Below are 115,343 nucleotides of genomic sequence, written 5' to 3'. Positions count from 1 at the left end.
GCCGATCAGCGCGGCCCACAGACCAGACAGGTCACGCCCGTACAGCACGGCCACGAATCCGGTCACCACCATGAACCAGCCCAGCGCCCGGCCCGCCGCCGAGGCACCTCGAGTGGCCCGCGCACGGTCGCCGGTGCGGTGCCACAAGTACGCGCGCAGCAGCCGCCCCCCGTCCAACGGCGCGGCGGGCAGCGCGTTGAAGACAGCCAGCAGAACGTTGATCGCGGCCAGCCAGGCGAACGCCTCGACCACCAGCCCGGACGCGTGGAGCGCGTCCAGCCCTGCGGCGACGCCCGCGAGCACGCCACCGGCCAGCAGGCTCGTGAGCGGACCCACACCGGCTATGCGCAGTTCCGCGGCCGGAGTCGGCGCCTCGTCGTGGAGGCGGGCGGCACCACCCAGCATCCACAGGGTGATGCCGTCCACCTGGACGCCGTTGCGGCGGGCGACCACGGCGTGCGCCAGTTCGTGCGTCAGCAGGGAGCCGAGGAAGACGACCGCGGTCAGCAGGGCGAGTGCCCAGTACGCGATGGCGGAGTGGCCCGGGTGGGCATCGGGAAACCGGCCGCGCGCCAGCGCGACCGTCACCAGGACGACGATGACCAGGACACTCCAGTGCAGGCCGACCCGCACGCCGGCGATCCGGCCGAGGGACAGCGTCTCGTTCATGAATTCTCGCCTCACCCTCCGACTGGCGCCTCGGCCGTCATTCGGGCGGACGGCGCCGATCTCCCTGCCAGGAGCAGGTCCGCAGCACCTTCATCGTCCGGCAGCGGTCGCCTCGCGGGGAGGGGCCGATCGGCTCGCACCAGGGACGATCGGCCCGGGCGCTGCCGCGGCTCCTCTCCAGGGAGCGGACCACCTTGAGGCCGCTCATGCAGCTGCGACGATGCCGGGAGCACCGCGAGCAACCATGGTCAGCCGGTGTGTGCAGGGCTCGGCGTCGTGCCAGGGTCAGCCCGCCAGACGGGAGTTGATCGCCCATCGCGCAGAGGGAGTCGGCCCTGGCTCTCCTGGATCAGCTCGCCCTCGGGCTCACCGTCGTCTCACCAGATCCCATTCCCGGTCCCACCGGGCAATACGACGCCGGTCGAGTGGCCCTCCTGAGAGGGGTTCTGTCACAGCGCGCAGTAGCACCATCGGTGCCGACGCGGCTCCGGCGGGAGGCTGTGGGCAGCGGTGTCTTTACTGGGCCAGCGAGAAGTAGTTTTCCTCCTCTTGCGTGAAGTGAAGAAGCAGGACGGAGTGCAGTCCGTACAGACAGGAACGCAGGTCGTCGAGCTGGCCGGGGGACAAGCCGCCTTCGGCGTGAGCCAGCCGCAGGTGGGTGGCGATACGGCGGGAGAGGCGTTCGATCTCGGTGTGGGCGCGGCTCATGGTGGCCGTCGCCTCCGGCCCGCCCAGGGCGGGCGCGAGCGCGGGGTAGAGCTGGTGCTCCTCGGCGTGCTCGTGAGGCAGCAGCCGTTCGGTGAGCAGCCGGTGCGCCTCCTCGACGGCCGCCAGAGCCTGCGGGGCGGGGCCGTCGGAGAGGTGGTCGGCTGCACTGTGCACCGCTTCGAGCACGTCCTGGAGGTCGTCGTGTTCCGCCGCGAAGCGGTGGATGAGCGCCTCGGTGGCGGGTGTGAGTGCCGGCCGCAGGGCCTGGCCGACGCGCAGTGCGCGCAGGGCGTTGAGGATGACAGCGACGTCGATGGCCTCCTGGAGCAGGGCGCCGGCGGCGGGAGGCAGCAGGCCGAAGGCGGCCGCGGCCATCGCGGCCAGGGACATCGCCATACCGCCGAGGGCACTCTGCACGGCGATCCGCCGGGCCCGTACGGCGATGAAGACGGCGTCTGCGAGCCGGTCCACGCGATCGGTGGTCAGCACGATGTCGGCGGCCTCCGACGAGGCGGTGGACCCGCGGGCACCCATCGCCACACCGATGTCCGCGGCGGCCAGCGCGGGGGCGTCGTTCACGCCGTCGCCCACCATGACGGTGACCGCGCGCTCGCGTTCGGCCCGTACGACGGCGACCTTGCCGGCCGGGTCGAGCCCTGCGAGGACGTCGTCGAGACCGAGGACGGCGCCCACTTCGCGGGCCGGCTCCGCGCGGTCGCCCGTCAGCATCAGCAGCCGCTCGATGCCCGCGGCCCGAAGGTGGCGCAGGGTGCGCGGGGCGTCGTGGCGCAGGGGATCCCGGAGGAGCACCGCACCCGCCGGGCAACCGTCGACGGTCAGCCAGGCGACGGCCGCGCCGTCGAGAAGCGCCCGGTTGTCCACCGCCCTCGCCCAGGACGGGCGGGCGTCGGACGCGTCGAAGCGGCCGACGGACACCCGGTGCCCGTCCACGGTGCCCGCAGCACCCCGGCCGGGCTCCTCGGTGACATCGGACGGGACCGACAGGACCAGTTTCCGTTCGCGCGCGGTGTCGACGATCGCCTCGGCCAGGACATGGGGCGAGTACTGGTCCAGCGACGCGGCCCGCCTCAGCACCTCTGCCGGCTGCCACCCCGGTGCGGCGACCACGTCGAGGACGCGAGGGCGGCCGCGGGTGAGGGTGCCGGTCTTGTCGAGCAGCAGGGTGCGGGCCCGGCCCAGGTTCTCCAGGGCGCCACCGTCCCGCATGACGACTCCCAGACGTGAGGCGCGGGAGATCCCGGAGACGATGGCCACCGGCGCGGCCAACAGCAGCGGACAGGGGGTGGCGACCACCAGCACCGCGACCGCTCGTACCGCCGAGCCACTGAGCAGCCAGGCCAGTCCCGCCACCGCCAGGGTGAGCGGAAGGAACCAGGCCGCGTAGCGGTCGGCCAGCCGCACCACGGGTGCGGACTCGGCCCCCGCCTGCCTGGCCATTCGCACGATTCCGGCGTACGTGCTGTCCTGCTCGGTCGCCATGGCCCGCAGCTCGAAGGCGCCGCCGGCATTGACCACCCCGCTGCGGACGGTGTCGCCCGCCGCCCGTTCGACGTTCAAGGGCTCGCCGGTGAGTACGGACTCGTCGAGGTTGGCCACAGCGCCTTCCACCCGCCCGTCGACCGGGACGACCTCGCCCGGACCCACGACGAGCAGGTCACCTACGGCGACTTCGGCCAGCGGAACCGTGGCGACTCCAGTCGCTGTCCGGCGGTGCGCCGAGCGGGGCGCATGCTCCAGAAGCGCCCGGAGGTCGTGCGAGGCCCGCCGCTGGGCTGCCGCCTCCAGTGTGCGACCGGTGGCCAGCATCAGCGCGATGAGCACACCGGCCAGGTATTCATGGACGGCAAGGGTGCCGCCGAGAGCGAGAACCGCGATCAGGTCGACGCCCGTACGGCCGTGGCGGAGTGCGGCGAGTACCCAGCCCACCGCCGGTGGGATCGCGGACAGGGTGCCCAGGCCCCACAGCAGGTCGGCGAGACCCTCGTCACCGGCGAGCCAGGCGGCACCCCCTGCGGTCAGGGCCGCCGCCGTGACGGCCAGGAGGGTGAGCTCCAGCCGTGGCGAGGCGACCGCCTCGGTCAGAGAGCGCAGCCGTGTTGTGAAGGCGGAGCGGTTCATGGTCACCTCTGTCCGTCCGGCATCGTTGCCCGCGGTCCGGTCCCCGTCCATCACATCCCGGCCGGCTGGGCCCGTGGCAGGGGACGAACGGCCCTGCCGCCAGGGCCGTACGGACGCTGTTCGCGCCCCCGTTCTTGGCGATGAGGGCCTATCGGCCCCTCGTGTTGGCCTCACCGGCTCATGACGTGCTCCGCCGCTGGGGCGAGCCTGAAGAGCAGGCACTTCGAAAGCCACAGGTACCGGGCCTGTGCTCCCGGCGACGTAGAGGAGGTGAGTCACCGTGATGATCTGGTACGACCACGGTGTCGGCGGATGGGGCTGGTTCGCCATGTCCGTCGGCATGATCTTCTTCTGGGCCCTGATCATCACCCTCGGTGTCCTCCTGTACCGCGCCTTGGCGATGCCGGGAGGGAGCAGCGACCGTGCCGACGCCCGGCCGCCGGGGCCCGCTCCCGAGCAGCTGCTCGCCGAACGCTTCGCCCGAGGCGAGATGGACGAGGACGAGTATCACCGCCGTCTGACCGTCCTGGGGGGAACCAGCGGTGACGTTCCTCGGCACGGTCGGCGCTGATCAGGAGGAGGCAGCCGTGGACGAGAGGCTTTCCGTGGGCGCCATGATGAACGGGGCGCCGTACTCGATCAGCGAGGACGAGACGCTGCTGATGGCCTGGGAGGTAGTCGAGCGGTCCGGGCAGCGTCATCTGCCGGTGGTCCGCCAGGACGGATGCTGCGCCGGTGTGCTGGACCGCGCTGAGCTTGCGGTCGCCTGCGCGGACCCCGCGGTGACACTGTCCCGCCGGAGGGTGCGCGACCTCGTGCACGGGCGCCGCACGGTCACGGTCCACCCCGAGGAATCGACGCTCCGCGCGGCAGCCGTGATGGCGGAGGAACAGCTGGACGCGCTGCCGGTCACCGACCCGCACGGACGACTGACCGGCCTGCTCACGGCGCAGGACTACGTGGCCGCCGCTGCTGGTCTGCACCGGCACACCGAGTCGGCGCAGGAGGCGCCGCACCGATGTGCCCCACTGCCCGGGCTGCCACCTCGTCGAAGGGAGCGGGAACGCGGCTTTCCCATTCCGTAGGGACTGGCAGGCTGCTCGGGGAGCGGATGGACGCAGCTCATGTCTTGCCATGAACCCGGCGTGGCGCTGCGGGTTCACGTCCTCGCGGGTACCGCGCCGACCCGTAGCCGGCTGCACCGGCGCGACGTCCGCCCGAGCATCCTCGCGCTCCTCGAGCGGCTGCCGCAGACGGCCGCTTTGGTCATGTCCGCCGCGTTCGAGGTGCTCGCGTGGAACGACCTCGCGGCCGCGCTCATGGAGGACTTTGCCGGGCTCGCCCCTAAGGACCGCAATCTCGCGCGCCGGGCATTCCTCGGGCCGGCGCGACCTGACACGACGCTGTACGGGATCTCCGACGCCGCCGAGGGAAGACGGTGTCACGTCGCGAGGTTGAAGCCCGGCAACTGGCTACAGCTCGGGGCGCACCTGTCGGCGCCGAAGCGACATGCCGCGTGGCGGTGGTGTCCGCGCAAAGGGCTGCCTGTCGTGCCTGTCGGGTGTCTGGCGGACGAGGAGGCCGCGTGGCACCGGCCGGGGCGGCACCACGCGGCTGGGGCGTGCAGATGGATCAGCCTTGTGCGGACAGGGGCTGCGCGGCAGGCTCCAGGTTCCTCTTCGGTCCGCGGGCGATTCCGGCGGCGAAGGCGGCGAAGGGGATGATGCCCAGCACGATGCTGATGCCCGTGCTGCCGCCGGTGACGAGGGTGAAGTTGGCCAGGACCAGCCAGAGGCTGGCCAGCAGACCCAGCACAGCCAGTACCGGCGCGATCCGGGTCTGCCAGACCTTGCCGCCGGCGAGGTGCGGGTTGCGGGCGAAGAAGACCACCACGGCGACGGAGGTGGTGGTCATGAGCAGGACCATGCCGACCGTGGATACTCCGGCCATCGAGCCGAACACGCCGACCAGCGGGTCCAGGCCGATCAGGGCGCAGGCACCGACCAGGACCAGCGCGGTTGCGGTCTGCACGAGGGAGGAGAAGGACGGCGAGCGGTGGCGCGGGTGGACGGTCCCCAGCCGTGCGGGCATGAGGCCCTTGCGGGCGAGGGTGAAGGTGTACCGCGCGATGACGTTGTGGAAGGACAGCACGCAGGCGAAGAGGCTGCTGAGCAGGAGCACCTGCATGACGTCCCGGAGCGTGGTGCCGACGTACGCCTGGGCGGTGTCCATGAGCATGTTGCCCTGGCCGGTGAGGGTCTTGTTGGCCACCGCGGAGGCGTCGTCGGTGCCTGCGGCCAGGACCAGAGCCCAGCAGGAGACCGTGTAGAAGACACCGATGATGAGAACGGCCAGGTAGGTGGCCCGGGGAATGGTCTTCTCGGGATTGCGGGCCTCGTCCCGGAAGACGGCCGTCGCCTCGAAGCCGATGAAGCCGGTGAGGGCGAACAGCACCGCGATGCCCAGCGGGCCGGAGAATGCCGCGTGCGGGGTGAAGGACTCGACGTTGACGCCGTGTGCCCCGCCCCGGGCGAAGATCACCGCGTCCAGGACCACCACCACGGCGATCTCCAGGACGAGCGCCACGCCGAGCACCTTGGAGCTGAGGTCGATGTGGCGGTAGCCCAGGAAGGCCACGATCCCGGCGGCGGTCAGCGCCCATGCCCACCAGGGCAGGGACGGGCCGCCGAAGTTCCGCAGCACGTCGTTCACGGCCCATCCCATGTAGCCGTATACGGCGACCTGGATCGCCGTATACGCGACGAGTGCGACGGCGGCCGTCCCCACGCCGACCCGGTTCCCGAGACCACGGGCGGCGTACGCGTAGAAAGCGCCGGCCTCCGGGACGTGCGGGGTCATGGTGACGAAGCCGACCGCGAAGATCAGCAGGACCAGCGAGGCGATCGCGAATCCGACCGGTGCCCCGGCGCCCGGTCCGCTGCCGATGGCCAGCGGGACATTGCCGCCGATCACCGTGAGGGGCGCGGCGGCGGCGATCACCATGAACACGATGGCGCCGGTGCCGAGCCGCCCCGACAGGTTCACGGGGGCCTGGGGTCTGGCGGATTTTTCCGTGGAGAGATCGTTCAGCATGTGCGGTCCTTTGCGAGCGGTGCAGCGGTGCGATGGAGGCCGGAAGCCGGGGGGGAGGCGTAGAGATCCGGCCGTCGGTCAGCGAGGTAGGGGTTGACCTCGCGGGCTTCACGGACCGTGCGTGCGTCCACGGTTGCGAAGATCAGGTGGTTGCCGTGCCCGACGCTGTCCAGCACGTCTGCTGCCGGGCTGACGATGGAACTGCGGCCGACATAGCGCAGCGAGCCCTCGTCCCCGTCGTGGTTGATGTAGGCGATGTAGAGCTGGTTCTCCCAAGCGCGCACTCGCAGCAGGTGCTCCGCGATGAACTCGTACGGCTGCATCTGCGCGGTCGGAACCGCGACGAGGTCCGCTCCGGCCAGCGCGGCAGCTCGTACGCTCTCGGGGAACTCGACGTCGTAGCAGATCAGCATCGCGATCCGCAGATCCCGGTAGTCGACGAGGGTAGTCAGTTGGTCGCCGGGGGTGAAGTACGTCCGGTCGAGGTCACCAAACAGGTGGGTCTTGCGGTGGCGGCCGAGCACGGCTCCGGCCGGGTCAATGAAGAAGGCACTGTTGTAGTAACTGCCGGAGTCGTACTCCGGGGCGCCGGCCACGAGCGCGATTCCGCTGGCGCGGGCGATCTCCCGGGCGGGGGACAGCAGGTCGGTGCGGGCCAGGTCGTGGACGGCGCTGCCGATGTCGTAGCCCGTGAGGAACAGCTCAGTGGTGATCAGGAGCTCGGCGCCCTGGGCGTGGGCCTCGCGGCAGGCCGCGTCCAGTTCACGGAGGTTGGCGTCGACGTCGCCCGGAGTTCCAGCGGTCTGCAGTCCAGCGATTTTCATTCAGGCGCCTTCAGGTCGGGCATCAGGGGCAACGCGGGCAATCCAAACATGCTCACTTTGATCAGGTAAAGAGCAGTTCGGATTCGATCGGGTAAAGAGGCGGATCGGATTCCGGTCTCAGGGCCCGCACGGCCGCGGCCGTCCAGGCCCTGTATGACCGACACCGGCCCGGTGCTTACCCTGGCTTGATGGCCTCCCAGAACGATGAGCGCGCACCCAGCCCCCTGACCACCGGCGCCCTCGCGGCGATCCGCCGCACCAGCGCGGTCGACACGGTCCGCGCGCGTATCTCCCTCGCCGTCGACCTGGGTCTGCTGACCCCCGGCGAGCGGCTCCCGAACGTCGAGGCCACGGCAGCCGCCCTGGGAGTCGGCCAGATCACCGTCCGCCGAGCCCTCACCGCCCTGGAACGCGAGGGCGTCGTCCAGCGCAGGTCCGGCCGTTCCGGAGGCACGTTCGTCGCCGACCGGCCCCGCCGCCGCACCGTGTCCCAGGTCGCCGCGTACCGGCAGGACAGCGAACGGGTGCACCGGCTGATCGATGAACGCATCGTGCTGGAAGTCGGCTTCGCCCACCTGGCCGCCGAGAGACTCGTCCAGGCGGGGCTCGACCAGCTGGACATCTGTATCAAGGAGATGGACGCGGCAGCGAGCTGGGCCGAGTTCCACACAGCGGACGAGCGCTTCCACACCGAAATCGCCCGTGGCGCAGGGGTGCCCTCGGCCCTTGAGATGTACCAGCGGGTGACGAAGGAGCTCTACCTGTACTTCCTGCCCTACCCGATGAGCTACCTGTGCCGGAGCAACGAGGAGCACAAGCGGATCAGGGCGGCCCTCAGCGCGCACGACGCCACACTGACCGCCCGTCTCCTCCAGGAGCATGTCGCAGAACTGCACCGCTCGATGTACGTCGGGCTCCCCCAGACCGCCGACCAGGACAACGGCGGCTGACACGACAGCCGGGACCCGTCCGGCGGAAACCGCCCACCCGCGCCGGCCCGCTCCAGGCTGCGTCCGGTCGGCCACAGCCAAACCGTAAGGACATGCGCCCCGGCGGACAGTTCGGCCGCCCGGTCGTCGTCGGGGCTCCGCTTGATGATGTGCCTCTGCTCGAGCGGAGCGTCCAGGTCCGTCCGCAGCATCTGGTCGATCAACGGCTGGTCAGCTTCCAGCCGTGTCCCGCGCGGTCACGGCCTCTTCCGAGGATCCGGCCAGACCGACTCCAACGCCGCTTTCACCGAGCGGAATCCGACACCGTGCTCGCGCAACAAGGCCCGGCGCGACATCCCCGCCCGGGTATCACGGCGGATCGCCGCGTACGGATCGACCTTGCACTTCGGTGGTACAAGCGCCCCCTCGCCACGCAGGCGAGCACTCCGATGCCCCCACCGCAAGGGCCCGGGAGCTACCAGGACTCACAGACATCGTCCTCCGGTGAAACTGGGTGTTCCCCGCTCTGAGCGGCAAGCTGTCAGCTCCCACATATCTTGTCCGTCGGCCCGCTGATGACGGCGGGGCGCTTCGTCCGAGGGGATGCCCAGGTAGTACATGTGCGTGCGGTCAGCGTGGTTACAGCGCAACCGGGGCGAGCCGCCCATAGCGGGCGGCTCGGAGGGTGCCCTCGACCAGGACGTGGTAGCTGTGGCCGAAGGAGTAACGCGCGACAGAGCGGGCCGTCGCCACGGTCGGCCCCAAATCGCGCTGTTATCCCTTAGGGCCTGGCGCTGGGCACTTCCCCGGCTCGACGATCCCGCGTGGTTCACGCGGACACTGGCGGCCTTTCTCGGCTGACCGCGTCGAGCAGCAGCTTCGCGGCCACCGTCGCCCCGTCGGTACGGATCGTGTCGGCCACGGCCCTCGCTCGTGCGCGGGTCTCGGGGGTCAGGGCCGCCTTGAGCGCGGCCGACAGGGACTCGAAGGTCGGAGTCGGTCCGTCGTGTGCCGCGCCGATGCCCAACTCGGCCACCCGGCCGGCCCAGTACGGCTGGTCCACGATCTGGGGTACGACCACCTGGGGCGCGCCGGCCCGGGCGGCCGTCGTCGTGGTGCCCGCGCCGCCGTGGTGCACGACGGCGGCCACCCGGCCGAACAGTGCCTGCTGGTTGACCTCGCCGACGGTGAAGCAGTCGTCCTGGTCGTCGATCAGGCCCAGGTCGGCCCAGCCTCGGGCGACGAGTACGCGGCGGCCCTGCGCGCGGACCGCCTCGATGGCCACCTGGGCGACGTCCGTCGACGCGTCCCCTCATCGCGCAGACACGGGTAGCCGACCGGCCCATCCCAGCCGACGGATTCCCCTCGGTGGGAGCGGTGCCTTCTGTGCCGGGCTACTACGAGGCTGTTTCCCACAGCGGCATCACGCTCGGGCCGGTGATCGGCCGGCTGCTTGCTTCGGAGATCCTCAGCGGGAAGAGGGACGAGATGCTTGCGGACTTCCGCCCGGAGCGGTTCCCCCAGTGACAGCATTGGGAGGCGCCAGTACCGAACAGGCAGGTGCGTCTCCGTGCGCCCGAATCAGGCTCGTGACCCGCGCCTCCGCGTCACGCGAGCGGGAAGACCGGACGGCTCCTCCACCTCTGCCGCTCAACTTCGGGGCGACCGGGCTTAGCCCCGGACTGCTTGCTCCTGCCGGTACAGCCATCCAGCACCCCCAGCGCGCTCAGACGCATGCCTTGGTTCGCTGAGACAGAAGCCCGAACGGCTCGGTTCGTTGAGAAAACGACTCGACTGAGTGATGTACGATCTCGCCGCTCGTTGCATAGGCAGCGTTCGCTGAACTGCGGTTCTTCCGCTGTCTCAGGACGGTGACACAGCCGCTCGGTCTCACGAACGTGGCATTTCCCTTTGGTCCTGGTCGGCCGGAGTCGGCGTACTGCATTTCCTGCGGTATGCCGCCGCGGCCGGGGCCTCGTGCGCTCCGCCGGCGCCCCGGAGGAAGCCTCCGAGGCACTGATGCGGTTGCCGGTCCGGGGTACCAGGACAGTTGGTCCAGGAGTCAGGTGGTGACGGATGTGTCATTTCCACGTGAGTCCTCGAGTCGGCAACCAGTAGTCGATGACGGCTGCCAGCTCGTCGCGATCGGTGAAGACGTGTCCGTTCATACCCATGGCCTGAGCGGCGCGTACGTTCTCCTCGCGGTCGTCGACGAAGAGGAAGTCGGTCGGGGCAGCCCGCATGGCGACGACGCAGTGATGGAAGGCTGCCGGGGCCGGCTTCGCCGCTTTGATCTTCCCGGAGAAGGCAACGTGGTCCAGATGGTGCAGCCAGGGTTGCGCGGCGAGGAAGGCGTCCGCGTGGTCCGAGGGGATGTTGGACAGCAAGGCGACCTCGGCGACGTCGCGGAGGGACTGGGCGTAGGCGACCATCCGGTCGTCGATGCGTGACCAGCTGTCGATGTCGGTGAGGCGCAGTTCCTCGATGGTGTCGGCGTCGACGGACAGGGACAGCCGTCGCAGTACGGCGGTCCAGTATTCGGGCGCGGACTGCTGACCGGCGTCGTAGGGCGGGCGGCAGGCCCAGTAGGCCGTGGTGAAGGCGTCGGTGGGTGTGTGACAGCGGGCGGCCATCTTTCCCAGGGCGCCTGGGCGTTGGTGGCGGGCGATGACCCCAAAGAGGTCGAACAGCACGATGCTGCGGTCGGTGGACATCGTCGTGGGTTCCTCCGGATCCCGAGGGGTGTTCAGCTGCTGCTTGCTGCCATCTCGCTCGTGCGGTCGGGTCCGGTGCGCAGGATTCCGGCGGCCACGGCGGTGGTCGCACACAGCAGGATCAGCAGTACGAAGGCGTGGTTCAGGGTGACGAGGTGGGTCAGCCAGCCGATGGCGGCGGGGCCGGCGAGCATGCCGACGTAGCCGAGCCCGGCGACGCGGGAGACATTGGCCCCTGCAGCGGAGGGGTCGGCGTGCCCGGCCGCGCTGAACAACTGCGGGACACAGCCGGACAGCCCCAGACCGAACAGCGCCCACCCTGCGAACGCGGCCCATATCCACGGGGAGACGGTCACGATCGTGATGCCGACGGCAGCCGTCGCCGCGCCGTGACGCAGGATCGCCATGGACCCGAACCGGTCGGCGAGGCGGTCGGCGAGCAGTCGGCCGATGGTCATGGTCGCCGCGAAGGTGCCGTACGCGAAGGCGGCAGTGCTCGCGGGTGCGCCGAGGACGTCCTTCAGGTGCAGCGCGCTCCAGTCGTTGGCGGCTCCCTCGCACAGCATGACCATCAGAGCCAGGGCGGCGAGGATCCAGATGCGCCTGCTGGTGCCGCGGTGCTCGGCGGCCGGCGCTTGCTCGGTCTCCCCCGCAGAGCCGGTGTCGGCAGCGGTGGGTGCGGTCGGCAGCAGGGCGTGTGCCGACACCAGGGCGATCGCGATGCCCAGGGCTCCCATGGCGGCCATGCCTGCGGCCGGGCTCAGGCCCGCGCTCGCCGTAGCCGCTCCGACGAGCGCGGCGAGGACGCCGCCGACCGAGAACGTGGCGTGGAAGGCCGACATGACGGGCCGGCCGTACGCCTTCTCCACGTGCACGGCGTGGGCGTTCATGCTCACGTCCAGGCAGCCGTTGCAGAATCCGAAGGCCAGCAGGGCACCTGCCAGCGTCCACGGCTCCCGGGGAAGGCCGGGCAGCACCAGGGCCGCGCTGCACAGCACGCCGGTGGCGGGAACGACGATGCGCGCCCCGAGAGAGTCAGTCAGACGCCCGGCCACCTGCATACCGATGAAGGCCCCCAGCCCCAGCAGCACCAGCAGTCCCCCGAGCGTCGCGTGAGTGATGCCCACGCGCTCCTCGATGGCGGGGATGTTCACCACCCAGGTGCCCATCAGAGTGCCGCACAGGCTGAAGTAGACAAAGGTCGCCACTCGGGCGGCTCGAAGCGAATCATTCATGACAGCCACCGTAACGAACATATTGTGCGGTTGAATACTGTCACTTCGCACACATTGAATGTTCGTTTCGTGTGGTGTTCAATCGCGGTATGAGCAACGCAGACCGGCACGGGATGATCGCGCAGGCCGTCAGAGAGACGGGAAGGATCACGGTCCAGGAACTCGCCGAACTGACCGGGGCCTCCGAGATGACCATCCGGCGCGACCTCGACGCGCTGGCCGCGCAAGGCGTCATTGAACGCGTCCGCGGAGGGGCGCGCACCCTGCTGCTCAGGGGCGAGGAGCCGCCCTTCGCGCTGCGTGCTCACGAGGCCGTCGATGCCAAGCGCCGCATCGCCGCCGAGGTGTCCTCGCTCATCGCCGACGGCGAGACCGTCCTCCTCGACAGCGGCACCACCTGCCTGGAGATCGCCCACCTGCTGCGCCGGCGGCCGATCACTGTGATGCCCCTGTCATTGCAGGCCATCCACGTACTTGGCGAGGGCCCGGGCCCGGCCACACTGATGGTGCCCGGCGGGCAGCCTCGGGCAGCCGAGGGAGCCCTCACCGGCCCCCTCACCCTCGCGTCCCTGGCGGCACTGCGCTTCGACACTGCCGTCATGGGCTGCTGCGGTCTCAGCGCAGCCCAGGGCCTGACCGCCTACGACCTCGACGACGCGGCCGTGAAGAAGGCCGGCATTGCCTCCACGCGCCGCATCATCGTCGCCGCCGACGGCAGCAAGCTCGGCCACACCGCCTACGCCTACGTCGGTCCCTCCACACTCCTGCACACCCTCGTCACCGACACCGCAGCACCTGTCGACGAGGTCACCGCGCTCGAAGGCACTGGCACCGTCGTCAAGGCCGTCTGACAAGACCGTCGGCCATCGGTCGTGAGATTTGGCCACGGGATGTGAGATCCCACAGCTGGTTGTGGGATCTCGCGGTTCATGTCCCTGGGCGCTGCTTTGACTTGCAGGTTCTCGGACTGTCTCACGTCGTGGCCAGGCACTCCTGTCTCAGGATGATGGGCATTTCCTGCTGGCCCACCTCATAGGACGAGGACTTCCGTCAGTGGTGGGCCGCGCACCATGTCGCCACGCTCAGCGTGGGCACGAAGGTTCTCGACCACCCGGTCGCCGGTGAGCTCTCCCTGGACTGGGACACCCTGACGGCCAGCACCGACCCCGACCAGCAGCTCGTCGTATGGACCGCCGAAGTCGGCTCTCCCACCCACGACGGCCTGCGGATCCTTGCCTCCTGGGCGGCCGACCAGCACCGCACCACCGCGGAACCCGCCGAATGAGCCTCCCGTGTAGTCAGTCCCGGCGGGTCTGCTGACCAGCGGCTTCCGGGGCAGGCGCAGGGCGTTCCGCTGGCTGCGGTGCGGTCATGTCGAGCAGGAGCAGGGCGTCGTGGTCGGGGGTGCCGGGTTCGGCGGTGTAGACACCGATCCGCTGGCCGGGAGTGCCTTCCACGTGCAGAGACTGCGAGGTGAGGGTGAGCGTACCGACCTGCGGGTGCTGGAAGCTCTTGTGAGCGGGCTTGCGCCCGGTCACCTCGTAGCGCTCCCAGAGACCGGCGAAGTCCGGGCTCTTGAGGAGGAGTTCGCCGACGAGGTTGGCGAGGTCGGGTGCGTCGGGGGCGGTGCCGGCGATGGCGCGCAGACGGGCGACGCAGGCGGTGATCTGACGGTCCCAGTCGGCGAACAGCTCGCGGGCCGCGGGGTGCAGGAACAGATAGCGTGCCAGGTTGCGCTGCTTTACGGGCCAGTCGTCCAAGCCCGCGTACAGGGCGAGACCACTCGGATTCCAGGCGAGCATGTCCATGCTGCGGCTGATCACGTAGGCCGGGTTCGGGCGCAGGGACTCGAGCAGCAGCTTGAGGTGGGGCCGCACGTTGCGGCTGGGCGCGGGCGGCGGCTCGGGGACGTAGCGGGCGGCGCGGGCGGCGAGCTCGCGCAGGTGCTGGTGCTCTTGGTCGTCCATGCGCAGGGCGCGGGCGAGAGAGTCGAGGACGGTGGGGCTGGGGCGGGTCTCCTTGCCGCGCTCCAGACGCACGTAGTAGTCGATGCTGATACCGGCCAGCGTGGCCAGCTCCTCGCGGCGCAGCCCCGGGGTGCGGCGGATTCCGGCGCCGACGGTGAGTCCGACGTGTTCGGGGCTGGTCTGGGTGCGGCGGGCGCGCAGGTAGCGGCCCAGCTCGGCGCCTTCGCTGTGCGCGCTCTCGGTTGCCATGACTCCAGTCTCACTCGCACATGACCTGGTGCGCAGGTGCGAGGGGGGCCCTGTCATTACCCCCGAAGAGCCCGCCCTGCCACACCGGCGCAATGCGGGCGAAGCTGAGTGAGCAAGACGCCGACACCCCGGATTCCCGTCGGTGGCCACCGCAGGCACGACCTGGCGGGCCGGGCGAGAGTGAAGGTGCCGGGCGACGCCACGATGCGAAGAGGACGGCATGCGTTACATCAAGCTGCGTGACCTGGAGGTTTCCCGGATCGGCCTGGGCGCGATGGGGATGTCCCACGGCTATACCGGCTCCGGCACGGACGACGCGGAGTCGATCAGGACCGTGCACCGCGCGCTGGAGCTCGGCGTCACGCTCATCGACACCGCCGAGATCTACGGCCCCTACACCAACGAGGAGCTGCTCGGGAAGGCGCTCAAGGGGCGGCGGGACCAGGTGGTGCTGGCCACCAAGTTCGGTCTCGTGTCCCACGGCGGTGAGGGTGCCTGGAACCTGGATTCCAGCCCGGTGAACATCCGTACCGCCGTGGAGGGTTCCCTGAAGCGGCTGGGCACCGACCACATCGACCTGTACTACCAGCACCGGGTGGACCCGAACACCCCCATCGAGGAGACCGCCGGCGCCGTCGGTGAGCTGATCGCCGAGGGCAAGGTGCGCGCCTTCGGCCTCTCGGAGGCGGGGCCGGACACCATCCGGCGCGCGCACGCCGTCCAGCCGGTCACCGCGGTGCAGTCCGAGTACTCCCTGTGGACCCGGGGCATCGAGGAGCGAGTGCTGCCCGTGCTGCGGGAGCTGAACATCGGCCTGGTGCCGTTCTCCCCGCTGGGCCGCGGTTTCCTGACGGGCACGGTCCGCTCCACCGATCAGTTCGAGGAGGGCGACTTCAGGCGCGACAACCCGCGCTTCACGGGCGAGAACTTCCGGCGCAACCTCGTCCTCGCCGACGAGGTCAAGGCCCTGGCCGCCGAGGTCGGCGCCACGCCCGCGCAGGTGGCCCTGGCCTGGCTGCTCGCCCGGGGCGACGACATCGCGCCGATCCCCGGCACCAAGCGCGTCAGCCGGGTCGAGGAGAACACCGCCGCCGACGCCGTCGCCCTGACCGCCGAGCAGCTCGACCAGCTCAGCAACATGCCGCCCGCCTCCGGCGACACCCACACCGAGGCCCAAGCCCGGATGCTCGAACGCTGATCATCCCCACCGCCCAGCACGATCCCTGTTTGGAGTAGTCCCTCTTATGCGTGCAGCAGTGATGTACGGAGCCGCGGACGTCCGCGTCGAGGACCGGCCCGACCCGAAGATCAACCAGCCCACCGACGCCGTGGTCCGCGTCGTCGCCGCGTGCGTGTGCGGCAGCGACCTGTGGCCCTACCGGTCGATGCCCGCCACCGGGACGGGCCGCCCCATGGGGCACGAGTTCCTCGGCGTCATCGAGGAGACCGGCGCGGACGTGACCAGCCTCAAGGCAGGTGACCTGGTCGTCGCCCCGTTCACGTACAGCGACAGCACCTGTGACTACTGCGCCAGGGGCCTGCACATCTCGTGCCGCAACGGCGGCCGGTACGGCTTCGACGGCGTGGACGGCGGGCAGGGTGAAGCCGTCCGCGTCCCGCACGCGGACGGCACCCTGGTGAGGCTGCCGGTGGCCGCCGACTCCGCGCTGCTGCCGTCGCTGCTGGCTCTGTCGGACGTGATGACCACCGGCCACCACGGCGCGGTCACCGCGGGCGTCGGCCGCGGGGACGCGGTGCTGGTCGTCGGTGACGGCGCGGTCGGCCTGTGCGCGGTGATCGCCGCCCAGCGGCTGGGTGCCGAGCGGATCGTGCTCGCCGGCCGCCATGAGGCACGTACCGACCTGGGCCGCCACTTCGGGGCCACCGACGTGGTCGCCGCACGTGGTGAAGAGGGTGTCGCCCGCATCCGCGAGCTGACCGGCGGCGTGGACAAGGTCATCGAAGCTGTCGGCACCCGCCAGTCCCTGGACACCGCTCTCGGCGCGGTCCTGGACGGCGGCACCATCAGCCGCCTGGGCGTCCCGCAGTACGAGCAGGGTCCGATCGGCCCGGCCGAGTTCATGCGCAACATCACCCTGACCGGCGGCGCCGGCCCCGCACGCGCTTACATCGAGCAGCTCCTGCCCGATGTCCTGGACGGCACGATCGCTCCCGGCCGCGTATTCGACCAGGAATTCCCCCTCGATCAAGCACCGGATGCCTACCGGGCCATGGCCGACCGCCAGGTCCTCAAGGCCCTCATCCGCCCCTGACCCCCCGCCCGCACAGCTAAGGAACATCCCCATGCAGTACGTGACCTTGAACAACGGCGTCGAGATGCCGCTCCTCGGCTTCGGCGTCTACCAGATCCCCGCCGAGGACACCGAACGCGCCGCGTCCGACGCGCTCGCCGCCGGCTACCGGCTGCTGGACACCGCCGCCGCCTACGGCAACGAAGAGGCCGTGGGCCGCGCCATCAAGTCCAGTGGCATCGGGCGCGAGGACCTGTTCGTCACCACCAAGCTGTGGGTCCAGGACGCCCCCGCCCAGGACAACACCAAGCGCGCTTTCGAGACGTCGCTGGAGAAGCTGGGTCTGGACTACCTCGACCTCTATCTGATGCACCAGCCCTTCGGTGACGTCTACGGGCAGTGGCGCGCCATGGAGGCCCTCAACCGCGAGGGCCTCGCCAGGGCGATCGGTGTCGCCAACTTCTACCCCGACCGGCTGCTGGACCTGATCGTCAACAACGAGATCACCCCGGCGGTCAACCAGATCGAGACCCACCCGTTCTTCCAGCGCGCCGACTACCAGGACCTCATGCGCGAGCACGGCGTGCAGATCCAGTCCTGGGGCGGCTTCGCCGAGGGCAAGAACGACCTGTTCACCAACCCGCTGCTGGCCGAGATCGGCAAGGAGTACGGCAAGTCGGTCGCGCAGGTCGTGCTGCGCTGGCTCACCCAGCGGGGCGTCATCGCCATCCCCAAGTCGGTGCGCGCCGAGCGCATGGCGGAGAACATCGACGTCTTCGACTTCCAGCTCACCGACGAGCAGATGGCCCGGATCGCCACCCTCGACAGCGGTACCTCGCTGTTCTTCGACCACCACGACCCCGAGATCGTCGTCTGGCTGGCCAAGCGCCGCCTGGACGCCTGACCGCGTCCGTCCCTGGGGCGAGCGACAAGGCCGAGCAGCCGGCCGTCGCTCGCCCCTTTCCGTTTCCGGATCTCTCGCGAGGGGCCCATCTGTGAACCAGCCGAACCGCAGTTCAGTCGGGCGCCGTACGATCCTGCGCGCTGCTCTGCTGACCGGAGTTACCACCATGACCGCACCCCACCTCACCGGCTGCTCAACCACGAACGACCAGCCGGACCCCGACCGGCCCAAGACGTTGCCGAGCCCGGCGCCAAGCAGCTCATCACGGGGCAAGGTGCTGATCGCATACTTCTCCCGGCCCGGCGAGAACTACCACTATGGCGATCGCACCCACCTGAAGGTCGGCAACACCGAGGTCATGGCCCGCAAGATCCGCGACCTCATCGGCGGCGACATGTACCGGATCGAGGCCGCTGACCCGTACCCGAGGGCGACTCCCCTCCGAGTCGGATGGCTGGTCCTGCCGGTGGCCTTCGGTGGTGGTCAGTCCCCGCGGTCGGGCAGCCGGTCGCAGATCAGCCGGGCGACGAGTTCGGCTTCGTGCTGCACGAAATAATGACCCCCGCCCGGGATGACCTGCAGCGACACCTCCCGGGCGTAGTGTTCCCAGGCTCGGTAGCCGCTCGCGACGCCGTCCGTGGCCGGGTCCGCGTCGCCGATGACCACGTGAAGGGGGCTTCGCAGCCGATCCCACCGCTCCGCCGTGTCGATCAAGAACTGAATGCCCTCGCCCATGTCGTGCCGCAGGACACGCAGCACGTGCTGCAGATCTCGTTCGTCGAATGCGCGGTCGAACCCGCCCAGCGAGACCAGGAACTGGTGCAGCTCCTCGTCGCTGGTGTCGAGCGCGGTTTCGAGCGACTTGGGCGTTACGGACTGCGCAAACGCCGCCAGGTCCCAGGGCGCTCCCAGGTGGATCCCCGACGGGGTCAGGCCGCGGTCCTCCAGCCCCCGGGCAACCAGGACCGTCAGCAACGTGCCGGCGCAGTGCCCGTACAGGCTGAACGGTCCCTCGACGGAGGCGGCGATCTCCTCGACCAGCCGCTCCTTGGACTCGGTCCGGTCCGCCATGGGCTGGTCGGGCAGCACCGGGTCATGGCCCGGCAGGGCCACGGTCCACAGGTCGACATCCGGCGGCAGTTGTCCGGCCAGCGGCTGATACACGGTGGCGCTGCCGCCGCCGTAGGGAATGCAGACCAGGCTGTGTCGGGGGCGCTGGCCCACCGCCCGGTCCGGGGTCAGCCGGTGCAGCCAGCGGTGCGCGGCGCCGTCGTCGGCGGCCGTGGCCAGGTGCTCGGCGAGGGCCCGCGGTGTCGGGTTCTTGAACACCGCGATCACGGAGAGCCCCTGGCCGATGGCACGGGCGAGCGTCACGGCCTTGAAGGAGTCGCCGCCGATGTCGAAGAAGTTGTCGTCGATGCCGACTTCGGGGATGCCCAGGACCTGGCTCCAGGCCTCGACGATCTGCCGCTCACGTGCGTTGGTCGGCGGGGTCACCGCACCGGTCCTGCCCGTGGTGAGGGCGGGGGTGGGGGCGGGGAGCGCCTTGCGGTTCAGTTTTCCGTTGGTGGTCAGGGGGATGGCGTCGATCAGGACGTAGGCCGTCGGCACCATGTAGGAGGGCAGCAGGTTCTTCAACGCGGCGCGGAGCACGGCTGGTTCGGGGGCGACTTCGGTACCTCCGGACGCGGGGACCACGTACGCCGTCAGCACGCTGTCTCCGACGGCGTCGGCACGCACGAGGACCCGCGCCTCCGCCACGCCCTCCTGCGCGATCAGCGCCGCCTCGATCTCGCCCGGCTCGATGCGGAAGCCACGCAGCTTGATCTGGTCATCCGCCCGTCCCAGGTACTCCAGTTGACCGTCCCGCCGCCGGCGCGCCAGGTCGCCGGAGCGGTACAGGCGGCTTCCGGGCGGGCCGAACGGGTTGTCGACGAAGCGTTCGGCCGTCAGTTCCGGACGGTTGAGGTAGCCGCGGGCCAACTGGCCGCCTGCCACGTACATCTCGCCCGCGACACCGGCGGGAACCGGCCTGCGCTCGCCGTCCAGGACATGGACCTCCAGGCCGGGCAGGCCGATCCCGATGTTGCTGCCGGACTGCTCCGCCACCAGCCGCCTGGTCAACGCGAGATGACTGACGTGCACGGTGGTCTCGGTGATCCCGTACATGTTGACCAGCTCCGGCGCGTCCTCAGCGTGGCGCTCGTACCAGTCGCCGAGCCGGGCCAGGTCCAGCGCCTCGCCGCCGAACACCACGTACCGCAGGGAGAGTTGACTACCCAGGCCAGGTGCTTCCCGGTCGGCGTGCATCAGTTGATAGAACGCGGACGGCGTCTGGTTGAGGACGGTGACCCGTTCGCGTACCAGCAGTTCGAGGAAGTCCTGCGGGGAGCGGCTCACCTCGTACGGGACCATCACGAGGCGGCCGCCGTGGAGCAGCGCCCCCCACAGCTCCCACACCGAGAAGTCGAAGGCGTACGAGTGGAACATGGTCCACACGTCGTCCCCGTGGAAGCCGAACAGGCCCTGGCAGGCGGTGAACAGGCTGAGGACGTTCCGGTGTGTGACGACCACGCCCTTCGGGCGGCCGGTGGAGCCCGACGTGTAGATCACATACGCGGCGTCTGTGACGCGGGTCCGTGCCGTGCGCTCGGACGCGTCGAGGTCATGGCCCGGCAGCTCCGCGAGCGTCGCCTCCGTCTCGGGTTCGGTGAGCGAGACGAGGGGCACACTGCTGTCCGGGAGCCGGTCGGCGACGGCCTCGGTGGTGACGAGCAGCTCGGGGCCCGCGTCCTTGAGGATGTACGCGATCCTGTCGGCCGGGCTGTCCGGATCGATCGGGACGTACGCGGCCCCCGACTTCACGACCGCGAGCAGCGTCACGACCAGGTCGGCCGAGCGAGGCAGGGCGACGGCCACGAACCGGCCGGGCCCGGCACCGCGCCCCGTGAGGAGCCGCGCGAGCCGGTTCGCCCGCGCATTGAGCTCCGCGTAGTCGAGCGTGACGTCGTCGCAGGTCAACGCGGGGCTGTCGAGGCCCTTGGCCGCCTGCGTCTCGAAGGTCTCGGCCAGCGTGACCTCCGGCACCGCATCGATCGCCCCGCCGGCCCGTGCCCACGCCGCCAACTGCTCCCTCTCGGCCGCGTCCACCACGTCGACCTGGTCGATCGGCAGCGTGGGGTCGGCTACGACCTGCCGCAGCACCCGCACGAACCGGTCGGCGATCCGCTCGACCGAAACCCGGTCGAAGAGGTCGGTGGCGTACTCGATCAGGCCCTCCACCCTCCGCCCGTCCGCACAGGTGGACTCCGTGAGGTTGAAGAGCAGGTCGTACTTCGACACGCCAGTGCGCACATCCACGAACTCTGCTTCGAGACCAGGGAGTTCAAAACGGGCCCGGGTGACGTTCTGCCAGGACAGCATCACCTGAAACAGCGGGGGATAAGCGGTCGAGCGCTCCGGGTTGAGCACCTCCACGAGCCGCTCGAACGGCACGTCTTGGTTCTCGTACGCCGACAGCGCCTTGCCCCGCACCTGCCCCAAGAGCTCGGCGAAGGTCGGGTTGCCTCCCAGTTCGGCCCGCAGCACCCAGGTATTGACGAAGATCCCGATCAGGTCGTTGAGGGCTTCGTCGGTGCGGCCGGCGATCGGGGAGCCGATCGCGATGTCGTCGCCCGCGCCGAGCTTGCGCAGCAGCACGGCGAGCGCCGACTGCATGACCATCGAGACGGTCACCTCCCGCGACCGCGCCAACTCCTCCACAGAGGCAAGGAGTTCGCCGTCGACTGTAAAGTCGAGCAGGTCGCCGCGGTGGCTGGACTGTTCGGGCCTGGGGCGATCGGTGGGCAGCTGGATCGGCTGGGGGACGTCCCTCAACTCCTGCTGCCAGTAGTCGGACTGGCGCGACAGGATGCTGGACGGGTCGGACGCGTCACCGAGCAGGTCGTGCTGCCACAGGGTGTAGTCGGCGTACTGGACCGGCAGCGCGGCAAACTGGGGCGCGCGGCCCTCGCGGCGTGCGGTGTAGGCCGCCGAGACTTCTTGGATCAGTACCGCTATCGATTCACCGTCGCCGGCGATGTGGTGGATGACGAGGGTGAGGGTGTGTTCGTCGGGGCGGGTGCGCAGGATGTGGGCGCGTACGGGGATCTCCGAGGACAGATCGAAGGGGTGCCTGGCCAGTTCAGTGAGGGCGTCGGACGCCTGGTCCTCTGCGACTGTTTCCACGGGAATGTCGAGGATCGCTTTGTGGGTGGGCAGCACCTGTTGTGCGGGGATGCCGTTGGCGTCTTCGATGTATATGGTGCGCAGGCTCTCGTGGCGGGTGACCACGTCTTGGAGGGCGGCGGTGAGGGCGCTGGTGTCGAGGTTGCCGGTGAGCTTCAGGGTCAGTGGGATGTTGTAGGTGGCGGATGGGCCCTCGAATTTGTCCATGAACCACAGTCGGCGTTGTGCGAAGGACAGCGGGAGGGTGGCGGGGCGTTCGGTGGTGTGCTGGAGGGGGCGGCGGAGTGGGGTGCTGCGCGTGGTCAGGTGTGCGGCGAGTTCCGCGATGGTGGGTGATCCGAACACGGTCTTGATGGGGATTTCGGAGGCGAGTTCGGTACGGATGCGGCTGATGAGCCGGGTCACCAGGAGCGAGTGGCCGCCGAGGGTGAAGAAGTTGTCATCGATTCCGATGGGCTGCCGGTCGAGGCCCAGGACCTCGGCGAACAGTTCGGCCAGGGTCTTTTCCTGAGTCGTGCGGGGTGCCCGGTATGCGCCTCGGGTGAGTTCCGGCTTTGGTAGTGCGGCACGGTCGAGCTTCCCGTTGGGCATGAGCGGGAGGCGGTCGAGCAGTACGAAGGCCGAGGGCACCATGAACTCCGGCAGGCGACCGGCGACGAACCCGCGCAGGTCCTCGACCGTGATCCCGTCGTTCGTGGCCGGGACGATGTATCCGATGAGTTGGTTGCCGGTGTTGGTGCCGGTGCTGTCGTGGGTGATGACGACGGCCTGCGCGATGGCGGGGTGGGTGGTGAGGGCGGCTTCGATTTCGCCGGGTTCGATGCGGAAGCCTCGGATTTTGACTTGGTTGTCGCTGCGGCCGAGGTATTCGAGTCGGCTGTCGGTGTTCCAGCGGGCCTGGTCGCCGGTGCGGTACATGCGGGTGCCGGGTTCGCCATACGGGTCGGGTATGAATCGGTCGGCGGTCAGTTCGGGGCGGTGGTGGTAGCCGCGGGCGATGTTGCCGCCCACATACAGTTCGCCTGCTACGCCCATGGGGACAGGCTGAAGAGCAGAGTTGAGGACGTAGGTGCGCATGTTTCCCAACGGGACGCCAATCGGCGTGACGCCCTGAGTGTTCCAGTCCACCTCGCCGTCGAGGGTGAAGGTGGTGGCGTAGAACGACTCGGTCTGTCCGTAGGCGTTGACGACGCGGACCGCTGGGAAGAGTTTCCTGACTCGGCTGACCAGGCGAGCGGGCAGGGCCTCGCCGGCGAAGACCAGGGTGTCGATGGTGGTGTTCCCGCTCAGTTGGTCGGCCAGTTCGGCGAAGGCGGAGGGGACGGTGGAGATGATGTGGCCGCTCCAGGTGGGGCGCTCGCCCAGGGCCAGCACGTCGTGGATGATCTCGATGCTGCCGCCGTGGCAGAGGCTGGTGAACAGCTCGAACACCGACACGTCGAAGTTGATGGAGGTGCTGGCCAGGGCACGACGGCCCGGGCCGGCCGCGATGCACTGTGCCAGGCGGGAGATGCCGTTCACCACACCGGCGTGCGTGACCGCGACGCCCTTGGGTGTCCCGCTCGATCCCGAGGTGTACATCACATATGCCAGGTCCCGAGGCTCCACCGCGCACTCGGGCCCGAGATCGCTGCCGTCACCTTCGAGCAGATCGACCTCATCCAGGAACAACACATCCGCACCGGTCTGCGGCAGTACCGCCATGGTGTCTGTGTTCGTGAGGATCAGGCGGGGGTTGGCCTCACCCAGGATGAAGTCCAGCCGTTGGCTCGGATACCTCGGATCGACCGGCAGATATGCGGCTCCCGCCTTCCACACCGCCAGCAATCCGACGACCAACTCGACGGATCGTGGCAGCGAGACCGCCACCACTGAACCACGGCTCACGCCTTTGCGGGCCAGTACACGCGCCAGCCGGTTCGCGCGCGCGTTCAACTGCGCGTATGACACCTCCTGGCCGTGACACACCACAGCCACCGCGTCCGCCGACCCGACCGCCCGCCGCTCGAACAACTCCGCAACCGACGCACCCGCAACCGGCGCCGATGTGTCGTTGACCACGGCCAACCGCTCACGTTCCACGGACTCCAGGACATCCACCCGCCCCACCGGGACCTGCGGATCCACCACCAACTGCCGCAGCACCCGCACGAACAGACCGGCGATACGCTCGACCGTCTCGCGGTCGAAAAGGTCGGTGGCGTACTCGATCAGGCCCTGTACGTCTCGTCCGTGCGACCCGGACCGCTCCGTGAGGTTGAAGAAGAGGTCGAACTTCGCGGTGCCTGTGATGACGTGCACGAAATCCACCCGCAGGCCCGGCAGGGTGAAGTCGGTCTGGGTGAAGTTCTGCCAGGCGAACATCACCTGGAACAGCGGGTGGTAAGCGGTGGAGCGGTCGGGGTTGAGAAGCTCCACCAGCCGTTCGAAGGGCGCGTCTTGGTTTCCGTAGGCGCCGAGCGCCTTCTCCTTCACCTGGTCCAACAACGCGTCGAAGGTCAGGGCCCCCGTGAGCTGCGCCCGCAGCACCCACGTATTGACGAAGAAGCCGATCAGATCGTTGAGGGCTTCGTCGGTGCGGCCGGCGATCGGGGAGCCGATCGCGATGTCGTCGCCCGCGCCCAGCTGGTGCAGCAGTACGGCGAGCGCCGACTGTAGGACCATTGAGACGGTCACGTTGCGCTCGTGCGCCAACTCCTCGATTTTGCCGAGCAGTTCGGCATCCAGAGCGAATTCGATCATGTCACCACGGTGGCTGGCCCTCGGCGGGCGCGGTCGGTCCGTGGGGAGCTGAAGCGGCTGCGGCATACCGGCGAGTTCCTCGTGCCAGTATCCGGTCTGAGCGGCCAGCAGACTCTCCGGATCGCTCTCCTGGCCGAGCAGGTCGTGCTGCCACAGGGTGTAGTCGGCGTACTGGACCGGCAGCGCGGCAAACTGGGGCGCGCGGCCCTCGCGGCGTGCGGTGTAGGCCGCCGAGATCTCTTGGATCAGTACCGCTATCGATTCACCGTCGCCGGCGATGTGGTGGATGACGAGGGTGAGGGTGTGTTCGTCGGGGCGGGTGCGCAGGATGTGGGCGCGTACGGGGATCTCCGAGGACAGATCGAAGGGGTGCCTGGCCAGTTCAGTGAGGGCGTCGGACGCTTGGTCCTCTGTGACCGTTTCCACGGGAATGTCGAGGATCGCTTTGTGGGTGGGCAGCACTTGTTGTGCGGGGATGCCGTTGGCGTCTTCGATGTATATGGTGCGCAGGCTCTCGTGGCGGGTGACTACGTCTTGGAGGGCGGCGGTGAGGGCGCTGGTGTCGAGGTTGCCGGTGAGCTTCAGGGTCAGTGGGATGTTGTAGGTGGCGGATGGGCCCTCGAATTTGTCCATGAACCACAGTCGGCGTTGTGCGAAGGACAGCGGGAGGGTGGCGGGGCGTTCGGTGGTGTGCTGGAGGGGGCGGCGGAGTGGGGTGCTGCGTGTGGTCAGGTGTGCGGCGAGTTCCGCGATGGTGGGTGATCCGAACACGGTCTTGATGGGGATTTCGGAGGCGAGTTCGGTACGGATGCGGCTGATGAGCCGGGTCACCAGGAGCGAGTGGCCGCCGAGGGTGAAGAAGTTGTCATCGATTCCGATGGGCTGCCGGTCGAGGCCCAGGACCTCGGCGAACAGTTCGGCCAGGGTCTTTTCCTGAGTCGTGCGGGGTGCCCGGTATGCGCCTCCGGTGAATTCCGGCTTCGGTAGTGCGGCACGGTCGAGCTTCCCGTTGGGCATCAGCGGGAGGCGGTCGAGCAGTACAAAGGCCGAGGGCACCATGAACTCCGGCAGCCTGCTCAAGGCAAAGTCCCGCAGTTCCCGGGCGGAAATCCCCGCGGTCAGGTCCAACTCCATGTCCCCCGGGCCTTCGTCACCCCGGCGATTGTCGCCCGCGCTCACGGGAACGACATAACCCACCAGCTGCTTTGCGGAGTTGTTTCCGGAGGCGCCTCTGGTGCTGTCGTGGGTGATGACGACGGCCTGCGCGATGGCGGGGTGCGCGGTGAGGGCGGCTTCGATTTCGCCGGGTTCGATGCGGAAGCCTCGGATTTTGACTTGGTTGTCGCTGCGGCCGAGGTATTCGAGTCGGCTGTCGGTGTTCCAGCGGGCCTGGTCGCCGGTGCGGTACATGCGGGCGCCGGGTTCGCCATACGGGTCGGGTATGAATCGGTCGGCGGTCAGTTCGGGGCGGTGGTGGTAGCCGCGGGCGATGTTCCCGCCCACATACAGTTCGCCCGCCACACCCATGGGGACAGGCTGAAGAGCAGAGTTGAGGACGTAGGCACGCATGTTTCCCAACGGGACGCCAATCGGCGTGACGCCCTGAGTGTTCCAGTCCACCTCGCCGTCGAGGGTGAAGGTGGTGGCGTAGAACGACTCGGTCTGTCCGTAGGCGTTGACGACGTGGACCGCTGGGAAGAGTTTCCTGACTCGGCTGACCAGGCGAGCGGGCAGGGCCTCGCCGGCGAAGACCAGGGTGTCGATGGTGGTGTTCCCGCTCAGTTGGTCGGCCAGTTCGGCGAAGGCGGAGGGGACGGTGGAGATGATGTGGCCGCTCCAGGTGGGGCGCTCGCCCAGGGCCAGCACGTCGTGGACGATCTCGATGCTGCCGCCGTGGCAGAGGCTGGTGAACAGCTCGAACACCGACACGTCGAAGTTGATGGAGGTGCTGGCCAGGGCACGACGGCCCGGGCCGGCCGCGATGCACTGTGCCAGGCGGGAGATGCCGTTCACCACACCGGCGTGCGTGACCGCGACGCCCTTGGGTGTCCCGCTCGATCCCGAGGTGTACATCACATATGCCAGGTCCCGAGGCTCCACCGCGCACTCGGGCCCGAGATCGCTGCCGTCACCTTCGAGCAGATCGACCTCATCCAGGAACAACACATCCGCATCGGTCTGCGGCAGTACTGCCATGGTGTCTGTGTTCGTGAGGATCAGGCGGGGGTTGGCCTCACCCAGGATGAAGTCCAGCCGTTGGCTCGGATACCTCGGATCGACCGGCAGATATGCGGCTCCCGCCTTCCACACCGCCAGCAATCCGACGACCAACTCGATGGACCGTGGCAGCGAGACCGCCACCACTGAACCACGGCTCACGCCTTTGCGGGCCAGTACACGCGCCAGCCGGTTCGCGCGCGCGTTCAACTGCGCGTATGACACCTCCTGGCCGTGACACACCACAGCCACCGCGTCCGCCGACCCGACCGCCCGCCGCTCGAACAACTCCGCAACCGACGCACCCGCAACCGGCGCCGATGTGTCGTTGACCACGGCCAACCGCTCACGTTCCACGGACTCCAGGACATCCACCCGCCCCACCGGGACCTGCGGATCCACCACCAACTGCCGCAGCACCCGCGCCAGACGGGAGGCGATCTGTTCGGCCGAGTCCTGCTGCAACAGGTGCTGCTGGTAGTGGAGCCCCAGCCGCAGTTGGGGCTCGACTTCGGCCATCACGGTCAGTGGGTAGTGGGTGCTGGAGATCGGACGGATGCCGGTGACCGCGATCCCGGCCGCCGCGTTCGCCTCGTTGATGCCGAGCCGGTCCACCGGATACGACTCGAACACCACGAGCGTGTCGAAGAGCGTCGGAATGCCGGTGGCCTGCTGGATGTCGGACAGCCCGTGGTGGTGATGGTCCAGGAGGGTCGCCTGCCGCTCCTGGAGTCCGATCAGGAGCTGGGCGAACGACTCGTCTGGCGCGCACTTCACCCGTACTGGAAGCGTGTTGATGAACATGCCGACCATCGCGTCGACCCCGTGCACTGCGGCCGGCCGACCCGAGACCGTCGCGCCGAACATTACGTCCGCGCGCCCCGTCAACTGCCCCAGCAGCACGGCCCAGGCACCTTGAACGAGCGTGTTGACCGTTACACCCAGCTCGGCAGCACGCCGGGACAGCCCCTTGGCGTCCTCAGGCGACAACGGCACGGCCGCCAGTCCGACACCCGAACTCTCCACGTCGGTGACGGCCTCGGGCAGCAGCAGCGTCGGCTCGTCCACGCCGTCGAGTTCCTTGGCCCAGGCCCGAGCCGACGCCTCGTGGTCCTGGCGGCCGAGCCAGGCCAGGAAGTCACGGTAACCACGGATCTGCGGCAGTACGGTCGCGTCGCCGCTCGACCCGTACAGCGTCATCAGGTCCCGCATCAGGATCGGGAACGACCAGCCGTCGAAGAGGACGTGGTTGGCGGTCAGGACCAGTTCGCAGTGGTCGGGGCCCATCCTGACCAGGGTGAGCCGCAGCATGGGGGGCGTGGCCGGGTCGAAGTGCGCGGCGTGGTCCTCGGCGAGGAAACTCTCGAACGCCTCACTGCGGGCCTTATCGGGGAGTTCGCTCAAGTCGACTTCGTACCAAGGAAGGTCGACGCCGTGGACCACGATCTGAACCTCGTGTCCTGCGGAGTCGGTGACGAACGCGGTGCGCAGATTGGGATACCGGTCGAGCAGGGCCTGACCGGCCGCGCGCATGCGGTCCGCGTCGACCGAGCCGGACAGATGAAAGGCCAACTGCATCTGGTAGGCGTCGTAGGCGGAGTCGGCCAGCATCGTGTGGAAGAGCAGGCCGGACTGGAGGGCGGTGAGGGGCCAGACGTCGGAGAGGGTTGGGTAGCGCCGCTCCCACACCTCGATGTCCTGCTGGCTCGCTCGTACCAAGGAGAGGTCCGACGGGGTGAACCCGCCCGCGTCGGGACCCGCGACGTGCCGGGCGAGGCCCTCCAACGCCGCGCACCACAGATCCGCGAGTTCCTGCACCTCGGCACGGTTCAGCACCCCCGTTGGGAACCCGATCACCGCGTCGAGCTGAACACCCTCTTCGGTGTCCACGACGAGGGCGTTGATATCCACCGTCGACATGGCGGGCCGATCAGCCCCGGGAGGCGCCTCCAGCTCGGCTACCTGGGTCCAGCCGAGGCCGCGCAGGTGCGCGGGCATGTCGGCGGTGGAGAAGCGGCCCAGGTAGTTGAAGCCGATCTGGCCGGACGCGTACTGTGCCAGCTCGGCGCTCGTCCGGTCGTTGAGGTAGCGCAGCAGACCGTACCCAAGTCCCTTGTCGGGCGCCGCCAGAAGCTGCTCCTTGACCGCCTTGAGCACACCACCGGCTGCCGCACCCCCGGCCAGCGCCTCGTCGAGATCGAACCCGGCGGTGTCCAGACGCACTGGGAACATGCTCGTGAACCAGCCCACGGTGCTCGACAGATCTGCGCCCGGCACCACTTCCTGCTCACGACCATGGCCCTCCAACTTCACCAGCGTGGACGGTTCCTCCACCCCGCGCCCTCGCCGCCACTTCGCCACTGCGAGGGCAAGCGCGGTCAGCAGTCCGTCATTCACGCCACCACGGAAGGCCGCGGGCACTGATGTCAGCAGGGCCTGCGTCACCTCCGGTGAGACCCGCACCCGGACGCGGTCGACGGTGGACATCACATCCACCACCGGATCCAGTACACGCGAACCCAGTAGCGGATCGGGACCGTCCAATATCGAGCACCACATCGGCAGTTCCGCTACCCGCTCAGGGCTGTGGGCCTCGTCGATCAGGGCGTGGGTCCAACGCCGCACCGAGGTTCCGACGCCGGGAAGGCTCGGCCGCTGACCGTTGCTGACCTGCCGCCATGCCTCGGCCAGGTCCGGCAGCAGGATCCGCCAGGACACCCCATCCACGACCAGATGGTGGAGCACAACCCACAGCCGTCCCGCATCACCGGAGGCCGGAGTGAACCAGACGAACTGAGCCATCACCCCGCCGGTCGGCTTCAGACGCCCGGCCGCCGCGTCCAGCTCGGCCGCCACCTGCCGGTCCCACTCCTCGCCTCCCCACCGGCCGTCACACTCGACGCGCCGGATCAGGCCTGCCACACCCACGGAGTCCGCCGGACCGACGCGCAGGGACCAGTCGGTGCCGTCGAGGATGAGGCGGGAGCGCAGGATGTCGTGCCGGTCGATGACCGCCTGCAGCGTTGCGTGGAGATCGTCCGCGTCGATGTCCTCTGGCAGATCGAGCAGCATGGCCATCGCGAACCGGTCGTAGCCGCCGCCCAGTTCGAGCATGTATTCGGCGATGGGCGGCAGTGGCACGACGCCCGTGCCGCCACCCTCGAACTCGTCCAGCACGGCCGTGGTCCGCGTACTTCCCGCGGCCTCGGCCAGTTCCGCGACGGTCCGCCGCTCGAAGATCTGCCGCGGGGAGACCTCGATGCCCTGAGCACGCGCCCGGGTGACCACCTGGATCGACCGGATGCTGTCGCCGCCGATGACGAAGAAGTCATCGTCGATGCTCACCCGGTCAAGCCCGAGAACGCCGGCATAGACTTCCGCGAGGATCTCCTCCACCCGCGTACGCGGTGCCCGGTATTCGCCTCGGGTGAGTTCCGGCTTTGGTAGTGCGGCACGGTCGAGCTTGCCGTTGGGCATGAGCGGGAGGCGGTCGAGCAGTACGAAGGCCGAGGGCACCATGAACTCCGGCAGCCTGCTCAGGGCAAAGTCCCGCAGTTCCCGGGCGGAAATCCCCGCGGTCAGGTCCAACTCCATGTCCCCCGGGCCTTCGTCACCCCGGCGATTGTCGCCCGCGCTCACGGGAACGACATAACCCACCAGCTGCTTTACGGAGTTGTTTCCGGAGGCGCCTCTGGTGCTGTCGTGGGTGATGACGACGGCCTGCGCGATGGCGGGGTGCGCGGTGAGGGCGGCTTCGATTTCGCCGGGTTCGATGCGGAAGCCTCGGATTTTGACTTGGTTGTCGCTGCGGCCGAGGTATTCGAGTCGGCTGTCGGTGTTCCAGCGGGCCTGGTCGCCGGTGCGGTACATGCGGGCGCCGGGTTCGCCATACGGGTCGGGTATGAATCGGTCGGCGGTCAGTTCGGGGCGGTGGTGGTAGCCGCGGGCGATGTTGCCGCCCACATACAGTTCGCCTGCTACGCCCATGGGGACAGGCTGAAGAGCAGAGTTGAGGACGTAGGTGCGCATGTTTCCCAACGGGACGCCAATCGGCGTGACGCCCTGAGTGTTCCAGTCCACCTCGCCGTCGAGGGTGAAGGTGGTGGCGTAGAACGACTCGGTCTGTCCGTAGGCGTTGACGACGCGGACCGCTGGGAAGAGTTTCCTGACTCGGCTGACCAGGCGAGCGGGCAGGGCCTCGCCGGCGAAGACCAGGGTGTCGATGGTGGTGTTCCCGCTCAGTTGGTCGGCCAGTTCGGCGAAGGCGGAGGGGACGGTGGAGATGATGTGGCCGCTCCAGGTGGGGCGCTCGCCCAGGGCCAGCACGTCGTGGATGATCTCGATGCTGCCGCCGTGGCAGAGGCTGGTGAACAGCTCGAACACCGACACGTCGAAGTTGATGGAGGTGCTGGCCAGGGCACGACGGCCCGGTCCCGCCGCGATGCACTGTGCCAGGCGGGAGATGCCGTTCACCACACCGGCGTGCGTGACCGCGACGCCCTTGGGTGTCCCGCTCGATCCCGAGGTGTACATCACATATGCCAGGTCCCGAGGCTCCACCGCGCACTCGGGCCCGAGATCGCTGCCGTCACCTTCGAGCAGATCGACCTCATCCAGGAACAACACATCCGCACCGGTCTGCGGCAGTACTGCCATGGTGTCTGTGTCCGTGAGGATCAGGCGGGGGTTGGCCTCACCCAGGATGAAGTCCAGCCGTTGGCTCGGATACCTCGGATCGACCGGCAGATATGCGGCTCCCGCCTTCCACACCGCCAGCAATCCGACGACCAACTCGATGGACCGTGGCAGCGAGACCGCCACCACTGAACCACGGCTCACGCCTTTGCGGGCCAGTACACGCGCCAGCCGGTTCGCGCGCGCGTTCAACTGCGCGTATGACACCTCCTGGCCGTGACACACCACAGCCACCGCGTCCGCCGACCCGGCCGCCCGCCGCTCGAACAACTCCGCAACCGACACCTCTGCCGTCGGCGCCGATGTGTCGTTGACCACGGCCAACCGCTCACGTTCCACGGACTCCAGGACATCCACCCGCCCCACCGGGACCTGCGGATCCACCACCACCGCCCGGATGAATTCCAGCAATTGCGCGGAGAAGAGTTCCAGATCGGCATCTCCATAATGCTGGCCATTACCCTCGAAAGATATCTGGAGGTCGCCGACGACACGGCTGTCGTAGTACATGATAATCATTAGCTCATCGGTCACGCCCGGGCTGCAGCCGTCCCAAGCGGTCGTGCAGTCGTCGAATTCCATACCCGTGACAAAAGGCAGGACATTGACGCACGTACCGAAGGGCGAGCTGGCGATCGAGCCATCGATTCCCGAGCCGCGCCGTATGGCGGCAACCTCATATGCGGAGTGCCGAATTCCGGCCTTCATTTCGGAGGCCACCGCATGGGCGACCTCCGCGAAACTGGATGACAGCGGCACCCGAACGCGCAGTGGAACAATATTGGCCCGCATTCCGTACGTGTCCCTCATGGCGCCGGCGCGGCTCGCGACAGGGGTCGAGAGGGTGAATTCCTGTGGATTTCCCAGGTGACGGAAGAACGCGGCCGTCGCGGCCGTCAAGAGTATCGGCGCCGACACACCGATGGAGTCGGCGACGTCCGCCCACCGAGCCATCTCACCCCGGTCGACATTCACAACGCGCCGCAGGGCAACCGGAGTGTCGGAGCTGCGCTCACCCTGTAGTCGCGCTGCGGGGGGCAGATCCTCAAGGTAGTTCCGCCAGTACGTCACGTCCTCCTGGAACTGGGCGGATCCGTAGTAGCGGGCGTCCTCCTCGTTGATCTCCTCCGGCCCTGCGGACGTGAACTCCGGCAACGGTGTGCCGTGCTTCAGCGCCGCGTAGACGTCGTTGATCCGGCGCGTCAGCAGCCGGAGCATGCCATACCCGTCGGTCACCACGTGATGGATGACGATCGCCAGCATGAACCGGGATTCACTCAGCTTCAGCACGCCCGCGCGGAACAGCAGATCACACTGGAAGTCGAATGGCTCCCTGTCGAGCCCAGAAACCAGCACTCGCGCCGCAGCTTCCGGGTCCGTTTCGTCACGCAAGTCGATGACGGACGGCGCCCAGTCGCCGATGTCGCGCACCACTTGCCGCAGTCCGTCGCTTGTCTCCATGAAATTGACGAGTGCGTTGCTGTGCTCGTTGAACACTTTCTGCAGCGTGCGGACGAGGGTTTCCACATCCAGCTCGCCATCGATCATCCAGCGCGCGCCAATATTGTTCGGCACATCGGGAGCGAACTTCTGCGACAGCCAAATGCCTTCCTGCCTGGGAGACACCTTGAAGGACTCGAAAGACTGCATGGCCATCAAACTCCTTGCGGCACTGGGCACGGGTTCGGGCAAGCGCGTCGCGAGTCTCTCTTTGTGTGACGCCTCCGGTCAATCGAGGCAGTTGAAAAACCTACCCATGGCCTCCTCTGGCCGGAGTATTCCGGTCATGTTCCGGATGCCCCGCACAATGAAGCCCTTTCATCTTGAAAGGTGCTGGTCAGCAGGTCTGGTGTGATGATTCGGCGAGGAATTCGGGCTGGTTGCGACCAGGACGGCTTCCGCCAAGACCTGCACGAGGCCGGCCTGCCGTATGTCCTGGCGCTCAAGGCCCACCGCGGCACCTGGGCCCACTACACCGACGCCCACACTCCCATCGACGCCGCGAACACTCGCCTGGCACGGCCCCGAGCGTCCCGGCGACAGGACGCCGGTCGAGGCGGGAGCCCTGGAACCCGAACTGCCGCCCAGCGCGGCGGCGTACGCGGCCTTCCTGCGCTCGGTCGCGGACGCCCTGGAGATCCTCCGGGACAAGCGCGGCGCGGCCTGAGGGCCGGGCCTATGGCCGCGCCCCTGCCCACGCACCGACCGGCCCTATTCGTTCCTGTCCGCAGTCTGTCTTCCCATTTACTGCGAGGCGTGCAGGAGCCTACCGTCTCGTACGGCGTTCTCGATCGATCATGTTCTGCTCGTACGAAAGGAACTGCCCGATGACCACCCTCTTCGACCAGTGGGGCATCCATCCCCACCACTTCTGGCTTCGCGGTCAACACCCCGAGAATCCCGTCGCGTTCGACGAGCAGACCTCGACGTGGAACGTCTACGGCTACGACGAGGTGCAGGAGATTCTCGCGCACCCGAAGACGTTCTCGTCCGGGACCGCGGACCTCGTGGCCGTCGAGGTCGACCCGGAGGTGATGGAGGGGAACCTCCTGCAGATGGACCCGCCGGGCCATGGGAAGCTGCGCAAGCTGGTCAGCAGCGCCTTCACCCCGAAAATGGTCGCCGACCTCGAACCGAAGATCGTCAAGCTCACCCATGAGCTGCTCGACCAGGTGCAGGGACAGGACCGGATCGAGCTGGTCGGCGACCTCGCCTACCCGCTGCCCGTCATCGTCATCGCCGAGCTGCTCGGCGTGCCCGCCTCCGACCGGGACCTCTTCCGGGGATGGGCGGAGCGGATGATGGAGACCTCCATCGAACTCCTGAAGGCCGAGCGGGGCGAGGAGCAGGAGCGCGCCTTCAAGGAGCAGATGGACAGCATAGCGAAGCTCCGCGACTATCTGCGCGTGCACGTCGTCGAACGCCGCAAGCACCCGCGCGAGGACCTGCTGACGAGACTCGTCGAGGCCCGGGTCGACGGAGAGCGGCTCAGCGACAACGAGGTGGTGAACTTCGCCTACATCCTGCTGATCGCCGGGCACATCACCACCACGCTGCTGATCGGCAACACCGCGCTCTGCCTCGACGCCCACCCCGAGGAGGACGCGCTGCTGCGCGCCGACCGCTCGCGGATTCCGGGCGTCCTCGAGGAAACGCTGCGGTTCCTCACTCCGTTCTCGCTCGCCCTGCGCGCCACCACCACCGAGGTGGAGCTCTCGGGGCAGCGGATCCCGTCGGGCCAGATGGTCATGCTCTGGCTCTCGTCGGCCAACCGCGACCCGCGACAGTTCGAGCGCCCCGACGTGTTCGACCCGTCGCGTGCGTCCAACGCGCACCTCGGCTTCGGCCGCGGTATCCACTTCTGCCTCGGCGCGCCGCTGGCCCGGTTGGAGGGCCGGATCGTCCTGGACATCCTCCTCGACCGGTTCCCGGTGCTGCGCACGGACACCGCGATGCCCCCCACCTTCATGCAGGCCGACCACATGACGGGCGCCAGGAGCCTGCCGCTGCTTACCCGCGCGTGAGCGATGGGCGCGGCCGCACTATCTCCCGACGTACCGGGGACACCGTGGTCTGAAGGCCTGGCCGGACAGCGGGCAGCGGGCCCGGCAGGTACGCCCGTAGAGCCGGCCGCCGCGCTGCCCCCTGCCGGAGCCTCGTCGACGCGATCGGCGGCGGCCGACTGCTGGGGGCGGAGATGACGATTCGGAGCCGAGGCGGGTCGGGTCGGGTCGTCAGCTGCGGTCCAGGACGGTCGCGAGTGCCTCCCGCAACGCCGTTTCCGGGTTCGCCGACGGCCCCTGGGACCGCCAGGCGACGAAACCGTCGGGGCGGATCAGTACCGCACCGTCCTGGGTGACTCCGTGGACCTCCGCCCAGTCCATGTCGTTCTCGGGGGACAGCTCCGCGTCGGGCCCGTTGCCGATCCGGTACGCGTCGAGCGGGACGGACAGCCGTTGTGCGACGTTCTTCGCCGCCGTGTGCCACTTGTCGGCGGAGGACAGGAGCACCATGGAACGCTCGTACAGGTCGAGGGTGGAGATCCGGCTGCCGGAGCGGTTCAGCCACATGTGTGGCGCCCGGCTGCCCGGTTCGCCCGTCAGCCGCATGCCGTCGGGGACGATCGGCATCGACTGGTCGGCGCCCAGGACCGCGCCGCGCGGATAGCGGTAGGCCAGCGCCACGTTGAGGATTCCGCCGGTCTTGCCGCCGGGGCCGCCGGACCCCCTGGGACCGCCGACTCCCGGGGCGGGGGTGTACCCGGGGTGGCTGTGCTCGACCGAACGCGACGAGGCGCGAGCGCTGGTCGCCTCCGCGACCGGGCGGCGCTCGGCGTCGTAGGACTCCAGCAGTCCGGGCCCGGCCCAGCCGCCCAGTACGGCGGCCAGCTTCCAGGCGAGGTTGTGTGCGTCCTGGATACCGGTGTTGGAGCCGAACGCCCCGGTGGGGGACATCTCGTGGGCCGAGTCGCCGGCCAGGAACACCCTGCCGTCCGCGTACCGCTCGGCCACCCGCTCGGCGGCGTGCCAGGCGGCCCTGCCGGTGATCCGCACATCGAGATCGGGTACGCCCACGGCCCGCCGGATGTGGTTCGCGCACCGCTCGTCGGTGAACTCCTCCAGGGTTTCGCCGTGTTCGGGGTGCCAGGGCGCGTGGAAGACCCAGTGCTCCTCGTTGTCGACCGGCAGCAGCGCCCCGTCGGCCTCCGGGTCGGTCAGATAGCAGACGATGAAACGCCGGTCACCGACGACGTCCGCGAGGCCGCGGGAGGCGAAGGTGACGCTCACGTTGTGGAACAGGTCGCCCGGTCCGTTCTGCCCGATGCCGAGCCGCTCGCGGACGGGGCTGCGCGGACCGTCCGCCGCGACCAGGTAGTCCGCGCGGATGGTGCTGTGCTCGCCCGTGTCCCGGCTCTTGAGCTGCGCGGTGATCCCCTGGGCGTCCTGCTCGAAGGACATCAGCTCGGTGGAGAACCGCAGATCTCCGGTCAGCTCCCGGGCGCTCTTCAGCAGCACCGGCTCGAGGTCGTTCTGGCTGCACAGACACCACGCGCCGGGGCTGAAGCGGGCGAGGCCGCCGCCCGGGTCGATCTCCTTGAACAGCCATTCGCCTGCGTCGCCCACCAGGGTGGGCGTCTGCATGATGCCGTGGTTGTCCGCCAGGACCGATGCGGCCTCCTCGATGTGCCGCTGCACCCCGGCCACCCGGAACAGCTCCATCGTGCGCACGTTGTTCCCGCGTCCGCGTGGATGGATCGAGGTGCCCGAGTGGCGCTCGACGAGCACATGCGGCACGCCGAGCCGCCCCAGGAACAGCGAGGTGGACAGGCCCACCAGAGAGCCGCCCACGATCAGGACCGGCGTGTGCTGACCGACCTCGCCGGCCTCTTCCAATCGGTTCATTGATTGCCTCCGGCGTCACCTGCGACGTGAGGCGACGTGAGTCGGGGATGGGATGCCGGCCGCGTTGGACGGCCACCAGTTTCCATGCCCGGTGAGGAGCGGATCGCGCGCTCCGGGCACCCGGATGGCACGCAGTTCACTCGTCCGCACCGGCGGGCTCGCGCGTATCCGGGGTCCCGTCAACGATCGGCACATGGCGACCCCGGCCTTTGGGACACGGCGGTCGTTCCTGACCTTCCGTGAGAAGAGAAAGAGGTGTGCCGGATGGCCATTTCGGGACGTATATCGCAATCGGCGTTCGACGGCTCCAAGCTTCGGGTGATTCTGCTGCTCGACCTGTACGAGGGGGCCCAGCAGCAATTCCTCGACGCGTACGAACACATGCGCAATCAGGTCGCGTCCGTCCCCGGGCACCTCAGCGACCAGCTCTGCCAGTCGATCGAGAACCCCTCGCAGTGGCTCATCACCAGCGAATGGGAGAGCGCCCCGCCCTTCCTCGCCTGGGTGAACAGTGAGGAGCACGTCGAAACGGTGCGGCCGATGCACAGCTGCGTCCGGGACACCCGGTCGATGCGCTACAGCATTCTTCGGGAGACCAGCCCCGCCCAGCCGCTCGGCCGGGAGTCGGCCAAGGCGGGCAAGCAGGTCGCGGCCCGAGCGGGCGAAGGTGTGGCACGCCATGCCCTCACCTTCACCGTCAAGCCGGGCTCCGAGTCGAAGGTCGCGGAGATCCTGGCCGGGTACGAGTCGCCGCAGGCCCAGGTCGACGACACCACCAAGCTGCGGCGCACCTCGCTCTTCATGCACGGCAACCGCGTCGTGCGAGCGGTGGAGGTGGAGGGCGACCTCATGGCGGCGCTGCGTCACGTCGCCCGTCAGCCCGAGGTGCGGGCGGTCGAGGAGGCCATCAACCCGTACCTGGAGCAGGACCGGGACCTGACCGACGCCGACTCGGCGCGGGTCTTCTTCACCCGGGCCGCGCTCCCGGCCGTGCACCACGTGGTGTCCGGCCGCAAGGTACCCGCCGGCGTGCGCCGTCACGCCCTCTACTACCCGGCCAAGCCAGGCTGCGGGATGGAGCTGGCCCGGCTGCTCGCCCACCAGGACGAGGCCGCGGCGGACGACCCGAAGAGCCCGGTGTACGGCAGCACGGTCTTCCAGCGCGACGACATCGTGGTGCGTCTCATCGACATCACGGGCGAGCTGGACAGGGACCCCATCGCCTCCCTCGGCCTCAAGGGCCCGAAGAGGGCCGCGGAGCTGGAGCGCCTCCTCGACGGTGCCGCGATCGGCGTCGAGGGCTCCCTGGAGACGGAACGCAACATCAACCGCCTCCTGTCGCACGCGGACATGATGCCCATCACCGACCGCTCGGCGGATTCCTGACGTAGGGCCGCGGCACCCGTCCGCGGCCCTCCCTCCCCGGACGTCACTGCCACACCCGGAGGTATCAAGCATGATCAAGAAGCATCCACGCATCGTGGACCTGAGCGAGACGGAGCCCAACCGCAGGCGCGGAGGCGACATCCGGGCCATGCTCACGCCCGCCACGGCGGGGTCCACCAGCGGCTTCATGGGCCTGGCCATCATCCAGCCCGGCGAGCGCATCGGCGAGCACTACCACCCTTACTCCGAGGAGTTCGTGTTCGTCGTCACGGGTGCGCTCGAGGTGGACCTGGACGGCGACACGCACGCGCTCCAGCCCGATCAGGGCCTGCTGATCCCGATCAACATGCGGCACCGCTTCCGCAACGTCGGCGACAAGGAAGCCCGCATGGTCTTCCACCTGGGCCCGCTCGCCCCGCGTCCGAGCCTCGGCCACGTCGACACGGAGGTGACCGACGACACCGCGCCCGGCCTCGAGTTCGCCACCGCCGGGGCGGACCTGTCCGCGCCGGATCACGGACGGCCGTCCGAGCGAAGCGGGGCCATAAAGTGACCCGGCGGGTGGCCGTCACCGGTATCGGTGTGGTCGCTCCGGGCGGCACCGGGGCGACGGCGTTCTGGGACCTCCTCGCAGCCGGCCGCACCGCGACCCGCGGCATCACGCTGTTCGATCCGGCGGGCCTGCGCTCGCGCATAGCCGCCGAATGCGACTTCGACCCGCTCGCGCACGGCCTCGACCCGGAGCTGAGCGAACACGCCGACCGGTACATCCAGTTCGCCGTGGTCGCCGCGGGAGAAGCCGTAAGCGACTCCGGACTCGACGCCGGCCGGGAGAACCCCTGGCGGATCGGAGTCTCGCTGGGCAGCGCCGTCGGCGGCACCACCCGCCTGGAACACGATTACGTCCTGGTCAGCGAGGGAGGCCGGCGGTGGGACGTGGACCACCGCGCGGCCGACCCACAGCTGCACCTGGCGTTCTCGCCCAGCACACTCGCCTCGGTCGTAGCCGAGCAGTTCGGCGCCCAGGGACCGGTGCAGACCGTCTCCACCGGCTGCACCTCCGGACTCGACGCGGTCGGCTACGCCTTCCACACCATAGGGGAGGGCCGGGCGGACGTGTGCATCGCCGGGGCGTCGGACTCGCCGATATCCCCGATCACCATGGCCTGCTTCGACGCCATCAAGGCGACCTCACCCAACAATGACGACCCCGAACACGCCTCCCGGCCCTTCGACGCCCACCGCAACGGCTTCGTGATGGGCGAGGGAGCGGCGGTACTGGTCCTGGAGGAGTACGAGCACGCCCGAGCCCGTGGCGCGCACGTCTACTGCGAGATCAGCGGCTACGCCACCTACGGCAACGCCTACCACATGACCGGCCTGACCAGCGAGGGGCTGGAGATGGCCCGGGCGATCGACACCACGTTCGACCAGGCCCGCCTCGACCCCACGCTGATCGACTACGTCAACGCGCACGGCTCGGGCACCCGGCAGAACGACCGGCACGAGACCGCCGCGGTCAAGAAGTCCCTGGGCGCGCACGCCTACGACATACCCATGAGCTCCATCAAGTCCATGGTGGGGCACTCGCTGGGTGCGATCGGCGCGATAGAGGTCGTCGCCTGTGTCCTCGCCCTGAAGCACCAAGTGGTGCCGCCCACGGCGAACTACGAAACTCCCGACCCCGAGTGCGACCTGGACTACGTGCCGCGCACCGCACGCCCGCGGAAGCTGAGGAACGTGCTCTCCGTGGGCAGCGGATTCGGCGGTTTCCAGTCCGCGGTGCTCCTGACCGGGCCGGGTGGGAGGACAAGATGAGCACTGAGCGCCCTCGGCGCGCGGCCATCACCGGGATCGGTGTGATCGCGCCCAACGGACTGCGCGCCGACGCTTACTGGAAGTCCGTCCGGGAAGGTCTCGTCGTCCTGGACCGGATCACCCGCGAGGGGTGCGAGCATTTGCCGCTCCGTGTCGCGGGCGAGGTCCGGTCCTTCGACGCCGCGGCCCTCATCGAGGAGCGGTTCCTGGTGCAGACGGACCGCTTCAGCCACTTCGCGATGGCCGCGACCGTCCTCGCCCTGGACGACGCCGGCCTCGGCGGCGGGGACCCCGACGACCCGTACGACATCGGCGTGGTCACCGCGGCAGGGTCCGGCGGCGGCGAGTTCGGACAGCGGGAACTCCAGAAGCTGTGGGGTCAGGGCTCCCGGTACGTCGGCCCGTACCAGTCCATCGCCTGGTTCTACGCCGCCAGCACCGGCCAGATCTCCATCCGGGGCGGCTTCAAGGGGCCCTGTGGAGTGGTCGCGAGCGACGAAGCGGGTGGACTGGACTCCATCGCGCTCGCCGCCCGGGGCGTACGGCGCGGAACCGGCGCGGTGGTCGTCGGATCCGCGGAAGCGCCCCTGGCCCCGTACTCGATGGTGTGCCAGCTCGGCTACCCCGAGATCAGCACCGTCGAGGAACCCGACCGCGCCTACCGGCCCTTCACCGCGGGAGCCTGCGGCTTCGCTCCCGCGGAGGGGGGAGCGATGCTGATCGTGGAGGACGAGACCCGCGCCCGCGACCGTGGGGCGGCCGTCCGGGCCATCGTGGCCGGCCATGGGGCCACGTTCACCGGAGCCTCCCGCTGGGAGCGGTCCAGAGAGGGGCTCGCCCACGCGATCCGGGGCGCCCTCGACGAGGCCGGCTGTGCCCCGGAGGAGATCGACGTCGTGTTCGCCGACGCCCTGGGTGTACCGGAGGCGGACCGCGCCGAAGCCCTGGCCATCGCCGACGCCCTCGGGGCGCACGGCACCCGCGTACCCGTCACGGCACCCAAGACCGGAATCGGGCGGGCCTACTGCGCGGCACCCGTGCTGGACACCGCGGCCGCGGTGCTCGCCATGGAGAACGGCCAGGTACCCCCCACCCCCCACGTGCTCGACATCTGCCACGACCTCGACCTGGTGATGTCGAGCGCCCGCCCCGCCGAGCTCCACACGGCCCTAGTCCTCAGCAGGGGACTCATGGGCTCCAACGCGGCGCTGGTAGTGCGCCGCGGCGGCGACTCCGCCCGGTAGGACCGGGCGGGAAGGAGAACACTCGCATGATCATCGAAGTGACCGTCGACGAACTGGCCACGCTCATGAAGAAGGCGGCCGGAGTCACCGTCGACCCCCAGGATCTCAAGCACGCCTCGGACTCACCCTTCGGCACCCTCGGCCTCGACTCGCTCGGCCTGCTCGGCATCGTCGGCGAACTGGAGAACCGGTACAGCAAGCCGCTTCCCCCCGACGCCGAGCGCTGCAAGACCCCCCGTGAATTCCTCGACCTCGTCAACAGCACCCTCAAGGCTGGAGCCTGAAAGTGGCCGGACACACCGAGAACAGCATCACCATCGACGCCCCGCTCGATTTCGTCTGGGACATGACCAACGACATCGAGAACTGGCCGCGGCTCTTCAGCGAGTACGCGTCCCTCGAGGTGCTCTCCCGCGAGGGCGACACGACGACCTTCCGCCTGACCATGCACCCGGACGACAACGGCAAGGTCTGGAGCTGGGTCTCGGAGCGGACCATGGACCGCGCCAAGCGGACCGTCCGGGCCCGCCGCGTCGAGACGGGCCCCTTCGACCACATGAACATCCGGTGGGAGTACAAGGAGACCCCGCAGGGCACCCACATGCACTGGGTACAGGACTTCGCGATGAAGCCCGAGGCCCCGGTCGACGACGCCTGGATGACGGACAACATCAACCGCAACTCCCGCGTCCAGATGGAGCTCATCCGGGACCGGATCGAGAAGGCCGCCCGCGACCGTCAGAACGCGCCGATGCCCGGCTGACCGCCGGCTCAGGAAGGACACCCGAATGCACCACGCCCTGATCGTCGCGCGCATGGCGCCCGACTCGGCCCCGGCGATCGCCGATGTGTTCGCCGCCTCCGACCGCGGTGAACTCCCGCACCTGATCGGCGTCAAGCGGCGCAGCCTCTTCCAGTTCGGTGATGTGTACATGCACCTCGTCGAAGCCGACCAGGACCCGGCGCCCGCCATCGCGAAGGTGGTCGGGCACCCCGAGTTCCGGAGCATCAGCGAGCAGTTGTCGACGTACGTCAGCGCGTACGACCCGAAGACATGGCGCAGCCCCAAGGACGCCATGGCGCACTGCTTCTACCGCTGGGAGCGGGACGCCGCTTCCTGAAGCGAGCGCCCGGACACGGCCCGAGGCCGCCGACCCCGCGCAGGACGCGGAGCCGGCGGCCTCGGGCCGTCCCGGGTCAGCGGGGCTGTTCCCGACTGCCGGGCCGCTTTGCGACTAGCCGGGGATGGTGCACTCGAAGGCGTGCAGATACGGGTTGACCGGCCGGAACTCGTCGATGACCAGGCCCGCGTCCGTCAGCCGGTCGACCATGCTCTGCCGGGTGTGCTTGGCACCGCCGACGTTGAGGAGGAGCAGCAGGTCCATGGCCGTGGTGAACCGCATCGACGGGGTGTCGTCCACGAGGTTCTCGATGACGACGACGCGGGCACCGGGCCGCGCCGCCTTGCGGATGTTCGACAGCGCCCTGCGGGTGCTGTCGTCGTCCCACTCCAGGATGTTCTTGATGATGTACACATCGGCCTGGACCGGGATGTCCTCGCGGCAGTCCCCGGGCACGATGCGCACCCGCTCGGCGAGCGAACCGCCGCCGCGCAGGCGCGGATCGGCGTTCTCCACCACGCCGGGCAGGTCGAGCAGCGTGCCGTGCATCCCGGGATGCTTCTCCAGCAGACTGACCAGGACCTGCCCCTGGCCGCCGCCGATGTCCGCGACCGAGGACACGCCCCGCAGATCGAGCAGGTTCGCCACGTCCCGCGCCGACTGCTCGCTGGACGTCGTCATGGCCCGGTTGAAGACGTAGGCCGACTCCGGGGCCTCTTCGTTGAGGTAGTCGAAGAACTCCCGTTCGTACACGTCCTCGAAGACGTTCCGGCCGGAGCGCACCGCCTCGTCGAGCTTCGGCCAGACGTTCCAGGTCCACGGCTCGGTGCACCACAGGACGATGTACCGGAGGCTGTGCGGGTCGTCCTCGCGCAGCAGCCGGGACATCTCCGTGTGCGCGAAGGTGCCGTCCGGGAGCTCCGTGAAGACCCCCTGGCAGGACAGTGCGCGCAGCAGCCGGCGCAGGGTCTTCGGCTGGGTCTTCACCGCCGCCGCCAGGTCGTCCACGCTCATGGGCGTGTCGTCCAGGGCGTCGGCCACACCCAGGCGGGCGGCCGCGCGTACGGCTGCGGCGCACGCCGCTCCGAAGGCGAGCTCCCGCAGCCGCATGGGCGGCGGGGGAGCCGGATCAACAGTCGTCATTCTCTTGCCTCGCTTCTGAGGTCGTGCTGGAGGGGGAGGGGCAGTGGGAAGGGGCAGCGGGAGCAGCGGGAGGGTGCGCTGGGAGGGGTCAGCACATTCCGGCGGGCTCGGAGCGCGCGCACATGTTGCCGTGGAAGGTGTTGCCCTTGCCGGGGTCACGGTTGGCCAGATCGGCCTTGCCGTTGCGCACCACCACGTTGTCGCGGATCTCGTTGCGCTGGCTGAGGGCGCCCACGAAGCTCTTGAACAGCACGATGCCGCCCGACAGCGGGGAGGTGCCCACGTTGTCCTCGACCGTGTTCTCCGCCACCAGCGAGTCGTCGGCGCCGGTGAGGACGATCCCAGAGCCCTGCAGGAAGGGCAGGCGGGGGGTCTTGGGGCAGAACTTGTTGTTGGCGTGGATGTAGTTCCGGCGCACGCCCACCGCTCCGACGTGCGGTTTGTTCTCGTCCCCCACCACGAACACCGCGGCGCAGTTGCCGGTCGCCTCGTTGTGATCGATGGTCAGGTTCCGCAGCCGCCGTACCGTGATGCCGATCCGGTTGCCGGCCAGACGGTTGTGGGTGACCACCGTCCCCTTGGAGTCCCGGGCGCCCTCCTCGGTGCCCACGGTGTTGGACAGGAACAGTCCGGCGTCGCCGTTGTTCTGGGCGATGTTGTGGCGGAACACCCCGCGGACGGACCGCTCCTGGGCGATGCCCCACTGGCCGTTCTTCTCGGAGGTCACTGCCTGGACCGTCAGCCGATCGGTCCCCGACGCCCACAGGCCGTGCTTGGCGAAGCCTCTGAGCGTCAGTGAGCTCACGGTGACGCCCTTGACGGGACTGCGGTCCGTCCCGATCACGCAGATGCCGCTGCCGGCCTTGGCGCAGGTGCGGTCACCCGAGGACGCGCCGGGCACGATGACGGTGGCACGGGCACCGGAACCGCGCAGCGTCAGGTTCGGCACCGTGACGCGGACGCTCCCGTGGTAGGTGCCGGGGGCGAGGAAGACGGTGTCCCCCGGGTGTGCGGAATTCACGGCCTTTTGGATCGACTCGCCGGGTTTGACCCAGTGCACGGTCCCGTGGTCGGCCGACGGGGCGGCTCCCAGCCCCGACGCCACGACGGCCGCGGTGCAGACGAGGTAGGCCATCTGTCGTTTGGTCATAGGCCGAAGCTATGAGCGGCCGTTCCGGCCCGCCACCGCTGATCACCCAGGTGGACCGCCGGTGTCACCTCCATGGGGACGGTACGCGACCGCCCCGGCCGAAAGATCCGGCCGGGGCGGTGCGATGGTGGCCCGTGGGTCGCCGACGGTGTGTCAGGCGAGGGTCGCGAGCGTCTCGTTCCAGGTCGTCGACGGGCGCATGACGGCCGCGGCCTTGGCCGGGTCGGGCTGGTAGTAGCCGCCGATGTCGGCCGGCTTGCCCTGAACGGCGAGCAACTCGTCGACGATCGTCTGCTCCTGCGCGGTCAGCGCCTCGGCGAGCGGGGCGAACGCCTTCGCCAGGTCCGCGTCCTCGGTCTGCCCCGCCAGCTCCTGCGCCCAGTACAGGCCCAGGTAGAAGTGGCTGCCGCGGTTGTCGATGCCGCCGACGCGACGGGTCGGCGACTTGTCCTCGTTGAGGAAGGTCGCCGTCGCGCGGTCGAGCGTGTCGGCGAGTACCTGGGCGCGCGCGTTGCCCGTGGTCTGCGCGAGGTGCTCGAAGCTGGCGGCGAGGGCGAAGAACTCGCCCAGGCTGTCCCAGCGCAGGTAGTTCTCCTTGACCAACTGCTGGACGTGCTTCGGGGCGGAGCCGCCGGCGCCCGTCTCGAAGAGGCCGCCGCCCGCCATCAGCGGAACGACGGAGAGCATCTTGGCGCTGGTACCGAGCTCCAGGATCGGGAACAGGTCGGTCAGGTAGTCACGCAGCACGTTGCCGGTGACGGAGATCGTGTCCTCACCGCGGCGGATGCGCTCCACGGAGAGCTTGGTGGCCTCCTCCGGGGACAGGATGCGGATGTCCAGGCCCTCGGTGTCGTGCTCGGGCAGGTACTGCTTGACCTTCTCGATGAGGACGGCGTCGTGCGCGCGGTCCTCGTCCAGCCAGAACACCGCCGGGTCGCCGGTCGCGCGGGCGCGGGTGACGGCCAGCTTCACCCAGTCCTTGATCGGGGCGTCCTTGGTCTGGCAGGCGCGGAAGATGTCACCGGCGGAGACGACCTGCTCCAGGACGACATGGCCGGCCTCGTCGACGAGACGGACCGTACCGGTGGTCTGGATCTCGAAGGTCTTGTCGTGGCTGCCGTACTCCTCGGCCTTCTGCGCCATCAGACCGACGTTCGGGACCGAGCCCATCGTCGACGGGTCGAAGGCGCCGTTGGCGCGGCAGTCGTCGAGGACGACCTGGTAGACGCCGGAGTAGCTGCTGTCCGGCAGGACCGCGAGGGTGTCGGCCTCCTGGCCGTCCGGGCCCCACATGTGGCCGGAGGTACGGATCATCGCCGGCATCGAGGCGTCGACGATCACGTCGGACGGAACGTGCAGGTTGGTGATGCCCTTGTCCGAGTCGACCATCGCGAGGGCCGGGCCCTCGGCGAGCTCGGCGTCGAAGGACGCCTTGATCTCGGCGCCCTCGGGCAGGGCCTCCAGGCCCTTGAAGATGCCGCCCAGACCGTCGTTCGGGGTCAGGCCGGCCGCGGCGAACGCCTCGCCGTACTTCGCGAAGGTCTTCGGGAAGAAGGCGCGCACCACGTGACCGAAGATGATCGGGTCGGAGACCTTCATCATCGTGGCCTTCAGGTGCACCGAGAACAGCACGTCCTCGGCCTTGGCGCGGGCGATCTGCGCGGTGAGGAACTCGCGCAGCGGCGCGACGTGCATGACGGACGCGTCCATGACCTCACCGGCGAGGACGGGTACGGACTCGCGCAGCACGGTGGTGGAGCCGTCGTCGCCCGCCAGCTCGATACGGAGCGAGCCCGGCTCGGAGATCACCGCGGACTTCTCGGTGGAGCGGAAGTCGTCGGCACTCATGGTGGCGACGTTCGTCTTCGACTCGGACGACCACTTGCCCATGCGGTGCGGGTGGGTCTTGGCGTAGTTCTTGACCGAGGCGGGGGCGCGGCGGTCGGAGTTGCCCTCGCGCAGCACCGGGTTCACGGCGGAGCCCTTGACCTTGTCGTAACGGGCGCGGATGTCGCGCTCCTCGTCCGACTTCGGGTCGTCCGGGTAGGCCGGAAGTGCGTAGCCCTGCTCCTGCAGCTCGGCGATCGCGGCCCTCAGCTGCGGGATCGAGGCCGAGACGTTCGGCAGCTTGATGATGTTCGCCTCGGGCGTCTTCGCCAGCTCACCGAGCTCGGCGAGGGCGTCGGGAACGCGCTGACCCTCCTCGAGGAACTCGGGGAAGAGCGCGAGGATGCGCCCGGCCAGCGAGATGTCACGGGTCTCCACAGTGACACCCGCCTGCGAGGCGTACGCCTGGACCACCGGCAGGAACGAATACGTCGCCAGGGCCGGGGCCTCGTCAGTGTGCGTGTAAATGATGGTCGAGTCAGTCACCGGGTGCTCCGCTCCACGTCTGCAACATTGCTCGACATCAAGATATCTCGTGAGCGCCCCCGGCTCGACAGGGGTCCGCTCCCCGGCCGCAACCGATCGGGACGGCAGAGGCACGAGGAAGCGTCCGCGCCGTGCGGGTAGGCGGCCGAGGGTCGCATTCGAACAGGTGGACGAAAAGCTGCGGGTCACGCCCGTCCGGACCCTGCCGGAGCACGCCCTGAACCTGGTCTGTACGGGACGATGACGCCCCGTATGCCGAACCACCCCGACTGGACGGTCACTCCCGTGACGCCGAGCCTGGTCGCGCCCCGCAACCGCGAGCCCGGCCACTACCCTGACTCGACGGCCACCCTCCGACACCCGGTGTGCGCGGGGAACCGGGCGGACGTGTGCCGCCCGGCTCTACCTCCCCGCCGTGGCCTCGCGCTGGTGCGGGATGCCCACTTCGAGGAGCTCCGCCCCACCCGGCTGCAGCGCGACCGTGCGCGTGGGCGCCGGAATCCGGATGCCCTCGTCCCGGTAGCGCTTGTGCAGGCGCTTGATGAACTCGTGCTTGATCCGGTACTGGTCGCTGAACTCGCCCACGCCGAGGATGACGCTGAAGCTGATGCGGGAGTCGCCGAAGGTGTGGAAGCGGACGGCGGGCTCGTGGTCCGGGACGGCGCCGGCGATCTCGGTCATCGTCTCGGCGGCCACCTCGATGGTCACCCGCTCGACGTGCTCCAGGTCGCTGTCATAGCCGACGCCCACCTGCACGATGAGGGTCATCTGCTGCTCGGGGCGGTTGAAGTTGGTCATGTTGGTGCCCGCGAGCTGACCGTTGGGGATGATGACCAGGTTGTTGGAGAGCTGACGGACCGTCGTGTTGCGCCAGTTGATGTCGACGACATAGCCCTCCTCTCCGCTGCTGAGGCGGATGTAGTCGCCGGGCTGGACCGTCTTCGAGGCGAGGATGTGGACGCCCGCGAACAGGTTGGCCAGCGTGTCCTGCAGTGCGAGCGCGACCGCAAGACCGCCCACACCCAGGGCCGTGAGCAGCGGCGCTATGGAGATGCCCAGCGTCTGCAGCGCGACGAGGAAGCCCATCGCCAGCACCACGACCCGGGTGATGTTGACGAAGATGGTGGCCGAACCGGCGACACCCGACCGGGACTGCGCCAGCGACCGCACCAGCCCGGTGATGACCCGGGCCGCGGTGAGCGTCGCGACGAAGATGAGGGCGACGGTCACGACCTTGTTGACATTGCGGCCGACCGGAGCCGTCAGCGGAAGCACCGCGCCCGCCGCCGAGACACCCGCGGCGATCGCCCCCCAGGGAACGAGCGTGCGCAGGGCGTCGACGATGAAGTCGTCACCGCTCCAGCGGGTGCGCGAGGCGTGCTTGCCCAGCCAGCGCAGCAGCATGCGCGACAGGAAGGCCGCCAGCAGACCCGCCGCCACGGGGATGCCGGCCATCATCAGATCGTCCAGGGTGAGGGAGTGTTTCACCGGCCGCCTCCCGCGCGACCGAGGGGAAGGCCCATGGGCCGGATGTGCTGAGTCGTCACTTGCCACCTGCTCGAATCCGGGAACGCACGATCATGCCCGGACGCGTGTTCGTCATCCGGGGCGACCGCTCATCCTGCCGTACTCGCGCGTACATCCGGCACCTGGCCCGCACGATTCCGGCACACCTGCACACCCGTCACCGGGCCCGTCGGGACCCGCCCTTGACCGAGTTCGCACAGCCGGTGCCGCGACTTGCGGCAGTGCGCCGCGCGCACCCGCGCACCACGGTGCTCAGGGTCGAACTCATGAGCCTATGAAGAAATGACCGACGCAACGGCAGCAGCGACCGTCCCGGTCGCGGAGGCACGCGACCGGGCCACCTGGACGGAGCTCTTCTTCGATCTGGTGCTCGCGTTCGGCGTCAGCCAGATCGCGCACCTGCTCGCCGGCCATCCGAGCTGGCCGGCGCTCGGCCGGTGTCTGCTCGTCCTGATCCCGCTCTGGTGGGCCTGGGTCGATGTGGTGATGGCGATGAACGCCGTGCACGAGACGAACACCCAACGGATCTTCCTGCTCCTGTCGGGCCTGGCGACGTACGGCATGGCCGTAGCCGCGCCGCACGCGCCGGCCGTGCGCGAGGAGGCCCTGCTGTACGCCGGAAGCTATCTCGCCCTCCGCCTCCTGATCGGAGAGGCCATCCGCAGAGAATGCGCCCTCTACACCATCCACCCCTATCGCGCGGGCCTCGGCTTCGCGCTGGTCCTGTTCTGCACAGCGGCCCTTCCCGAGCCGTGGCGCACGGTCGGCTGGGTTGCCGCGGTCCTGGCGGAGATCGCCGCGCCGCTCGTACTCAGTGGCCATCTGCGGCAGTTGGCGTTCGGCGTGAACCATCTGCCCGAACGGTTCGGCCTGTTCGTGATCATCGCACTCGGTGAGAACGTCTTCTCCGTCGGCGCGGGCGTCGCAACCGGTCCCATGCGGGCCACCCATCTGACGGCGCTCGTCCTCGCGTTCCTGACCGGCTGCGGACTGTGGTGGCTCTACTTCCACCTCGCGGCCTCGGCCATCGCGCACGCCCTGCGCACCCACCCGACCCCGTCGATCGTGGTGCGCGACGTACTGAGCTACGGCCATCTCGTCCTGGTCGTCGGCCTGTTGCTGGTCTCCGTCGGCGCCCAGCGGGCGGTACAGCACCCCCTGGGCGAGGCACACGGGATCGCCGCCGGACTGCTGCCCGGCGGCGCGGCCCTGTTCACCCTCACCTTCTGCTACACGCGCCGCCGGATGTTCGGCGCCGCGTCCAAGACCCGCTTCTTCGGTGCGCTGGCCCTCTTCGCCGCGGCCGGAGCGGCCGGGCATCTGCCCCCGGTGGCCACCGTGGGTCTGACCGCCCTGCTGCTCGTCCTGATCAACGTGTGGGAGCACTGGCTCCTCAGCTCGGGCCGGGGCGTCCCGCTGATCCTGCGGCAGCGCTCCTTCAGGCGGTAACCGGCAGGGCGACACCCGTCAGGGACTCGCTGAGGACCCGCAGCCGTGCGCGGGCCTCGGCGTTGTACGCCTGGGCGCCGGCCCGTGCCCGCCGGTCGCGCGCGAAGTACGCGCCGGTGACTCCGTCGAGCGCAGGGTCGGTCACCAGGCGCAGGGTATGGCGCATGCCCTCTTCCAGGGTGCTCTGCGGAGGAAAGAGGTCGGCCACCATCTTGGTGGGCATGGACGAGGCCGGGTGCAGGGCGTTGACCGTGACGCCGGCCGGGGCCAGCCGCTCCGCGAGGTCGAACGTCAGGCTGATCTGGGCCAGCTTGGCCTGGCAGTACGCCCGCACCCCGTCCCAGCGCCGCTCCAGCATCACGTCGTCGAAGTCGACCGGGGTCTGCCCGGCCGCGCTGACGCTCACGATACGGGCCGGCGCGGAGCGCACCAGCAGGGGTGCGAGCAGGCAGCTGAGGACGTATGTCGCCAAGTAGTCCACCTGAAAGGTGAGTTCCAGTCCGTCCCGGCTCTCCCGGCGGGCCAGGGCCACACCGATGCCCGCGTTGTTCACCAGGACGTCGAGCCGGTCGTACGTCGACAGGACCCGGTCGGCGAGCGCGCGGACGTCCGCCAGCGAGGCGAAGTCGGCGAGTTCGTACGTCAGGTTCTCGTTGCCGGTGTCGGCGCGTAATGCGGCGAGCAGTTCCCGGCCCTTGGCGGGACAGCGGCCATGCAGGATCAAGGTGGCTCCCTGGGCGGCGAGTTCACGGGCCAGGGCGCGGCCCAGGCCGTCCGTCGCGCCGGTGATGAGGACGGTCCGGTGGGTGAAACCGGTCATCTGTGAGACTCCTTCGGGGTCGATGACGAGGGCACGGAGGGGTGCGGGAGGGGCAGTCCGTCCGCACCGACCGCGGCGTCGTCGGCGGCGTTCCGGTACTGGGGCAGGAGGCGGACCGGCGGGCCGGTACCAGGGTCAGGAAGCGGACTGGCGGGCCGGGGCGGGGGAGTTCGCCGGCCGCGCGGAGGCGGCGGCCGCCAGGGGCCGCCGCGCGGACAGGGCCAGGAAGACCATGGCCGCCAGGACACAGGCCACCCCGCCGAGCGGAAGCGCGGTCGTGCCGTGGGCGAGGAGCAGTCCGCCGAGGGCGCCGCCGGCCGCCTGGCCCGCGTAGAGCGCGGACGCGTTGAGCGACAGCACGACCTGGCCCTGCGCTCCCGCGGCGGTCAGCAGGCGCTGCTGCTGGGCCGGGTTGAACATCCAGCCCACCAGCGACCAGCCCGCGACGATCAGGCACACCGCCACCGCGGTGGCGGTGTTGTGACGGCCGAACAGGCCGGTCAGGGCCAGGCCGCCGAAGGCGACGGTCAGGCCGGCCATGGCGACCGCGGCCACCCGCAGTGGGGGGACCCGGTCGATGAGGGTTCCGGCGAGCAGGTTGGAGATCACGGCCGCGACGCCGAAGGTCAGATACACGACGGTGACGGCGCCGCCGTCGATGCCCGCGGTCCGGTCGGCGAACCAGGCGAGGTACGTGTAGATCGCGAAGACACCGCAGACGGCCAGGGCCGTCGCGGTGAGGGTGGTCGGGACCGTACGGATACGGAAGGCCGAGACGCGCTCACGCAGGGACGCCGTACCGCCGGCGGGGAGGGGACCGAGCGAGCGGCTCAGCCCGAACAGGGCGAGGGCGCCGAGGAGCGCGACGAACACGAAGGTGGTCCGCCACGCGAAGCCGTGCGCGATGAGGGTGCCGAGGGGCACGCCGAGCGCGTTGGCCAGCGTCAGGCCGCCCAGGACGGCGGTCAGGGCCCGGCCGCGCTCCTCGGGAGCGGCGATGGCCGCGGCGCTCGCTGTCGCGGCCGGCGTGTAGAGGGCGGCGGCGAGGGCGGCCAGCACCCGGGCCACGATCATGATTCCGTAACCGGGGGCGAGCGCGGCGAGGAGGTTGGCGAGGACGAACACCGCCAGGGCGATCAGCAGAATCCTGCGGCGGCACAGCGTGCCGGTCGCCACGGCGAGGACCGGCGCGCTCACGGCGTACGCGGCGGAGAACACGGTGACCAGCAGCCCCGCGGAGCCCATCCCGACCGAGAGGTCGTGGCCCACCTGCGGCAGCACACCGCTGACCACGAAGGCGTCGGTGCCCAGGGCGAAGGTGCCCAGGGACAGCAGGAGGACGGGACGGCGGGCCCGTCCGCCCGGCAGAGCGGCGTCCAGAAAGCGAGCGCGCATCGGATGACTCCTTCGGCCTGGCCCGACCGGATCTCCGGGCGGGCGCTGGGTGGTGGAGCGTCGTGCGCCCGGGGTTGGCCGGCACCCGGGCGCACGGCGTCGGATCGGCGGGCACGGCGTGGGGACCGCGGCGGCGTCGTGTCGGGATCGGCGCGGCACCGCCTCAGGCGGAGCTCGCCGCGCCGTTCCAGCCCGGCATCCGATGGCCCAGCCGGCCGAGCAGGGTGGCGAGATCGTCGACGGCCCAGCGTTCGGCGAGCAGGCCGCCCGCCACCCGCCACCGCTCGTGCGTGTACCACTCCAGCTCGTTGCCGGTGGGGCCGATGTCGAGGAAGGTCCTGACGTGCCGTTCTCAGCCCTTCCGGTGGGGGAAGAGAGGGGGCGACGGTCCGGCCGCGGCCGGACCGTCATGAGTTGGCTACCCGAAGCCGGCCCACGCCGGCGGGTGATGGTCCACGGCGCCCGCACTGCGCCAAGTCCGCCCCCGCACTGTCGCGAGGCGGTGGCGGCCGGACCGCCCCCCGCCGGTCCGCCGGGGGCCGGCGGGACAGTTGACGTAGTGCCACCGGGGAGGGGCCGCAATACGGTCGGCCGGCCCGCGCGGCCGACTGCGGCTGTGCAACAGCAACCACAGTGGTGGGTCTCGGAGTTGCCCCTCGACATGCGGGAGGGGCGGCACCGTGGATGAGACCCCCCTCCCCAAGGAGTATCTGTGACCAGCCAGACCGCACCAGCCAGGCAACGATCTGTTGCCTCCTCCTCCGGTGGGCGGCCGTGGGCGGCGCTCGTCATCCTCGCCGCCGCTCTGGCCCTCGACTCCGGCAGCGTCGCGGTCATCAACTCGGCGCTGCCCGACATCGGGCGCGACATGAACATGAGCGAGGCCACCCTGCAGTGGACGATGACGGCCTACGCCGTCGCGTTCGCCGGTTTCCTCCTGCTCGGCGGCAGGGCCGCCGACGTCCTCGGCCGCAGGCTCTGCTTCGGTGTCGGCGTGGGCCTCTTCGCCGTCTCCGCGGTGTGCGCCGCCGTCGCCCCCGACACCGCCGTGCTGATCGCCGCGCGCGCCGGACAGGGACTCGGCGCCGCGCTGTCGGGCCCGGCCTCCCTGGCCCTGGTGACGCAGCTGTTCCCCGAAGGGCCGCAGCGCAACAAGGCGCTCGCCATCTACACCTCGGTCGGTGCGTCGAGCTTCAGCATCGGTCTGATCCTCGGCGGTGTCCTGACCGACGCCTTCGGCTGGCGTTCGGTCTTCATCGTCAGTACGGCCATCGGCACGGCCGTCCTCTTCTCCGTGCGGGCCACCCTGCCCGCCAGTGTCCGCCGGCCCCAGTCGCTCGACGTCTTCGGAGCGGTCGTGGTCACCGCGGGCCTGGCCCTCGCCGTGTTCGGAGTCAGCCGGGCGTCCACCGAGGGATGGGGCGCCACGGATGTCGTCGTCGCCCTGGTGGCCGCGGTCGTCCTGCTGCTGGTGTTCGTGCTGTGGGAGCGGCGCACGGCGAGCCCCCTGCTGCCCCTGAGCATCTTCCGCTCCGGCCCGGTGCGCGCGGCGACGCTCACCGCCGTCACCTTCTTCACCGCGCTGCTCGGCATGCTCTTCCTGGCGCCGCTGTACATGCAGGGAATCCTCGGGTACTCGCCGCTGGAGTCCGGTGCGGCGATCGTCCCCATGGGCATCCTCGTCATCGTCTCGGCCAACACCGCGGGGCGTTTGATGGCCCGGGTCGGCCAGCGTCCGCTGATGGCGCTGGGTCTGCTCCTCATCGCCGTCGGCGTGGGTGTCCTGTGGGCCCGTGTTCCGCTGGACGGCAACTACTGGGTGGACATCCTGCCCGGGGTCGCCGTGATGAGCGTGGGCCAGGGCATCGCGTTCGCGGCCATGACCGCGGCGTCCATGACCGGGGTCCCGCAGGAACAGCACGGAGTCGCCAGCGGCTTCAACGTCACCGCCCAGCAGGTCGGCGGCAGCATGGGCGTCGCCGTCCTCGTCACCGTGGCCAACGCGTTCACCGACGGGACCGGCGCCGCGGACATCCTGCGCGGATACCACGCGGCCTTCATCACCGGTGGCGCCGTCGCCGCGGCCGGCGCCCTGGTCGTCGGGCTCTCGGCGCTGGGCCGCAAGGGGCGCGCGGACGCGCTTCAGCCCACCGAAGCCGGCTGAGCGACCCGGGCAGCTACCTTGGGCACCCTCCGGCCCACCCGAGACCCCGCCGTCCCCCCGGCGCGCGGGGTCTCGCGGGCTGTTCCGGTCCCACCGAATCCATGCCTCACAACGGACAACACACAGCTTCACGGGAGTTCTTGATGGCAGATCAACTCACCGGCGCCACAGGCTCGTTCCTCGTCATCGGCGGCGCCGGACGCACCGGCCGCCGGGTGGCCGACCGCCTCGTCGGCAGGGGACACGGGGTCACCGTCGCCAGCCGTCGCCCGCGCCGCGTCCCCGACCGCGTCACCGCCCTCACCGTCGACCTGGCCAAGGGGTTCGACCCGGCGCTGCTCACCGGCCTGGCCGGCGTGGTCGTCTCGGTCGAACCGCCGTCGGACAGCGCGGGCGCCGACGCCCTGCTGCACCAAGGAGTGGAGACCCTGGCCATCGAGGCCGCCAAGAGCGATCTGCCGGTCGTCCTGGTCTCCTCGATCTATTCGACCCGCGCCCACGAGCACCCGGAGTTCGCCGGGATCATCCGGGCCCGGGCGGCCGGCGAGGAGGCGCTGCGCCACAGCGGTACGCCCTACACCATCGTCCGCCCCGGCTGGCTCACCGAGTCCGCAGCGGTCGGCGTCCGGCTGGAGCAGGGCGACACCGGAGACGGTTCCGCCAGCCGTGACGCGGTGGCGGACGCCGTGGTCGAGGCGCTCTTCAGTACGGCGGCCCGGGGCAAGACCTTCGAGCTCTACGACGATCCCGGCGCCCCGGCACTCGGGTGGCCCACGGCGTTCGCCGGGCTCGACACCGATGCCCGCTGACCGTCCCGTCGCGGTGGTGACCGGCGCCAACCGCGGCATCGGGCGGGAAGTGGTCCGGCAGCTCGCGGGCCACGGCCACCGTGTGGTCCTCGGCTCCCGCGACCTGGTCAAGGGGCGCGAGGCCGCCCGGCGCATCGACCCGGGCGGCGAGCGGGTGACAGCGGTCCAGCTCGACGTCTCCGATGACGCGAGCGTCACCGCCATGGCCGACTGGGTCACCCGGCAACTGGGCCGTACCGATGTGATCGTCAACAACGCAGCGATCCTCTACGACACCTGGGCCCAGGCCCGTTCCGCCGATCTCGACTCGGTCAGACGGGCGCTGGAGACCAACCTGTTCGGAGCGTGGCGGGTCACGACGGCGCTGCTGCCGCTGTTGCTGCGCAGCCCGCACCCGCGGGTGGTCAATGTGAGCAGCGAGGGCGGGTCCCTGCAGGCGATGAGCGGCGGAACCCCCGCCTACAGCGTCTCCAAGGCCGGGCTCAACGCGCTCACCCGGCTCCTCGCGGGTGAGCTGGGCCGGCAGCGGGTGCTCGTCAACGCGGTCTGTCCGGGCTGGACCGCCACCGACATGGGCGGCGGCGGCAGACCCGTCGCGGAGGGCGCCGCGGGGGTCGTCTGGGCCGCACTGCTGCCCGACGGCGGACCGAGCGGAGGCTTCTTCCGGGACGGCAAACCGCTGCCCTGGTGACGCGAGAGTACGGCGGCCGACTTGGCGCAGTGCGTGCGTGGGTCCTTTCGTTTCTTGCCGGGCGCGTGGCGAATTCGTGTACTGAATTCACGGCGGTATTCGAGCGGTTGGTCACTCCGCCGGAATCGACTGTGCGTCGGCACAAGAAGTCCGTACAAGAAGTCCGTACAAGAAGTCGAGACAAGAAGGAGAAGTCGGATGGCTTTGACGATTACGTCGAACACCGATGTCGTACAGCGCATGTACGCGGCTTTCCACGCAAGGGACCTGGAGCAGCTGCGCAATGAGGTGTACGCGCCGGACATCACCTGGTTCATGCCGGGCCAGCACCCGCTGTCGGGCCTGCACGAGGGCATCGACGCGGTGATGGCCTTCAACGCCGCCCTCGCGAAGGCGGGGATCGTGGTGGACAACCTGCACCTGGGTGAACTGGACGACGGCACGGTCGTCGAGAAGCACCTGGGGCACGGCTTCTCGGGAGGCGTCGAGTACCTCTTCCCGACCTGCACGTCCTACCGGGTGGCGGACGGGAAGATCGCCGAGGTGCGGGTGCACGCCGGCGACCCGCACGCGGTCAACGAGTACATGTGGGCGCAGTACAAGCTCAAGGAACTCCCCGACCGTCTGGCGGACGGACAGGTCTGACAAGGAGGGGGTAACTCGACCATGCCTGAGACCACGACGCCGCGACGCCTCGCCATCATCGGCACGGGGCGGATCGGCATGGCGGCCGGCCGTCTGTGGATCGCCGCCGGCCACACGGTCGTCTTCGGTTCCCGCCATCCGCAGGAGCGCGCCGAGGAGATAGCGGGCCTCGGGGAACGCGCCAGTGTGGTGCTCCCCGCGGAGGCGGCCGCGGCCGGGGACATCGTGCTCCTCGCCGTGCCGGGCGAGACCGTCGACGCCCTGGTCGACGAGATCGCCGGCCTGCTCGCGGGGAAGATCGTCATCAACGCGACCAACCAGCTCGCCTACATCGGCGGGCGCTGGCTCTCCGCGCTGGAGCCCGGCCTCACCGAGGGCCGCAGGATGGCGCGGCTGCTGCCCGGCAGCACGGTCGTACGGGCGTTCAGTCATGTGCCCGACGAACTGCTCTGGCCCCGGGGCAGCGAGCAGGCCACCTACTGGGCCATGGCCGTCGCGGCCGACGACGAGGAGGCCGGGGAGATCGTCTGCTCCCTCGTCCGCGACGCCGGCTGGGTTCCCGTGCACCTCGGGGGCCTCGACGACTCGGCCGCCCTGGACCCCGGCGGATCGGTCTTCCATCTGTTCTACAGCGAGGCCGAGATGCGCGACGTGGTGGGTCTCTCGTCGGCCGCTCGGTAACAGCGTCGATCGGTGGCGTCAGTCGACGGCGTCAGTCGGTTCCGTAAAGCGCTCCCCATCAGCCGGTGCTGATGGGGAGCGCTTTTTCGCGCGCTGACAGTACGAAGGCGGACTTGGCGCAGTGCGGACAGTCGGCCGGAATTTTCTTGTCCGGGATCCCGCGTGTTTGTGTAATCAATTCACGGCGGTGTTCCGGACGTTGGCCATTCCGCCGGAATCAGTTGTACGCCGAGCTGAGAAGGAGTGGACGGATCTCATGACGGATCTCATGGCGAAGAAGAGCGATGCCCTGACGGTGGAGCGCGTCGAGGCGGCCTACGGCGCGCTCGGCACCGGGGACCGGGTGGCCATCGAGGAGTTCTGGGACCCCGAGCTCACCTGGCAGGCCGCCGGCTGCTCGCGGGTCTCCCGCACGTACCGGGGACTGGACGAGTTCATCGGCTTCCTCACGACGATGGGCGAACTGTCCGGCGGCTCCCTCGCGATGGACTTCGTGTCCATCCTCGTCGGCGACGCAACGGCCGTCGCCCTCACCCACAACACGGCGACGCGTGCGGACGACCCCGCACGGCGGATGGACATCGAAGAGGTCCACTTCCTGAGCTGGCGGGACGGCCGGATCGTCTCGGGCCGGGGCGCCATGCTCGGCGGCGGCACCGCCGAGTTCGAGGAGTTCGTCGCCTGAACCACCGTGCGGCGGTGCGCGGACCAACCGACACCCACCGCCAACCCATCGACACCGGGAGGCCGGAGTGGACACCAGGGATGTCATCACGAGGTACTACGAGCTGGCCAGCCAGGGGGACTGGGCGTCGTTCGTCGACCTGTTCGCCGTCGACATGGTCCTGGACGAGCAACTGGCCGGACATGTCGAGGGCCGGCAGACGCTCAGCGAGATGCTGGCCGGATTCCCCGACCTGTACGCGTCGTTCACCAACGCGCCCCGGCACGTGGTCGTCGACGGCGAGCAGGCCGCGGTCGTCTCCCACATCTCCGCGACGACCCACACGGGCGACGCGATAGAGGCCGATGTGGCGAACTACTTCCGCGTGGTCGGCGGACGCATCACCTACCTGGCCAACTTCCACGACACGGTGCCCTTCCGCGCCGTGGTCCCGGGCTGACACCGGAGCGGAGCATGGACGCATTCGACTACGTCATCGTGGGCGCGGGCACCGCCGGATCCGTGCTCGCCAACCGGCTCACCGAGGACCCGGACGTACGGGTGCTCCTTCTGGAGGCCGGCGGCCCGTGGATACCGGCGGCCGTGGACGCCGCCCCGCTCTGGGTCACGCTGCTGGGGACCGAGGTCGACTGGGGCTACCGGACCGTGCCGCAGCCCGGACTCGGCGGCCGGGTGGTGTACGAGCCGCGCGGCCGGATGCCCGGTGGCAGCAGCAACATGTACATCATGATGCACGTCCGGGGGCACCCCTCGGACTTCGACAACTGGGAGCGGCAGGGCGCGGCCGGCTGGTCGTACGCCGATCTGCTGCCGTACTTCAGGAAGCTGGAGTCGCAGGAGGACCCGGTCGACGGCGTCAGCGGGACCGACGGTCCGCAGGCGGTCACCAACGCGGGCCTGCACGCGCCCAATCCGTACTCGCGGATCTTTCTCGACGCCTGCGCCGAGGTGGGACATCCACAGACCGCGGACTTCAACGGCGGCCGGATGCTCGGCGCGGGCTGGCACCACCTCGACGTGGTGGACGGCCGGCGGCGCGGAGCGCTCCAGTCCTACCTGGAGCCGGCCCTCGACCGGCCCAATCTGACCCTGCGCACCCATGCGCAGGCCACCCGGCTGGTCTTCGAGGCCGGCCGCTGTGTGGGCGTGACCTACCAGGTGGCCGACCCGGTCGCGGCGCGGGGCGAGGGCCGATTCCTCGCCGTCGAGCCGGGGACCGCGCCGGGCGAGTACACCGTGCGCGCCGGCCGCGAGGTGCTGGTCTGCTCCGGGGCGATCGAGTCGCCCAAGCTGTTGCTGCTCTCCGGCATCGGACACCCCGCGCGGCTGCGCGAGCACGGTCTGCCGGTGGTCGCCGAGGTGCCGGGCGTCGGGGAGAACTTCCACAACCACGTGCTGACCGGGGTGATCGCCGAAACGATCGAGCCCGTGGACCCGCCGACGCAGAACATGTCGGAGTCCGCGCTGTTCACCACGTCGAGGCCCGGCCTTCAAGCGCCCGATCTGCAACTCGGCTTCGTCCACGTGCCGTTCGACATCATCGTGGGGCAGCAGCACCCCAACGCCGTCAGCATCGTCCCGGGCGTCGTCCAGCCGCTCTCGCGCGGCTGGATCCGACTGGCCGGCGCCGATCCGCTCGCCAAGCCGCTGGTGCACCCGAACTACCTGGGAGACCTGGCCGACATCCGGCGCCTGGTGGCGGCGGTCGAGCTGTCCCGCGAGATCTTCGCCGCCTCGCCGTTCGCCGCCGTGCTCAAGGGAGAACTCTGGCCGGGGCCGGACGTACGCAGCGAGGCGGAGCTCGTCGCGTTCGTACGCGCGCACGCGGACAGCTACCACCACCAGGCCGGCTCCTGCCGCATGGGCGTCGACGACGACTCCGTGGTCGACCCCCGGCTGCGGGTGCACGGAGTGAGCGGCCTGCGGGTGGTGGACGCCGCCGTCATGCCGACCGTCCCCTCGGGCAATCCGCACACGGCGATCGTCGCCGTGGCCGAGCGGGCCGCCGACCTCATCAAGGAGGACCGAGGTGCCTGAACCGATCGAACTGCGGTGGTCGCACGCCGGGCTCAACTGCCGGGACCTGGAGGCGACCGAGGACTTCTACCGGACCTGGTTCGGCTTCGAGCGCGCCCGGTCGGTACAGCTGGGCGACGACCGCGTGGTCTTCCTGCGCAACGGCGACGCCTATCTCGAACTCTTCACCGCCTCCGCCGAGCCCGCCCCTTCCCCCACGGGGGACGGGCCGGGGGAGCCGGGCAGCATCCGGCACCTGGCGTTCCAGACCGACGACGTACAGGCCTTCCTGGACCGGGCCCGGGGAGCCGTGCCCGTCTCCCTCGGCCCGCTGGAATTCGACGACTTCATCCCGGGCTGGCGCACCGTCTGGGTGACCGACCCCGACGGTGTGGTGGTCGAGGTCAGCCAGGGCTACCGCGACGAGGAACAGCCCGCTCAGCACGGTCACTGATCACGGGCTACCCGACTACCCGACCACCCGAGCACCCGAGCACCCGAGTACGTCAGGAAAGGAAGCGAACCATGGCAGCAAGCACCATCACCGAGGAGTCGGCCAGGGAGATCGCCCTGGGCTGGTTCGACGCGCTCGACCGCCATGCCCCCGTCGACGAGCTGCTCACCTACCTCACGCCGGAGGGGCTGGTCATGAAGTTCCCCGAGGGGACCTTCAACGGGATTCCGGGCTTCCGGGACTGGTACGACGCGGTCTCCGTGAAGTTCTTCGACGAGGCCCACACGCTGACCTCCGTGCGGATCCTCTCGGGCTCGCAGCAGAGCGCGGAGATCGAGGTCGTCGTGAACTGGCAGACGAAGACCTGGACCCCGCCTCAGGCCCGCAGCGTCTGGCTCGGCTTCGACGCGTCCCAGACCTGGACGCTGGCCGTCCAGGACGGCGCCGTACGCATCACCGAATACGTCGTGGACGACATCACCCCCATGCCCGGCTCACCCGCCCTGTAGGACACGGCTGCGGACGTCGCCCACGCCCGCCGGTCGCAGCCGTACCGTGAAGGAGGCTCCATGTTCCAGGCGTCGCGCACGCTCGTTCTGCTCGCCCATCCGCACCTGGACCGCTCCCGTGTCAACGCGGCCCTCGCCGCCGTCGCGCGCGAGAGTCCCGGCGTCCTGGTCCACGACCTGTACGCCGCCTACCCCGACGGCGGCATCGACGTCGGACGGGAGCAGCGCCTGCTGGGCGAACACGACCTGATCGTCCTGCAGTTCCCCTTCTACTGGTACTCCGTTCCGCCGTTCCTGAAGCAGTGGCTGGACGAGGTGCTCCTGGAGGGCTACGCCTACGGCGAGGGAGGCGACGCCCTGCACGGCAAGACGCTCCAGGTCGTCACCACCACCGGAGGCCCCGCCGTCAGCTACGGCCCGACGGGCTACAACCGCTTCTCGGCCCGTGAGCTGTTGCTCCCGCTGGATGCCACGGCGCATCTGATCGGCATGGAGTACGCCGATCCGCTGCTCTTCCACGGTGTGCGGACCTGGACCGAACAGGATCTGGCCGACCAGGCCCGCCGGTACGGGGAGTTCCTCGTCGGCTCGGCCGCGCGGGCCGTGGCCTGACCCGGCCGGCCCCCCGACTCGGCCCACCGTCCCTCCCCCCGACGGTGGGCCGACGTACCGAAGTACCCCGGCCCACTTGCGGCAGCAGCGCCACCGCGGGAGCCGCTCGCCGAGACCCGGCCCCGCGGAACGTACACAGGAGTTCGTGGGATCGCCGACGAATGAGCCGGACGATCCGAGTGCAACGAGAGGACCTTCCATGAGCAAGCGCATCCTCGTCGTCCTGTCCGAATACGGCTACTGGGGCGAAGAGCTCATCGGCCCCCTGGAGACCTTCGACAAGGCCGGCTACCACCTCACTTTCGCCACCCCCACCGGCAAGCGTCCCCAGGCGCTGCCGCCGAGCATGGACCCCGACTACGTCGACCCGCCGCTCGGGCGGTCCGTCACCACGCCCCAGATGGCGGCGAAGGTACGGGCCGTCGAGGCGTCGGACCGGCTCGACAACCCGCTCGACCTTTCGTCCTGGCTGCCCGACCGGCCCTACCGCTCCAAGCCGTACTTCCTGCGGGACTGGGAGGCCTACAACACCCGGCTGGAGCAGGTGCGGAGCCAGATCGCGGACCGCTACGACGCGCTGCTGATCGTCGGCGGCAGCGGACCGATCGTCGACCTCGCCAACAACTGGCGGGTGCACGACCTGATCCTCGCCTTCCACGAGCTGCAGCGGCCCATCGCGGCCGAGTGCTACGGCGTCGCCTGCCTCGCCTTCGCCCGCGACCAGGAGGACCGCACCAGCATCATCAGCGGCAAGCACGTCACCGGTCACTGCATCGAGTACGACTACAAGGACGGCACCGGCTTCCTGGGCACCGACTTCGTGATCGGACCGCCGCCGTACCCGCTGGAGTACATCCTGCGCGACGCCACCGCCCCCGGCGGCGCCTACCACGGCAACTTCGGCAAGGAGACCTCGGTGATCGTCGACTACCCGTTCATCACCGGGCGGTCGACCCCGGACTCGTACCTGACCGGACAGAAGACCGTCGAGGTCCTCGAACAGGGCCTGCGGCAGTGGGGGTTCAAGACCTCCTGACACCCCCGGGTTCCCACGAGAGGTGAACACACCATGGACAGCAGGCCCGCGCGGACCGCGCTCCTGGAGCAGCTGCAGGCCGAAGGGGTCCGGTACATGTTCGGCAACCCCGGCACGGTCGAGCAGGGGTTCCTCGACGAACTGCGCTCCTTCCCCTCGATCCAGTACGTACTGGCCCTGCAGGAGACCACCGCCGTCGGCATGGCGGACGGCTACGCCAGGGCGACCCGCACTCCGGCGGTCCTGCAGCTCCACTCCGGGGTGGGGCTCGGCAACGGCATCGGCATGCTCTACCAGGCGATGCGGGGCCACGCGCCCATCGTCACCCTGGTCGGCGAGGCCGGACTGCGCTACGACGGGCTGGACGCACAGATGGCCGCCGACCTGGTCGGCATGGCGAAACCCGTGACCAAGTGGGCGACCCGCGTGGTCGACCCGGACTCCACGCTGCGCGTGCTGCGACGCGCCTTCAAGGTGGCCGGGACCCCGCCGTACGGGCCGGTCCTGGTGGTCCTGCCCGCCGACGTGATGGACCGGACCACCGCCGAAGCCGTCGTGCCCGTCTCCTACCCGGACACCCGCGCCGTGCCCGACGCGGAGACCGTGGCCAGGGCCGCGGCCCTGCTCGCCGGGGCGGAGCGTCCGCTGGTGATCGCGGGCGACGGCGTCCATTTCGCCGGCGCCCAGCCGGAGCTGGCCCACCTGGCCGAGGTATGGGGCGCCGATGTCTACGGCGCCGACTGGGCGGAAGTCAACCTCTCCGCCGAACACCCCACGTATGCGGGCCAGTTGGGCCATATGTTCGGCGAGCAGAGTCGGCGGATCACTGGCGTCGCCGACGGCGTCCTGCTGGTCGGCACCTACGCCCTGCCCGAGGTCTATCCGGCCCTGGACGGAGTCTTCGCCGAAGGGGCCCCGGTCGTGCACATCGACCTGGACACCGACGCGATCGCCAAGAACTTTCCCGTGGACCTGGGGCTCGTGGCCGACCCGAAGGGCACGCTCGAACTGCTCGCCGGGGCCCTGGAGCGGCAGTTGGGCGCCGGGCGGCGGGCGCGCGCCGAGGAGCGGCTGCGCCGGCGCGCCACCGAGCGGGCCGACGCGCTGGCCGGCGCCAAGGACCGCGACCGGTGCGCGTGCGAGGTACAGGGCCTGCCCACCGTCGCCTTCGCCCAGGAGCTCGCCCGTCAACTCCCTCGCGACGCACTGCTGTTCGACGAGGCGCTGACCGCGTCACCCGAGATCTTCCGGTACCTCCCGCCGACCGTGCCGGGCCAGTGGATGCAGACCCGCGGCGGCTCCCTCGGCGTAGGTATCCCCGGCGCGCTGGGCGCCCAGCTCGCGCACCCGGACCGTACGGTCGTCGGCCTCACCGGCGACGGCGGCAGCATGTACACCTTCCAGGCGCTGTGGACCGCGGCCCGCTACGGCATCCCCGCCAAGTTCGTCATCTGCAACAACGGCAGCTACAAGCTCCTGGAGAACAACATCGAGGAGTACTGGCGGGACCAGTCGATCGAGGCCCACGAGCAGCCCGAGATCTTCGACCTGAGCCGGCCACCGATCGACTTCGTCAACCTCGCCCGCTCGCTGGGCGTGGCCGCCGTGCGGGTCGAGAAACCGGGCCAGGCCGCGAAGGCCGTCGCCCAGGCGCTCGCCCACCGGGGCCCGTTCCTCGTCGATCTGGTGACCGCCAAGGGGAGGGACTAGCCGCCGTGCGACTGACCGGACACAAGATCGCCGTCCTCATGGAGAGCGACTTCTACGAACCCGAGATCCTCTACTACGGGCACCGCTTCCCCGAGGAGGGCGCCGAGATCCATTTCCTGTCCCGGCTGTGGGGCAGCGACAAGGTCACCTTCCACGGCCACGAGCACCGGATGCCCTTCGATGTCAGCGAGTCCTTCGAAGACATCGACGAGTTCGCGCTGAAGGAGTTCTCCGCCGTGATCGTCCCCTCCGGGATGGTCTCCGACCGGCTGCGCTACACCGAGGACCCCGACCGGCTGCCGCCCGCCGCCCAGTTCCTGCGCCGCGCGTTCGCCGACCCGGCGATCGTCAAGGGCATCATCTGCCACGGCATGTGGCTCGCGGCCCCCGTCCAGGGACTGGTGCGCGGCCGGCGCGCGGTGGTGCACAACAACCTGCTGGGCGATCTGCGGAACATGGGCGGCGAGTACGTCGACCAGGACGTCGTCGTCCACGACGACCTGGTCACCGCCCGTACCGGCGACCACTGCCACCTCTTCGCCCGCACCATCATCGACCTGCTCGCGACCCGCACGCGGCCGACCCCGACCGGGCGCCGCTGACGGGGAACGAACGGGGGAGGAGCGATCCATGACACCGGTGACCGGGCGCATCCCCGTCCTCGACGTCCGCCCGCGGGTGCGGGACGGGGAACTGCCCGCCAAGGCCGTGACCGGCGAACACCTCGACATCACGGCCACCGTCTTCCGCGAGGGCCACGGCGTTGTCGCGGCGGACGTCGTGCTGTGCGACCCCGCCGACCGTCCCGCCTACCGGGTACCGATGACCCTGGTCGACCCGGACGCCGACCGGTGGCACGCCACCGTGGTGCCCGACGCCGAGGGCCTGTGGACCTTCCACATCGAGGCCTGGGCCGACCCGCTGGCCACCTGGCGCCACGACGCCCGGCTGAGGATCGAGGCCGGCGTCGACACCGAACTCACCCTGACCGAGGGCGTGCTGCTGCACCGCAGAGCGGCGCTCGGCATGCCCGATCCGGACCGCCGGGAGGCGGTGACCGCGGCCGTCGCCGCGCTCCACGACACCCTGGGCCCGCCTTCGGCCCGGCTGTCCGCCGTCACCGACCCCCGGGTGACGGCCGCGCTGGGGCGCTACGCGCTGCGCGATCTCGTCACCGCCTCCCGGCCTCTCGCCCTGCGCGTCGAACGGCGGCGCGCCCTTGTCGGCTCCTGGTACGAGCTGTTCCCGCGCTCCGAGGGAGCGGTCGCCGAAGCGGGCCGACGGCCGGTGAGCGGCACCCTGCGCAGCGCCGCCCGGCGGCTGCCCGCGGTCGCGGCCATGGGCTTCGACGTGGTCTATCTGCCTCCCGTCCACCCCATCGGAACCACCCACCGCAAGGGCCCGGACAACGCGCTCACGGCGGGGCCCGGCGACGTGGGCTCGCCCTGGGCCATCGGCTCCCGGCACGGCGGGCACGACGCCGTCCACCCCGACCTCGGGACCCTGACGGATTTCCGCCGCTTCGTGGCCACCGCGCGCGACCTCGGCCTCGAAGTCGCCCTGGACTTCGCCCTGCAGTGCTCGCCCGACCACCCCTGGCTGACCGAGCACCCGGAGTGGTTCCACCATCGCGCCGACGGCTCCGTCGCGTACGCCGAGAACCCGCCGAAGACCTACGAGGACATCCACCCCCTCGACTTCGACTCCGACCCCGAGGGCCTGTACGCCGAGGCGCTGCGCGTGCTGCGCCACTGGATGGACCAAGGGGTGCGCATCTTCCGGGTGGACAACCCGCACACCAAGCCGGTGCCCTTCTGGGAGCGGCTGATCGCGGAGGTCAACGCCACCGACCCCGACGTGGTGTTCCTCGCCGAGGCGTTCACCCGGCGCGCCATGGTGCACGCCCTCGCACAGGCCGGCTTCCAGCAGTCGTACACCTACTTCACCTGGAAGAACACCAAGGAGGAACTGACCGAGTACCTGCCCGAACTCAGCCGCGCGAGCGCCGACTTCCTGCGGCCCAACCTGTTCGTCAACACCCCCGACATCCTGCACGCATACCTCCAGCACGGCGGCAGGCCCGCGTTCGAGGCGCGCGCCGTGCTCGCCGCGACCGCCGCTCCCAGCTGGGGTGTCTACGCCGGCTACGAACTGTGCGAGAACACCGCGCCGGCGGAGGGCACCGAGGACTACCTGGCCTCCGAGAAGTACCAGCTACGGCCGCGGGACTGGGAGCGCGCCGAGGCCGAGGGCCGGACCATCGCCCCGCTGATCACCCGGCTCAACCGCCTCCGCCGCGCGCATCCGGCCCTCCAGGAACTGCGCAACCTGTGCCTGCACCCGACCGACTGCGACCGGATCCTGGCCTACTCCAAGCGGGTGGCGCTGCCCGAGGGCGGCACGGACACGGTGCTGGTCATCGTCAACCTCGACCCGCACCACGCCCACGAGGCGACCGTGAGCTGCGACCTCGCCGCGCTCGGACTGCCCGGGGACGGCTCGCTCAAGCTGCGCGACGAACTCACCGGGGAGATCTACACCTGGGGCGAGTCCGCCTACGTACGCCTCGATCCGGCGCACCGGGTCGCGCATGTGCTGACGCCCGTGGAGTCGACATGAGCGGCGAGGGGACGAAAGGCCTGACGACCGGCGACCGGATGAACGGCGGGATCGACGGCGACCGGACGAACGACGCGGCCGCGGAGCGGATCCTGGGACCGCTGCTTCCGGCACTCGGGCCGTGGCTGGCCCGCCGCCGGTGGTTCGACGGCCGGGACGGCGCGGTCTCGCTGACGGCCCGCGCGGCGACGGTCGTCCAGGACCGGCCGCCGGTGCTGCTGCACGCCGTCGTGGCCGCGCACCGATCTGACGGATCGTTTCTGCCGTATCAGTTGCTGCTGGGGCTGCGCCCGAAGCTGCCCGCCGCCCTCGCCCACACGGCCATCGCCACGGTGCCGGAGGGCCCCTGGGCGGGCTGGTGGCTCTACGACGCCGTCGAGGACGGCGCCCTGCTCGGCGTACTGCTGCGGACCCTGGCGGGCGGCGGAGAACCCGGCGGGCTGCGCCTGGAGCGCACCACCCGCTTCCCGCTGCCGGTCGGCCTGGTGCCCAGGACGCTGGACGTCGAACAGAGCAACACCACCGTGTCGTACGGCGACCGCGTCCTGCTCAAGGTCTTCAGGCGCCCGGAACCCGGCCCGCACATCGAGGTCGACGCACTGCGCGCCCTCACCCGGCAGCGCTGCGCCCGCACCCCGCGTCTGTACGGGGCGGTGCGCAGCGACGCGCCGCATGCCGAGGATCTGGTGCTCGGGCTGGTCGAGGAGTTCCTGCCCGACGCGCGGGACGGCTGGCAGGAGGCGGTACGGCACGCGTCGGAGTGCGTCGGCGGCTCGGAGCGCGGGCCGTTGGCCGGGGGCGGGTTCACCGGGCACGCGCACAGCCTGGGCCAGGCCGTCGCCGAGGTCCACACCGCGCTGGGCCGGGCGTTCGGCCGCGCCCGGCTGACACGGGAGGACGTGGCCGAGGAGGCGGCCCGGATGAACATCCGCCTCAAGGAGGCCGTCGAGGAGGTTCCGGCGCTCGCCCGTTACGCGGGCCGGCTCGGCTCGCTCTTCGACGACTACGCCCGGCTGGCCGGCTCCGGCTGCCCCGTCTTCGTCCAGCGCACCCACGGCGATCTGCACCTCGGGCAGGCACTGCGCACGCCGGACGGCTGGCGGATCGTGGACTTCGAGGGCGAACCGGCCCGGCCCGCCGCCGAACGCGCCCGCCCGCACCCGGTCCTGCGCGACGTCGCCGGCATGCTGCGCTCCTTCGACTACGCGGCCCGCACAAGCCTCGCCGCCCTGCAGTCCGCCGACGCGGACGCCACGGCCACCCCCGTGCCCGCCTCTGCCTCCGCGCCCGCGCAGCGGCTGCGGCTGTCGCGTCGCGCCCATGCGTGGGCGGTCCGCAACCGGCGGGCGTTCTGCGCGGGGTACGCCGCCGCCGGACGGGACGACCCGCACTGTCACCCCGTCCTGCTCCGTGCCTTCGAGGCCGACAAGGCGGTCTACGAGGCCGTGTACGAGTCCCGCCACCGCCCCGGCCGGCTGCCGATCCCGCTGGCCGCCGTGCACCGGTTGGCGGGCACGGCCCGCTGACCCCGCCGCCCCCTCACTGGACAGGATGGTTCCCCGTGTCCGACGACATCCGGCTTTCCGATGCCGAGCTCGACCGACTGCTGGCCGGTGCGCACCACGACCCGCACGCGATGCTCGGCGCGCACCCGGACGAGGGCGGCGCCGTGGTACGGACGCTGCGTCCGCACGCCCGCCGGGTCACCGTGGAGACCGCACAGGGCGAACGTGGCGAACGGATCGAACAGACCGAACTCACCCACCAGCGTGACGGCTTGTTCGCCGGTCGGCTGCCGGGACCGGACGCCCCGCGCTACCGGTTCCTGGTGGCGTACGGCGACGAGGAACCGGTGGTGTCCGAGGACGGCTACCGCTTCCTGCCCACCGTGGGCGAGCTGGACCTTCATCTGATCGCGGAGGGACGGCACGAGCGGCTCTGGGAGGTGCTCGGCGCGCACGTGCGCACCCTCGATGGCGTGCCGGGCACCTCTTTCGCCGTGTGGGCGCCCCACGCCCAGGGCGTCCGGGTCGTCGCGGACTTCAACCACTGGAACGGGACAGGACACCCGATGCGCTCGCTCGGGTCCAGCGGGGTGTGGGAGCTGTTCGTGCCGGGTGTCGGCGCCGGTACCCGCTACAAGTACGAGATCCACACCCGCGACGGCCGGCTGCTGCAGAAGGCCGACCCGCTGGCCCGGGCCACCGAGCGGCCGCCCGCCACCGCGTCCGTCGTGCACGCCTCCGCGTACACCTGGGGCGACGCGGAGTGGATGGCCGGGCGCGGTGGCACGGGCTGCCACGGGGTGCCGCTGTCCGTGTACGAACTGCATCTGCCGTCCTGGCGGCCGGGCCTCGGCTACCGGGAACTCGCCGAGGAACTGCCCAAGTACATCGCCGAACTGGGTTTCACCCATGTGGAATTCATGCCGGTGATGGAGCACCCCTTCGGCGGCTCCTGGGGATATCAGGTGACGGGCTTCTTCGCACCGACCGCGCGGCTCGGCGATCCCGACGATTTCCGCTATCTCGTGGATGCGCTGCACGGGGCCGGAATAGGCGTGATACTCGACTGGGTTCCCGCCCATTTCCCGCGCGACGCATTCGCGCTCGCCCGCTTCGACGGGGAGCCGCTTTACGAACCCGCCGACCCCCGGCGTGCCGAGCATCCGGACTGGGGCACCCTCGAATTCGACTACGGCCGCCGCGAGGTCCGTAACTTCCTGACCGCCTGCGCGGCGTATTGGTGTACGGAGTTCCACGCCGACGGGCTGCGTTTCGACGCCGTCGCCTCCCTGCTCTACCTGGACTACTCGCGCCCGGACGGAGCCTGGCTCCCGAACGTGGACGGCGGCCGGGAGAACCTGGATGCGGTGGCGTTCCTGCAGGCCACGACGGATCTGGTGCGCCGTGCCGCACCGGGGGCGATCACCGTGGCCGAGGAGTCCACCGCCTGGGACGGGGTGACACGGCCCACCTACGAAGTGGGCGACACCGGCTTCGGCGGGCTCGGATTCGACCTGAAGTGGAACCTGGGCTGGATGCACGACTCACTGGGCTACCTCGCCCGCGACCCCGTGCACCGCGCCCACCATCACAACGAGTTGACATTCTCCATGGTCTATGCACACACGGAAGCCTTCCTGCTGCCTCTCTCGCACGACGAAGTCGTCCACGGGAAGGGCGCGTTGGTGGCGAAGATGCCGGGCGACTGGTGGCAGAAACGCGCCACGCTCAGGGCCTATCTGGGCTTCATGTGGGCCCATCCGGGCAAACAACTCCTGTTTATGGGGCAGGAATTCGGCCAGGGCAGGGAATTCGAACACGAATGCGGACCGCAGTGGTGGGTGCTCGACGAACAGTGGCCGGCGCACGAGGACCACCGGGGCATCCGGGCGCTGGTGCGCGACCTCAACCGCGTCTACACGAGCACGCCCGCCCTGTGGGAACTGGACTGCCGGCCGGAGGGCTTCGCCTGGATCGACGGCTCCGACGCGGCCGACAACGTCGTGTCCTTCGTACGGAGCGACGCGCTCGGCCGGCCGCTCGTGGCCGTGTGCCACTTCTCCCCGGTGGTGCGCGCGGGCTACCGAGTGGGCCTGCCGGCGGGCGGGACCTGGACGGAGGCGGTGAACAGCGACGCCGTGGCGTACGGCGGCAGCGGCGTCGGCAACGCCGGCGCGCTCCCCGCCGAGCCGGTGCCCTGGAACGGGTACACGCACAGCGCCGTGCTCACGCTGCCGCCGCTGGCGACGGTCTGGCTGCGGCCCGGCGGGGAGCCGTCTCGAGCCGGGAAGGTCAGGGACGGTGCTGATCGATGAGCGTCGCGCTCGGGTCGCGGGCCGGAACCATGCCGGCGGCGGAGAGCGCCCGGTCGTAGGCCTTGAGGGCCTCGGAGGCGTTGCCCTGGCGCTGCCAGAGGTCGCCGAGGTAGCGCCAGTTGAGGGCGACCTGGTGGGACGGCGGGAACTGGCGCAGCTGCCGGGTGGCGGCCTGCAGGCACTGCACCGCCTGCTCGACGTCCCCGCGCAGCAGATGTATCTCGGCCAGCGTCCCGCGCGCGGCCACGGCCTGGATACGGGACTCGCTGCCGGTCAGGCCCAGGGCCCGCTCGGCGTGCGCCGCCGCCTCGTCCCAGTGGCCGAGCATCGCGTCGGCGTCGGCGAGGCCGATCTCGCACAGTGCCAGCTCCGGCGCGTTGCCCACCTCGGCCAGGAGCTGCTGCGCCTCCTCCAGGAGCTGCTTGCCGCGGGCCGGTTCGGGCTCGTCGACCTGCAGCAGCAGCGAGCCGTAGTTCATCTTGAGCATGGCGAGGTGGCGCAGGTTGTCGTCCTCGGACATGAGCGCCAGCGCGCGCTCGACCAGCGCCAGTGCCTCGCTCAGCTGGCCGCGGGAGCGGGCCACGAGCCCGGCGTTCCAGTAGACGGCGCCCCGCGCGGCCCGTGCGCCCTGCTTCTCGGCGGCGTCGATGAGCTTGCGGCCCATCAGATGGGCCCGCGCGAGGTCGCCGCGCAGATGGTACGAGCTCATCAGGGTGGCGCCGAGCTGGATGTGGTCGACGGTGACGTCCAGGCCGAGGGCGTCCAGCTTGGACATGGCCCGCTCACCGACCTCGATGCTGAGGGTGATGTCCCCCACGTTGCGATAGCAGCGGCACAGGGCGACGGCGGTCTGACACCACTCGGCGGACCCGGCGGCCAGATCGGGTTCCCGGTGGAGATCGTCGAGGACCGCGATCGCGGCCTCGATGCGGTCCAGCTTCTCCAGGGCGGTGGCCTGCCCGAGCCGCGCGCGCCGTGTCATCGCCGGGTCCAGCAGCGAGGGGTTCGACAGGAGTTCGCTGAGTGCTTGCAGGGCCTCGCCGTTGCTGCCGTTGCGCAGGGCCATTTCACCGAACGCCAGGCGCAGCCGCGCCTCTTCCAGTTCGTGGTCGTCCCGCCCGGTGCGCAGGAACTCGACGGAGCACTCCAGTCGCTCCGCGAGTGCGCTGAGCACGGCGTCCGAGGGGACGCGCTTGCCCGACTCGATCAAGGAGATGTAGCTCGCCGATATCTCCGTCGATGCCAGGTCCTGCTGTTTGAGTCCACGTTTGCCGCGCATCAGCCGGATGCGCTCGCCCAATCCTACGGCCGTGGAGGTCTCCAGAGGGTCCATGTGAGCTCCTTGGGGGTGGCTTGACCACCAGGATGACAGATCAAAGTTACCAGTAAGTCGATGTCGGGCCAATGGAGTTGGCCGGGCTCGTACGCGCACGCGGGGGCGCACGGACTGATGTGTCATGAGCTCCCATGTCCGCCGGCGTTCCCTCGAATTCGATGCGGATATAGATATTCCGTTTATCGAGATCGTCCTTTGCTAAAACCATGCTTGACTGAAGCTGTCACTTCTAGTTGACTCATTGAGTCAAAGCACCACTTCAGTTATTCCCTGAAGGGGGAGATTTCATGGGCATCAAAATAATGGCGCTCATAGCAATCGTCGTCTTCGCAGGCGGACTTGTGGTGAGCGGAATGTGGATGAACAGTTCTGGAGCCTCTACGCATCACGTCAACCGCCAGATGGCGAATTCCAGTGGCACAATTGGCGGCTGCTGCTGAGCGGATTCGGCATACGGATTCCGCGCGGCCGATCCAGGGAGGACGGGTGACTGTGGCGGTACGGGAGTCGCGCACAGCTGCACGTGGTATGTCTGTGGGGGCCGAGCGCGCCTTGTCCGAGGTGAGGGACGGCGGCGCCCGCTGAGCAGACGACCGGGGGGTGTGGTGGCGGAGGAGACGGTGGCCGCCACCACACCCCCCGGTCCGTTTCCGGTCGCGAGCGTCGCGTGCGCGGCCGACCAGGTCGGCGGCGGCGCTCTTCTTCATTCCCGGGACACACCGCGATGTTAGGCTCCCTCGGCGCAATGCCCAGGAAAACTCCGGTAGTTGACGATTCGGACGCTTCAGGAGGCAGAGGGGTGCATCGGCTACGGCAGTGGCTCGCGGGGGCAGCGGCCTGGGGGATGGCGGCGATCGTCGCGGCCGGGTGTACCGTCTCCTCCGGCTCACCGGGGCCGGGCCCCAGCCGCGGAGTCCTTCCGGCGTACGGGACGTACGACATCAACGCCCAGCCGGTACGGAAACTGCGCGAGGGCGGCAGCCTCGTCCTTCCCGTCGCCCAGATGGTCACCCAGTTCAACTTCCATCATGCCGATGCGGCGGTCGACGACGTCTGGACCATCGACACCATGACGGAGCCGCGGCTCTTCCTCCGCGACGCCGCGGGCGAGCCGCACCGTGTGCCGGAGTACCTGACCTCGGCCACCGTCACCTCCACCTCGCCCCAGGTGGTCACCTACCGGCTGAACCCACGCGCCCGCTGGTCCGACGGAAAGGCGCTGAGCTGGCGGGACTTCGCGGCCCAGTGGCGCGCCCTGGGCCGTGGCGACCAGCGCTACCTCGTCGCCGATCCCACGGGGTACGACCGGATCGAGGAGGTGGGCCCGGGAGCCGGGACGCACGAGGTGCGCGTCACTTTCAGAGAGCCGTTCACCGACTGGCGGGAGCTGTTCACCCCGCTCTTCCCGGCCGCCGCGTACAGCACCCCTGAGCAGTTCGACTCCGCCTGGCGGGAGGCACTCCCCGTCACCGCGGGCCCGTTCAAGCTCGACTCGGTGGACCGGACCGCGCAGACCGTCACCCTCGTACCCGATGCGAAGTGGTGGGGAAGCAGGCCCCGGCTCGACCGGATCGTCTTCCGCTCCCTGGACCCGGACGCCGCCCTGCAGGCCTATCTCAACGGCGAGGTGGACGCGGTCAACGCGGCGACCACCGAGGCGTACCAGCGGCTGCGTACGGCCCGGGACAGCGACATCAGGATCGGGTCGGCCTGGGACGAGGTGCACATCACGCTGAACGGCGCCGGCGGACCGCTGGCCGACCGCGCCGTGCGCAACGCGCTGCAGCAGGCGGTGAACCGCCCGGCACTGGCGGACGTCGCCGCCGAGGGGCTGCCGGTGAAGGTGCCGCTCCTGGACAACCACTTCTTCATGACCAACCAGCCTGGGTACGCCGACAACTCCGGCCGCTACGGAACGTACGACCCCGAGGCCGCCGCCCGCACCCTCCAGCGCGCGGGCTGGAAGACCGCGGGCGAGGGGAAGCCGCGCGTCAAGGACGGGCGGGAGCTGCGGCTGCGGTTCGTGCTGAGCGAGGGCACCAACCGCCTCGGCCTGGACCTGGCCGAGCTGATCCAGCAGATGCTCGGCCAGGTCGGCGTCCACGTCGACATCCAGAAGGTGCCCCCCGAGGACTACGGGCCCCACTATCTGAACGAGGGCAACTTCGACCTGGCGATCTTCCGCTTCACCGGACAGACGTACCCGAGTTCCGCCTACCCCGTCTACCGGCAACCGGTGGGACAGCAGGTGTTCGAGAACTACGGGCGGGTGTCCGACCCCGAGGTGGACCGGCTGCTGGGGCAGGCCGTCGGCACCCTCGACACGCAGGCCGCACGGAGCCTGTACAACCGTGCGGACGCCGAGGTCTGGCGGCTCGGCCACGACATCGAGCTGTATCAGCGCCCCCAGCTCCTCGCGGTCCGAAAGGGCTTGGCGAACTACGGCGTGCCGGGCCTCGGCGACGTCGACTTCACCAAGGTCGGCTGGATGAAGTGAGCGCCCGCGGGCGGCGAACGCCGCGGCGGCCCCGTACGGACCTGCCGTACGGGGCCGCCGCGGCGCTCACACGCCGGTTTCGCTGAGCATCCTCTCGTCGGCCTGCTGGCGCACCATGTCGAAGCCGAGCGCCGCCGAGGACAGCGTCACATGGTGGTGCCAGCCCCGGAAGGAGCGGCCCTCGAAGTCGCCGAGGCCGAACTCCTCGTGCATCCGGCCCAGGGCCTCCTCGGCGAACCGCCGCAGCTGCGCCAGCGGGACCGTCTCCGCGAGCCTGCGGGCCGGCAGATTGGTGAGCCAGTAGGCGCGCGGCTGCGGCCGCCCGTACGGCCAGTCGGCCAGCAGCAGCCGGGGCCGGGGCGCCGGGCCGCTGCCCAGCCGCCGGTCCTGGTCCGAGCGCAGCAGCACCGGCACGGTGAGAAACTCCGACTGCCGCATCCGCTCGGTCACCGGATCGTGCCAGGCGACCGAGGTGCGCTCACCGTGGCGTGCCGCGTGCGCGGCGAGTTCGGACATCGTGCCGCGCGCGCCCGGCATCGTCGCGCACTGGCGCGGCAGCATCACCGGCGTGTGCGGCGACACCTGGACGAGATAGCCGAGGCCCCTCGCCTCGAGGCCGCGCAGCAGCGGGTCGACGTCGTTCTCGCAGCGCCAGTCGGCCAGCACCGGCAGCGGCTCCAGCGACCAGTCGTCGAGCATCTCGTCGATGGCTTCCAGGACGTAGCGCCAGCGGGGGCGGCACCGCTCCTCGTCCGGGACGTGCGCCGCGCCGCGCAGCCGCTCGTCCCGGTCCCAGCGGGCCGGCAGCACCAGCCGCCAGTTCACCGGGACACCTCCGGCGTGCCCCACGAGCGAGGCGGCCAGGGCCAGTTGGCAGTTGACGGTGCGTTCCTGCGAGGCGGCGTACTGGCGGGCCACGCCCACCGAGCGGTCGCCGTTCTTGATGAAGACGACCTCGTCGACGGACCAGGCCTCCGCCCGGAAGGCCTGCGCCATCTGCCGCGCGAGCTGCCCGCGTACGGGACCGGAGGCCCAGGGGCTCTGGTTCACGAACTGCTGGATCTGCTGAACGGCCCGGTGCCCCAGTACCTGTTCGGAGATACGGGCCGGGGTCTTGCGTCCGGGCACGTCGAGCAGCCCGCGCACATACACCTCGCCCCAGCGCCGCTGGTCGGCACGGGTGAACGCGCCGAACAGGTCTCCGCAGTACGCCGGGAGGTCGACCGTGGGTGCGGACGGGGCGCGCAGGGTGCGCACGGGCGGCCGGGGAACGGTAAACGTCGCGAGATCATTCATGGTTGCAGTCGTCACCACCCTCCAACAGGAACGCGTCCGTAGCGAGGAGAGCGTCCGCGACGTCCGGCAGCGCACAGCCGACGATCACGAAGTCCACCTCGAGCCCTGCCTTGGTGCGCTGGAACAGCAGCTCGTTGATGGCGGGTCGGCACATCTCGGTGACCTCGCACAGATGGAACTCCACGCGCAGCGGATCCGTGGCCATCACTTCGGACAGGACCCGGCGGAACTTCCCCAGTTCGACCGCGTCGATGACCCCGTTGCAGTTGATGTGGGCGGTGCCGCCGTCGAACTCCGAGCGCATGCGCAGCCGCATCTGGGCCGGTTCGATCTCCACCCGCACCCGCACCGGATCGGCGCCGCGCGGGAGTACCACCGTCAGGTCCTTGGCGTCGAAGTTGTGGTACGGGGTGCCGTCGACCCACACCCGGGTCAGCTCGACCGAGCCCGCGGGCAGCAGGTCGGGCGCCACGCGCAGCACCCGGCCGGGCAGATCGTCCGGCCGCGGCCGGAAGTGCAGGATCACCGGGTCGTTGCTGAGCAGCAGGCCTGTATAGGTGGCGGCCAGATAGCACAGCTCCAGCGAGTGGTAGCCGGCCATGGCGTGGCTGCCCTTGAGCCGCTCGGTGCCCAGCAGGTACGGGATGCCGTTGGCCAGCACATTGAAGTACACGCCGCCGTCCTCGTAGTCGAGGAAGAAGGCGTTGTAGAACGCCGCGGCCTCGCGCGCGAGGCGCAGCTGGTCGGGGTTCCCGCTGGTCCCCGCGAGAATCAGATAGGCGAGGATCGCCTGTTCCTGCTGCCACCAGGCCTTGCGGTCGTGCCAGACCATGCGGTGGATGCCGCTGTCCGGGTCGGGCTGTCGCTCGACCACGTCGTACCAGCCGCCGCGCAGTCCGTCGCTGCCCACCGCGGGCATGATGGTGGCGATGTGCTCGGCCGTCGTGCCGTACTCGGGCCGGTCGTGCAGGGACTTGATACGGGTGAGGTTCCAGGCGATCTTGAGGTTGTGGCCGACGACCGCACGGTCCTGCTGCCAGCCCCAGGTGCGGTCCGGGCTCCAGTCGCAGTGGAACCGTTCCTGCACGAAGGGACTGTTCAGCTCGTCGGGGAAGCGCTCGACGATGGTGTCCGCGGTCTCCCGCAGGAGCTCGGCGAAGTCGGGGCGGCCGGTGGCCAGATAGGCGTTGATCAGATACGCGGGGGCGTGGTCGCCGACCGAGTTCCAGTTCTTGCGGGACCGGTTGCGGCCCAGCGAGTCGGCGCCCGGGTCGAGGTTGATCGGGTCGAGGTGGGAGAAGAACCCGCCGTGCTCGGGGTCGCGGAAGAACCGCTGGAACAGCGCGACCGTGCGGTCGATGTCGTTCAGGATCCGCGGATCACCCGTGATGCGGAACGTCTGGGTGGGCCCCGCGAGCGCGTAGATCTGCTCGTACATCGGGATCGCGTCGAAGTCGTCCCCGAACTCGGAGGCGAACACCTTGCGGTGACCGGACGAGGTGATGTCGATGCCGTGGTACCAGTAGATGATCTCGTCCTGCTGGTCCTCCACGCGCATGTGTTCGCGCAGGTACTCGGTGCCGCTCTCGGCCGCCTCCAGGAACCGGTCCTCGCCGGTGAGCAGATAGGCGGTGGCCAGCCCGTACACCAGGCGCGAGATGGTGTCGGTCTCCTGGCGTACGTCCGCGCCGTCGAAGTCCGGCAGATGGGTGCCGCTGAGGGTGAGGTGGGTACGGAAGTTGCGCCAGTCGTAGACGCCGTCGGGGAAGTGGCCCCGTAAGTAGAAGTCGGCCACGGCGGCGGCCTGGCGCACCCACCAGTCGGGGTGCTCGAAGACGTAGTGGCCGCGGCTCTCCTCCGGGAACGTGATCTCCTTGGCCTCGAACCGCGAGCCGTTCTCCCATTCGTAGAAGATGCCGTACGCGAAGAGGTAGCGCCCTTCGGCCAGCATGTCGACGGTGTCGGACGTGGTGTCGCGGTAGGGATCGCCGAGGTTGCGGACGATGCGGGAGACGGCGCCGGGCGGCAGATGGACCGTGAACTCACGGTCGTCCGAGGTGCGCAGACCGAAGCGGCGGCGGGTGGGACTGTAGTAGGTGACATAGCCCGCCAAAGTGTCGGAAGTGATACGTCGTTGGGCAGGTGCACTCATCGTCGGATGCCCTTCTCGTCAGGCAAAGCCGCCAGCAGGACGATGCTGCGGCCTTGGGCATGGAAGCTGTGACCGTCGATCAACTCCTCTTGTCCGGGCGGCAGGACGTCCTGCGGGCCGGGACGGGATGTGTCCAGAACGCGGTGCCAGCGGTGACCGCGGATGCGGGGCAGCTCGAAGTCGAGGCCCAGGTGGTACATGTTGAGGATCAGATGGAGATCAGGGTCCTCGCCGAAACCGCCATAGGTGCAGGCCAGCACCCGGGCGTGGGTGTCCTCCCAGCCGGGTCGGTCGAGCCGGGTGCCGTGCCAGGTGATGTCCGGCAGCAGCCGGGCACCGAGCCGCTCGGAGAAGAAGCGCGGTTCGCGGAAGGTGCGGTAGCGCTTGCGGAGCCCGATGACACGTCGGGTGAAGAGCAGCGTCTCCTGTTCCTTCTGCGCCTGGTTCCAGTCCAGCCAGGAGGTCGGATTGTCCTGGCAGTAGGCGTTGTTGTTGCCGTCCTGGCTGTTGCGGAACTCGTCGCCGGCCAGCAGCATCGGCACTCCGCGGCTGAGCATGAGCACGGTCAGCAGGTTCTTGATCTGCCGCACCCGCAGCCGCTCGACCCCGGCGTCGTCGCTGGGGCCCTCGACGCCGCAGTTCCAGCTGTAGTTCTCGCCCGCGCCGTCCGCGTTCGCCTCGCCGTTGGCGTGGTTGTGTTTCTTGTTGTAGCTGACGAGGTCGTTGAGGGTGAAGCCGTCGTGGCAGGTGATGAAGTTGATGCTGTTGGTGGGCAGTTCGTCCTGCGGGTCGAAGAGGTCGGCGGAGCCGCCGAGGCGGGAGGCGATGTCCCCGACGAGTCCGGCGTCTCCGCGCACGAACCGTCGTACGTCGTCCCGGAACGGCCCGTTCCACTGGGCCCAGCGCTTACCCGGGAACCGCCCCACCTGGTAGAGCCCGCCACCGTCCCAGGGCTCCGCGATGATCTTCGTCTCGGCGAGCACCTGGGAGAGTTCGATCGCCCAGAGCGCGGGCGGCACCGCCATCTCGTAGCCGAGCGGCCCGCGGGACAGCTCGGAGGCCAGGTCGAAGCGGAATCCGTCGACGTGGTGCTCGGTCACCCAGTACTCCAGGCACTCCAGGATGAACTTGGTGACCATCGGGTGGTTGGCGTTGACCGCGTTGCCGCAGCCGGTGAAGTCCATGTAGTGCGAGCGGTCCTGCGGCCACAGGTGGTAGTACGCCTCGTTGGCGGCGCCCCGGAAGCTGATCGTGGGACCGAACTCGTTGCCCTCACTGGTGTGGTTGAAGACCACGTCGAGGATGACCTCGATGCCCGCCTTGTGGAACGCCTTGACCATGTCCCGGAACTCGGTGATGTGGGTGGCGAGATGGGGGCTGGAGCAGTATCCGGTGTGCGGGGCGAAGAAGCCGTACGGGTCGTAGCCCCAGTAGTTGCGCAGCGCCTTGCCGTCCGGACCGGTGCGCAGCACCTGCGTCTCGTCGAAGTCGAAGACCGGCAGCAACTCGACGGCGGTGATGCCGAGTTCCTTGAGATGGGGGATCTTGTCCAGCACGGCCGAGAAGGTCCCCGGGTGGGCGCTGCGGGAGGTCGGTGACGCCGTCAGGCCCCGTACGTGCATCTCGTAGATGACCGTCTCGGACATGGGGGTGCGCAGGGGGGTGTCCCCCTCCCAGTCGTAGTCGTCCGCGTCGGCGACCAGGCTGCGCATGCAGTGCTCGACGTTGTCCCCGGGACCGATGGCGTGCGTGCGCTCCCAGCGGCTGTTGATGTTGGCGCGCGCGTACGGGTCGAGCAGCACCTTGCGGTGGTCGAACCGGGTGCCGAGGGAGCTGGTGTCGTGCGGGCCGTCCATCCGGTACGCGTAGACCTGGCCGGCGCCGATCCCGCGCACATGGCAGTGCCAGAAGTGGAAGTTGCGATGGCGGTCCGGACTGAGCCGGATGGTGCGGTACGGCTGCGGACTGTCGCAGTGTTCGAACAGCAACAGGTCGACCCGGGTGGCGTGTTCGGAGAAGACGGAGAAGTTCACGCCGTCGTCGTCCACGGTCGTGCCCAGCGGCTGCGGGCGGCCGGCGGTGACGTCCGACGGGCGTTCGCCGTGCTGTCCGCTCACACGTCCTCCCTGGTCCGCGCGGAGGGTCATCTCGTTCGTCATGGAATCTGTCATGTTGTTAAGTGGAGTGTCATATGAAGGGGCAGGCTGCCGTGATGGAGGGTCATGCCAGGGCCGCCCTGGCGGGTGCGAGGCCGTCCCTGCGGAGCCCGGCGAACAGTTCCTCCCAGGGGACCGGGGCGGTGTCGGGCCCCGGCTCGCCGCGCATTTCGAAGGTCAGGCCGCGCGCCGAGGGGGAGTAGAGCGACTGGACGCAGGCGTCGGCGACCTGCGGCCGCGTCACGAACCCGTCGCCCACGTCTCCCTGGTCCAGGTGGAGTTGGCCGTGGTCCGGCTCGTCGGTGAGCCAGCCGGGGCGGATCACCGTGTAGGGCAGCCCGGAGGAGCGGACCGCGTTCTCGCCGGCCAGTCGCCAGTCCAGCATCCGGCCGTAGGCGTTCATCGGGTGGTCGCGGCGGGTCACATGGCGCTGGCTGACCAGGACGAAGTGCGGACTGCCGGGCGCCTCGCGCAGGGCGTCGAGGACGTTGCGCACCCCGGAGTGCAGGGTGGTCTCGGGACTGTCGGGGCCGCTGGCGTCGGTGCCGGGTTCCACGCTGTAGACGACGGCCGCGCAGCCGTGCAGGGGGGTGCGGACGGTCGCGCTGTCGCGTACGTCGGCCGCGAAGAACTGGGCCTGGGGCGGTACATGGCGCCGGGCGCGCGAGGTGCTGCGGCCGACGACCCGGACGCTCTCGCCGCGGGCGATCAGCTGCCGCGTGACGAGCCGGCCGACCCGTCCGGTGCCGCCTATCACTGCAATCGGGCTGTCCATGGAGGTCTCCAGGGGAAACGGGTGGGGGGCGAAGGGGGGATGGGGGGATGGGGGGATGGGGGGGATGGGGGCGGTGATCCCCGGCGCCCTGGTGCCGGGAGGGTGGTGCCTCCCGGCACCAGGGCGCCGTCAGATCCAGTGCAGGATGTCGTCGGAGCTGGTGAGGTGGGTGCCGCTGGGCAGCCCAGTCACCGCGGGCACCCGCAGCCGCGGGTACACGCTCACTCCGGAGAGGCGGGTGCCGGGCCGCAGTTGGGCGGCGTCCCCGAGCGCGGAGTGGGTGAGCCGGACCGGGTTGTCCCGCTCGGAGTGCACATGCGCCAGCGGACCCACGTACGAGTCGCTCAGGCGTGCGTACGGCCCCACGACGGCACCGTCGCCGACCGCCGCCCGGGTCAGTCGCGCCCCCTCGTCGAGGTCGACGCCGTCCCCGATGTCCGCGTGAATCAGCTGCACCCCGGGCCCTATCTCGGCGTCCCGCCCGATGCGTACGGCGGGGCCGATGACCACGCTGCCCTCGGCGATCTTCTGGGCGAGGGTGGTGCCCGCGACGCTGTCCTTGCTGCGCAGGCTGCTCTCGTGGATCCAGTACGGCGGGCTGTCGCTCAGCGGCGGTCCCATGGCCCGGTTCATCCAGGGGTAGTGGCCGCCGAGTACGTCGCCGAGGCTCTTGAGGTAGTCGTCGACGCTGCCGAGGTCGCCGAGCCGGTCGATGTACTCGGCCGCTACCGGCAGACCTCGCCCGACCAGCCAGGGCAGCAGATCGCCGCCCCAGTCGAGGCGCTGCTGGGCCAGCCGGATCATGTCGGGCGTGCGGGCGGCCAGCCGCAGCCTGCCGCAGTCGATCAGGTACATCCCGGCGTTGGTGGGCAGGGTGCGTTCGGCCAGCGGGAGCGAGGTCTCGGGGAACAGCCGGTGGATGCGGTCGAGGGCGGGCTTCTCCAGGAATCCCGAGACGAGGCCGTCCGCCGAGGTCTGCATGACGCCGTACTTGCCGGCGATCTCCTCGGGGGTGCGGCCGACGGCGGCCACGGTCACCACGGCGTCGGCGGCGTCGTGCGCGTGGGCGAGCCGGTCGAGCGAGAACTCGAAGACGGAGTCGACCGGCAGCACCAGGGCCCGGCCCGTCAGGTCCCACTGTTCGAGGTTGTGCAGGGTGGCCGCGCCCGAGCCCACGTTGTAGCGGTCGAGCCGGGCCCGCGAGTAGTGGATCTCCACCCCGAACCGCTCGCCGTGGCCCAGGACGAGATTGATCTGGCTGCGGTTCTCCGCTCCCTGGGCGACCACGTAGAAGCGCCGGATGCCCTGGTCCCGGCAGGACGTGACGAGCCATTCGATGACGGACCGGCCCGCGAACGGGATGAGCGCCTTGCTGCGGATGTAGTCGGATGACGCCAGGGTGAGTGGTTTGGCGCGTTCGCCCCGGCCTCCCGCCAGGATGATGCCTAACGTGTCGTCCCCCATGCGGTCCTGCCTCCTCGGCTGACTTTTCGACGCCTTTCAGTCAACTCAGACTGTCATGAAGAGTCAAGTAAAAAGTAATGCAAGGGAGTTGATGCGTGTACAAACGAGCCCTGGTCGCCGGTGCGACCAGGGCTGATGGCTCAAGTGGTGTGTCGTGGGCGGGCTTCGGGCGGGTGCGGGCCTCAGATAACCTTCAGCCGAACCAGGGCTCCGAGGGTCAACGCCCCGGGCACCAGGGGAACCCAGACGGTGATGATCCGGTAGGCGAGGACCACCGCCGTCGCCGCGGCCACCGGACCGCCCGCCGCCACCAGCGCGACGATCAGCGCCGCCTCCACCGAGCCGATCCCGCCAGGTGTGGGCACCACCGCGACCGCGGCCGTCGCCGCCAGATACGCGAGGGTCATGTGCGTCGGCGCCACCGGCAGGTCCATCGCCTGCCCCACCGCGGTCAGCCCGGCGGCCTGCAGCAGCGGGAAGGCGAGCGAGCCGCCCCACAGGGCGAGCGCCCGCGCCGGACGGGAGTGCACCGAGCGCGCCTCGCCGAGCGCCGAGCGCAGGAAGGAGAACACGGTCGTACGCAGCCGCCGTACGAGAAACAGCGCCGCCACCGCGGCACAGAGGATCAGCCCCGCGGCGAGCAGCAAGGGGCCACTCGCCCCAGGGGGGATGAGGCTGCCCACGCGCAGCGCTCCCGGGAACGCGATGAGCAGGCCCACCAGCAGCGTCAGCCGGGCGATCGACTCCGCGAGCATGTAGAGCGCCAGCGCGGCGGAGGAGCGGGCGAGCGGGACGCCGCACACCGTCATGAAGCGCAGATTGACCGCACTGGCGCCGAGACCCGTCGGCAGCAGATGGTTGGCCGCGCCCGCCGCGAACTGGGTGGCGAGCAGCCGACGCGCGGGCAGCCGCTCCACCACCGCGCCCTGCCGGGTGAAGGCCGCGGCGACCCAGGTCAGACAGGTCGCGACGGCCGCCGCCAGCAACCACGGCCACTCGGCCGAGCGCAGCTGGCCGAAGCCCTCCACGAGCACGGACCGGTGCCGCACCCCGACCACCAGGACGAGGGCGAGCGGGATCAGGCACAGGACCGGCCGGAGGGGGAAACGTCGAGGGAGTCGCACGGCTGTCACATCGGGGGAGGATGTCCACGCCGTGCCAACGTGGGGTTGCGGCCGCGAGTCCGGCTCCTGACGCGCCGGGCAAGCTGTGGGAGGAGTCTTCGTCGTCGTGGGTGCCGTCATGGGTTCCTTACTGTGTTCTTCGACGCGTTCCTTGGTCCGTCCCCCGGCGCGTTCCTCGGTGTGTTCCTCCGTGTGTTCCTCGGTGTGTTCCTTCGTGTGCGTGGACTTCTTCCGGCAGCCATTGACCTCAACGATGCTCGAGGTCTTACGGTCATCTCCATGAGCATGGAGACCACAGCCTGGACCCAGCTGCACAGCGTCATGAACGCACAGCAGGAGCGCCGCCCCTTCGCCCGCGCGACACTGCGCCGCATAGCCGCCTTCGCCCGTCCGCATCGCCGCCGCATCGCCCAGTTCGTGGTCCTCAGCGTGGTGACCGCGCTGCTGGCCGTCGCGACGCCGGTGCTCGCGGGGCGTGTCGTGGACGCCATCGTGTCCGGCGGCGACGAGCGCACCGTCGTCCGCCTTGCCGTGCTCATCGCGGTCATCGCGCTCGCCGAGGCGGCGTTCGGAATTCTTGGCCGCTGGCTGTCGGCGACGCTCGGCGAAGGACTCATCCTCGATCTGCGGACGGCTGTGTTCGATCATGTACAGCGCATGCCGGTCGCGTTCTTCACACGTACCCGTACGGGCGCGCTCGTCAGCCGACTCAACAACGACGTGATCGGCGCCCAGCGTGCCTTCAGCAACACGCTCTCGGGAGTCGTCAGCAATGTCGTCACCCTGCTGCTCACCCTGGCCGTAATGCTCACCCTGTCCTGGCAGATCACCCTTCTCGCGCTGATGCTGCTTCCGGTGTTCGTGGTGCCCGCACGCCGGATGGGCAGCCGGATGGCACGCCTGCAACGGGAGGCGGCGAACCTGAACGCCTCCATGGGCACCCGGATGACCGAGCGGTTCTCCGCGCCCGGCGCCACGCTGATCAAGCTCTTCGGACGGCCCGAGGACGAGTCCGCGGAGTTCGCGGCGCGGGCCCGGCGGGTGCGGGACATCGGAGTGCGTACGGCGATGGCGCAGTCGGCGTTCATCACGGCCCTCACCCTGGTCTCCGCCCTGGCGCTCGCGCTCGTGTACGGGCTCGGCGGCTGGTTCGCGCTGCGCGGCAGCCTGGAGCCCGGCGCCGTGGTCTCGCTCGCCCTGCTGCTCACCCGCCTGTACGCGCCGCTCACCTCGCTCGCCGGGGCGCGCGTGGAGGTCATGAGCGCCCTGGTGAGCTTCGAGCGTGTCTTCGAGGTGCTCGACCTGAAGCCGCTCCTCGAGGAGAAGCCGGATGCCCGTACGGTCCCGGAGGGCCCGGCTGCCGTGGAGTTCGAGGACGTCCGCTTCGCCTACCCGTCCGCCGACAAGGTCTCCCTGGCCTCCCTCGAAGAGGTCGCCACCCTGGACACCCGCGGCGGCGCCGAGGTCCTGCACGGCGTCTCCTTCCGCGCCGAACCCGGCCAGACCGTCGCCCTCGTCGGCTCCTCCGGCGCCGGGAAGTCGACCATCGCGCAACTGCTCCCGCGGCTGTACGACGCAGACGAGGGCACCGTCCGCATCGGCGGCGTCGACGTCCGGGACCTGACCGCCGAGTCGATGCGCGAGACCCTCGGCATGGTCACCCAGGACGGCCACCTCTTCCACGACTCCGTCCGCGCCAATCTCCTCCTGGCCCGCCCTTCGGCGACCGAGGACGACCTGTGGGACGTACTGCGCCGCTCCCGCCTCGAAGACCTCGTCCGCTCCCTGCCCGACGGCCTCGACACCGTGGTCGGCGAGCGCGGCTACCGGCTCTCCGGCGGCGAACGCCAGCGCATGACCATTGCCCGGCTGCTCCTCGCCCGCCAGCGCGTCGTCATCCTCGACGAGGCCACCGCCCACCTGGACAACACCTCCGAGGCGGCCGTCCAGGAGGCGCTCGGCGAGGCGCTGGAAGGTCGCACGGCCGTGGTGATCGCCCACCGGCTGTCCACCGTTCGGGCCGCCGACGTGATCCTCGTAGTGGAGGCCGGGCACATCGTGGAGCGGGGCACGCACGAGGAGTTGCTGGCGGTCGGGGGGCGGTACGCGGAGCTGTACCGGACACAGTTCAAGAACGCCCGGGAGAGCGTGCCGGAGATCGCGGTCGCCGGGGAGCCGATGGCCTAGGTCTGGGCCTGGGCGACGGCTCGTCGTGCCTCACCGCTCCTGAGTCAGGAACTTCTCGACCACGGCATTGAACGCGGGCGGGTTCTCGAGGAAGGGGAAATGTGAACTGGCCACGTCGGTCGGGAAGACGTGGAGCTGCGCGTCCGGGATCCGCCGGGCGACGAAACGCTGCGAACGGGGGTTCACCGGGATTCCCGGAGGATGCCCCGGCCTTCAGGCCGGGGAGGAATCCGGTTTCCCGCGGAGCGGGGCAGGAGAAGCCGGATCGCTGCCGGGCGATCCGGCGTCCGCCTGGGGAGCGGCGAGGGCGATCTCCAGGAGGTGGGGGATCTGGGAGTTGAGGGACCGCCGGTCCGCGGCGGCGCGGGCGGTCACCCGTTCGTGTAGGTCTGCCGGGATCCGGAGTGAGAAACGAATCATGACGCTACGTTGGCGGCATGGTGACGCCAATGGAAGCCGACGGGGCCGGGCGCGCCCGGTACACGTACCGGCTTCGCGTGTCGTCGAGTGCCCGTACGGCCCTGGAGACGGAATGGGACCGGTGCCGGTGGATCTGGAACGAGTGCATTGCCAAGTCCAGGGCGGTCCACCTGCACAACAAGACCACGGGGGAGAAGCGGACCTGTGGCCCGGCGCAGCTCGACAGGATGCTGACCCAGGCGCGGGAGCGTACGCCGTGGCTGTGTGAGGGCAGCTCGGTTCCTCAGCAGCAGCTGATCCGGGACTTCGGCACGTCCCGTGCGAAGGCGCAGAAGGACATCAAGGACCGGCTGCCTCAGCGGCAGCGGGCTGGTATGCCGAAGTGGAAGAAGAAGCGCGAGGCCTTGCCGACGCTGAACTACACCCGGCGCGGGTTCCGGCTGAAGGACGATCGCCTGTATTTGGCGGGTGGGATCGTGCTGAGGGTGGTGTGGTCGCGCAGCCTGCCGGGCGACCCTTCCTCGGTGCGCGTGTACCGGGACAGCGTCGGGCACTGGTACTGCTCGTTCGTGGTCCCCACCGAGGTGCAGGCGCTGCCGGAGACCGCCCAGGTGCTCGGCGTGGACTGGGGCGTGAAGGAGACCGCGACCACGACCTCGGACGCCCACGACCTGCCGCACGCCCAGCACGGCCGCAAGGCGCAGGCCGGGCTGACCCGTTACGACCGGATGATGGCCCGCCGTAAACCGAAGAAGGGGCAGGCCGCCTCGAAGGGCTACCGCGAGGCGAAGAAGTGGCGGGCGAAGACCTACGCGAAGATCGCCCGGCAGCGGCAGGACACCGGCCGCAAGTGGGCGAAGAAGGTCGTGACCGACCACGACGCCATCGCCGTCGAGGACTTCAGGCCGAAGTTCCTCGCCAAGTCCTCGATGGCGCGCAAGGCGGCGGACGCAGCGATCGGCGCCACGAAGAAGGCCCTGATCGAGATGGGCCGCAAGCACGGACGGGACATCCGTCTCGTGCATCCTGCACACACCACCATGGACTGCGCATCCTGCGGAGCGAGAACCAAGCACGCACTGCCGTTGTCCGAGCGCACCTACACCTGCACCGCATGCGGAGCCGTCTCCCCCAGAGACAAGAACTCCGCCCGCGTGATGCTCGTCCGGGCAGGTCTGAACCCGGCTGGTACCGAGGGCGTAAGACCACCGGGAGCGCTGCTCCCAGAGGCAGCCTGAGCCAGGAATCCCCGCCCAGCCCTGAAGGAAGGAATCCCCTCCCTTCAGGACTCCGTTGGGAAATGAGCAAACTGGCTTCGCCGGCGTGCTGAGGTCGGCATGATCGTTCTGTTTGTCGGAGCGAGGGGTGTGGCTGAGTGTCGCTGGAGTCTCGGGACGATGGTGGGGTGCCGGAGCTGACCGCCCGGGTGGTGCGGGCGTCGTTCCCGAAGGGGACGCTGGCCGTCCGGGTACGTGAGGCGCTCGGCCCGCTGTTCGAGGACGAGTCTTTCGCTGAGGCGTTCTCGGCCCGGGGGCGTCCGGCCGTGTCACCGGGAGCGCTGGCGCTGGTCTTGGTGCTGCAGTACGCCGAGGGCCACACCGACCGGCAGGCTGCTGACCAGGTGCGGGCCCGGATGGACTGGAAGTTCCTCCTCGGCTTGGAGCTGGACGATCCGGGGTTCGACTTCTCTGTCCTGAGCGACTTCCGTGCCCGGCTGATCGGGCACGGACTGGAGGAGCACGTCCTGGACCTGGTCCTGGCCAGGTGCTCCGAGCTCGGGCTGTTGCGCGCAGGCGGTCGGCAGCGGACCGACTCCACCCACGTCCTTGCAGCGGTGCGGACGCTGAACCGGATGGAGTTCGTCGGCGAGACCCTGCGCGCGGCGCTGGAGGCACTGGCCGCAGCCGCCCCGGCGTGGCTTTCGTCCATGGTCAACGCCGACTGGGCCAAACGTTACGGCGCCCGGATCGACTCCTACCGCTTCCCCAAGGGCGACAACGTCCGCACCGAGTGGGCCGAACAGGTCGGCCGGGACGGCTTCACCATCCTGGAGGCCGTCTACGCACCCCAGGCTCCTGCCTGGTTACGGGAGATCCCCGCCGTCCAGGTCCTGCGCCGGGCCTGGGTGGAGCAGTACCACCGCGACGGCGAGGGGGTGCGCTGGCGGGAGGGCAAAGACCTCCCGCCGGGCAGACGGCGGCTCTCCTCGCCCTACGACCCCGACGCCCGCTACGGGACCAAGCGCGGCTCGGGCTGGTGCGGCTACAAGACCCACCTCAGCGAGACGTGCGAGCCCAATGCCCCACACCTGATCACCCATGTCGTCACCACGGACGCCACCGTCGCCGACACCGAGGTCACCGGAGCCGTCCACCAGGGCCTGGCCGCACGTGAACTGCTGCCTGATGAACACGACGTCGATGCCGGCTACGTCACCGCCGCGCACATCGTGGCCGCGCGCGACGCGCATGGGATCGAGCTGCTGGGGCCGGTCGGGCTGGATACGTGTCACGAGAACTACGAGGGCGAGCACTACACGCAGAGCGCGTTCACGATCGACTGGGAGGCCAAGAAGGCAGTCTGTCCCCAGGGCAAGATCAGTGCCAGCTGGTCCGACCAGCGCAAGAGCAGCGGCACTCCTGTCTCACGGGTGCACTTCACCGCCCAGGACTGCGCGGCCTGTCCGGTGCAGGACAAGTGCACCAAGGCGGCGAACGGCAAGTGGGGCCGCAGCCTGACCCTGCTGCCCCAAGACCAGCAGGAAGCGCTGGAAGACCGGCGTCGCGAGCAGCTGACCGACCAGTGGCAGCAGCGCTACAACGTCCGCGCCGGGGTGGAGGGAACCATCTCCCAGGCAGTCCGGCGCACCCGCATCCGCCGGACCCGCTACACGGGCCTGCCCAAGACCCGCCTCGGACACATCTTCGCCGCCACCGCAATCAACATCATCAGACTCGACGCCTGGCTCAACGAAACACCCCTCGGCGGAACCCGCACCTCACACCTCGCCCGACTCCAACTCGCCGCCTGACAACAAGATCACACCCGCCAGTTTGCGGATTTCCCAACGGAGTCCTTCAGGGAGGGGAGCAGTCAAGCCAGTCCTGTGCGCTCGAAGAGCAGCAGCACGGCGGCGTAGGCGGGCGTCGACTTGATCTCCTCGTCGACGAAGGCGAGCACGTCCGGGTCGGGGTCGCCGGAGAACATGCCACGGACGAAGTCGTGGCGGACTCGCTCGGTTGGTCCACCGTGATGGTCCGGCGGGCGGGGGACGACAGCCCGCTGAGCTGTGCCGGAACATCTCCTGCGTCTGACCCCAGCCACGCGGGGCGTACGGCCACGAGCGCCTGTTCGTACGAGGTCCACGCATCGGCCAGGCCGGCCGAGCGGGCGCCGACGCCGACCACGGGGGGGCCACCGACCCCCGACCGGGTGGTCGTGACAGCACCGGGAGCTGGTTCGGCTGTCGGCGTGGTTGTCGGCAGCGGGCCGTGCCGCCGACGGCCGAATCGACGGCGGGGTCAGCACGATGGACATCGTTCCGCCGCCGTGAAGGGCACGGCGCCAGATCCCCGGGAGAGCTCAGTGACCGCCCAGTCGCCCACCGCCGACGTACCACCCGCCCGCTACGACGACCTGCGCGCCCTGGTGTTCAACTGCACGCTCAAGCGGTCACCGGAGCGCAGCAACACGCAGGGGCTCATCGACCGCAGCGTGGGGATCATGGAAGGCCAGGGCGTCCAGGTCGACGTGGTGCGCGCCGTCGACCACGACATCGCCACCGGTGTCTGGCCGGACATGACCGAACACGGCTGGGGGAACGACGCCTGGCCGGAGCTGTACGAGAAGGTCTCGGCGGCCGACATCCTCGTGCTGGCCGGCCCGATCTGGCTCGGCGACAACAGCTCGGTGACCAAGCAGATCATCGAACGGCTGTACGCCTGTTCCAGCCTCCTCAACGATGCGGGACAGTACGCCTACTACGGGCGGGTCGGCGGCTGCCTCATCACCGGCAACGAGGACGGCGTCAAGCACTGCGCCATGAATGTGCTCTACAGCCTCCAGCACTTGGGCTACACCATCCCGCCCCAGGCCGACGCCGGATGGATCGGCGAGGCGGGACCCGGCCCCTCCTACCTGGACCCGGGCTCGGGTGGCCCGGAGAACGACTTCACCAACCGCAACACCACGTTCATGACGTGGAACCTGCTGCACCTGGCCCGGATGCTGAAGGACGCCGGCGGCATTCCCGTCTACGGCAACCAGCGCACCGCCTGGGACGCCGGCTGCCGCCACGACTACGAGAATCCCGAGCACCGATAGCCGGGCGGGCGCATTCCGCCTACGCCCGATGGATCGCGGCGAGGTGGGAGCCCGTGCGTCACTTGCGCACCCGCTGCCGTCGGCTGCTGCCGGGCGCCGGACCGCCGGGGGCGGAACGGGCGCGTACGGCGGTGCCGGCCAGTACGGCCAGCGTGGCGAGCCCGTACGACAGTGCCTGCAGGTCGATGCCCTTCACCACGTCCGTCACCCCCAGCGCATCGCCGAGGTAGAGGGCGGTTCCGGCGGCCGGGACGGTCAGCCACTCCCAGCGGCCGTCCATGGCGACGAGGGCGACGACGAGGAGGGCGTACCAGGGGTAGGCGGGCGAGGCGAGCAACAGGGCGGTACCGGTGACCAGCAGGGCGCCGCTCCAGGGCCGCGCCGGGTCGCCGCGCAGCAGGACGTACAGGACCGTGAGGAGGAGCAGGACGACCGCGGTGGGGGTGACTGCCGGGTCGGGCAGGATCAGGCGCAGCACGGCGAAGCGGTCCGCGCTGCCGCCGGATTCGTAGCCCTCCTCGCGCAGGTAGCCGGGCAGGTAGCCCAGCACACCGGCGCCCGAGGCGAGAACGTACGGCAGATAGCCGAGCGCGACGACCGCCACGGCGGGCAGCACGACGCGCACCGCCTGGCGGGGCCCGAGCCCGGACAGGGCGCCGGGCAGCGCGAGCACCGGGTACAACTTCACGGCGACGGCGGCGCCGAGCAGCACCCCGCGCCAGATGCCCGCGGTCGCCGCGCCGAGGGCGAGGACGGTCAGCAGCACACCGAGGGCGTCGATGTGCGCGTTGTTGACGGCCTCGACGGGGACGGCCGGGCACCAGGCCCACAGCGCCGCGGCGCGCGGGTCTTGCCCGTGCCGCCGCAGCACCATGAGCAGCGCGACGGTGGTGCCCATGGCGAGGAGGGCGCCGCCGGTCTGGACGGCCTTGTGGCGGCTGCCGTCCGGGGACAGCTCGTACACGGTGAGGAACCAGCTCTCGGCGACCGGCGGGTAGATGGTGTGCACGGCGGGGCGGTTGATCCGGGTACATACACCGTCGGCGGCATGCAGTTCCAGTTTCCGCACCAGGGTGGGGTCCTGACAGGCGGCTTTCGAGGGGAAGAGCCAGCTCGCGCGCAGCGGCGCCAGTTCCGGCGCGACGGGTGTGTACGTGTACGGGGAGATCCCGGCCGCCTGCACCTTTCCGTCCCAGGCGTAGCGGTACAGGTCGCTGCTGGTGCTCGGCGGCGCGGTCAGCGCGGCGACGGCCAGGGCCGCGCCGCCGGCCACAACCAGCGCGGTGGCGGCGCGGACCGGCACAGTGCGCACCGTCCACGACGCGGCCGCGAAGAGCGCCCAGGCGATGCCGTACCAGATCAGGATGCGGCCCGGGTCGCTGCGCATGCCGTCGGTGCGGACGGCCGCACCGACGACCGCGGTGAGCAGGGTGAGCAGAGCGATGGTGACGGCGGTGCGCAGACGGATACCCACGCCGCCACCGTGACATCCCAGGGACCTGTACGGGATCACGCGCGGCCGTCGGCAGGCCCGCACGGGTGGACGTCCGCCGGTCGGCAACGCTCCTGCGACGCCGGGGCCGAACCCCGGGCCGGGTGCCACCGTTCGGCTGGCGCGATGGGTGCAATTGGCCGAAGCGTGGCCTTTTGCGACTACTTCTTCCGTTATCTTCTGAAAGTGTGACTGTAGTCGCCCGCTCTCTGAGGAGGAGCGGCCCTGAGACGGAGGAGACGGCGGATGCGCAGTGGCAGACAGCCGTCGGCTCCCGGCTCGTCCGGGGGGCCGGAGCGTCCGACGCCGGGCGAGGCCCCTGCGCGCGGCCACGTCCAGCGGATCACCGCCGGCGCGGCGGCTCGCGTCGCCACGGCTGCCGCCCGTGCCCGGGCGATCGCGCGGCGGGCCGGACAGACACCTCCGCCTCCAGGGCCCTTCCGCCCCGGGTTCTGGCGCAGTCCGATCCGCGGCCCCTGGCTGACGTCGGTCTTCGGCCTGGTGCTGCTGTTCGGCATCCCGGTGCTCTTCGTCACCGGCGCACTTTCCTATGCCGCCTACAACCCGGATCTGGGCCCGCTCAACGACCAGACCCCCGACAAGGGCCTGCTGGGCTTCTACCTGTTCGACTGGCCTACGCATCCGTACTGGCTGTACCGGCTGACCCAGGGCGTGCACGTGACCCTCGGCGTCGTTCTCGTCCCCGTGGTGCTGGCCAAGTTGTGGTCGGTCATCCCGAAGCTGTTCGAGTGGCTGCCGGTCCGGTCGGTCGCCCACGGGCTGGAACGGCTGTCCCTGCTGATGCTGGTGGGCGGGGTCGTCTTCGAATTCGTCACCGGCATCCTCAACATCCAGCTCTACTACGTCTTCCCCGGCTCGTTCTACACCCTGCATTTCTACGGCGCCTGGGTCTTCATCGCCGCCTTCGTCGTCCATGTGGCGCTCAGGCTCGGTCGGATGACCCGCGCTCTGCGCTCACGCAGCCTGGTAACCGAACTGCGCACCGACCTCGCCCATACGCGGCCCGAGCCCCCCGACCCCGACGGGCTGGTGCCGACCGCGCCCGCGGCGCCGACGATGACACGGCGTGGTGCCGTGGGACTGGTGGGGGCGGGCTCGCTGGTCCTGCTCGTGGTGACCGCGGGGCAGAGCATCGGTGGCCGACTGCGAGACAGCGCGCTGCTCGCCCCGCACAACCGCAACCCGGGTGGCGGAGCGAACGGCTTCCAGATCAACAAGACGGCCGCGGCGGTCGGCGTCTCCCCGGCCCACGTCGGCCCGAACTGGCGGCTGGAGGTCCACGGCCGCGCACGGACGCTGATCCTCACCCGCGAGCAGCTCCTCGCGATGCGCCAGCACGCCGCCGCGCTGCCGATCGCCTGCGTCGAAGGGTGGTCCACCGCCGACCAGCACTGGAGCGGCCTGCGCCTGACCGATCTCGCCGCTCTGGCCGGTCTTTCCGACGCCGGAAGCGTCCTGGTGGAATCGCTGCAACCGCCCGGCCCGTACAGCTCGGTGGTCCTGCGCGGCAACCAGATCCACGACCCCCGGGCCCTGCTCGCCCTCCGCGTCAACGGCGCGGACCTCTCCCTCGACCACGGCTACCCGGCCCGCGTCATCGTCCCGGCCAACCCCGGTGTGAACAACACCAAGTGGGTGCACCGGCTCACCTTCAGGGCCTGACCATGGCACGCTTCGTCCGCTGGTACGGCTCAGGGCCCCTGCATCTCCTCGTCCTGATCTGCTCGTTCGCCCTTGCCGGCTACGCCATGGTGCGCCTGTTCGCGGTGAGGCCGGTCGATGTGGCGATCTGGTTCGTGGGCGCGGCGATCCTCCACGACCTGATCCTGCTGCCCCTGTACTCACTCGCCGACCTGTCGGCCCGCTCCGTTCTGCGGCACCGTTCGGGCCGTGTACCGCGGGTGCCGTGGATCAACTACCTGCGCGTCCCCACCTTCCTGTCCGGGGTGCTGCTCCTCGTGTGGTTCCCCCTCATCCTGGAACTGGCGGTCCCCTACCAAGGCGACACCCGACTGCCCGAAGGCGTCTTCCTCGGCCGATGGCTGGCGATCACCGGTCTGCTCTTCGGCGCCTCGGCGCTGGCCTTCGCACTCAAGCTGCGCCGCGTCCGTCGGGCCGCCCGCGCCGACGAGGAACACCCCCCGCCCGGCCCCGACGGCCGGCCGTGACGACCGAGGAGAACCGCCCCCCGAGCCGCACGCCAGGACCCCTACGCCCTGGCCCTGCGAACCCGTGGCGGGCCGGTGTACCTACGAGGGGCGGACGGACGGTGGACCTGGCTGCCGGTGCACCGCCGGTACGCCCGGCCCACCACGGCCCACGAGACCCCGCTGGAGCGCTGCGAAGGCCCGCACTCGATGTCGGCTGCGGACCGGGCCGACTGCGCCGGGCGTTCCTGCGCCAGGGCATCTTCGCCGTCGGCATTGACGTCACCCCGCGAGCGGTCGCCCGGACCATCGCTCTCGGCGGCGACCCCCGTCAGTGAGTACACGTACACGATCGAACGGAAGTCGACCTGAAAGCAGGGCGCAATTGTGAACATGCTGCTCCGGGCGTGTATAGAAAGGGCAGGTCAAGAGCATGTGTGGAGGGTGTTGATCGTGACTGGTGAGAGTGACCTGAAAAAACTGCTGACCGGTATGCGCCCGCAACTGAACCCGGACCGCTATGTGTTCACCACCACCGTCGGCGGTGGCATCCCACCCGGCGTCACCCCCGTCGCCACGGTCACCGAACAGGAGGGCCTCACGCTGGTCGTGCGCCAGCAGGAGGCTGACGCGGCCGGGCTGGCGTATGGGTACGTGGCGGGCTGGATCACACTGCGCGTCCACTCGGCGCTCGATGCGGTCGGTCTGACCGCCGCCGTCGCGCGGGAACTTGCCGACGTCGGCCTGAGCTGCAATGTGGTCGCCGGTTTCCACCACGACCACCTCTTCGTACCGTACGAGCGTGCCGCTCAGGCGGTCGCTGCGCTGGAGGAACTCGCGCGACGGTCCGCCTGAGACGGCCGGCATGAGAGCCGAGCCCGGTGTGCGATCGTCACCTACCGCAGCCCGCAGGGCGTGCCGTACGTGACGTACCACTTCACCAACACCTACAACAGGTCGGTGATGGACCTGGGGACAGCTGACCGAATATGCCTATTTTGTAGGCTGCCGAGAACTCCCTTGACCTGCATAAAGCGGGCAGGGAGCAGACAGATCGGGAGTTCTTCCGTGCTTCGTACCATGTTCAAGTCCAAGATCTAGCGGTTGGGTGTTTTCGCAGGTCAGAGCCCCGATCGCCGTGTCCGGGTCAGCAGATGGTCAGCATGGGGCCGGACGGTGTCCCGGCTTGCAGACCTGCACCCCGCGGCAGGGGCCTGCTGTGCCGCCCGGTGCCCCGCTCGGAGAACTTTTCCTTCGCAGCCCGCTTCGGCCGGCCCATGACGTCCCCCTTCACCGGCCGCTCCTCCGGGCTGCGCACACTTGGAATCGACGTCACGCCGCAGCGCGGGCCGGGGATCACTGCCGGCCCGCGCTCTGTCGGTCGGTCGTCGGCCGCCGGTCGTCAGCCGAGCAGCTTGCTCGCCAGCGTCGCGGCATTGTACGAGCCCCAGCCGGTGGTGAAGTCCCAGCCGGTTGCCGCGGAGTAGGCGCCGTTGCTGCCGCTGGTGATGTCGTGGAAGCCGGTGCCGCTCGCGGAGTAAAGGGCGGGGTTGGCGAAGCCGAGGTTCGCCTTGCCGGCCGCAGCGGCCTGCTGGTTGTAGAGGGCCGCGAACGCCGCCCACTCCGGCGCTGCGGCGCTGGTGCCGCCCACCGAGGACCAGGAGCCCTGCGAGTAGATCGAGACACCTGGGCTCGGGTTGGCGTGGGCCGAGACGTCCGGCACCTGCCGGTAGCCGCCGCCGGCGCTCTTCTGTACCGCCGTCTGCCAGCTCGGGATCTTGAAGACGGAGGACTTGCCGCCACCGCCTCCGGACCAGGCCACCTCATTGCTCCAGGTGTTGGACGAGGTGACGGTCAGTTTGGTGCCGCCGACGCCGGTGACGTACGGGTCGCTGGCCGGGTAGTCGACGGAGGTGCCGCCGTCGCCCGCGTCGTCGGAGCCGTCGTCGCCGGAGGCCGCGTAGAAGCCGAGGCCCTCGGCGGCGCCGGCCTTGAAGACGGCGTCGACCGCGTTGATGCCGGAGGTGGTGCGGGCGCTCTCGGCGGCGCCCCAGCTGATCGAGGTGGTCGGGATGCCGCTGTCTACGATGGCCTGGTAGGTGTCGACCTCGCCGGCGTCGGAGTTGGGGCCCTCGAAGACGGTGACGTTCGCCTTGGGTGCGATGGCGTGCAGGACCTCGATGTCCAGTTCGACCTCGACCTGGCCGTCGCCGAGCGCGCCGGAGCCGCCGTCCACCTTCTGTACGGTCGGGGTGGGCGAACCCAGGCCGTAGTAGTTGTCGTAGGTGGTGATGTTGGACTGCTGGAAGCCGTCGAACTCCAGCAGGGCGATCTTCTGGCCGCTTCCGGTGTACGTACCGGAGACGTTGTAGCCGCCCTTGAGCTGGGCCGGCGTGTAGCCGCCGCCCGGGCCGTTGTGGGGCGAGACGGTGTGCGGCGTCGCCTGGTGTCGCAGTTGGACTCGGTTGTTGAGGCCCGCCACGTCGCTGACCATGGAGGCGATGGAGGCCGGCAGGGCCGGCGCGCTGTCGTTGGCATAGAAGGAGCGCCCTGTCCTGGCGTCCTTCCAGGTCGACAGCTTGGTGCCGAAGGCCTTCTCCAGTTGGGCGGCGGTGCCGCTGGCGTCGACCAGCAGGTTGCCCGAGTGGACGGTGCCGACGGTGAGGCCCTGAGCGCGCAGGTAGTCCTTGAGCTGCTTGATCTCTGCGTCGGTCCGGCCGAAGCGGGCGGCGAACTGGCGCTTCGTCAGATAGTGGCCGTACGAGCTCGACTTCGGGTCGCTGACCTTGGCGACGAAGGTGTCAAGCGCCGTGCCGCCTCTGGGGGTCATGCTGACCGCCACCGATATCCGCTTCCCGGACGCGACGTTTCCGGTGCGGGCCGCGCTCTGCTTCAGGCCTGGCAGGACGTCTCCGGCAATGGCGGCGCGGGTCGCGTGGGGCTGCGCGCCGTTCGCGGCATAGGCGGCGGGGACGACGGCGGTGACCAGGGCCGGCGCGGCGACCAGACCGAGCAGTTTCAGACGTGACTTCACTGAAGTCCTCCGGGGAGTGGGGGAGTTGTTCCGAAAACGGAACGGCTTCACCGTAGAAAGACCGGCCCCACCCCCATAAGCGGGGGAACCCTTGCTTCACGTGTTAACAACCGATGTCACGTCAACGGCGTGTGTCGAGAGCACGACGCGTCCGATCGGAGCTGGGCTGGCTCACCAGCACGGCCCGCTCCGGGACGTCTACTTGGCCGTTGTCGCCGGAGTCGACGGTCGCCCCGGAGGCAAGGACCGCGACCGCCATCGCGTGGGCGAGCGCGGTGCGCGAGCGGACCCCGACCTTGCGGTAGACCCGCGACAGTGTCCCTTCCACCGTCTTGACGCTGATGAACAGCTTCGCGGCGACTTCCCGGTTGGTGGCTCCGCCGCCGACCAGCTGGGCGATCCTGGCCTCGGTGGGTGTGAGTTCGGGGCCGCCCGCGCCCGCCTCACCGCTGCGGGCTGCGGCGTCCAGGCGCGACAGCTCGTCCCTGGCCCGTGCCGCCAGCGGAGCGGCGCCGATCCGTGTGGCGGTCTGCAGCGCCTCGCCGAGAATCGCACGCGCCGCGCTCCTGCGACGCGAGCGGCGCTCGACCGCGCCCAGTGCAATCAGGGAGCGCACCAGCTCGACGGGCAAGGGAAGTTGACGTTGCCGGTCCACGGCGGCACGCAGCCGCGCCGCACCCTCCTTCGCCCGGCCGGTCCCCGCCTCGCGCAGTCCCTCCGCCCGTTCCAAAGCCGCCAGCACGCTGCCGGGCGTATCAGCGGTCACACGAGCGTAGGCTTCGCGGACGACGTCCTCTGCCTCGTCCGTCTCGCCGAGGAGGACCAGGGCTTCGGCCAGGTCGCCGTACCAGTGCAGCAGGGGCGGGTCGGCGGCACACATGGCGTTACCGAGTTCTCTGACGCGCTGCAGCGCCTCGACCGCGGAGGCAGCTCCCCGTGGGTCGCCGGCGAGCAGTTCGGCCTGCCCGAGCACGGCCAGCGCGCGCAGCAGGAACAGCCGGTCGCCGTCGGCTTCCGAGGCGCGTACGGCCTGCGCGGCCAGCTGCCGGGCCTCCTCGGCGGTGCCGCCCGTGGTGGCAGCGAGCGCGGCCGCGTACAGCGCGGGAGCCGCCTGGGCCATGGCGCGTGAGCAGCGCGCCGCGGTGTGCAGTGCCTCGCGGCAGTGTCCGGCCCGCACCTGGATCCGGGTGAGTGATACGAGAGTCGCCATGGCCTCCTCGACGCCGGCGGACTCGCCGATTGTGGCCTGGAGTTCGGCGACCTGCTCCCGGGCCTCGGTCACCCTGTCGGAGTCCAGGGCGAGGATCGCCCGCATCCGGATCAGCCGCCAACTCTGCGGACCGCCGTCGGCGCCCCCGGCCACCGCGAGCGCCTCCTCCAGCGCGGCGCCCGCCGTGACGGGATCGCCGACGAGTGACCGCACCCGGGCCAGAGTGGCGAGCGCCCCGATCCGGGTCTCCGCGTCGCCCGCCACGGCCGCCTGCCGGGCAGCGCGCCGGGCATGCCGGGCCGCCTCCTCCAACTCCCCGCACAGCAGGCCGCGTACGGCTGCCCAGTGGTGCAGCCAGGCCTCGGCCTCCGGATCGCCGACGGCGTCCCGGAGGCCTTCCTGGATCAGCGCGAAGGCACCCTCCAGCGCCTGCCCGGCGTTGCGCAGCAGAACCAGCCGGGCCCGCACCCGACGGCGTGCCGAGCCCGATTCGGCGAGGACCGTCCCGGCGGACTTGGCCGCCTCCTCCAGTTGCCCGGCGTCGCACGCGTACTCCGCCGTGGCCAGCAGCCGGTCATCCCGGTCCGCGGGCCGGTCGCCGGGGGTCCGGCGGGCAGCGAGCCCGGCCAGTTCGCAGGCGGCGCCGAGCGCGCCGTCGCGGCGCGCGGACTCCGCCGCGGACATCAGTGTGCGGGCGGTGTCCTCATCCGGGTGCGGGTGGGCGTGGGCGAGATGGCGGGCCTGTTCGACGGGCTCGCTGATCGCGCGGGCCAGCAGCGCGTGCGCCTGCCGGCGGTCGTGCTCCGGGGCGTCGGCATAGACGGCGGCCCGGAGCAGGGGATGCAGGAAACGTATGGTTCCGTCGGCGTCGGTCGTCGCCACGCCGAGTCGTTCGGCCTCCGCCAGGTCCGCGGCGGGCTCGGGGAGCCCGGTGGCACACAGCAGGGTGAGGTCGGGACGGGTGGCGGCGCTCGTGACCAGGAGCGTGCGCTGCGTCGTCTCCGGCAGCGTGCGTGCCCGGCCCAGCAGCAGGGTGCGCAGTCTCCGGGGCACGGGCAGCGTCGGTCCGAAGGCCGTAGGCGCCGGGCCGCGCAGGGCCGCCGCTCGCCCCAACTCCAGTGCGTACAAGGGGTTTCCGGCCGCGGCGTCCTGGATCGCCCGCAGCACCCCCGATGGCAGCTCGGCACCGGTGCCGGCGCGCACGAGGCGGGCCACCTCGTCGTCCGTCAGCGGCGGCACCGGTAGTTCGGCGGTGCCCGGCGGGCAGCAGCGCAGTAGCTCGGGCTGTTCACCGTCCGCCACTCGCTCGGCGGCGACCACCCGTACGTCCAGGGCGCTGAGGCGGCGTACGACGAAAGCCAGCACTTCGGCGGTGAACCCGTCGAGCCATTGCAGGCCGTCGAGGACCAGCACGATGGGGCCCGCGGCGGCCAGAGTGCGCAGCACGTCCAGGACGGCGACGCGCAACGCGAGTCGGCTGCGGCCGTCCGCCGGTTCCGTGCCGCGCAGCAGGGCCGCCCTGATCGCCGCCCGGGGCTCGGGCGCGAGCGTCTCCAGGCAGCTCTCCGGCACCCGCGCGAACAGGTCGACGAGCCCGGCGAACGGGAGCCCGGCGTCCTCCTCCGCAGGGGAGCAGTGCAGCACGGTGCCGGCCGACGGGACGTGCGCAGCCAGTGACGCCGTGAGGGCTGCCACGAGCGTGGACTTGCCGATCCCCAGGGGGCCGTGGAAGAGCACTCCGGGACGGGCCGTCAGTTCGGCCCGGGCGGCGTCGAGCAGCTCGTGGCGCCCGGTCAGTGACCGTGCTCCCACTGCAGCCGTCCATCCATGGCATCCGTGGTTTTCGTCCGTGATCCGTCCAGCGACGGGTTACACCCGGCACCGAGGGCGCAACCATCGGTACGGCGAGTGCAGCGGGCCCCAGGACGCAGGATCATGTGTCCATGACAACTCGTGCGGATTCGCCTTGTCAATGGCAGCTGTCACGTGGCCTGCGGCGCCGTGCACGGCCCGGGCTTGCCGCGTATCCGGCGGATACGGGCGGTGAACGAGCGGCTGCGGCTGCTGGACCAGTCGGCAGTGCCCGTGCGCAGGTCCGCACCGCCCGACGGGGTGAGGGCGATCGCAGCACCGTCGGCCGGCCGGCATCCACTGCCCGCCGTGGTCGAGGCTGACCGGGGACGAACGGGTCGAGGCCCGATCTGCCTGGCACGGCGTCAGGAAAGTCAGCAATCAGTCAGTGTCATGTGGTGAAGAAGCCTGGAAAACCGACCCAAAACCCAGTCGTTGTAGGGTGAGGAAACGCCCTTGACCTGCAAGAGCAGGCAGGGAGCAGACAGATCGGGAGTTTCTCCGTGCTTCGTACCATGTTCAAGTCCAAGATCCACCGTGCCACCGTCACCCAGGCCGACCTGCACTACGTCGGGTCCGTGACCATCGACGCCGAGCTGCTCGACGCCGCCGATCTGCTGCCGGGCGAGCTCGTCCACATCGTCGACATCACCAACGGGGCCCGCCTGGAGACGTATGTCATCGAGGGCGAGCGTGGTTCCGGAGTCGTCGGGATCAACGGGGCCGCGGCCCATCTCGTCCGTCCCGGAGATCTGGTGATCATCATCAGTTACGCTCAGGTCTCCGACGCCGAGGCGCGGGCACTGCGGCCGCGGGTCGTGCACGTGGACCACGACAACCGGATCGTGGCCCTCGGTGCCGATCCGTCCGAGCCGGTGCCGGGCTCGGACCAGGAGCGCAGCCCGCAGGCGGTCACCGTCTGAACCCCAGGACGGGGCATCGGCTGAGCAGGCGGAGGACCCGAGTACGCGAGGAGTGCCCATGAGTGACATCGAGATCCGCGACGACCGGGCGGGCGGCCGCCTGGAGGCGTTCATCGGCGGCCAGGACGGAGTGGTCGGCCGCATCGAGTACTTCGTCCTCGAAGCCCCCGCACGCGCCCTCGTCCCCGTGCACACCATCGTGGAACCCGAGCACGAGGGCCAGGGCATCGCGGGCTCCCTCGCCCGTGAGCTGTACGCCATCGCCGCGCGCGAGGGCATCGTGGTCGCGCCCCTGTGCCCGTACGTCGTCAAGTGGGCGGCGCGCCACCCCGAGGAGGCTCCGGCGGCCGACCCGGAGCTGCTGACGGCGGCGGTGCGGTGGCTCAAGGCGCATCCCGGGCGCTTCTGATGCAGAACTCGGGTCGGCCGCGGACTCCGGGGCCCGCGGGCGGAACGCGGACTGAAGGACCCTCGGGCGGGACGCGGACCGAAGAGGCCCCGGGCGGTGTGCTCACCCTGCTGCACACCTCGCCCCTGCACATCCCCGTCTTCGACGCGCTGCGCGACGAGGACCACCCGGGGCTGGAACTACGGCACATGGTGGCCGAGGAGCTGTTGGCCCGGGCCCGGAGAGAGGGCCCGGCCGCGGTGGCCGGCGAGGTGCGGGCGGCGCTCGACCGGGCGGTGGCGGACGGGGCGCGTGCCGTGCTGTGCACCTGCTCGACCATCGGCGCCGTCGCCGAGCGGGCGGGCGCCGGGGTACCCGTGCTCCGGGTGGACCGCCCGATGGCCGCCGCGGCGGTGGCCGCGGGCCCGCGCGTCGTGGTCGTGGCGACGTCGCACAGCACCTTGGAGCCGACGGTCGCCCTCGTCGAGGACGAGGCACGCGGCGCCGGGCGCTCCGTGCGGGTGCGCACGCTGTTGGTCGACGGGGCGTGGGACCGCTTCGAGGCGGGCGACACGGACGGATACGTCCGCGCCGTCGCGGCGGCCGCCGACTCGGTCACCGACGCCGACGCGATCGTCCTCGCCCAGGCGTCCATGACACCGGCCCAGCGGCTGACCACGACCACGGTTTTGGTGCTGTCGAGCCCCCGCCCGGGCCTCGCGGCCGGTGCGGACGTGGCGCGCCAGAGGTAGGTCCACCTGGTTTGCTTCCCTCGCGCGACGGGGTGAGTGGGAGCGCGGGGGCCGGGTACGCGTGGGACAAGTCCAGAGCCGACGCACCGACTGGCTGGAGGACACCATGACGCACCCGCACCCCGATCCGGTGAAGCCGGGCCCGACACCCGGGCCGGGCCCCGACCGTCCCGAGCCCTTCCCGGACCCGCAGCCGTTCCCGGAACCGACCCCGGACCCCGGCCCCTACCCCCCACCGGAGCCCACCCCACCCCCGTCCCCGATTCCGCCGGGCCCCGAGCCGGTACCGGACCCCGAACCGGGACGCCCGCTCTCGTGAACCGACGAGCGCACGGGTGAACGAAGGCGAGGCCGTCACACCCCCGGTTCCAGGGACGTGACAGCCTCGGTGCTGCCCGATACCCGGGTGCCCGGCTACGCCACCTGTGTGCCCGGCTACGCCTCGACCTCTGACCGGTCCCCGCCCCACAGCGTGTGGAACGAGCCCTCCCGGTCCGTACGCCGATAGGTGTGCGCCCCGAAGAAGTCCCGCTGCCCCTGCGTGAGGGCGGCGGGCAGCCGCTCGGCGCGCAGCGCGTCGTAGTAGGCGAGGGCCGCGGAGAAACCGGGCGTGGGCACGCCCTGGCGGGTGGCGGCCACCAGGACCTCGCGCCAGTCGTCCTGGGCCGCCGCGATCTCCTGCGCGAACGTCTCGTCCGACAGCAGGCTCGGCAGATCGGGCCGGGTGTCGTACGCGGCGCGGATACGGTCCAGGAAGGCCGCCCGGATGATGCAGCCGCCGCGCCAGATCGAGGCGACGGCGCCGAGGTCGATGTTCCAGTCGTACTCGTCGCTGCCCGCGCTGATCTCGTGGAAGCCCTGCGTGTACGACACGATCTTCGAGGCGTACAGCGCCTGCTCCACCCGGTCCGCGAAGGCCTCGGACTGCCCGAGCTGCTTGGCCTTGGGGCCCGCGAGATCGCGCGAGGCGGCGCGCAGATCGGCGTGCCCGGACAGCGATCGGGCGAAGACCGCCTCCGCGATGCCGGAGACCGGAACGCCCAGGTCGAGGGCGATCTGCACGGTCCAGCGGCCCGTGCCCTTCTGCTCCGCGCGGTCCTCGACCACGTCCACGAACGGCTTGCCCGTCGCCGCGTCCACATGCGACAGGACCTCCGCCGTGATCTCGATCAGGTAGGAGTCGAGCCGGCCGGTGTTCCAGGTGCGGAAGATGTCGGCGATCTGCCTGGGGGAGTACCCGGCGACATCGCGCAGCAGCTGGTACGCCTCGCCGATCAGCTGCATGTCGGCGTACTCGATGCCGTTGTGCACCATCTTCACGAAGTGCCCGGCGCCGTCCGGACCGACGTGGGTGACGCAGGGAGAGCCGTCCGCCGCCTTCGCGGAGATCTTCTCCAGCATCGGGCCCAGCGACTCGTACGACTCCGGCGAGCCGCCCGGCATGATGCTCGGCCCGTTCAGCGCGCCCTCCTCGCCGCCGGACACGCCGGTGCCGACGAAGTGGATGCCCTGCCCGCGCAGGTCGCGCTCGCGGCGCCGGGTGTCCGCGAAGTGCGCGTTGCCGCCGTCGATGATCATGTCGCCGGGCTCCAGGAGCGGGGCGAACTCCTGGATCACCGCGTCGGTCGGCTCGCCGGCCTTCACCATGATCACCAGGCGCCGCGGCCGCTCCAGCGCCGCGACGAAGTCCTTCGCGGTCTCCGCCGCCACGAAATCGCCCTCGTGGCCGAATCCCTCCACCAGTGCGTTCGTCCGGGCCACGGTGCGGTTGTGCACGGCGACCGTATAGCCGTTGCGGGCGAAGTTGCGGGCGAGATTGCGCCCCATGACCGCGAGACCCGTGACGCCGATCTGGGCTGAAGTGCTCATACGGTTGGCTCCTAAGAGGTCCGGTAAGAGATCCTGGTATCGGTCGGTATCCGTCGGTATCCGTCGGTATTCGTTGGTCGGTATCGGTGATGCCGGTCGTGCCCGTCAGTGCTGCCGGTCCTGTTCGTCAGTATTCCCTCCGGCCATCCTGACGCGTCGGGGGTGCGTACGCAGAAGAACGCCCTTGTGCCTCACCCGGCGACAGGGCGGCGCCCAGGGCGCACAGCACGGCTGATTGCGCTCTTGTCATGGCCTGTTCGGAGCGCTTATTTTTGCCGCTCCTGACGCATGTCGAGGGGGCTCTCACATGGCCGTACGCGGCCGGCACCGCCGGTATCAGCCGAACAGGATCAACCGCGCCTCACTCACTGTTACCGCAGGCGGGGCCGGGATGGCGCTCCCGCTCATTGGCACCGGCGTCGCGCACGCGGCCGACGTGGACACCTGGAACAAGGTCGCCGCCTGCGAGTCCACCGACAACTGGAGCATCAACACCGGCAACGGCTACTACGGGGGACTGCAGTTCACCCAGTCCACCTGGGAGGCGTACGGCGGCCAGGTCTACGCCCAGCGCGCGGATCAGGCCACCAAGGACCAGCAGATCGCCATCGCCGAGAAGGTACTCAAGGGACAGGGACCCGGCGCCTGGCCGGTCTGCTCGGTCCGCGCGGGGTTGACCCGCGGCGGGGACACCCCCGACATCAGCCCGTCCGCCGCCTCCGGCTCGTCGGACACCTCGCCGCAGACCATCAAGCGCTCCGTCCGCGACGTCCAGCCGCAGACCACGCCCCAGTCGCGGGCGGGCACCGCCGAGATGTACACCGTCGTGCACGGCGACACGCTCTCCGGCATCGCGGGCTCCCGGCATGTCCAGGGCGGCTGGCACCAGCTGTACGCCGCGAACCGCACGACCGTCGGCTCCGACCCGGACCTGATCCTCCCGGGCCAGCGGCTGAATCTACGTGGCAAGGGCCAGACCCCGGTCCACACCGGGAGCGCGCCTTCGTCGACGCAGAAGCACAAGAGCGCCGACAAGACGTCCTCCGACAAGGCGTCCTCGGACACCGCCAAGAAGACCCACACCCTCGTCGCCCCCGTGCACGCCGCGACCGGCACGCCCTACCACGCCGCCGGCGCCTCCTGGTCGAAGGGCTACCACACCGGCGTGGACTTCCCGGTGCCCACCGGCACCTCGGTGAAGGCGGTCGCCGCGGGCCAAGTCGTCAGCGCGGGCTGGGGCGGCTCGTTCGGCTACCAGGTGGTGATCCGGCACGCCGACGGCCGCTATACGCAGTACGCCCATCTGTCCGCGATCTCGGTGAAGGACGGGCAGAGCGTGGTGAGCGGACAGCGCATCGGCCGCTCCGGCTCCACGGGCAACAGTACGGGCCCGCATCTGCACTTCGAGGTGCGGACGGGGCCCGGTTTCGGCACGGACATCGACCCGGTGGCCTACCTGAGGGCGGGCGGCATCAGGATGTGACGCGTGTGCGGTGGTGGCCCAGGTCCGCCAGGACGGGCGCCGTCACATAGAGGCCGCACAAGGGGCCGAAATAGGTCGGCACGTCGACCGGCGCGTCCTCCTCGGGCTCGGACGCGCTCTCCGCGGCCGCCACCGCGGCCGAAACCAGGACGTCCTCGTGGCGGGCCGCGCTGAACCCGTCCCCGCGGGCCGCTCCGGCCGGCTGCTCGGGAAGTACCGCGAGCAGCAGCTCCTCGACGGAGTCCGGCCCGGCCGTGACAGCGGCACCGACCCGGGCCGACTCCGCCTCGGCCTCCGTCGCGGGGGGCGCGGCGGCCTCGGTGGTGCGCCGGGTGCCGCCGATCTGCTCCGTCGTGAGGAGGATCAGACCGCCCGCGGCGACGACGCCGCAGGCCAGCGCGAGCACGGTGCCCGTCTCGCCGTACCGGAAGGTCTCGCCGAACATCGTGATGCCGACGGCGGCCGCCACGACGGGGTTGACGACCGTCAGCGTGGCCAGCGGCGCCGCGAGACCGCCGCCCCGGTAGGAGGCCTGCGACAGCAGCATTCCGGCCGTCGCGTAGACACCTATGAGGGCGAGGCTCGGCAGGTCGGAGAGCGACACCCGGTGCGACCAGTCCACCGCGACGGTCTTGGTGAACACCGAGGACATGCTGAAGGCTATGCCGGACCCCACCGCGAGCATCACGCTGCGCACGGCCGGATGCCGGTGCGCGGCCCGGCCCGCCACCATGAAGGCCACCACCGCGCCGCCCGCTACCCCGGCCAGCACCGTGATCTGGGTGTCACTCAGGGACTGCGAATCCGCCGAGCCGACCAGGGCGAGCAGGACCGCGAGGCCCACCGTGGCCATGATCGCGCCGCGCCAGGCGGTCGCCCCGGCCTTGCGGCCGACGAAGACGGCCGCCATGGGGAGGGCGAAGACGATGGTCAGCGCGCCCAGCGGCTGCACCAGGCTCAGCGGGCCGTAGGCGAGCGCCACCACGTGCAGTACCCCGCCGAGGCCGCTCAGGGCGACCGCCACCCACCAGCCGGGGCGTCGCAGCGGCGCGTACGTCTGGTCGGGAGAGGTCAGCGCGACCTGCTCCTGGACGATCGCGCCGCCCGCGTACGCGACGGCGGAGACGAACGAGAGCAGGACGGACAGCGCGAGCGCGCTCATGAGTCCCTCCTCTGCGTGCGGCGGGGGCGGTGGGCCCGGCGCGGCGAACGATCGGCCTTCATACTCACTACGATGCCTCGCTCATCCGTTCACGTCGTCGTCCCTGAGCAGGCATTGGGTAGTACTGCCGATGGAGTACGACATGCCCCATCTCCTCCCCTGGGTGGGCGACACGAGGCGTAGCCCCTCCGGCGGACCCCCTAGGGGGCTTGGTACTACTGCTCCTCGTGGATCTCGACCCCGGACTCGTGGCGCTCGGCTCGCTCGGCGGCTTCTCCGTACTACGCACCGGCGTTCCGCCGGGTGCTCCGCTGCCGACGCTCGCTGAGGCGTACGCGGCATCGCGAACTGATGATCCCAGAAATGTTTATGCGGATCCGATAATTTTCCGCGTCCAAAAGATCACGGAGAGTCTGCGGGCGCCGGAACCGCGCATCGCGGTGTCGGTGGCGCACCAGGCCCTCGTGGCCCGTCTGTGGTCGATCGCGCTCGGCGCCGCCGCGCTGTACGGGCAGCTGCCCGACCTCGATCCGGGACTGCTCCACTGGGATCCGGACGGCAGCGCTCCGGACGACCTGTGGCTGTCCGAGGTGCGCGCCCGGCCCGCGGCGGCGATCGGGGAGGTCGTACGGGACGGCCACCTCGCCCCGCTGGCGGCGGCCCTGCGGTCCCGATACGGCATCTCAGCAGGCCTGTTGTGGGGGAACGCGGGCTCGGCCCTGGCGGGAGCCTGGCGCCAGCTGGACCGCTGGGCCCATGTCAACGGCCGTACGGACGTGGCCGATCGGGCCCGCGCCCTCGCCGTCGGCCTCCTCGCGCACCCCGACCTCGCCGGCACCCTAGACCCCCACACCCTCCGCCGCCGCAGTTGCTGCCTCTACTACCGCCTCCCCGGCGGCGGCCTCTGCGGCGACTGCTGCTTCGACCGCCCGCCGGACCGGCCCCGGAGCCGTCGCTGAGAACCGTGGTCTTCCCCAAGCGCCCCATCTGGGTGACCATGAAGGGCACCAGCCGGTATCCGGTACGACGGGGGGCTCTGCGTGCGAGTGGGACTGCTGACCCGGGAGTACCCGCCGGACGTGTACGGCGGCGCGGGCGTCCATGTCGAGTTCCTCGCCCGGGAGTTGCGGACCCTCACGGACCTGGACGTGCACTGCTGGGGCGAGGGCGCCGCAGGCGGCGTCGTACGCCACCGGCCCTGGTCCTCGCTCGACGGCGCCAACGACGCGCTGCGCACCTTCTCGGTGGACCTCGCCATGGCCGCCGCCCTCGAAGGCCGCGAACTCGTCCACTCGCACACCTGGTACGCCAACCTCGCCGGCCACTTCGGCAAGCTCCTGTACGGCATCCCGCACGTCATGACCGCCCACTCCCTGGAGCCGCTGCGCCCCTGGAAGGCCGAGCAGCTCGGCGGCGGATACGCCCTGTCCAGCTGGGCCGAGCGCACCGCGATCGAGTCGGCCGACGCCGTCATCGCCGTCTCCGGGGCCATGCGCGAGGACATCCTCACCTGTTACCCCGCTCTGGACCCGGCCAAGGTGCGCGTCGTGCACAACGGCATCGACACCACCCTCTACCAGCCGGACCACGGCACGGACGTCCTCGACCGCATCGGCCTCGACACCAGTCGCCCGTACATCCTGTTCGTCGGCCGCATCACCCGCCAGAAGGGCGTGCCCCATCTGCTGCGCGCGGTACGGGACATCGACCCGGCCGTGCAGGTGGTGCTGTGCGCGGGCGCCCCCGACACCCCGGAGATCGACCGGGAGTTCCGTGACCTCTTCCAGGAACTCAGCGGCGTACGCGAGGGCGTGCACTGGATCCCGCAGATGCTGCCGCGCCCGGACGTCATCCAACTGCTCACGCACGCCTCCGTGTTCGCCTGCCCTTCGGTGTACGAGCCACTCGGCATCGTCAATCTGGAGGCCATGGCCTGCGGAACGGCCGTGGTGGCGTCCCGGGTCGGCGGGATTCCCGAGGTGGTCGAGCACGGCGTGACGGGCCTCCTCGTGCAGGTCGAGGGGAACTTCGAGGCGAATCTGGCGCTCGCCCTCGACTCGGTGCTCGCCGACCCGGAGAAGGCCCGGCGGATGGGCGAGGCCGGACGGGAGCGCGCGGTACGGGAGTTCGGCTGGGACGCGGTGGCCCGCCGGACCGTCCAGCTGTACGAGGAAGTCCTCAAACCGGGGTAAGCATCGGGCAGGTGTAGTTCAGCGACGGGGCCGGCCCGGCACAGCGGGCGCGGCTCGACCGGGCTTAGAGGGGCGGCGGCATGCGGCGCGGTGGACCTTCGGTGCTGGGAATCGTACTTGCGGGTGGAGAGGGCAAACGGCTCATGCCCCTCACCGCGGACCGCGCGAAACCCGCGGTCACCTTCGGCGGCACATACCGCCTGGTGGACTTCGTACTCTCCAATCTCGTCAACGCCGACATCCTGCGCATCTGCGTCCTGACGCAGTACAAGTCGCACTCCCTGGACCGCCATGTGACCACGACCTGGCGGATGTCGAGCCTGCTCGGCAACTACGTCACACCGGTCCCGGCCCAGCAGCGGCTCGGCCCGCGCTGGTACCTGGGCAGCGCGGACGCGATCCTGCAGTCCCTCAACCTCGTGCACGACGAACGGCCCGACTACATCGCGGTGTTCGGCGCCGACCACGTCTACCGCATGGACCCGCGGCAGATGCTCGCCCAGCACATCGAGGGCGGCGCGGGTGTGACGGTCGCCGGGATACGGGTGCCGCGCGCCGAGTCCTCGTCGTTCGGGGTGATCAGCCCCGGCTCCGACGGCCAGACCGTGCAGGGCTTCCTGGAGAAGCCCGCCGACCCGCCGGGGCTGCCCAACGACCCCGAGTGCGTCTTCGCCTCGATGGGCAACTACCTCTTCACCACCAAGGTCCTGGTGGAGGCGCTTCAGAGGGACGCCGAGGACGAGCACTCGGTGCACGACATGGGCGGCTCGATCCTGCCCATGCTCACCGAGCGCGGCGAGGCGCAGCTCTACGACTTCAGCGACAACCACGTGCCCGGCGAGACCACCCGTGACCAGGGCTACTGGCGCGACGTCGGCACCCTCGACGCGTACTACGACGCCCATATGGACCTGATCGCCGAACGCCCCGCCTTCAATCTCTACAACCGCAGCTGGCCCGTCTACACCAGTTCCGGACAGCTCTCGCCGGCGAGATTCAACGCCGGGGGCATCGCCAGCGAGTCGATCATCAGTGCGGGCTGTCTGATCCGGGGGCAGGTCACGAGGTCCGTGCTCTCACCGGGTGTCGTGGTCGACCCGGGAGCCGTCGTCCAGGGCTCGGTCCTGCACGACAACGTCCACATAGGGCGGGGCGCGGTGGTGCGTGGTGCGGTCCTCGACAAGAACGTCCAGGTGCCGCCGGGTGCGACGATCGGTGTCAACCCCGAGCGGGACGCGGACCTCTACACGGTCTCCAAGGGCGGAGTCATCGCGCTGGGGAAGGGGCGGATCGTGTCCTAGCCCGACACGTCTTCGTACGGCCGTGCGTATCTGATGGCCGGTAGGCGGCTGTCGGTGGCCGATGGCCGGTGGCCGATGGGTGGCGGCCGATGGGTGGCGTGCCGCCCGGCCGGGGTGCGATGTCCCGGCCGGGCGGCTTATCCTGATCCGGCCTCAGAAATCCCGTGTGTCCCGTGTGTCCCGCTCGGTATCCCGTGTGTCCCGCTCGTTTCGTGAGGGCGGGACTTAATCTGCTGTTAACTGTGTGTAGCTTGATCGTACTTGACCGTAATCTCCTGTCAGGGTTTGACTGCTTGCTCACCCTGCCGTCGACGCGAGAGCAAGCCTTTGACTCCTGACCTCCTCGCACCACTCGACCTGGCGTTCTGGAACATCGAGTCCGCCCAGCACCCGATGCACCTCGGCGCCCTCGGTGTCTTCGCCGCGCACTCGCCCACCGCGGGCGCGCACGCCGCCGACCTGCTCGCGGCCCGCGCCGCCGGGGTGCCCGGCCTGCGGATGCGGATCCGCGACGTCTGGCAGCCCCTCGCCTTCCCGCCGACCTTCGGGAGCGCGGCCCGGGAGCCCGCACCCGACTTCGAGCCACTCGACCACGTCCGGCTGCACGCCCCGACCGCGGACTTCCCCGCCGCCGCGGGACGGCTCATGGAACGCCCGTTGCAACGCGGCCGGCCCCCATGGGAGGCGCACGTACTGCCCGGCGAGGACGGCACGTCGTTCGCCGTGCTCTTCAAGTTCCACCACGCGCTGGCCGACGGCCTGCGGGCGCTGATGCTCGCCGCCGCCATCATGGACCCGGTGGACATGCCGGAGCCCCGCCCGCGCCCCGCAGAGCCGCCCCGGGGGGTCCTCCCGGACGTTCGCAAGCTGCCGGACCTCGTCCGCGGCACCCTCTCCGACCTGGGCCGCGCCCTGGACATCGGCAGCTCCGTCGCCCGCGCCACCCTGGGCGTCCGCTCCTCGCCCGCGCTCACCTCGCAGCCCACCGGCACCCGCCGGATCGCGGGCGTGGCCCTGGACCTGGACGATGTGCACCGCGTCCGCAAGAGCGTCGGCGGCACCGTCAACGACGTCCTGATCGCGGTCGTCGCGGGCGCCCTGCGCAACTGGCTGGACGAGCGCGGCGACGGCAGCAAGGGGGTCGCGCCGCGCGCCCTGATCCCCGTCTCCAAACGCCGCCCGCGCACCGCGCATCCCCAGGGCAACCGGCTCTCCGGGTATCTGATACGGCTTCCCGTCGACGACCCGGACCCGGTCGGGCGGCTGCGCTCGGTGCGTATGGCGATGGACGCCAACAAGGACGCGGGGCCCAACCGGGGAGCGGGCGCCGTCGCCCTGCTCGCCGACCATGTGCCGCCGCTCGGCCACCGCCTAGGTGGTCCCGTCGTCGGCCAGGCGGCCCGGCTGCTCTTCGACATCCTGGTCACGAGCGTGCCGCTGCCCAGCCTCGGCCTGAAGCTCGGCGGCTGCCCGCTCGCCGAGGTCTATCCGCTTGCCCCGCTGGCCCGCGGCCAGGCACTGGCGGTGGCCGTGTCGACGTACCGCGGACGGGTCCACTACGGGCTCGTCGCCGACGCACAGGCCGTGCCGGACCTGGACCGACTCGCCCGCGCACTGACCGAGGAGGTGGAGACGCTGATCATCGCCTGCGGCTCCTGAAGAGGTCCGCAGGGGCCGGTGATCTTCTCGGGTTTGGCGCCTTGCCCCCTTGGTCCGTAAAATTCCGCCTTCGAAAGCGAGCGCGGTTCGAGCGCGGCGCGAGACCCGAGGAACGGCACACGCGATGACGGTGACAGAGGACGGCCAGGCGGCTCTCGCCGTGGACACGGCAGGGGACGACCGGGTGACTTCCGCCGTCGACGCGGCGGAGGTCTCGCACGGGCCAGGCATCGACCCGGAGCGGCTGGCGGTCTGCCTCAGCGTGCTCGACGAGCTCGACAAGATCGACGTCGACCACCCGGACGCCATCGCGGTGCGCCGCGCCACCGCAGGCGTCTACCGCGCGGTCAAGCAGCGCCGCCGCCAGGAGCGCCGGGCCGCCAAGACCGCCCACGACAAGGCGGTCACCGAGGCCACCGCCACCGGCTCCGCCCAGCGCATCGACGACGAGACCGAGGGCATCCTGCCCTCGTCCGTCACGGACGCCGGCGAGATCGCGGGGATACTCCAGCGGCCGCGCTCCTGCTACATCTGCAAGACGCGGTACATCGAGGTCGACTACTTCTACCACCAGCTCTGCCAGGACTGCGCCGCCGAGAACCGCAGCCGCCGTGAGGCCCGCGCCGACCTCACCGGGAAGCGCGCGCTGCTCACCGGCGGTCGCGCCAAGATCGGCATGTACATCGCGCTCAGGCTGCTGCGCGACGGCGCGCACACGACGATCACCACGCGCTTCCCGAACGACGCGATCCGCCGCTTCAAGGCCATGCCCGACAGCGACGAGTGGATCGGCCGGCTGAAGATCGTCGGCATCGACCTGCGCGACCCGGCGCAGGTCGTAGCGCTCGCCGACTCGGTCGCGGCCGAGGGCCCGCTGGACATCCTGATCAACAACGCGGCCCAGACCGTACGCCGCTCCCCGGGCGCCTACAGCGAGCTGCTCGCCGCCGAGTCGGGCCCGCTGCCCGCCGGTGAGCTGCCGCCCGCCGAGGTGATCGGTACCTTCGGCTCCGGCGCGGTGGCCGCGCTCCCGGTCGCCGGGGGCGGCGCGCTGACCGCGCAGGACGTCACGGACCTGGCGCTGGTCTCCGGTTCGGCCTCGCTGGAGCGGATCGCGGCCGGTACGGCGATCGACGCGGGCGGGCTCGTGCCCGACCTGCACGACACCAACAGCTGGATCCAGTCGGTCGAGGAGGTCACGCCGGTCGAGCTCCTGGAGGTCCAGCTCTGCAACTCGACGGCCCCCTTCATCCTGATCAGCCGGCTGCGCGCGGCGATGGCGTCCTCCGGTGCCCAGCGCACGTACATCGTGAACGTCTCCGCCATGGAGGGCGTCTTCAACCGCGGGTACAAGGGCGCGGGCCACCCGCACACCAACATGGCCAAGGCCGCCCTGAACATGCTCACGCGCACCAGCGCCCAGGAGATGTTCGAGAAGGACCGCATCCTGATGACCGCCGTCGACACCGGCTGGATCACCGACGAGCGCCCGCACCCCGACAAGATGCGGCTCGCCGACGCGGGCTTCCACGCCCCGCTCGACCTCATCGACGGCGCGGCCCGGGTGTACGACCCGATCGTGCGCGGCGAGCAGGGCGAGGAGCTGTACGGCGTCTTCATGAAGGACTACGCGCCCGGCAAGTGGTAACCGGGGCCATGGGGTGGTCAGTGGCCTCGACCGTGTTCCTGCGCGTATCCCTGGCAGCGGTTGAGATCGATGACAAGCCTCACCGAGGATCAGCCTTTCCGAGGCCTCCTTCGCGCCCCTCTCTCCCAGCATGCGCGAGAGAACGATCAGCCGCTCGCCGGGGCGTGCGGACCGACGCGGAGGACCGGAGGACCTGGACACCGACGGCCATCGCCCAGACCGGGAAGACCAGCTCGGACCGGGGCGCAGTGGACCCCAGGACGAGCAGGGTCAGCCCCGCGAGGTACCCGAAGACGGCGAGCGGACGGGGGGAAGAGGCCGAGGAGGTGCCCGATGGTCGAGGTGGTGAGGACGAACACCGCCGCCATGCGCAGCGCATACGCCGTCATCAGCGTGTAGGCGAAATGGCGGCCTCGTCGTTCGGCTCCATCGATGCTCGCTCTCTGTCCCGATTCCCCTCTCGGTCCAGCCAGCAGCCACGGGCGCGGTTACGCCACCGGAGTCACCCTTGGGAGTGACCGCCATGACGGGCCGTCAGTCGACGGCCCCCAGCCGGGAGTGCTGCGCCGCCACCAGTTCCAGCAGCGTGCGCCAGTCCTCCAGGACCCCCGCGTCGAGCCCGGCGACCTTGCCCGCCTCGCACGCCTGACGCAGGCTCTGCACGTCGTCGGTGTCGGCGGCGTCCCCCCATCCGCCGGCGTGCAGACGGACGAGACGGGAGACCCGCTCGCCCAGCAGCGGCCGGATCAGGTCCGCCGTCAGGTCGGCGTGTCCGGCCTCGTCACCGGGCCGCAGCAGATGCCCGACGGCGTGCACCAGGCCCGCCACCTGGAGTTCCTTGTCCGCGGGACGACTTCGGCGCAGCAGGGCGGCGGTCTGCAGGAGGTGGTCGTGCAGATCGACCGGGCCGCCGCCGCGATCGGGGCCGTCCCAGGCGCCCCGGCAGGCGTGCAGTAGATCCATCAGCTCTTCGACGCCGCGCAGCTCCATGCGTCCGTCCTCCCGAGTCCTCCCGCGGGAAAAAGCCGTTGCCGAGCGCCAGCAGATCATGGCCGCCTTGCGAATCGGCCAACGGGACCTGAACTGCGCGCCGTGTTCAGTGGTGGCCGTGGTGGCCTTCCGCTCCAGGCGCCGCCTCGTGATGGTGTCCTCCGGTCTCCGGCGCCCCGTGGTGGTGCCCCCCGGCCTCCGGCGCCCCGTGATCGTGACCCTCCGCCTCCGGCGCCCCGCCCATCATCCGCAGCATCGCCGGGCCGCCCGTGCGCAGGAACCGCCACACCAGGGCCGCCGCGAGCAGCAGGAAGGCGATGTTGAGCCAGGTCGTGTAGTTCCAGGAGACGCCCTCCATGGGGATCGTCGCGTCGGCCTGGTCGGGGACGAGCCCGAGGCCGCCGAAGAGGAACTCCACGGCGTACCCGGCGAGCACCATGGCCACGTAGAAGGTGACCAGCAGGAAGCCCGTCATCCGCAGGCCGTAGTACTTCCGGTAGATGTTGAGGATCGGCAGGATCAGCAGATCGGCGAAGATGAACGCGACCACTCCGCCGAAGCTGATGCCGCCCTTCCACAGCACGACGGCCAGCGGCACGTTCCCGATCGAGCAGACGAACGAGGCGATCGCCACGAGCGGGCCGACCA

85 protein-coding genes and 3 pseudogenes (2 of these 88 cut by a window edge) are annotated in these 115,343 nt (G+C 70.2%); 56 read left to right on the top strand and 32 right to left on the bottom strand.

Going from position 1 to position 115,343, the window contains the following annotated elements; translation table 11 throughout:
* Together OG747_RS04655 and OG747_RS04650 are read right to left on the bottom strand one after the other, a co-directional pair.
* A protein-coding gene (locus tag OG747_RS04655) for a site-2 protease family protein (protein WP_405878014.1) crosses the window boundary here: on the bottom strand, positions 1-669 show its 5' portion. It extends 480 nt beyond the left edge of the window; 669 of the gene's 1,149 nt are visible here — the first part of the coding sequence; the start codon lies at positions 667-669; its stop codon lies off the left edge, out of view.
* Positions 670-1,185: 516 nt separating this feature from the next.
* A complete protein-coding gene (locus tag OG747_RS04650) occupies positions 1,186-3,516 on the bottom strand; it encodes a heavy metal translocating P-type ATPase (protein ID WP_405878013.1) in 2,331 nt (776 codons plus the stop codon).
* A gap of 283 nt (positions 3,517-3,799) precedes the next feature.
* Between OG747_RS04650 and OG747_RS04645 the strand changes: the two genes are divergently transcribed.
* The 3 genes and pseudogenes from OG747_RS04645 to OG747_RS04635 all read left to right on the top strand — a co-directional run.
* A complete protein-coding gene (locus OG747_RS04645) occupies positions 3,800-4,087 on the top strand; it encodes an SHOCT domain-containing protein (RefSeq protein WP_405885446.1) in 288 nt (95 codons plus the stop codon).
* Between the two features lie 16 nt (positions 4,088-4,103).
* A complete protein-coding gene (locus OG747_RS04640; protein ID WP_405878012.1) occupies positions 4,104-4,601 on the top strand; it encodes an HPP family protein in 498 nt (165 codons plus the stop codon).
* A gap of 72 nt (positions 4,602-4,673) precedes the next feature.
* Positions 4,674-4,976: pseudogene (locus OG747_RS04635) on the top strand (transcriptional regulator); the annotation flags it as partial.
* 172 nt (positions 4,977-5,148) lie between these two features.
* On the opposite strand, the gene OG747_RS04630 reads toward OG747_RS04635, so the two are convergent.
* Together OG747_RS04630 and OG747_RS04625 are read right to left on the bottom strand one after the other, a co-directional pair.
* Positions 5,149-6,609 (bottom strand): APC family permease, encoded by a 1,461-nt coding sequence (locus tag OG747_RS04630; RefSeq protein WP_405878011.1) that lies wholly within the window; start codon positions 6,607-6,609, stop codon positions 5,149-5,151.
* Entirely contained in the window at positions 6,603-7,433 is an 831-nt protein-coding gene (locus OG747_RS04625) for a carbon-nitrogen hydrolase family protein (protein WP_405878010.1), read from the bottom strand. Before OG747_RS04625 ends, OG747_RS04630 begins: the two co-directional genes overlap by 7 nt.
* 188 nt (positions 7,434-7,621) lie before the next feature.
* Between OG747_RS04625 and OG747_RS04620 the strand changes: the two genes are divergently transcribed.
* Positions 7,622-8,383, top strand: coding sequence for a FadR/GntR family transcriptional regulator (locus tag OG747_RS04620; RefSeq protein ID WP_405878009.1), 762 nt, complete (start codon positions 7,622-7,624; stop codon positions 8,381-8,383).
* A gap of 808 nt (positions 8,384-9,191) precedes the next feature.
* Here the strand turns inward: OG747_RS04620 and OG747_RS04615 are convergent.
* Positions 9,192-9,665 (bottom strand): annotated as a pseudogene (locus OG747_RS04615) (glycosyltransferase); the annotation flags it as partial.
* Between the two features lie 74 nt (positions 9,666-9,739).
* On the opposite strand from OG747_RS04615, the gene OG747_RS04610 reads away from it, so the two are divergent.
* Positions 9,740-9,889, top strand: coding sequence for a hypothetical protein (locus tag OG747_RS04610; protein WP_405878008.1), 150 nt, complete (start codon positions 9,740-9,742; stop codon positions 9,887-9,889).
* Between the two features lie 554 nt (positions 9,890-10,443).
* Here the strand turns inward: OG747_RS04610 and OG747_RS04605 are convergent.
* Together OG747_RS04605 and OG747_RS04600 are read right to left on the bottom strand one after the other, a co-directional pair.
* Positions 10,444-11,076 (bottom strand): HAD-IA family hydrolase, encoded by a 633-nt coding sequence (locus OG747_RS04605; RefSeq protein ID WP_405878007.1) that lies wholly within the window; start codon positions 11,074-11,076, stop codon positions 10,444-10,446.
* A 32-nt stretch (positions 11,077-11,108) separates the two neighbouring features.
* A complete protein-coding gene (locus OG747_RS04600) occupies positions 11,109-12,311 on the bottom strand; it encodes an MFS transporter (protein WP_405878006.1) in 1,203 nt (400 codons plus the stop codon).
* A gap of 89 nt (positions 12,312-12,400) precedes the next feature.
* On the opposite strand from OG747_RS04600, the gene OG747_RS04595 reads away from it, so the two are divergent.
* Both OG747_RS04595 and OG747_RS04590 read left to right on the top strand, forming a co-directional pair.
* Positions 12,401-13,162, top strand: a complete 762-nt coding sequence (locus tag OG747_RS04595) for a DeoR/GlpR family DNA-binding transcription regulator (RefSeq protein WP_405878005.1) — start codon at positions 12,401-12,403, stop codon at positions 13,160-13,162.
* A gap of 185 nt (positions 13,163-13,347) precedes the next feature.
* Positions 13,348-13,596: pseudogene (locus tag OG747_RS04590) on the top strand (transcriptional regulator); the annotation flags it as partial.
* A gap of 13 nt (positions 13,597-13,609) precedes the next feature.
* Here OG747_RS04590 and OG747_RS04585 read toward each other — a convergent pair.
* Positions 13,610-14,527 carry a helix-turn-helix transcriptional regulator gene (locus tag OG747_RS04585; RefSeq protein ID WP_405878004.1) on the bottom strand — a complete coding sequence of 306 codons (918 nt, stop codon included), beginning with the start codon at positions 14,525-14,527 and terminating at the stop codon, positions 13,610-13,612.
* A 220-nt stretch (positions 14,528-14,747) separates the two neighbouring features.
* On the opposite strand from OG747_RS04585, the gene OG747_RS04580 reads away from it, so the two are divergent.
* The 4 genes from OG747_RS04580 to OG747_RS04565 all read left to right on the top strand — a co-directional run bounded on the left by OG747_RS04580 (position 14,748) and on the right by OG747_RS04565 (position 18,239).
* Positions 14,748-15,725, top strand: a complete 978-nt coding sequence (locus OG747_RS04580) for an aldo/keto reductase (RefSeq protein WP_405878003.1) — start codon at positions 14,748-14,750, stop codon at positions 15,723-15,725.
* A 46-nt stretch (positions 15,726-15,771) separates the two neighbouring features.
* The gene (locus OG747_RS04575) at positions 15,772-16,800 is read left to right on the top strand and encodes a zinc-binding dehydrogenase (protein WP_405878002.1); all 1,029 of its coding nucleotides are present in this window, start codon (positions 15,772-15,774) and stop codon (positions 16,798-16,800) included.
* A gap of 31 nt (positions 16,801-16,831) precedes the next feature.
* Positions 16,832-17,683, top strand: coding sequence for an aldo/keto reductase (locus OG747_RS04570; RefSeq protein WP_405878001.1), 852 nt, complete (start codon positions 16,832-16,834; stop codon positions 17,681-17,683).
* 166 nt (positions 17,684-17,849) lie between these two features.
* Complete coding sequence (locus OG747_RS04565) at positions 17,850-18,239, top strand: hypothetical protein (RefSeq protein ID WP_405878000.1); 390 nt, start codon at positions 17,850-17,852, stop codon at positions 18,237-18,239.
* Here OG747_RS04565 and OG747_RS04560 read toward each other — a convergent pair.
* Positions 18,167-33,214 carry an amino acid adenylation domain-containing protein gene (locus tag OG747_RS04560; protein WP_405877999.1) on the bottom strand — a complete coding sequence of 5,016 codons (15,048 nt, stop codon included), beginning with the start codon at positions 33,212-33,214 and terminating at the stop codon, positions 18,167-18,169. The two genes, OG747_RS04565 and OG747_RS04560, sit on opposite strands and share 73 nt — an antisense overlap.
* Positions 33,215-33,494: 280 nt before the next feature.
* Between OG747_RS04560 and OG747_RS04555 the strand changes: the two genes are divergently transcribed.
* Together OG747_RS04555 and OG747_RS04550 are read left to right on the top strand one after the other, a co-directional pair.
* Positions 33,495-33,731: a hypothetical protein gene (locus tag OG747_RS04555; RefSeq protein ID WP_405877998.1), complete on the top strand. Its 237-nt coding sequence runs from the start codon at positions 33,495-33,497 to the stop codon at positions 33,729-33,731.
* Positions 33,732-33,891: 160 nt separating this feature from the next.
* A complete protein-coding gene (locus OG747_RS04550; RefSeq protein ID WP_405877997.1) occupies positions 33,892-35,088 on the top strand; it encodes a cytochrome P450 in 1,197 nt (398 codons plus the stop codon).
* 210 nt (positions 35,089-35,298) lie between these two features.
* Here OG747_RS04550 and OG747_RS04545 read toward each other — a convergent pair whose 3' ends face one another.
* A complete protein-coding gene (locus tag OG747_RS04545; protein ID WP_405877995.1) occupies positions 35,299-36,966 on the bottom strand; it encodes an FAD-dependent oxidoreductase in 1,668 nt (555 codons plus the stop codon).
* 264 nt (positions 36,967-37,230) lie between these two features.
* On the opposite strand from OG747_RS04545, the gene OG747_RS04540 reads away from it, so the two are divergent.
* The 7 genes from OG747_RS04540 to OG747_RS04510 all read left to right on the top strand — a co-directional run bounded on the left by OG747_RS04540 (position 37,231) and on the right by OG747_RS04510 (position 42,535).
* Positions 37,231-38,352 (top strand): SchA/CurD-like domain-containing protein, encoded by a 1,122-nt coding sequence (locus OG747_RS04540; protein WP_405877994.1) that lies wholly within the window; start codon positions 37,231-37,233, stop codon positions 38,350-38,352.
* Between the two features lie 70 nt (positions 38,353-38,422).
* On the top strand, positions 38,423-38,905 hold the full coding sequence (locus OG747_RS04535; RefSeq protein WP_405877992.1) for a cupin domain-containing protein: 483 nt from the start codon (positions 38,423-38,425) through the stop codon (positions 38,903-38,905).
* Complete coding sequence (locus OG747_RS04530; protein ID WP_405877990.1) at positions 38,902-40,170, top strand: beta-ketoacyl-[acyl-carrier-protein] synthase family protein; 1,269 nt, start codon at positions 38,902-38,904, stop codon at positions 40,168-40,170. The genes OG747_RS04535 and OG747_RS04530 overlap by 4 nt, the downstream gene beginning before the upstream one ends.
* The gene (locus tag OG747_RS04525) at positions 40,167-41,414 is read left to right on the top strand and encodes a ketosynthase chain-length factor (RefSeq protein ID WP_405877989.1); all 1,248 of its coding nucleotides are present in this window, start codon (positions 40,167-40,169) and stop codon (positions 41,412-41,414) included. The genes OG747_RS04530 and OG747_RS04525 overlap by 4 nt, the downstream gene beginning before the upstream one ends.
* A 26-nt stretch (positions 41,415-41,440) precedes the next feature.
* Positions 41,441-41,698, top strand: a complete 258-nt coding sequence (locus OG747_RS04520; RefSeq protein WP_405877987.1) for a phosphopantetheine-binding protein — start codon at positions 41,441-41,443, stop codon at positions 41,696-41,698.
* Positions 41,699-41,700: 2 nt separating this feature from the next.
* Entirely contained in the window at positions 41,701-42,177 is a 477-nt protein-coding gene (locus tag OG747_RS04515; RefSeq protein ID WP_405877986.1) for an SRPBCC family protein, read from the top strand.
* A gap of 25 nt (positions 42,178-42,202) precedes the next feature.
* A complete protein-coding gene (locus OG747_RS04510; RefSeq protein ID WP_405877985.1) occupies positions 42,203-42,535 on the top strand; it encodes a TcmI family type II polyketide cyclase in 333 nt (110 codons plus the stop codon).
* Positions 42,536-42,649: 114 nt separating this feature from the next.
* Here the strand turns inward: OG747_RS04510 and OG747_RS04505 are convergent, their stop codons facing one another.
* The 4 genes from OG747_RS04505 to OG747_RS04490 all read right to left on the bottom strand — a co-directional run bounded on the left by OG747_RS04505 (position 42,650) and on the right by OG747_RS04490 (position 48,689).
* On the bottom strand, positions 42,650-43,678 hold the full coding sequence (locus OG747_RS04505) for a methyltransferase (RefSeq protein ID WP_405877983.1): 1,029 nt from the start codon (positions 43,676-43,678) through the stop codon (positions 42,650-42,652).
* Between the two features lie 88 nt (positions 43,679-43,766).
* On the bottom strand, positions 43,767-44,828 hold the full coding sequence (locus tag OG747_RS04500; protein ID WP_405877982.1) for a nitrous oxide reductase family maturation protein NosD: 1,062 nt from the start codon (positions 44,826-44,828) through the stop codon (positions 43,767-43,769).
* 153 nt (positions 44,829-44,981) lie between these two features.
* Entirely contained in the window at positions 44,982-47,201 is a 2,220-nt protein-coding gene (locus tag OG747_RS04495) for an NADP-dependent isocitrate dehydrogenase (protein ID WP_405877980.1), read from the bottom strand.
* Between the two features lie 402 nt (positions 47,202-47,603).
* Complete coding sequence (locus OG747_RS04490) at positions 47,604-48,689, bottom strand: mechanosensitive ion channel family protein (RefSeq protein WP_405877979.1); 1,086 nt, start codon at positions 48,687-48,689, stop codon at positions 47,604-47,606.
* A 321-nt stretch (positions 48,690-49,010) separates the two neighbouring features.
* On the opposite strand from OG747_RS04490, the gene OG747_RS04485 reads away from it, so the two are divergent.
* Positions 49,011-50,177, top strand: coding sequence for a low temperature requirement protein A (locus OG747_RS04485; protein ID WP_405877978.1), 1,167 nt, complete (start codon positions 49,011-49,013; stop codon positions 50,175-50,177).
* On the opposite strand, the gene OG747_RS04480 is transcribed toward OG747_RS04485, so the two are convergent.
* Both OG747_RS04480 and OG747_RS04475 read right to left on the bottom strand, forming a co-directional pair.
* Complete coding sequence (locus OG747_RS04480; protein ID WP_405877976.1) at positions 50,167-50,997, bottom strand: SDR family NAD(P)-dependent oxidoreductase; 831 nt, start codon at positions 50,995-50,997, stop codon at positions 50,167-50,169. The genes OG747_RS04485 and OG747_RS04480 overlap by 11 nt on opposite strands.
* Before the next feature lie 135 nt (positions 50,998-51,132).
* Positions 51,133-52,392: an MFS transporter gene (locus tag OG747_RS04475; protein ID WP_405877974.1), complete on the bottom strand. Its 1,260-nt coding sequence runs from the start codon at positions 52,390-52,392 to the stop codon at positions 51,133-51,135.
* 712 nt (positions 52,393-53,104) lie between these two features.
* Here OG747_RS04475 and OG747_RS04470 point away from each other — a divergent pair.
* The 17 genes from OG747_RS04470 (at position 53,105) to glgB (ending at position 70,843) form a co-directional block, all read left to right on the top strand.
* Positions 53,105-54,556 carry an MFS transporter gene (locus OG747_RS04470; protein ID WP_405877973.1) on the top strand — a complete coding sequence of 484 codons (1,452 nt, stop codon included), beginning with the start codon at positions 53,105-53,107 and terminating at the stop codon, positions 54,554-54,556.
* A 143-nt stretch (positions 54,557-54,699) separates the two neighbouring features.
* The gene (locus tag OG747_RS04465; RefSeq protein WP_405877971.1) at positions 54,700-55,365 is read left to right on the top strand and encodes an SDR family oxidoreductase; all 666 of its coding nucleotides are present in this window, start codon (positions 54,700-54,702) and stop codon (positions 55,363-55,365) included.
* Entirely contained in the window at positions 55,355-56,056 is a 702-nt protein-coding gene (locus OG747_RS04460) for an SDR family oxidoreductase (protein ID WP_405877969.1), read from the top strand. The genes OG747_RS04465 and OG747_RS04460 overlap by 11 nt, the downstream gene beginning before the upstream one ends.
* Positions 56,057-56,254: 198 nt before the next feature.
* Positions 56,255-56,701, top strand: coding sequence for a nuclear transport factor 2 family protein (locus OG747_RS04455; RefSeq protein WP_405877968.1), 447 nt, complete (start codon positions 56,255-56,257; stop codon positions 56,699-56,701).
* A gap of 21 nt (positions 56,702-56,722) precedes the next feature.
* A complete protein-coding gene (locus OG747_RS04450; RefSeq protein ID WP_405877966.1) occupies positions 56,723-57,382 on the top strand; it encodes an NADPH-dependent F420 reductase in 660 nt (219 codons plus the stop codon).
* Positions 57,383-57,638: 256 nt separating this feature from the next.
* Complete coding sequence (locus OG747_RS04445) at positions 57,639-58,067, top strand: nuclear transport factor 2 family protein (protein ID WP_405877965.1); 429 nt, start codon at positions 57,639-57,641, stop codon at positions 58,065-58,067.
* 67 nt (positions 58,068-58,134) lie between these two features.
* Positions 58,135-58,506 (top strand): nuclear transport factor 2 family protein, encoded by a 372-nt coding sequence (locus tag OG747_RS04440; protein ID WP_405877963.1) that lies wholly within the window; start codon positions 58,135-58,137, stop codon positions 58,504-58,506.
* Positions 58,507-58,520: 14 nt separating this feature from the next.
* A complete protein-coding gene (locus OG747_RS04435) occupies positions 58,521-60,104 on the top strand; it encodes a GMC family oxidoreductase (protein ID WP_405877961.1) in 1,584 nt (527 codons plus the stop codon).
* Positions 60,097-60,537, top strand: coding sequence for a VOC family protein (locus OG747_RS04430; protein WP_405877959.1), 441 nt, complete (start codon positions 60,097-60,099; stop codon positions 60,535-60,537). Before OG747_RS04435 ends, OG747_RS04430 begins: the two co-directional genes overlap by 8 nt.
* A gap of 71 nt (positions 60,538-60,608) precedes the next feature.
* Positions 60,609-61,046 carry a nuclear transport factor 2 family protein gene (locus OG747_RS04425; protein WP_405877957.1) on the top strand — a complete coding sequence of 146 codons (438 nt, stop codon included), beginning with the start codon at positions 60,609-60,611 and terminating at the stop codon, positions 61,044-61,046.
* Positions 61,047-61,106: 60 nt separating this feature from the next.
* A complete protein-coding gene (locus tag OG747_RS04420) occupies positions 61,107-61,658 on the top strand; it encodes an NAD(P)H-dependent oxidoreductase (protein WP_405877956.1) in 552 nt (183 codons plus the stop codon).
* A gap of 199 nt (positions 61,659-61,857) precedes the next feature.
* Positions 61,858-62,694 (top strand): type 1 glutamine amidotransferase domain-containing protein, encoded by an 837-nt coding sequence (locus OG747_RS04415; protein WP_405877955.1) that lies wholly within the window; start codon positions 61,858-61,860, stop codon positions 62,692-62,694.
* Between the two features lie 33 nt (positions 62,695-62,727).
* Positions 62,728-64,404 carry a thiamine pyrophosphate-binding protein gene (locus OG747_RS04410; protein WP_405877954.1) on the top strand — a complete coding sequence of 559 codons (1,677 nt, stop codon included), beginning with the start codon at positions 62,728-62,730 and terminating at the stop codon, positions 64,402-64,404.
* A gap of 5 nt (positions 64,405-64,409) precedes the next feature.
* The gene (locus tag OG747_RS04405; protein ID WP_405877953.1) at positions 64,410-65,006 is read left to right on the top strand and encodes a DJ-1/PfpI family protein; all 597 of its coding nucleotides are present in this window, start codon (positions 64,410-64,412) and stop codon (positions 65,004-65,006) included.
* A 28-nt stretch (positions 65,007-65,034) separates the two neighbouring features.
* A complete protein-coding gene (locus tag OG747_RS04400) occupies positions 65,035-67,023 on the top strand; it encodes an alpha-1,4-glucan--maltose-1-phosphate maltosyltransferase (protein ID WP_405877952.1) in 1,989 nt (662 codons plus the stop codon).
* Positions 67,020-68,549: a maltokinase N-terminal cap-like domain-containing protein gene (locus OG747_RS04395; protein ID WP_405877951.1), complete on the top strand. Its 1,530-nt coding sequence runs from the start codon at positions 67,020-67,022 to the stop codon at positions 68,547-68,549. Before OG747_RS04400 ends, OG747_RS04395 begins: the two co-directional genes overlap by 4 nt.
* A gap of 110 nt (positions 68,550-68,659) precedes the next feature.
* On the top strand, positions 68,660-70,843 hold the full coding sequence (glgB, locus tag OG747_RS04390) for a 1,4-alpha-glucan branching protein GlgB (protein ID WP_405885445.1): 2,184 nt from the start codon (positions 68,660-68,662) through the stop codon (positions 70,841-70,843).
* On the opposite strand, the gene OG747_RS04385 is transcribed toward glgB, so the two are convergent.
* Positions 70,821-72,176 (bottom strand): tetratricopeptide repeat protein, encoded by a 1,356-nt coding sequence (locus tag OG747_RS04385; RefSeq protein WP_405877950.1) that lies wholly within the window; start codon positions 72,174-72,176, stop codon positions 70,821-70,823. The genes glgB and OG747_RS04385 overlap by 23 nt on opposite strands.
* Positions 72,177-72,978: 802 nt before the next feature.
* On the opposite strand from OG747_RS04385, the gene OG747_RS04380 reads away from it, so the two are divergent.
* A complete protein-coding gene (locus OG747_RS04380; protein ID WP_405877949.1) occupies positions 72,979-74,676 on the top strand; it encodes an ABC transporter family substrate-binding protein in 1,698 nt (565 codons plus the stop codon).
* Between the two features lie 66 nt (positions 74,677-74,742).
* On the opposite strand, the gene OG747_RS04375 is transcribed toward OG747_RS04380, so the two are convergent.
* The 6 genes from OG747_RS04375 to OG747_RS04350 form a co-directional block, all read right to left on the bottom strand.
* Positions 74,743-75,972 carry an IS701 family transposase gene (locus tag OG747_RS04375; protein ID WP_405877948.1) on the bottom strand — a complete coding sequence of 410 codons (1,230 nt, stop codon included), beginning with the start codon at positions 75,970-75,972 and terminating at the stop codon, positions 74,743-74,745.
* Positions 75,965-78,124 (bottom strand): AGE family epimerase/isomerase, encoded by a 2,160-nt coding sequence (locus tag OG747_RS04370; RefSeq protein ID WP_405877947.1) that lies wholly within the window; start codon positions 78,122-78,124, stop codon positions 75,965-75,967. The genes OG747_RS04375 and OG747_RS04370 overlap by 8 nt, the downstream gene beginning before the upstream one ends.
* Positions 78,121-80,295 (bottom strand): glycogen debranching protein GlgX, encoded by a 2,175-nt coding sequence (glgX, locus tag OG747_RS04365; RefSeq protein WP_405877946.1) that lies wholly within the window; start codon positions 80,293-80,295, stop codon positions 78,121-78,123. Before glgX ends, OG747_RS04370 begins: the two co-directional genes overlap by 4 nt.
* A 49-nt stretch (positions 80,296-80,344) precedes the next feature.
* The gene (locus tag OG747_RS04360; protein WP_405877945.1) at positions 80,345-81,055 is read right to left on the bottom strand and encodes an SDR family oxidoreductase; all 711 of its coding nucleotides are present in this window, start codon (positions 81,053-81,055) and stop codon (positions 80,345-80,347) included.
* A 129-nt stretch (positions 81,056-81,184) separates the two neighbouring features.
* Complete coding sequence (locus OG747_RS04355) at positions 81,185-82,519, bottom strand: sugar phosphate nucleotidyltransferase (RefSeq protein ID WP_405877944.1); 1,335 nt, start codon at positions 82,517-82,519, stop codon at positions 81,185-81,187.
* A 182-nt stretch (positions 82,520-82,701) separates the two neighbouring features.
* Positions 82,702-83,652 (bottom strand): YbhN family protein, encoded by a 951-nt coding sequence (locus tag OG747_RS04350; protein WP_405877943.1) that lies wholly within the window; start codon positions 83,650-83,652, stop codon positions 82,702-82,704.
* A 276-nt stretch (positions 83,653-83,928) separates the two neighbouring features.
* Here OG747_RS04350 and OG747_RS04345 point away from each other — a divergent pair, with 276 nt between their 5' ends.
* Positions 83,929-85,830: an ABC transporter ATP-binding protein gene (locus OG747_RS04345; protein ID WP_405885444.1), complete on the top strand. Its 1,902-nt coding sequence runs from the start codon at positions 83,929-83,931 to the stop codon at positions 85,828-85,830.
* 30 nt (positions 85,831-85,860) lie between these two features.
* Here the strand turns inward: OG747_RS04345 and OG747_RS04340 are convergent, their stop codons facing one another.
* Together OG747_RS04340 and OG747_RS04335 are read right to left on the bottom strand one after the other, a co-directional pair.
* Positions 85,861-86,016, bottom strand: a complete 156-nt coding sequence (locus tag OG747_RS04340) for an alpha/beta fold hydrolase (RefSeq protein WP_405877942.1) — start codon at positions 86,014-86,016, stop codon at positions 85,861-85,863.
* Between the two features lie 27 nt (positions 86,017-86,043).
* The gene (locus OG747_RS04335) at positions 86,044-86,250 is read right to left on the bottom strand and encodes an Arc family DNA-binding protein (protein WP_405877941.1); all 207 of its coding nucleotides are present in this window, start codon (positions 86,248-86,250) and stop codon (positions 86,044-86,046) included.
* A 17-nt stretch (positions 86,251-86,267) separates the two neighbouring features.
* On the opposite strand from OG747_RS04335, the gene OG747_RS04330 reads away from it, so the two are divergent.
* From OG747_RS04330 to OG747_RS04320, 3 genes are all read left to right on the top strand, one after another.
* Positions 86,268-87,488, top strand: a complete 1,221-nt coding sequence (locus OG747_RS04330; protein ID WP_405877940.1) for an RNA-guided endonuclease InsQ/TnpB family protein — start codon at positions 86,268-86,270, stop codon at positions 87,486-87,488.
* Positions 87,489-87,655: 167 nt separating this feature from the next.
* A complete protein-coding gene (locus OG747_RS04325; protein ID WP_405877939.1) occupies positions 87,656-89,281 on the top strand; it encodes an IS1182 family transposase in 1,626 nt (541 codons plus the stop codon).
* A 554-nt stretch (positions 89,282-89,835) separates the two neighbouring features.
* Positions 89,836-90,573 (top strand): flavodoxin family protein, encoded by a 738-nt coding sequence (locus OG747_RS04320; RefSeq protein WP_405877938.1) that lies wholly within the window; start codon positions 89,836-89,838, stop codon positions 90,571-90,573.
* 58 nt (positions 90,574-90,631) lie between these two features.
* Here OG747_RS04320 and OG747_RS04315 read toward each other — a convergent pair whose 3' ends face one another.
* Positions 90,632-92,047: a glycosyltransferase 87 family protein gene (locus OG747_RS04315; protein WP_405877937.1), complete on the bottom strand. Its 1,416-nt coding sequence runs from the start codon at positions 92,045-92,047 to the stop codon at positions 90,632-90,634.
* 264 nt (positions 92,048-92,311) lie between these two features.
* On the opposite strand from OG747_RS04315, the gene OG747_RS04310 reads away from it, so the two are divergent.
* From OG747_RS04310 to OG747_RS04295, 4 genes are all read left to right on the top strand, one after another.
* Complete coding sequence (locus OG747_RS04310) at positions 92,312-93,748, top strand: molybdopterin-dependent oxidoreductase (protein WP_405877936.1); 1,437 nt, start codon at positions 92,312-92,314, stop codon at positions 93,746-93,748.
* 2 nt (positions 93,749-93,750) lie between these two features.
* Positions 93,751-94,254: a hypothetical protein gene (locus tag OG747_RS04305; protein WP_405877935.1), complete on the top strand. Its 504-nt coding sequence runs from the start codon at positions 93,751-93,753 to the stop codon at positions 94,252-94,254.
* 101 nt (positions 94,255-94,355) lie between these two features.
* Entirely contained in the window at positions 94,356-94,571 is a 216-nt protein-coding gene (locus tag OG747_RS04300; RefSeq protein WP_405877934.1) for a methyltransferase domain-containing protein, read from the top strand.
* Positions 94,572-94,686: 115 nt separating this feature from the next.
* Positions 94,687-95,088, top strand: coding sequence for an ACT domain-containing protein (locus OG747_RS04295; RefSeq protein ID WP_405877933.1), 402 nt, complete (start codon positions 94,687-94,689; stop codon positions 95,086-95,088).
* A gap of 547 nt (positions 95,089-95,635) precedes the next feature.
* Here the strand turns inward: OG747_RS04295 and OG747_RS04290 are convergent.
* Both OG747_RS04290 and OG747_RS04285 read right to left on the bottom strand, forming a co-directional pair.
* The gene (locus tag OG747_RS04290; RefSeq protein ID WP_405877932.1) at positions 95,636-97,267 is read right to left on the bottom strand and encodes a protease pro-enzyme activation domain-containing protein; all 1,632 of its coding nucleotides are present in this window, start codon (positions 97,265-97,267) and stop codon (positions 95,636-95,638) included.
* 121 nt (positions 97,268-97,388) lie between these two features.
* Entirely contained in the window at positions 97,389-100,289 is a 2,901-nt protein-coding gene (locus OG747_RS04285) for an AAA family ATPase (RefSeq protein WP_405877931.1), read from the bottom strand.
* A gap of 542 nt (positions 100,290-100,831) precedes the next feature.
* On the opposite strand from OG747_RS04285, the gene panD reads away from it, so the two are divergent.
* From panD to OG747_RS04270, 3 genes are all read left to right on the top strand, one after another.
* Positions 100,832-101,251: an aspartate 1-decarboxylase gene (gene panD, locus OG747_RS04280; RefSeq protein ID WP_405877930.1), complete on the top strand. Its 420-nt coding sequence runs from the start codon at positions 100,832-100,834 to the stop codon at positions 101,249-101,251.
* A 58-nt stretch (positions 101,252-101,309) separates the two neighbouring features.
* On the top strand, positions 101,310-101,660 hold the full coding sequence (locus tag OG747_RS04275) for a GNAT family N-acetyltransferase (protein ID WP_405877929.1): 351 nt from the start codon (positions 101,310-101,312) through the stop codon (positions 101,658-101,660).
* Positions 101,661-101,758: 98 nt separating this feature from the next.
* A complete protein-coding gene (locus OG747_RS04270) occupies positions 101,759-102,391 on the top strand; it encodes an aspartate/glutamate racemase family protein (protein WP_405877928.1) in 633 nt (210 codons plus the stop codon).
* Positions 102,392-102,826: 435 nt separating this feature from the next.
* On the opposite strand, the gene gndA is transcribed toward OG747_RS04270, so the two are convergent.
* Entirely contained in the window at positions 102,827-104,260 is a 1,434-nt protein-coding gene (gndA, locus tag OG747_RS04265) for an NADP-dependent phosphogluconate dehydrogenase (protein ID WP_405877927.1), read from the bottom strand.
* 307 nt (positions 104,261-104,567) lie between these two features.
* Here gndA and OG747_RS04260 point away from each other — a divergent pair, with 307 nt between their 5' ends.
* Positions 104,568-105,743 (top strand): transglycosylase family protein, encoded by a 1,176-nt coding sequence (locus OG747_RS04260; protein ID WP_405877926.1) that lies wholly within the window; start codon positions 104,568-104,570, stop codon positions 105,741-105,743.
* On the opposite strand, the gene OG747_RS04255 is transcribed toward OG747_RS04260, so the two are convergent.
* Entirely contained in the window at positions 105,733-106,905 is a 1,173-nt protein-coding gene (locus tag OG747_RS04255; RefSeq protein WP_405877925.1) for a DMT family transporter, read from the bottom strand. The genes OG747_RS04260 and OG747_RS04255 overlap by 11 nt on opposite strands.
* A gap of 227 nt (positions 106,906-107,132) precedes the next feature.
* Between OG747_RS04255 and OG747_RS04250 the strand changes: the two genes are divergently transcribed.
* From OG747_RS04250 to OG747_RS04230, 5 genes are all read left to right on the top strand, one after another.
* Positions 107,133-107,864: a (2Fe-2S)-binding protein gene (locus OG747_RS04250; protein ID WP_405877924.1), complete on the top strand. Its 732-nt coding sequence runs from the start codon at positions 107,133-107,135 to the stop codon at positions 107,862-107,864.
* An 81-nt stretch (positions 107,865-107,945) separates the two neighbouring features.
* Positions 107,946-109,097, top strand: coding sequence for a glycogen synthase (gene glgA, locus OG747_RS04245; protein ID WP_405877923.1), 1,152 nt, complete (start codon positions 107,946-107,948; stop codon positions 109,095-109,097).
* A gap of 80 nt (positions 109,098-109,177) precedes the next feature.
* Positions 109,178-110,398, top strand: coding sequence for a glucose-1-phosphate adenylyltransferase (gene glgC / locus OG747_RS04240; RefSeq protein ID WP_405877922.1), 1,221 nt, complete (start codon positions 109,178-109,180; stop codon positions 110,396-110,398).
* Positions 110,399-110,725: 327 nt separating this feature from the next.
* Positions 110,726-112,057 carry a wax ester/triacylglycerol synthase family O-acyltransferase gene (locus OG747_RS04235; RefSeq protein ID WP_405877921.1) on the top strand — a complete coding sequence of 444 codons (1,332 nt, stop codon included), beginning with the start codon at positions 110,726-110,728 and terminating at the stop codon, positions 112,055-112,057.
* Between the two features lie 124 nt (positions 112,058-112,181).
* Positions 112,182-113,705: an SDR family NAD(P)-dependent oxidoreductase gene (locus OG747_RS04230; RefSeq protein WP_405877920.1), complete on the top strand. Its 1,524-nt coding sequence runs from the start codon at positions 112,182-112,184 to the stop codon at positions 113,703-113,705.
* 534 nt (positions 113,706-114,239) lie between these two features.
* Here OG747_RS04230 and OG747_RS04225 read toward each other — a convergent pair.
* Positions 114,240-114,695, bottom strand: a complete 456-nt coding sequence (locus OG747_RS04225) for a hypothetical protein (protein ID WP_405877919.1) — start codon at positions 114,693-114,695, stop codon at positions 114,240-114,242.
* A gap of 106 nt (positions 114,696-114,801) precedes the next feature.
* On the bottom strand, positions 114,802-115,343 hold the 3' end of the coding sequence (locus OG747_RS04220; protein ID WP_405877918.1) for a permease. Its footprint extends 709 nt past the window's final position; the window shows 542 of its 1,251 coding nt (coding positions 710-1,251); its start codon lies off the right edge, out of view; it ends in the stop codon at positions 114,802-114,804.

Source organism: Streptomyces sp. NBC_01384 (assembly GCF_045040035.1).
Taxonomy (GTDB): domain Bacteria; phylum Actinomycetota; class Actinomycetes; order Streptomycetales; family Streptomycetaceae; genus Streptomyces.
Note: the sequence above shows the minus strand (reverse complement) of the source record. Positions and strands in the feature narration are given on the sequence as shown.

Excerpts from the sequence above, each read along its gene's own strand:
- OG747_RS04650 (WP_405878013.1), bottom strand. The coding sequence starts at position 3,516 with ATGAACCGCTCCGCCTTCACAACACGGCTGCGCTCTCTGACCGAGGCG.
- OG747_RS04645 (WP_405885446.1), top strand. The coding sequence starts at position 3,800 with ATGATCTGGTACGACCACGGTGTCGGCGGATGGGGCTGGTTCGCCATG.
- OG747_RS04630 (WP_405878011.1), bottom strand. The coding sequence starts at position 6,609 with ATGCTGAACGATCTCTCCACGGAAAAATCCGCCAGACCCCAGGCCCCC.
- OG747_RS04625 (WP_405878010.1), bottom strand. The coding sequence starts at position 7,433 with ATGAAAATCGCTGGACTGCAGACCGCTGGAACTCCGGGCGACGTCGAC.
- OG747_RS04620 (WP_405878009.1), top strand. The coding sequence starts at position 7,622 with ATGGCCTCCCAGAACGATGAGCGCGCACCCAGCCCCCTGACCACCGGC.
- OG747_RS04605 (WP_405878007.1), bottom strand. The coding sequence starts at position 11,076 with ATGTCCACCGACCGCAGCATCGTGCTGTTCGACCTCTTTGGGGTCATC.
- OG747_RS04600 (WP_405878006.1), bottom strand. The coding sequence starts at position 12,311 with ATGAATGATTCGCTTCGAGCCGCCCGAGTGGCGACCTTTGTCTACTTC.
- OG747_RS04595 (WP_405878005.1), top strand. The coding sequence starts at position 12,401 with ATGAGCAACGCAGACCGGCACGGGATGATCGCGCAGGCCGTCAGAGAG.
- OG747_RS04585 (WP_405878004.1), bottom strand. The coding sequence starts at position 14,527 with ATGGCAACCGAGAGCGCGCACAGCGAAGGCGCCGAGCTGGGCCGCTAC.
- OG747_RS04580 (WP_405878003.1), top strand. The coding sequence starts at position 14,748 with ATGCGTTACATCAAGCTGCGTGACCTGGAGGTTTCCCGGATCGGCCTG.
- OG747_RS04575 (WP_405878002.1), top strand. The coding sequence starts at position 15,772 with ATGCGTGCAGCAGTGATGTACGGAGCCGCGGACGTCCGCGTCGAGGAC.
- OG747_RS04570 (WP_405878001.1), top strand. The coding sequence starts at position 16,832 with ATGCAGTACGTGACCTTGAACAACGGCGTCGAGATGCCGCTCCTCGGC.
- OG747_RS04565 (WP_405878000.1), top strand. The coding sequence starts at position 17,850 with ATGACCGCACCCCACCTCACCGGCTGCTCAACCACGAACGACCAGCCG.
- OG747_RS04560 (WP_405877999.1), bottom strand. The coding sequence starts at position 33,214 with ATGCAGTCTTTCGAGTCCTTCAAGGTGTCTCCCAGGCAGGAAGGCATT.
- OG747_RS04555 (WP_405877998.1), top strand. The coding sequence starts at position 33,495 with ATGTCCTGGCGCTCAAGGCCCACCGCGGCACCTGGGCCCACTACACCG.
- OG747_RS04550 (WP_405877997.1), top strand. The coding sequence starts at position 33,892 with ATGACCACCCTCTTCGACCAGTGGGGCATCCATCCCCACCACTTCTGG.
- OG747_RS04545 (WP_405877995.1), bottom strand. The coding sequence starts at position 36,966 with ATGAACCGATTGGAAGAGGCCGGCGAGGTCGGTCAGCACACGCCGGTC.
- OG747_RS04540 (WP_405877994.1), top strand. The coding sequence starts at position 37,231 with ATGGCCATTTCGGGACGTATATCGCAATCGGCGTTCGACGGCTCCAAG.
- OG747_RS04535 (WP_405877992.1), top strand. The coding sequence starts at position 38,423 with ATGATCAAGAAGCATCCACGCATCGTGGACCTGAGCGAGACGGAGCCC.
- OG747_RS04525 (WP_405877989.1), top strand. The coding sequence starts at position 40,167 with ATGAGCACTGAGCGCCCTCGGCGCGCGGCCATCACCGGGATCGGTGTG.
- OG747_RS04520 (WP_405877987.1), top strand. The coding sequence starts at position 41,441 with ATGATCATCGAAGTGACCGTCGACGAACTGGCCACGCTCATGAAGAAG.
- OG747_RS04510 (WP_405877985.1), top strand. The coding sequence starts at position 42,203 with ATGCACCACGCCCTGATCGTCGCGCGCATGGCGCCCGACTCGGCCCCG.
- OG747_RS04505 (WP_405877983.1), bottom strand. The coding sequence starts at position 43,678 with ATGACGACTGTTGATCCGGCTCCCCCGCCGCCCATGCGGCTGCGGGAG.
- OG747_RS04500 (WP_405877982.1), bottom strand. The coding sequence starts at position 44,828 with ATGACCAAACGACAGATGGCCTACCTCGTCTGCACCGCGGCCGTCGTG.
- OG747_RS04485 (WP_405877978.1), top strand. The coding sequence starts at position 49,011 with ATGACCGACGCAACGGCAGCAGCGACCGTCCCGGTCGCGGAGGCACGC.
- OG747_RS04480 (WP_405877976.1), bottom strand. The coding sequence starts at position 50,997 with ATGACCGGTTTCACCCACCGGACCGTCCTCATCACCGGCGCGACGGAC.
- OG747_RS04475 (WP_405877974.1), bottom strand. The coding sequence starts at position 52,392 with ATGCGCGCTCGCTTTCTGGACGCCGCTCTGCCGGGCGGACGGGCCCGC.
- OG747_RS04465 (WP_405877971.1), top strand. The coding sequence starts at position 54,700 with ATGGCAGATCAACTCACCGGCGCCACAGGCTCGTTCCTCGTCATCGGC.
- OG747_RS04460 (WP_405877969.1), top strand. The coding sequence starts at position 55,355 with ATGCCCGCTGACCGTCCCGTCGCGGTGGTGACCGGCGCCAACCGCGGC.
- OG747_RS04455 (WP_405877968.1), top strand. The coding sequence starts at position 56,255 with ATGGCTTTGACGATTACGTCGAACACCGATGTCGTACAGCGCATGTAC.
- OG747_RS04450 (WP_405877966.1), top strand. The coding sequence starts at position 56,723 with ATGCCTGAGACCACGACGCCGCGACGCCTCGCCATCATCGGCACGGGG.
- OG747_RS04445 (WP_405877965.1), top strand. The coding sequence starts at position 57,639 with ATGACGGATCTCATGGCGAAGAAGAGCGATGCCCTGACGGTGGAGCGC.
- OG747_RS04435 (WP_405877961.1), top strand. The coding sequence starts at position 58,521 with ATGGACGCATTCGACTACGTCATCGTGGGCGCGGGCACCGCCGGATCC.
- OG747_RS04425 (WP_405877957.1), top strand. The coding sequence starts at position 60,609 with ATGGCAGCAAGCACCATCACCGAGGAGTCGGCCAGGGAGATCGCCCTG.
- OG747_RS04420 (WP_405877956.1), top strand. The coding sequence starts at position 61,107 with ATGTTCCAGGCGTCGCGCACGCTCGTTCTGCTCGCCCATCCGCACCTG.
- OG747_RS04415 (WP_405877955.1), top strand. The coding sequence starts at position 61,858 with ATGAGCAAGCGCATCCTCGTCGTCCTGTCCGAATACGGCTACTGGGGC.
- OG747_RS04410 (WP_405877954.1), top strand. The coding sequence starts at position 62,728 with ATGGACAGCAGGCCCGCGCGGACCGCGCTCCTGGAGCAGCTGCAGGCC.
- OG747_RS04400 (WP_405877952.1), top strand. The coding sequence starts at position 65,035 with ATGACACCGGTGACCGGGCGCATCCCCGTCCTCGACGTCCGCCCGCGG.
- OG747_RS04395 (WP_405877951.1), top strand. The coding sequence starts at position 67,020 with ATGAGCGGCGAGGGGACGAAAGGCCTGACGACCGGCGACCGGATGAAC.
- glgB (WP_405885445.1), top strand. The coding sequence starts at position 68,660 with ATGCTCGGCGCGCACCCGGACGAGGGCGGCGCCGTGGTACGGACGCTG.
- OG747_RS04385 (WP_405877950.1), bottom strand. The coding sequence starts at position 72,176 with ATGGACCCTCTGGAGACCTCCACGGCCGTAGGATTGGGCGAGCGCATC.
- OG747_RS04375 (WP_405877948.1), bottom strand. The coding sequence starts at position 75,972 with ATGAATGATCTCGCGACGTTTACCGTTCCCCGGCCGCCCGTGCGCACC.
- OG747_RS04370 (WP_405877947.1), bottom strand. The coding sequence starts at position 78,124 with ATGAGTGCACCTGCCCAACGACGTATCACTTCCGACACTTTGGCGGGC.
- glgX (WP_405877946.1), bottom strand. The coding sequence starts at position 80,295 with ATGACAGATTCCATGACGAACGAGATGACCCTCCGCGCGGACCAGGGA.
- OG747_RS04360 (WP_405877945.1), bottom strand. The coding sequence starts at position 81,055 with ATGGACAGCCCGATTGCAGTGATAGGCGGCACCGGACGGGTCGGCCGG.
- OG747_RS04355 (WP_405877944.1), bottom strand. The coding sequence starts at position 82,519 with ATGGGGGACGACACGTTAGGCATCATCCTGGCGGGAGGCCGGGGCGAA.
- OG747_RS04345 (WP_405885444.1), top strand. The coding sequence starts at position 83,929 with ATGGAGACCACAGCCTGGACCCAGCTGCACAGCGTCATGAACGCACAG.
- OG747_RS04335 (WP_405877941.1), bottom strand. The coding sequence starts at position 86,250 with ATGATTCGTTTCTCACTCCGGATCCCGGCAGACCTACACGAACGGGTG.
- OG747_RS04330 (WP_405877940.1), top strand. The coding sequence starts at position 86,268 with ATGGTGACGCCAATGGAAGCCGACGGGGCCGGGCGCGCCCGGTACACG.
- OG747_RS04310 (WP_405877936.1), top strand. The coding sequence starts at position 92,312 with ATGCGCAGTGGCAGACAGCCGTCGGCTCCCGGCTCGTCCGGGGGGCCG.
- OG747_RS04305 (WP_405877935.1), top strand. The coding sequence starts at position 93,751 with ATGGCACGCTTCGTCCGCTGGTACGGCTCAGGGCCCCTGCATCTCCTC.
- OG747_RS04275 (WP_405877929.1), top strand. The coding sequence starts at position 101,310 with ATGAGTGACATCGAGATCCGCGACGACCGGGCGGGCGGCCGCCTGGAG.
- gndA (WP_405877927.1), bottom strand. The coding sequence starts at position 104,260 with ATGAGCACTTCAGCCCAGATCGGCGTCACGGGTCTCGCGGTCATGGGG.
- OG747_RS04260 (WP_405877926.1), top strand. The coding sequence starts at position 104,568 with ATGGCCGTACGCGGCCGGCACCGCCGGTATCAGCCGAACAGGATCAAC.
- OG747_RS04255 (WP_405877925.1), bottom strand. The coding sequence starts at position 106,905 with ATGAGCGCGCTCGCGCTGTCCGTCCTGCTCTCGTTCGTCTCCGCCGTC.
- glgC (WP_405877922.1), top strand. The coding sequence starts at position 109,178 with ATGCGGCGCGGTGGACCTTCGGTGCTGGGAATCGTACTTGCGGGTGGA.
- OG747_RS04230 (WP_405877920.1), top strand. The coding sequence starts at position 112,182 with ATGACGGTGACAGAGGACGGCCAGGCGGCTCTCGCCGTGGACACGGCA.
- OG747_RS04225 (WP_405877919.1), bottom strand. The coding sequence starts at position 114,695 with ATGGAGCTGCGCGGCGTCGAAGAGCTGATGGATCTACTGCACGCCTGC.